This is a genomic window from Pseudomonas sp. LBUM1656 (genome assembly GCF_059716065.1).
Genome location: NZ_CP166800.1, coordinates 4517613 through 4632596, shown reverse-complemented (window position 1 = coordinate 4632596; position 114984 = coordinate 4517613). Strand labels below are relative to the sequence as shown.

The window sequence follows — 114984 nt, the reverse complement described above, 5'->3', positions numbered from 1 at the left end:
ACCACAGGCTGCTGCCGTTCTCCGGATCGTTGAACGCCTTGTGATGATTGAGGCCCATGACGCTGCCGATGATCGCGCCGCTGTCTTCATCTTCCGCCAGCCAATACACCGGGCCACCTTGATGTCTCGGGGTCAGCAGATTCGCATCGATCGGCAACATGCCGCGCGCCTGATACAGCTGATTGATCGCCTGCCAGTCGGTCTCGCTTTGGGCCCGGCGAATTCGAAAGCCGCGGAACACCCGGGTTGACTGACGGTAATCGCTGAACCACAGACGCAAAGTGTCGGAAGGGTCGAGAAACAGTTGCGCCGGTTCCAGCCCCAACACTTGCTGGGGCGCAGCAACGTACAAGGCAATGTCGCGCTCACCGGTCTGCTCGTTCAGCAACTCTTGGGCCAGGCTCGCTGCATCCGGAAAGGTATGACCGATCAGCAAACGGCCCCAACCGCAATGCACGGCAATCGGCGCCGCGCCCAGTTCGCTGCCGTCTTCGGCCAGGCGCGCCTGCAAGCGTTCATACGAGGGCGCCTGACCGCGCAACAAGCGTTGGCTATACGCCGTGGCGTGAGGTTTCATCGATCAGATTCCTTGTTCACTGAGCCACAGGTTCAGGGCCGCCAATTGCCACAGCTTGGAGCCGCGCAACGGGGTCAACTGGCCTTGCGGATCGGTCAGCAGGCGGTCGAGCATGGCCGGGCTGAACAGGCCGCGATCCTGGCTTGGATCGAGCAGCAGTTCGCGCACCCAGTTCAGCGTATCGCCTTGCAAATGCTTCAGGCCGGGGACCGGGAAGTAGCCTTTCTTGCGATCGATCACTTCGCTCGGAATGACCAGTCGCGCGGCTTCTTTCAACACTTGCTTGCCGCCATCCGGCAGTTTGAATTTGCCGGGTACCCGGGCTGACAATTCCACCAGGCGATAGTCAAGAAACGGCGTGCGCGCTTCCAGGCCCCAGGCCATGGTCATGTTGTCGACGCGTTTGACCGGGTCGTCCACCAGCATGATCGTGCTGTCCAGGCGCAGGGCTTTGTCCACCGCTGCATCGGCGCCGGGTTGTGCGAAATGTTCTTTCACGAAGTCACCGGCAGCGTCATTCGCCGTCAGCCATTTCGGTTGCACGGTGGCGGCGTAATCCTCGTAGCTGCGGTCGAAGAACGCGTCGCGATAGGCCGCGTACGGGTCGACGGCGCCATCGACTTGTGGATACCAGTGATAACCGGCGAACAATTCGTCCGCACCCTGGCCGCTCTGCACCACTTTGCAATGCTTGGCCACTTCCCGGGACAGCAGGTAGAAGGCGATGCAGTCATGGCTGACCATCGGCTCGCTCATGGCGCGGAACGCCGCGGGCAGTTGCTCGATGATCTCGCTCTCATTGATGCGCAGTTGATGATGCTGGGTGTTGTAGTGCTTGGCGATCAAGTCCGAATACTGGAACTCATCGCCACGTTCGCCGCCGGCATCCTGGAAACCGATGGAGAAGGTCGACAGGTTTTCCACGCCGACTTCACGTAACAGACCCACGAGCATGCTCGAATCGACACCGCCCGACAGCAATACGCCGACGTCCACGGCCGCACGTTGACGAATCGCCACCGCGTCGCGGGTGCTGTCGAGTACACGGTCACGCCAGTCTTCGAGTGTCAGATTCATCTCGTCGGCGTGTGGGCCGTAGGGCAGGGTCCACCAGGTTTTCTGCTCGGTGGTGCCATCCGCTTCAACGCGCATCCAGGTCGCGGGTGGCAGTTTTTCGATGCCGGCGAGCAGGGTGCGTGGAGCGGGAACCACCGCATGGAAATTCAGGTAGTGATTGAGCGCCACCGGGTCGAGGATCGGGTTGATATCACCGCCCTTGAGCAGTGCCGGCAACGCCGAGGCAAAGCGAAGGCGCTGCCCGGTGCGCGACAGGTACAGCGGCTTCACGCCGAGACGGTCACGGGCGATGAACAGACGCTTGGCGTCACGCTCCCAAATCGCAAAGGCAAACATGCCATTGAGTTTCGGCAGCAGCGCTTCACCCCAGGCGTGATAACCCTTGAGCAGCACTTCGGTGTCGCCACCGGAATAGAAGGCATAACCGAGGCTTTCAAGCTCGGTGCGCAGTTCCGGGAAGTTGTAGATCGCGCCGTTGAAAGCCAGGGACAAGCCCAACTGGTTGTCGACCATCGGCTGCGCCGAGCCGTCCGACAAGTCCATGATTTTCAGGCGACGATGGCCCAGGGCAATCGGCCCCTGGCTGTGAAAGCCCCACGCATCCGGACCGCGAGGGGCCAGGTGATGGGTGATTCGTTCAACGGCTGCAAGGTCCGCAGGTTGTTGATCAAAGCGTAACTCGCCAGCTAATCCGCACATAAAGTCCTTACCGGTTTTTCCGTTGGGGAGGGTTTATCGATACCCGGCCAAAACGGCGGGTACTCAGAAACTGACCCGCCTCGGTTGTGGGAGTTTTAGAACGATAAGTTATAAGCAGGAATTGCCGGACGAATGGCAGGCACGGCAGAAATGCCGTTGGCCGTGGCGGTAATTATTGCTGGGATGCATAGAAGTAGCTGCTTGGATGCGCTGCGGTTCGACCCGGTATTCGAATTATCAATTGCCTGCCGGGCTTCCTAAACTGAGCGTCTCTTAATGCAATAAGGATATTGCTCATGCCGGCTACAACTGCCAAAACCGCCCCGGTGGCGGTGCCAATGACAGCGGCACAACGTCTTGAGGCGTTGTTGGAACACACAGGCGATCTAGACAAGGCGCACGTGCTACAAGCCGCTACTCCGCAATGGTTGGTGACTGCAGATCTGAACACGGTGCAGGCGCTGAAGGCTGCGTTCGAACAGTCTTTTGTGGCCCAAGGCAAGGTCACGGAGGCGCTGAAAAAGCTCAAGCCGTTGGACGCGTTCTGCAAAGAGCAACTGACCGGGTTTCTAAAGGGTAAATGGACGATCGATTTCGATGTTGATCGCGACATGCTGGACATCACGAAAACACAGTACACGTCCACAGGCGCACTCCCGGCCTTCGGATACCCTGATCTAAAAACCACCACCTCACGCAGCCTGCTCCAGGCCGCCATGGAAAACTTCACCTCTGAGGAAGCGACGAGCGGCGGTATTCCAGCGGACTCGGTCATACGAATCAACGAACAGGCCCAATCAGGCGCTGAAATAACCCCTGTAAAACTCGCCGCACTGTGTCGTGAGCTCGACTTGGGAGCCCGCTACCAGCGCCATATCGATGAGGTCTTGGCATTGCCGGCCAAACCCGCCATTGATGCGCCTGTCGATGATCGGGCCTCCATCGCAGACATCCGGCGGTTGAAGGTGCTGGACCTGCGAGTCGCCCTCCACATGGCTACCCTGAAAAAGACCATCACTCCCGCTACTTACACGATGCTGCTGAGTGTGATCGATCAGGATCAACCGGCGGCTCAAACCAGGGGCGCACTGTTTGATGGCGGGCCGGTGCAGTGGCAGGGCTTGATGATTCATGACACCTGCATCTGTGGAGCACTGGTATTTACCAAAGCCTCCATCGATGACGAGCCGAACGCCCGCTGTGTGGTTTACATGCCGAACGAACCCCGGCGACCGCTGTATGAATACGCCTCGCTGGACGAATTCAAGGTCTACCTTGCCCTCCATTTGCAGAGCAAAAGCTACAGGAAAACGTTCGCCGAGCAGTATTTGAACGGCCACGATAAAACCGGGTTTTTCATCCTGTTTGACAAGGGCAAGACGTTGGGCACGCTCGCTGCCGCTCCCGTCGACACTTGCCTTGCCGATTTTTTATTCAGTACCTTTGTCAGCAAAACACAAGAAGACGCACGAATTCTTGCGGTGCCGACTGAAGATGTCGATGAGCAACAACGGGAAAAATCCCTTCAGACATTGCTGGATGGCGGTCTTGTTCTATTGAACGCAGCCGCTTTTTTCGTACCCGTGATCGGCCACTTGATGCTGGCTGCGGCGGTCGTCGACATCGTCAGTGAGGTATATGAAGGTGTGGTTGACTGGACGCACGGCGAGCGGACGCAGGCGTTGTCCCATTTGCTGAGTGTTGTGGAAAACGTCGCGCAGCTGGCAGCGTTTGCCGTCGGCGGAAAAATCATCGCGACAGCTTTCGGTAAAGGCGCGAAGGAGCAGGCGGCATTCTTCGACGGTTTCGAGGCCGTCACTCGCGCTGATGGCAAGGCAAGATTATGGAAACCCGACGTCAAACCCTATAAACAGACCACGGCTCTGCCACTCGACGTGCAACCTGATTCGCAAGGGCTTTACCGGCATGGCGGCCAGACGTCGATCGTCATGGAGGGAGCACCCTATCGAGCCACCCGCAACGCTGCGGGATCGGTATGGACCCTCAATCATCCTGTGCGCACTGACGCCTTTCAGCCCGCCGTGGAACGAAATGTGGAAGGAGGCTGGCGGCATGTTTATGAACACGCGCACGAGTGGCGCGACGGTGCTTATGCATTGGGACGGACAGACCCGCGTCTGAGCGATCTCGGCAGTGACCTGGAAGCGATTGCCGACATCACCGACATGACGCCTGACACGTTGCACCAGCTCCATGAAAGCCACCTCAAGTTACCGCAGCGGCTGAATGATTGTGTCGAGCGTTTCAAGATTGACCGGCGCATCACCGCGATGGTTGCGGCAATGGAACGCGGGGAGACCGTGAACAAGGACTTCATTCAGGAACAACTGCATACACTGCCGAGGCTGCCCGGCTGGCCGGCGGAGCGTTTCATTGAAGTTTGCGACGAGGAGGAGGTGGTCGTGTCGCGCTTCCCCGAGACAGCACCACACGATGATGACGTCAACAGCGTGCACATCCATCAGTCGGATCTGGATTCAGGGAAACTGCTCGACACCGTCATCAGTGGCCTTTACCCGACAGAAGTGGAGGGCATTATCGGTCGCACGACCACTGAATCGAAATCGCAGCTGTTGGCAAAAAAGATTGCGACAAGCCTCAAGCATGATCGCCAGCCACTGTTTCAGTGGCTCTATAAAACCTGGGACGGCACCGCCGCCGGTGACGTGGCAATTCTGCGCGAGCACGCCGCTGACCTCCCCACACAGGTGTGTCAGGAATTGCTGGATAACGCCTCTGGCAGGGATCGCAGCTTTCTGCGTGATCGCAAGATCCTCGGAATGGATCTCGCCCGGCAGGTCAGTGAGGCACAGGCGGTGATCAGGCTGGACCGTGCGCTCACCGGGTTGCAGCTCCCGCAACTGGCCAATGCCGACACCGACAAACTGACGATCGGGCTGATGGACAGGGTGCAAGGCTGGGATGACAGCGGTCGACTTGAAGTGCGACAGGGTTCAGCGACAGGGACTTTGCTGGACAGTGTGGGCGAAGCGGATGCGCTGTCGCGCGGGGTGATCGTCAAAACGTCCAGCGGCTATCAGGTCACTCAAACCCATGGCAATGTGTCTAGCACTGTAGTTAGCGAAACGCTGCTTGATTCGATAGTGGATGCATTGCCTGCCACCCAGCGCACCCGCATGGGATTCACTGGCACCGACAGGCTGGATGTCCTAACGCTAAGGTCACGCCTGTCGAGGGCCGCCACCGGCGATCCGGCACGTGCCGGCCGGGTGATACGGGGTGAGCGTAGTGATACACCCAAACACCTTACAGCCTGTGTCCAGGCGAGTCCTCCCGCTGCGGGCTCTTACGCAAGAGGCTTGATTCGTAAAGTCAAAAAGCTCTATCCACTGTTCACGGATGCCCAGGTTTCGACGTTTCTCGACAATGCCGGCACTACCCCGATGCAGCGAGTGAATCGAATCAAGGAGCTTGAGCAGCAACTGAAAAAACTGCTCGGCGTGCTGCACACCTGGCGTGACGATGAAGTGGAAATGAAGAAGCTCTCGGGGCAGCCCAACGATATCCGTGTCAGCCGTCGTCAGGTGGCGAATGTGATCGAAAAATGCTGGCGCCGGATAGCCTGGCAACATCAGCCTTCTACAATGCTCGCGCTGGAGCGTAACCCTGTAGGCCCGTTGCCAACGCTGACCGAACAGGATGTCGCCCATGTGCGCAGCCTTTCAATCAAGGACATGCAGGCGGGCGATGAACTGGCGTATTTCCTCACCCCGTTCAAAGGGCTGGTCACTCTGGAACTGGACCGAAATCAACTCACACGATTGCCTGAAGTGTTGTCGCACATGCCTGGCCTCCAACATTTGAGGCTGGAGGGTAACCAGATAGCGCTGACCGAACACACCTTGCGCAAACTGGCCGACATGCGCAATTTGCGCACGTTGGGGCTCAGCGGCAATCGCTTGGGGGCTACGGTTGATGTCAGCAAAATGCTGAATCTACAAGTACTGCTGCTACGCGATACTCACACGACGGAACTGCCTGTCGGTCTTTCCGCCTTGCCTTATCTGGACTTCGTGGACCTGCGAGGAAACGAGATTCGGGAGTTGCCGCAATGGCTGTTCCAACTCCCTCAGCGATTCGCTCAAGCGATCAACCTGCGCCATAACCCCATATCCGCGGCGAGCCGTACAAGGCTGGAGACCTACCGTAACCGTACGGGCATCGGGATGGGGCTGCTGCAAAATGAAACCGCGGTGCTCAACGATCATAGGGCTCGAGACCTGTGGATGCCCAAACCGGTTGAAGAGACCTATGCCAGTCGTAATCGTGCATGGCTGGCGCTGAAGAACGAACCGGGATCGAAAGAGTTCTTTGAATTGCTGGCAGAAGTCGGGAGTTCGGCGGATAGCCGCTTTGTGAACGAAGACATGACTCGACGCGTCTGGAGTGTCATTGAGGCGACCCGGACGGACTCGGCGTTGTGCACTCAATTGCTGTCGATGGCAGTGAAAGCCAATTGTGCTGATGCCGCGGCGACGATCTTCAGCAATCTTGAGGTCGCCGTCGAGATCGACAGGGTGGTCCGACAGTCCGCCAATACCCATGATCAGGCCGCTCGGCTATTGAGACTTGGGCGAAGCCTGTTCCGTCTGGATTATCTTGCAAGAATTGCTCGGGAGAAGGCCCAGGCCAACCCTGCACTCGATGCAGTGGAAGTCGAGCTGGCTTATCGCACCGGCCTGGCCGACAGGCTCGAACTGGTCGGTCAACCCAAGCATATGCGTTACGCATCGCTAAGTGGCGTAAAAGCCGATGATCTGGATGCTGCCTACATCAAGGTCCTTGCCGCAGAAATCTCACCTGAAGTGTCGACCTACATCCGTGGCCGCACATTCTGGAGCGACTTTTTGCGACAGCATCATGGCAAGCAATTCACCGACCTGACTGCGCCCTTTCACGTTCGGATGGAGACATCCTTTGAAAACCAGGCGACGCTTGGGGCGAATTATCGAGCGCAGGTCGACGGCATCGCCGATGAATTGAACAAAGCCGAAACTGCTCTGTTGAAGCGTCTGACCGAGGCGGCCATGAAGTCTGATGAGTCAAGGACTTGCTTTGCACTGGATTGAAAGCCTCAGGTCTTGCCTCGAATCAGACGCCGCAAGGCAAAGCGATTCGGATGACACGCCTCGGCTACGGCTCTGGGCAATGGTAGCGGTTCGTTGTCGAGCCACGCAGCGAGCAACTCGCCTGACAGCGGCGCGGTAATCAACCCTCGCGAACCGTGGCCGCTGTTGATGTACACGCCGTCGAGCCATGGGCAAGGGATGTCTGGTGTTTGCCGGGCATCCTTGCTCAGGGCGATGTAGGCGTCGGCGAAGGCCTGACTGTCAGCCAAAGGGCCGACAATCGGCAGGTAATCCGGGCTGGTGCAGCGAAACGCTGCGCGACCTTCAAGAGCCTCGGGTTGCAAGGCGTCTGCACCGAGTCGGGTAACCAGGTCCGGCGAGATTTCTTCGAGCATCTGCAGGTTGCCGGCATGTTCGGCAGTGGTGGGCGTCAGGTCGTCGTTGTTGAAATCGAAACTCGCGCCCAGGGTATGTTCACCCAGGCGGGCCGGCGCGACATAACCTTCGGCACACACCACGGTACCCAGGCTCTGACTTGCAGGTGTTTGCGGCAATCGAGTGATCTGCCCACGAATACGTTTGAGCGGCAGATCGCTGCTGAAGTCGAAACGCTTGATCTCGGCAGCACCGGCCAGCACCACCACCGGCGCGTCGGCCAGCAACCGGTCGCCATCCCACGCTTGCCATTTCCCGTCCTCACGACGCAGTTCCAGGACATCGTGATGGGTCAGGAGCTGGATATTCGGACGCGTTGCCTGCCATGCGCAAAGGGCTGGCGGATGCACCCAACCGCCTTCGGGGTAAAACAGGCCACCGGATTGCAGTGCGATACCCGCGCGAATCTCTGCGTGTTCTCGATCGAGTGTGTGCAGCAAATCTTCGGGAAACGCTTGCGCCAATTGCGCCTGACGTTCTGCTTCCTTGCCATTGAAGGCTAGTTGCAGCACGCCGCAATCGTCCCAGTCGACACCGCGCTGCAGATGCTCCAGCAGGCGCCGGGTGTGGCCGAAACCACTGACGATCAACTGTGACAATGCTGTGCCATGGGCCGAAAGCTTTAGGTACAGAACACCCTGTGGATTACCGGAGGCTTCCTGCGCCAACGCATCGTGACGCTCCAGCAAACTGACGTGCCAACCCCGCGCCGCCAGACTGGCAGCGGTGGCGCAACCCGCCAGGCCTGCGCCGATCACCAGTGCATGACGTTCCCCGGTCAAAGGAGCCAGGCGCGCAAACCAGGGTTTCGCCACGATGGGCGCTGGTGTTTCTTCAGGCCAGCCAAGAAACACGCCGCGCAGGATTTCCCATTTGTGGCCGATGCCGGGCGTGCGCTTCATCTTGAAGCCCGACGCGTTCAGCAGACGGCGTACCCAACCGGTGCTGGTGAAGGTGCTGATGGTCGAGCCGGGCGCGGCCAGACGCGCCAGTTCGGCAAACAGTTCGGCGGTCCACATGTCGGGGTTTTTTGCCGGGGCAAAGCCGTCGAGAAACCAGGCGTCGATCTGCGCGTCGAGTTGCGGCAATTGCTCCAGCGCATCGCCGATCAGCAGCGTCAGGGTGACGCGACCGTTGTCCAGAATCAGTCGCTGGAAGCCTTGATGGATGGCTACGTACTGCGCCAGCAGTTGATCGGCAAACGGCTTGAGCTCCGGCCACAACGCCAAGGCTCGCTGCAAATCTGGCTGGCTCAGCGGGTACTTTTCGACACTGACAAAATGCAGCCGCGCACCGGCCACCGCGTGCTGCTCGAACAACTGCCAGGCGCAGAGGAAGTTGAGTCCGGTGCCGAAACCGGTTTCGCCAATGACCAGCCGACCGCCGTCCGGCAGCGCGGCGAAGCGTTCGCGCAAACCGTTCTGTTCGAGGAATACATAGCGAGTTTCTTCGAGACCTGACTTGTCTGAAAAGTAGACGTCGTCGAACACTCGCGAATACGGGCGACCCTGGTCGTCCCAGTCGAGTTGGGCGTGAGGCAATACAGGTTTCATGGCAGGCTCGGCAACGGCAAGGCGGCCATTCTAGCTGATCGACGTGGCGGTGCCTGTACGACCGCCGACTCGCAGAAAATCCCGTAGCAGCTTGCCGAGGCACGAGGCTGCGTTGCGTGTCCGCAGAACCGCCCTGGAGGGCCGCTGCGCAGCCCAACGCAACCTCGTGCCTCGGCAGCTGCTACAGGGAACTGTGGTTGCTCTGAAGAAATGGATTTCTCCCACGCAAACAACTCAATCCGCTAGTCTTGCTCAATCCGGGAAGGGAGCCATCCATGTTCGAATCTGCTGAAATCGGTCACGCCATCGACAAAGAAACCTACGAAGCTGAAGAGCCGGCGCTGCGTGAAGCGTTGCTCGAAGCGCAGTTCGAACTGCAGCAGCAAAAGCGCTTTCCGGTGATCATCCTGATCAACGGCATCGAAGGTGCGGGCAAGGGCGAGACGGTCAAGTTGCTCAACGAGTGGATGGACCCGCGCCTGATCGAAGTCCGCACCTTCGATCAGCAGACCGATGAAGAATTGGCGCGCCCTCCGGCCTGGCGGTATTGGCGGATGCTCCCGGCCAAGGGGCGCATGGGGATCTTCTTCGGTAACTGGTACAGCCAGATGTTACAAGGGCGGGTCCATGGGTTGTTCAAGGACGCGGTGCTGGATCAGGCGATCAACCAGTCCGAGCGCTTTGAAAAAATGCTCTGCGACGAAGGCGCGCTGATTTTCAAATTCTGGTTTCACCTCTCCAAGAAACAAATGAAAGCGCGCCTCAAGGCACTCGCCGACGACCCCTTGCACAGCTGGAGGATCAGTCCGCTGGACTGGCAACAATCGCAGACCTACGACAAATTCGTGAAGTACGGCGAGCGCGTGTTGCGCCGCACCAGCCGCGACTACGCGCCCTGGCATGTGATTGAAGGGGTGGATGCGCATTACCGCAGCCTGGCGGTGGGCAAAATCCTGCTCGAAGGCCTGCAAAGTGCCTTGAAGCGATCCAGGATTCATCCCGCCAAAGTCAACGCTGCGCCGCTGCCGATCCATGTCGATCAGTTGAACCTGCTCGACAGCCTCGACTTGACCCAACACCTGGACAAGGACGATTACGAAGAACAGCTGATTACCGAGCAAGCGCGATTCTCGGGGCTGATGCGTGACAAGCGCATGCGTCAACACGCCTTGGTCGCGGTGTTCGAGGGCAATGATGCGGCCGGCAAGGGTGGGGCGATTCGGCGAGTTGCCGCGGCGCTCGATCCACGCCAATACAGCATCGTGCCGATTGCCGCGCCCACCGAGGAGGAGCGGGCGCAACCGTATTTGTGGCGCTTCTGGCGGCACCTCCCGGCCAAGGGCAAGTTCACGGTGTTCGATCGTTCCTGGTACGGGCGTGTGCTGGTGGAGCGCGTCGAAGGCTTCTGTCCGCCGGCGGACTGGCTGCGGGCCTACAGCGAGATCAATGATTTCGAAGAGCAGATTTACGAGTCGGGCGTCATCGTGGTCAAGTTCTGGCTGGCCATCGACAAGGAGACGCAACTGGAGCGTTTCGAGGCGCGGGAAGAAATCCCCTTCAAACGTTTCAAGATCACGGAAGACGACTGGCGCAACCGCGACAAATGGGACGATTACCGCGCAGCCGTCGGCGACATGGTTGACCGCACCAGCACTGAAATCTCGCCGTGGACCCTGGTCGAAGCCAATGACAAACGCTGGGCGCGCGTCAAGGTCCTGCGCACGATCAATCAGGCGCTGGAAGAAGCGTTTGCGAAGTCAGACAAGCACAGCAAGAAGGCCAAAAAACACAAGCCGTGAGCCGATGGCTGCGCATACGCGGGGTGAATGATTGTCGCGGTCGGTTATGGAGTGGACTTATGCTCGGTCCACTCTCAACCGACAACAGCAATGAGGTATGCCATGCGTGAAGTGGTGATCGTCGACAGCGTGCGGACCGGCCTGGCCAAATCCTTTCGCGGCAAGTTCAACCAGACCCGCCCGGATGACATGGCGGCGCATTGCGTCGATGCCTTGTTGGCGCGTACCGGGATCGACCCGGCCAGTGTTGAGGATTGCATCGTCGGTGCGGGCTCCAACGAAGGCGCCCAGGGTTACAACATCGGTCGCAATGTCGCGGTGTTGTCGCGTTTGGGCATCGGCACCGCCGGCATGACCCTCAACCGTTTCTGCTCGTCGGGCTTGCAGGCCATCGCCATCGCCGCCAATCAGATCGCGTCGGGCTGCAGCGACATCATCGTGGCCGGTGGTGTTGAGTCCATCAGCCTGACCATGAAAAGCGTCAACACCGACAACTTGATCAACCCCCTGTTGAAAGAGCAGATGCCAGGCATCTATTTCCCCATGGGCCAGACCGCCGAAATCGTCGCCCGTCGTTACAACGTCAGTCGCCAGGAGCAGGATCTGTACGCGCTGCAAAGTCAGCAACGCACGGCTCAGGCTCAGGCCGCAGGCTTGTTCGATGATGAAATCGTGCCGATGGCGGTCAAATACCGGGTTGAAGACAAGGCCACCGGTCAGATCCAGATCCTCGACGGGATCGTCGATCGCGACGACTGCAACCGCCCGGACACCACGCTGGAAAGCCTGGCCGGGTTGAAGCCGGTGTTTGCCGAGGACGGTTCGGTGACGGCGGGCAACTCCTCGCAACTGTCCGATGGCGCGTCGATGACGCTGGTGATGAGCCTGGAAAAAGCCCTGGCACTGGGTCTCAAGCCAAAGGCGTTCTTCCGTGGTTTCGCGGTGGCCGGTTGCGCGCCGGACGAAATGGGCATCGGTCCGGTGTTCTCGGTGCCGAAATTGCTCAAGGCCAAGGGTTTGCAGGTGGCCGACATTGATCTGTGGGAACTCAACGAAGCCTTTGCCTCGCAGTGCCTGTACAGCCGCAACCGCCTGGAAATCGATAACGACAAGTACAACGTCAATGGCGGCTCGATTTCCATCGGTCACCCGTTCGGCATGACGGGTTCGCGTCAGGTCGGGCACATCGTGCGTGAGTTGCAGCGGCGCAATGTGCGTTACGGCGTGGTCACCATGTGCGTGGGTGGCGGGATGGGGGCGACCGGGTTGTTTGAAGCGGTGCGTTAAGCCATTAAAGTTTGTGGTGATTGTGGGATCGCCTTCGCGAGCAAGCCCGCTCCCACACTTGACCGCATTCCTATGGGGGAACTCGGTTAAATGTGGGAGCGGGCTTGCTCGCGAAGGCAGCACCTCGGTCTAACGTCTGGTACCCACCATCTGCATCCGCGCAATGTAGGCCTGAATCTCCCGCTCCACCGCCTGCGGGTTTTCAAACGGCCCCTCCAGCGTGTTTTCCCGGGTGCTGAAATACAATTCCCCATTCACACGACTCACCCGGTCGCAGCGAAAGTGCGTGGCGGGGGCGTTGTCCTGGGCGCGCATGCCGTACATGGTGGTCTCCTGAAGGCAGTTCCTGTGGGTGGATCCAATGAGCTTATGCATGAACCACTTGCGGTGCCTGACCAACTGATCGACGGCATACCGCCAGATTAATGGTGCGACCTGCACAGTTTCATTCGCGGCCAGTCGCCAACTGTCCCTGTGTCGCGCCAGGGTCTGCGCCTAGAATGGTGTTTCTTGCCATCTGGCTTCGGGGTTCGCATGCATATTTCATCCGGTCGCTGGGTTTACGGTCTGTTCCTGGCCTTGCTGACTGCGGTTCTGTGGGGAATCCTGCCGATCAAACTCAAACAAGTCCTGCTGGTGATGGACCCGGTGACGGTGACCTGGTTTCGCCTGACGGTGTCCGGTGGCTGCCTGTTCATTTATCTGGCAGCAACCAGGCGCCTGCCGAGCCGCAAAGTCCTCGGCCCGCGCGGCGGCTGGCTGGTGTTGATGGCGGTGCTCGGCCTGGTTGGAAACTACGTGCTGTACCTGATGGGCTTGAACCTGCTGAGCCCCGGCACCGCGCAACTGGTGGTGCAGATGGGCCCGATCATGTTGCTGATCGCCAGTCTGTTTGTGTTCAAGGAGCGCTTCAGTGTGGGGCAGGGAATTGGCCTGCTGGTGCTGCTGATTGGTTTCGCACTCTTCTTTAATCAACGCCTGGCCGAGTTGTTGACCTCGTTGACCGATTACACCGCCGGCGTGTTGCTGGTGCTGTTGGCGTCGACGGTCTGGACGTTTTACGCGCTGGGGCAGAAACAACTGCTGACGGTGTGGAATTCGTTGCAGGTGATGATGGTGATCTACCTGTTCTGCGCGCTGTTGCTGACGCCGTGGGTGCATCCGCTGGAGGCGCTGCAATTGAGCCCGCTGCAAGGCTGGTTGCTGCTGGCGTGCTGCATGAACACCTTGATCGCCTACGGCGCCTTCGCCGAGGCGCTGGCCCATTGGGAGGCGTCGCGGGTCAGTGCGACGCTGGCGATTACGCCGCTGGTGACGTTTGGCGCGGTGGCCGTGGCGGCGTGGGCGTGGCCGGAGTTTGTGCATGCCGAGACGATCAATGGTCTGGGGTATGGCGGGGCGGTGTTGGTGGTGGTGGGGTCGGCGTTGGTGGCGTTGGGGCCGTCGTTGATTGCCGGGCTCAAGGCGCGCAAGGTGCGGATGGCGGCCAGTTAGACCGCGTTATCGTTCTTCGCGAGCAAGCCCGCTCCCACCAGGTTATGTGTCGATCACAATATTCAGGATCGACACACAACCTGTGGGAGCGGGCTTGCTCGCGAAGACTGACTCTCAGGCGCTACACATCTCAGCCCTTGGCGCCAGCTTCCAGCATATTCTCCGGCCTTACCCAGGCATCAAACTGTTCATCCGTCAGATACCCCAGCTGCAACGCCGCCTCACGCAAGGTCAGCCCCTCGCTGTAAGCCTTCTTGGCAATCTCCGCCGATTTGTCGTAGCCGATATGCGGGTTCAGCGCGGTCACCAGCATCAACCCACGCTCAAGGTGTTCAGCCATTTTTGCTGCATCCGGTTCAAGCCCGGCGATGCAATGCTGCTGGAAGTTGCTGCAGCCATCGCCCAGCAGGCGGATCGATTGCAGCAGGTTGTGGATGATTACCGGTTTGAACACGTTCAGCTGCAAATGACCCTGACTCGCCGCAAAACCAATGGCGACGTCGTTACCCAGCACCTGGCACGCCAACATCGACAGCGCTTCGCACTGGGTCGGATTGACCTTGCCCGGCATGATTGAGCTGCCCGGTTCGTTGGCCGGCAGTTTTACTTCGGCAAAACCTGCACGCGGCCCGGAACCCAGCAGACGCAGGTCGTTGGCGATTTTCATCAGGGTCACGGCGAGGGTTTTCAGCGCCCCCGACAGCGTGGTCAGCGGCTCATGGCCGGCCAGCGCGGCAAACTTGTTCGGCGCGGTGACGAACGGGAGGCCGGAGAGGGCGGCCAGCTCGGCGGCGATCGCTTCACCAAAACCGTGGGGCGAATTGAGCCCGGTGCCGACGGCAGTGCCACCTTGCGCCAGTTCACAGACCGCCGGCAGTGCGCTGCGGATCGCCCGTTCGGCGTAATCCAGTTGCGCGATGAACGCCGAGAGTTCCTGGCCAAAGGTGATCGGCGTGGCGTCCATCATGTGGGTACGACCAGTCTTGACCAGTTTCATGTGCCGCGCCGACAACTCGGCCAACCCGCCGGAGAGTTCACTGATCGCCGGCAGCAAATGCTGCTGCACCGCCTGAACGGTGGCAATGTGCATGGCGGTCGGGAAGCAGTCGTTGGAGCTTTGGGAGCGGTTGACGTGATCGTTGGGGTGAACCGGTGTCTTGCCGCCACGGGGGTTGCCGGCCAGTTCGTTGGCGCGACCGGCAATCACTTCGTTGACGTTCATGTTGCTCTGGGTGCCGCTCCCGGTCTGCCAGACCACCAGCGGGAACTGGTCGTCGTGGCTGCCGTCGAGGACTTCATCGGCGGCCTGTTCGATCAGGCGGGCGATGTCGGCGGGCAGGTCGCCGTTGCGGTCGTTGACTCGCGCCGCGGCTTTCTTGATCAGGGCCAGTGCGTGCAGCACGGCCAGCGGCATGCGTTCGTTGCCAATGGCGAAATTGATCAGCGAGCGTTGCGTCTGAGCGCCCCAGTAGGCCTCATCCGGGACTTCCACCTGGCCAAGGCTGTCGGTTTCGATTCGGCTCATGTTGCACACTCCTGTAGGTCGATAGCGCAGTTTAGGCCGTGATCGCCGGCCGTGGTTCCATCAGTCTGGTTTTTGACCGTTCAACCCCTCTAATTCAGGCCCGACAAGGCTTGGGGTTGAGTGACACACTTTTTTAGGCGCAGAATGGACGCCCTTGGGGTTTTACCTCGCCTGCTAGAAAAGGAAACTCGATGACTCGTCTTCGTGCCATCTGTACCGCGGTTGCACTGGTTTGCGCCAGCGGCCCTGTTTTTGCCGATACCGCCAGCCACAACGCCAGTGCCGAAGCTTTCCTGACCCTGGCGCACGCTGACAAATTGGGCACTCCGGTGTACATGCAAGTGCAGCAAATGTTCGCTCAGCGCTTTGAACAGACCAAAGCCCCTGAATCGAAAAAAGCCTTGCTGGAAACCTACCAGGCCAAAGCCAATGCCGCGCTGGACCAAGCCATTGGCTGGAACAAGCTGAAGCCGGACATGGTCAAGCTCTACACCACCAACTTCAGCGAATCCGAGCTCAAAGATCTGGTCGCGTTCTACAAGTCGCCACTGGGCAAGAAAGTCCTGGAAAAAATGCCGCAGCTGACTCAGCAATCGGCCCAGATGACTCAAGCCAAGCTGGAAAGCGCGGTGCCTGTGGTCAACAAACTGCTGGCTGACATGACTGCCGAGCTGGAGCCTAAAGGCGCCGCCGCTCCAGCCAAGAAAAAGCCTTAAGCGGAGTCGGGTATGACCATGCAACAACGCATCGAATCGACGCTGGGCCTGTTACAGCCCGAGCACCTGCAAGTGCTGGATGAAAGCCATATGCACAGTCGTGGGTTGCAAACCCATTACAAGGCCGTGGTGGTCAGCCAGCAGTTCGAAGGGCTCAACCGCGTCAAGCGTCACCAGAAAGTCTATGGCACGCTCGGCGAGCTGATGGGCGAGTTTCATGCGTTGGCGCTGCATACCTACACGCCGCAAGAATGGGCACAGATCGACGCGGCTCCGGCCTCGCCGACCTGTGCTGGCGGCAGCAAGCATTAACCCTCGGTTTTTTGCTAGAATCCGCAACGCGCCGCTCACCCGGCGCGTTTTTTTTCGCATCCGGTTCACCCCTTACGAGGGTAGCCACCTGGAGAATCACCCATGACACAACAGATTGTCGTGGCGGCACTGTATAAGTTCGTCACCCTGGAAGATTACGTCGCCCTGCGCGAGCCACTGCTGCAAGCGATGGTCGACAACGGCATCAAAGGCACGCTGCTGATCGCCGAAGAAGGCATCAACGGCACCGTGTCCGGCAGCCGCGAAGGCATTGACGGGCTGATGGCCTGGCTCAAGAACGACCCGCGCATGGACGACATCGACCACAAAGAGTCGTACTGCGACGATCAGCCGTTCTACCGCACCAAGGTCAAACTCAAGAAAGAAATCGTCACCCTCGGCGTCGAAGGCGTGGACCCGAACAAAAAGGTCGGCACCTATGTCGATCCGCAGAACTGGAATGCGCTGATCAGCGATCCTGAAGTGCTGCTGATCGACACCCGCAACGACTACGAGGTCTCGATCGGCACCTTCGAAGGCGCCATCGACCCGAAAACCACCAGTTTTCGCGAATTCCCCGACTACATCAAAGCCCACTTCGACCCGGCCGTGCACAAGAAAGTCGCAATGTTCTGCACCGGCGGCATTCGTTGTGAGAAGGCCTCGAGCTACATGCTCAGCCAGGGCTTCGACGAGGTCTATCACCTCAAGGGCGGCATTCTGAAGTACCTCGAAGAGGTGCCGCAGGAAGAAACCAAATGGCAGGGCGACTGCTTCGTGTTCGACAACCGCGTGACCGTGCGTCATGACCTCAGCGAAGGCGACTACGATCAATGTCATGCCTGTCGTACGCCTGTCAGCGTCGAAGACCGCGCGTCCGAGCATTACGTGGCCGGCATCAGTTGCCCGCATTGCTGGGATACGCTGAGCGAGAAAACCCGTCGCAGCGCCATCGATCGGCAAAAGCAGATCGAACTGGCCAAGGCGCGCAACCTGCCTCACCCAATCGGCTACAACTACAAGCAAACTCCTTCAGAGGCTTGAATCATGTCTGCCCAACGCCTGCTCTACGTGATGGACCCGATGTGTTCCTGGTGCTGGGGCTTTGCGCCCGTCGCCAACGCGCTGGTCGAGCAGGCACAGGCGGCAGGAGTGGACGTGCATCTGGTGGTGGGCGGCTTGCGCACCGGCAGCGGCTCCGCCTTGGAGCCAACCACCCGACGCTATATCCTTGAGCATTGGCAGGCCGTCACCCAGGCCACCGGCCAACCGTTCAAGACCGAAGGCGCGTTGCCTGACGGTTTTGTCTACGACACCGAGCCTGCCTGCCGGGCGCTGGTGACGGCGCGCAACCTGGCACCGGATTGCGCGTGGAAACTGCTCGGGCTGATTCAACACGCGTTCTACGCCGAAGGTCGAGACGTTACCCACGCCAGTGTCCTGGTCGAGTTGGCCGAGAAGGCGGGCCTGCCACGCATCGAATTTGCTGCCGCGTTCGACCGTGCCGATCAGCACGCTGCGACTGCTGCCGATTTTACCTGGGTGCAGGACCTCGGTATCGCCGGATTCCCTACGCTGCTGGCCGAGCGAAATGGGCAACTGGCGCTGTTGACCAATGGCTATCAACCCTTGAGCGAGTTGTCGCCATTGCTCGGGCGTTGGCTGGAGCGCGCTGCCTGTGCATGACCTGCCCGATGACACGCCCGCTCCCAAGCGTGTCGATCGGCTGAGTTGGGCTGAAATCCGGCGGCTGGCCCTTCACCATAAAAAACCCTTGTGGATCGCCAATGGCGTAGCGGTGTTGGCCACTCTGTGCAGCGTGCCGATTCCTCTGCTGTTGCCATTGCTGGTAGACGAAGTGTTGCTGGGTCACGGCGATTCCGCGCTGAAAATCATGAATCACGCGTTGCCCGAAAACTGGCAGAAAGCAGCAGGCTACATCGGCCTGATGCTGCTGGTGACCTTGTTGCTGCGCTGTGGCGCCTTGCTGTTCAACGTGGTGCAGGCGAAGTTGTTCGCGGCGCTGGCCAAAGACATCGTGTATCGCATCCGCATCCGGCTGATCGAACGGCTCAAGCGCATTTCCCTGGGTGAATACGAAAGCCTGGGCAGCGGCACGGTGACCACGCACCTGGTCACGGACCTGGACACGCTGGACAAGTTTGTCGGCGAGACCCTCAGTCGATTCCTGGTGGCGATGCTGACGCTGGTTGGCACCGCGAGCATTCTGATCTGGATGCACTGGAAACTGGCGCTGCTGATCATGCTGTTCAACCCGCTGGTGATCTACGCCACGGTGCAACTGGGCAAGCGGGTCAAGCACCTGAAGAAGCTCGAGAACGACAGCACCTCGCGGTTCACCCAGGCCCTGACCGAAACCCTCGACTCGATTCAGGAAGTGCGCGCCGGCAACCGTCAGGGGTTTTTCCTCGGGCGTCTGGGGCAGCGGGCTCGGGAAGTGCGCGATTATGCGGTGAACTCGCAGTGGAAAACCGATGCGTCGAACCGAGCCAGTGGCTTGCTGTTCCAGTTCGGCATCGATATTTTCCGCGCCGCGGCGATGCTCACCGTGTTGTTCTCCGACTTGTCCATCGGCCAGATGCTGGCGGTGTTCAGCTACCTGTGGTTCATGATCGGTCCGGTGGAGCAGCTGCTTAATTTGCAGTATGCCTATTACGCCGCCGGTGGTGCGCTGTCGCGGATCAACGAACTGCTGGCCCGCGCCGATGAGCCGCAATACCCCGGCGGTGTCGATCCGTTCCAGGGTCGGGACACCGTGGGCATCGAAGTCCAGGGCTTGAGTTTCGGATATGGCGACGAGCTGGTGTTGAACCAGATGGACTTGTCGATCGCACCTGGGGAGAAAGTGGCCATCGTCGGTGCCAGCGGTGGCGGCAAGAGCACCTTGGTGCAGTTGCTGCTGGGGTTGTACACACCCCTTGCCGGAACTATCCGCTTCGGTGGCTCGACCCAGCAAGAGATCGGCCTGGAGACGGTTCGCGAAAACGTCTCCGTGGTCCTGCAACATCCCGCGCTGTTCAACGACACCGTGCGCGCCAACCTGACGATGGGCCGTGTGCGCAGCGACGAAGCCTGCTGGCAGGCGCTGGAAATTGCCCAGCTGAACCAAACTGTTCGCGAGTTGCCAGATGGTCTGGACAGCATCGTCGGACGTTCAGGTGTGCGTTTGTCCGGTGGCCAGCGGCAACGGCTGGCGATCGCGCGGATGGTGCTGGCCGAACCCAAGGTGGTCATTCTCGATGAGGCCACCTCGGCGCTGGACGCGGCCACCGAATACAACCTGCACCAGGCGCTGGCGCGATTCCTGAGCAACCGCACCACGCTGATCATTGCGCATCGGTTGTCGGCGGTGAAACAGGCCGATCGGGTGCTGGTGTTCGACGGCGGGCAAATTGCCGAGGATGGCGACCATCAGCAGCTGATTGCCGAAGGCGGTTTATACGCCAAGCTTTATGGCCATTTGCAGCAGCATTAGTGACAGTTCGCGCCAGGTTGACGGCAAGAGCACGCAAAATATGGCCATTGGCTTGCCGGGATCGAATACGCACCCTAGTCTAGCTGTAGCGATCACTTTGGATGATGATCTGGCAGTGCTAATGCAAGGGACCTCATGAAGCAAAAGCGGACTCTCGGAACCCCCAGGTTGTTGGGCATCGTCTGGCCATTTATTGCCGTAGTGCTATTTCAAGCGCTGTTGGGCGGTGTCAGTCTCTATGTACTTTCGGCGGTCCGCGGCTATGTTGCCGGGGAAAGCCTGTGGTCGAAGGGCCAGAAAGACGCCATCTATTACCTCAATCTCTACGCGGACAGTCGCGATGGGGCCATTTTCCTCAAGTACCAGAACGCTATCGCCGTGCCGCAGGGCGGACACGAGTTGCGCGTGGCGCTGGATCACCAGCCACCGAATATCGAAGCCGCACGGGTGGCGATTCTCAAAGGTGGCAATCATCCCGATGACGTCTCCAGCCTGATCTGGCTGTACCTTAATTTTCGGCATTTCAGTTATCTGGAAAAAGCCATCGACCGCTGGACTGTGGGTGACGCGTACCTGGTGCAACTCGATAACGTCGCCCAGGAGATGCATCAGGGCATTACCGAAAATCAGGCTTCGGACGCCGACATCAAGCGCTGGAAGGAGCAGATTTTTGCAATCAACGATGGTGTGACGCCTGCCGCCAAAGCCTTCAGCGATGCCTTGGGCGAAGGCTCGCGCTTGATTCTGCGCCTGCTGCTGGTGACAAACCTGGCCACGGCCCTGGGCTTGATTGCATTGGCCTTGATGCGCACCCACAAACTGCTCAAGCAGCGCCATGCCTTTGCCGAGGCCCTGCAGTTGGAGAAAGACCGGGCGCAGATCACCCTGCAATCGATTGGCGACGGGGTGATCACCACGGATGTCGATGGTGCCATCGCCTACATGAACCCGGCGGCCGAGGCGTTGACTCACTGGAAAGGCGAGCAGGCCGTCGGCTTGCCGCTGGCGGCCTTGTTCAATCTGCTGGATGACAATGCTCAAGCCGATGGCTTTACCTTGATCGAGCACATTTTGAGCGGACAGCTCAGCGGCGGCAGCGAACATTCCAAACTGATCCAGCGCCTGGATGGCAGCACCGTTTCGGTCACCCTGGTGGGGGCGCCGATCCGCAATGCCGACAAGGTCAGTGGCGCCGTGCTGGTGTTGCATGACATGACTCAGGAGCGGCAGTACATCGCCAATCTGTCCTGGCAGGCGACCCATGACGCCTTGACCGGGCTGGCCAATCGTCGCGAGTTCGAGTATCGCCTGGAGCAGGCGCTGCACAACCTGACCCGGTACGCCGGGCGCCACGCCTTGATGTTCCTCGATCTGGACCAGTTCAAACTGGTCAACGATACCTGCGGCCATGCGGCGGGTGACGAGCTGCTGCGGCATATCTGCGCGCTGTTGCAATCTGGGCTGCGCGAAGGTGACACCCTGGCCCGGCTGGGCGGCGACGAGTTCGGCATTTTGCTGGAGAACTGTCCGCCGGAAGTCGCCGAGAAAATTGCCGAAAGCCTTCGCCATACCGTGCAGAATCTGCACTTTGTGTGGAAAGGCCGGCCATTCGTCACGACGGTCAGCATCGGGATGGTGCATATCGCGCAAACCCCGACCACCCTCGAAGCTTCGCTGCGTGCCGCTGATATGGCCTGTTACATGGCCAAGGAAAAGGGCCGTAACCGGGTTCAGGTGTATAACGCCGATGATTCGGAACTGTCCCTGCGTTTCGGTGAGATGGCGTGGGTACAGCGCCTCCATATGGCACTGGAGGAGGACCGTTTTTGCCTGTACTCCCAGGAAATAGCACCCCTTGGTCATACTGAACGCGGCGGCGGGCATATAGAAATCCTGTTGCGTCTACATGATGAAGCCGGGCGCATGATATTGCCGGACAGTTTTATTCCGGCTGCCGAACGTTATGGCCTGATGACCGCACTTGATCGTTGGGTAGTGCAGAACGTCTTCAAGATCATTGCCCAATGTATTGCCGAAGAGCGCAAAGGTCCTTTGGCCATGTGTGCGATTAATCTGTCAGGTACTACTATCGGAGATGACGCGTTTCTGGACTTCCTGAGGGAACAGTTTGTTACTTGGTCCATTCCACCTGAAATGATTTGTTTTGAAATTACAGAAACCAGTGCAATTTCCAATTTGGGAAGTGCAATTAGATTTATCAATGAACTCAAAGGTTTAGGTTGCCACTTTTCATTGGATGACTTCTGCGCCGGGATGTCCTCATTCGCCTACTTGAAACATTTACCTGTAGACTTCTTGAAGATCGATGGAAGTTTCGTAAAGGATATGCTGGACGACCCGATTAACCGCGCCATGGTAGAAGTGATCAACCACATCGGCCATGTCATGGGTAAGCGCACGATTGCCGAGTTTGTAGAAACACCCCAGATCGAGCAGGCATTGCTGGAGATCGGGGTCGATTTCGCTCAAGGGTATGTCATTGAACGCCCGCATCTGTTTACCTGCGATAGTTTGCAAAGTCGTCCTGCCAGGCCTCAACCTTTGTTATTCAAGGCGCCCGGCACGTTCCGTTGAAATCTCTTGCTGATCCTAACAATCACAATCAAAAGGAGCCCGACAGTGATCGACACATTCAACCGAACCGGACCACTCATGGAAGCTGCAAGTTACCCGGTATGGGCGCAACAGCTCATCAAGGATTGCAGCGAGAGTAAGCGCCGGGTTGTCGAACACGAACTGTATCAGCGCATGCGAGACAACAAGCTCAGCGCTAAAACCATGCGTCAGTACCTTATTGGTGGCTGGCCAGTCGTTGAACAGTTCGCGTTATACATGGCACAAAACCTGACCAAGACTCGTTTTGCCCGCCACCCAGGTGAAGACATGGCGCGTCGTTGGTTGATGCGTAACATTCGTGTCGAACTGAACCATGCCGATTACTGGGTAAACTGGAGTCGGGCCCATGGTGTCACCCTGGAAGATCTGCAAGCGCAACACGTTGCCCCTGAATTGCACGCCTTGAGCCACTGGTGCTGGCACACCAGTTCGGCGGATTCGTTGATCGTTGCCATCGCCGCGACCAACTACGCCATCGAAGGCGCGACCGGAGAGTGGTCGGCACTGGTCTGTTCCAGCGGTGTCTATGCGGCAGGGTTCCCGGAGGAAGACCGCAAGCGGGCCATGAAGTGGTTGAAGATGCACGCCCAGTACGACGATGCCCATCCTTGGGAAGCGCTGGAAATCATCTGCACGCTGGCGGGCATGAACCCGAGCAAATCCCTGCAAGTGGAATTGCGCGAGGCTGTGTGCAAGAGCTACGACTACATGTACCTGTTCCTGGAGCGATGCATGCAGCTGGAACACTCGGAAAAGGCTCCGGTCGCGCGTGAGCGCATGGCATTGGCCGAAAGCTGATCCATAGGCAACACGAAGCAAATGTGGGAGCGGCGGTGCGGCGATCCGACTTGCTCGCGAAGGCGGACTGACATTCAACGATGATGTTGACTGAAAGTCCGCATTCGCGAGCAAGTCGGATCGCCGCACCGCCGCTCCCACATGTCTTTTACTGTGTTGCTGAGGGTGTTAACCCGCCATGGCCAACCGGTTACGCCCTTCGCGCTTGGCGACATACAGCGCGCTGTCGGCCCGGCGCAACAAACTCTCGGCAGACTCGCCGGGCAGCAGGGTCGAGCAACCCAGGCTGACCGTCAACTCGACCATATTGCCATCGGCCTTGTAGTTCTGCGCCTGCGCCGCAAACCGCAGGCGTTCGCCGACCATGGCGGCGGCTTCACGGCTGGTGTTGGACAGCAGGATCAGGAACTCTTCGCCACCAAACCGGAACACCATGTCTACGTTGCGCAGCTGGTTCTTGATCGCGGCAGCGACTGCCTTGAGTACGTCATCGCCCGCACTGTGGCCGTAATTATCGTTAACGTTCTTGAAGTGATCGATGTCGAGCATCAGAAGTGACAACGGCATCAAGTGGCGTCGCGACATTTCGATTTCACGCTGCAACGTCTGATCCATGGCGATGCGATTGCCGGTATCGGTCAAGGGATCGCGCAACGCACTCTGCGTCGCGGCCCGGTAGAGCAGGGCGTTACGCATCGGGAACAGCAGAGTGGACAGCAACGATTCCAGGTTGCCCTGTTCGTACTCGCTGAATCGCTGATTGCGGCGGAACACCAGTTCACCCAGGTTTTCGCCTTCATGACTGAGGCTATAGCTGACGGAATGATGGCCGCGATGACCGAACTCCAGACGCAAGTCGCTGGCCGGGTGCTGATAAGTCAGCGCATCCAGCGGCACCAGGCGTTGAATCTCGCGGAAGAAGAGTCCGAGGATACGTTGTGGCTCAAGACTGGTTTGCAGCTGCTGGCCGAGTTGCTGGCGCAATTGTGCAAGGCTGAATGGCCGCTCCAGAATGGGAGGTTGCTGACCAAAGCCCAGGCGTTGCAATTTGGCGCTGTCGAAGTCAATTGCGTTGGTCTGGGATGGTGATTTCATATGGCGTGAGCCCCTAAGCAGTAAGGCTGTCTTACAGGCTGGGTGAGAGCGGCTTTGGGCTGCGCGTCATACTGGTCCATCAGTCCCGTAGGACATTTGGCGCAAGTTTAGTCCGCTTTGCCGAAGATTAGTAACCTATCGACTGAGGCGTCTGCCCGATTGCTTTCACACGGCGTGTCTGAGCAAATTTAGAGCGAAAGTCATGCCAATGAGTTCCTTCTAATAAAAAGCGTTCCGAATCAATATTTTAGGAGGTTTTTGGCGAATTTTTGGCTGAGAGGGCGACGGCGATTTGACTGAAACCGCTGCAGTTGCGAGGCACTTTAAGCGCCGCGCCAGGAATTCGGCGCGGCACAAAAAGCGACGTGCGGTCGTTACTGGGCGTTGAAGGCCTGACCGTTGATGCCCGTGCTGTCCGGGCCCATCAAATAAAGGTAGACCGGCATGATCTCCTCGGGTGTCGGGTTGTTCAGTGGATTTTCACCCGGGTAGGCCTGGGCGCGCATGCTGGTGCGGGTGGCGCCCGGGTTGATGCTGTTGGAGCGCACCGGTGCCACGGTGTCGACTTCGTCGGCCAGGGTTTGCATCAAGCCTTCGGTGGCGAACTTGGACACGCCATAAGCGCCCCAGTACGCACGACCCTTGCGACCGACGCTGCTGGAGGTGAACACCACCGAAGCGTCCTGGGACAGCTTGAGCAGGGGCAGCAGGGTGCTGGTGAGCATGAACATGGCGTTGACGTTGACGTGCATGACGCGCATGAAGTTCTCGCCGGACAGCTGCTCGATCGGTGTGCGCGGGCCAATGATCGACGCGTTGTGCAGCAAACCGTCGAGGTGGCCGAACTCGGTTTCGATCATCGCGGCCAGTTCGTCGTACTGATGAGGCAGCGCGGTTTCCAGGTTGAACGGGATCACGGCGGGTTGTGGGTGCCCGGCCGCTTCGATTTCGTCATAGACCTGGGTCAGGTTGGCTTCGGTCTTGCCCAGCAGCAGTACGGTTGCACCATGGGCGGCGTAGGTTTTCGCCGCCGCAGCGCCAATGCCGCGACCTGCGCCGGTGACCAGGATGACCCGGTCCTTGAGCAATTCAGGGTGGGCGGAATAATCAAACATAAAAAACCTCGACTAAAACACAGAGCAGATTGCGGCGCGGCCATTCGCGGGCAAGCCCGCTCCCACAAGGATCAAGGTGTTCACACATTTTGTATTCACCAACAGAACCCTGTGGGAGCGGCGGTGCGACGATTCGACTTGCCCGCGAAGGCGTCAGCTCCTGCAACCCAATTCCAGGATTTGAAAACCGGTGTTCAGCAACTACACAGCGCGCTATCAAGCACTTTGCGCAACTCCAGCGGATGATCCACCACCACATCCGCCCCCCAATGCCGCGGGTTGTCATCCGGGTGAATGTACCCATAGGTCACGGCAGCCGTTTTGGTGCCGGCATCGCGACCGGATTCGATATCGCGCAGGTCATCGCCCACAAACAGTACGCTGGCCGGGTCCAGGTTGAGCATCTTGCACGCCAGGATCAGCGGCTCGGGGTCCGGTTTGCTGTTCTTTACATGGTCCGGGCAGATCAGCAGTGCCGAACGTTCAGCCAGCCCCAGTCGTTGCATGATCGGCTCGGCGAAGCGCACAGGCTTGTTGGTCACCACGCCCCAGATCAGGTTGGCTTTCTCGATATCGGCCAGCAGTTCGCTCATGCCGTCGAACAGCTTGCTGTGGACTGCGCAATCCTTGAGATAACGCTCGAGAAATTCCAGGCGCAGTTCTTCAAAGCCTGGGGATTCCGGGTCCATGGAGAAAGTCACGGCGACCATCGCCTTGGCGCCCCCGGAAATCTCGTCGCGGATGTGCTTGTCGTTCACCGGCGGCAAGCCGCGGTCGGCGCGCATCGCCTGGCAGATGGCAATGAAGTCCGGCGCGGTGTCGAGCAGGGTGCCGTCCATGTCGAAAAGGACTGCTCTGATACGCATCGGCTTACTCCTCGCGCAGGGTCTGGATCATGTAGTTGACGTCCACATCGGCCGCCAGTTTGTAGTGCTTGGTCAGCGGGTTGTACGTCAGCCCGATGATGTCCTTGACGGTCAGGCCGGCCATGCGGCTCCAGGCACCCAGCTCGGAAGGACGGATGAATTTCTTGAAGTCGTGAGTGCCGCGTGGCAGCAACTTCATGATGTATTCGGCGCCGATGATCGCGAACAGGTACGCCTTCGGATTGCGGTTGATGGTGGAGAAGAATACCTGGCCGCCCGGTTTGACCATTTTGAAACAGGCGCGGATCACCGAGGACGGATCCGGCACGTGTTCCAGCATTTCCAGGCAGGTGACCACATCGAACTGCTCGGGCATTTCTTCGGCCAGTGCTTCGGCGGTGATCTGCCGGTATTCGACGCTCACACCGGATTCCAGTTGATGCAATTGCGCAACCGCCAGCGGCGCTTCGCCCATGTCGATACCCATGACGGTAGCACCGCGCTGGGCCATGGCTTCACTGAGGATGCCACCACCGCAGCCCACATCGAGGACTTTCTTGCCGGCCAGGTTGACCCGCTCGTCAATCCAGTTGACCCGCAGCGGGTTGATGTCATGCAGCGGTTTGAACTCGCTTTCGCGGTCCCACCAGCGGTGGGCCAGGGCTTCGAATTTGGCGATTTCGGCGTAGTCGACGTTGCTCATGGTTTAAGTCCTCTAAAACTTGAAAAATCCTGTTGCCCCGGTGTTCAGGCCGGGGGGCTTACAATTCGGAATGGCCACTGATGCGCTGGCCCCAGGCCTTGGCGCTGGCGCAGAGTTGTTCTTCGTCCATACGGGTCAGGCGACGGTCGTCCAGCAGTTGCTTGCCGGCGACCCACAGGTGTTTCACGCAGTCCCGGCCAGTGGCATATATAAGTTGCGAAACCGGATCGTAGACCGGTTGCTGCGCCAGTCCCGACAGGTCGAACGCGACGATGTCCGCGGCTTTGCCGACTTCCAGCGAACCGACTTCAGTCTCGATCCCCAGCGCACGGGCGCCGTTGAGCGTGGCCATGCGCAGTGCACGATGGGCGTCCAGCGCGGTGGCCGAGCCGGCGACAGCCTTGGCCAGCAACGCCGCAGTGCGGGTTTCGCCGAGTAAATCGAGGTCGTTGTTGCTGGCCGCGCCATCGGTACCGACCGCGACATTGACCCCGGCCTGCCACAGACGCTCGACCGGGCAGAAGCCGCTGGCCAGCTTGAGGTTGGATTCCGGGCAATGAATTACATGGGTGTTGCTTTCTACCAGCAGCACCAGGTCTTCGTCGCTGATCTGGGTCATGTGCACGGCCTGGAAGCGCGGCCCGAGCAAGCCCAGGCGCCCGAGTCGGGCCAATGGGCGTTCACCACGCTGCTCGACCGCTTGCTGCACTTCGAAGGCGGTTTCATGGACGTGCATGTGAATGGAGGCATCCAGTTCTTCGGCGATCACCCGGATTTTCTCGAGGTTTTCGTCGCCTACGGTGTAAGGCGCATGGGGGCCGAACGTGACTTTGATCCGCTCGTGGTGCTTGAGATCGCCGAATAACTCGACGCCCTGACGAATGGCTTCGTCCGCCGTGCTGGCGCCTGGTATCGGGAAGTCGAGGATCGGAATGGCGATCTGTGCGCGAATACCGCTGTTATGCACGCGCTCGCTGGCAACCTTCGGAAAGAAATACATGTCAGAGAAGCAGGTGATGCCACCTTTTATCTGCTCGGCGATGGCCAGGTCGGTGCCATCGCGCACGAAGGCTTCATCGATCCACTTGGCCTCGGCGGGCCAGATGTGGTTTTCCAGCCAGGTCATCAGCGGCAGATCGTCAGCCAGGCCCCGGAACAGTGTCATTGCCGCATGCCCGTGGGCATTGATCAGGCCGGGGCTGAGCAACATGTCCGGCAACTCGCGCACTTCGGTTGCGTTAAGCTTCAGCGCAGCCGACCTTGGGCCGATAAACACGATACGACCGTCGCGGATGCCCAGGCCGTGCTCTTTGAGGACAACGCCAGCGGGTTCGACGGGTACCAGCCAGGTCGGCAGCAACAGCAGGTCGAGCGCAGCGGCAGTGTTCGGCATCGAGGGTCGGTTCCAGTGCTTTTGTAAAGGATGGCGAAGTATACCCGAGCGTCTTCGCGGGGGGATCGCTATAATCGGCGGCTTTTGTTCATAAGTGCGGGGTGTGGGATGCGCGATCGACTGTTGGCTGCGGAGAAGGTGAAGGCCATCGATTGGCGTGATGGCGCCCTGTACCTGCTGGATCAGCGTATTTTGCCGTTCGAGGAAACGTGGATTGCCTACACCGGCGCCGCGGGCGTGGCCGAGGCCATTCGCTCGATGGTGGTGCGCGGCGCGCCCGCCATCGGCATCAGTGCCGCCTATGGCATCGTGCTGGCAGCCCGCGCCCGGTTTGCCGAGGGTGGCGACTGGCAGGCAGCGTTGGAAGAAGATTTCGCGCTGCTCGCCGATTCCCGTCCGACCGCGGTCAATCTGTTCTGGGCCTTGGGTCGCATGCGTGATCGGCTTGAACGCTTGAAGCACCACGCCGATCCGTTGTCGGTGCTTGAAGCGGAAGCCATCGCCATTCATGAAAGCGATCGCGAAGCCAACCTGACCATGGCGCAACTCGGTGTGGACCTGATCCGCAAACACCAGGGCAACGCCCAGGCAATCCTGACCCACTGCAACACCGGCGCGCTGGCCACCGGCGGCTTCGGCACGGCGTTGGGGGTGATTCGCGGGGCTTTCATCGAAGGCATGGTCGAACGTGTCTACGCCGATGAAACCCGGCCATGGCTGCAAGGTTCTCGATTGACTGCGTGGGAATTGGCCAATGAAGGCATTCCCGTGACCGTCAACGCCGACTCCGCCGCGGCGCACATCATGAAGACCAAAGGCGTGACCTGGGTGATCGTCGGCGCCGACCGGATCACCGCCAATGGCGACGTGGCCAACAAGATCGGCACTTATCAGCTGGCGGTCAACGCCATGCACCACGGCGTGCGCTTCATGGTGGTGGCGCCGAGTTCGACCATCGACATGAACCTGGCCAGCGGCGACGAAATTCCTATCGAAGAACGCGATGGTCGCGAGTTGCTGGAAGTCGGCGGAAAGCGGGTGGGGGCGGAGGTTGATGCGTTCAATCCAGTGTTCGACGTGACCCCGGCGGACCTGATCGATGCGATCGTTACCGAAAAAGGCATCGTCGAACGCCCGGACACCGCGAAAATGGCGCAGTTGATGTGCCGTAAGCGTCTGCATTGATTGGCCGTGGCGTTCGAAAGGACGCCATCGCCAGCAGGCTGGCTCCCACAGGGTTTGTGATCGACACAGATCAAATGTGGGAGCCAGCCTGCTGGCGATTAGGGTCTGAAAGTCAATAATCATCTGTAATTCAGCAGCCAATTCTGCATTCGCAGCGGCTCTAAGCCTCTCTCGTCCCCTTTAAGCCTGCCACCAGTCAACTAACTACACTCCATGCGCATCTGGGGGATAGGTGCGTGGCGGCTCTTGTGATAACATCCGGCGTTTTCCGAGGCAGTCCCACGGGGTTGTCTTTACTGCGCAAATCCATGGTTCAACTTGTTGATTTGTCGTAAGTCGGTGCATGGCACTCAGCCTGCAGCGGCGAGCTTCGTTCGTCCCATATGGATGTGACGAAGTTTCACCAGAAAAAGGAATCGAGCTTCTCATGGGCGAACTGGCCAAAGAAATCCTCCCGGTCAATATCGAAGACGAGCTGAAGCAGTCCTACCTCGACTACGCGATGAGCGTAATCGTCGGGCGGGCCCTGCCGGATGCGCGCGATGGCTTGAAGCCCGTGCACCGGCGTGTGCTGTTCGCGATGAGCGAGCTGGGCAACGACTTCAACAAGCCGTACAAGAAATCTGCCCGTGTTGTCGGTGACGTGATCGGTAAGTATCACCCGCACGGTGATACCGCGGTGTACGACACCATCGTTCGGATGGCGCAGCCATTCTCGTTGCGCTACCTGCTGGTAGACGGCCAGGGCAACTTCGGTTCCGTGGACGGCGACAACGCCGCCGCCATGCGATACACCGAAGTGCGCATGACCAAGCTGGCGCACGAGCTGCTGGCTGACCTGCACAAAGAAACCGTGGACTGGGTGCCGAACTACGACGGCACCGAAATGATCCCGGCGGTCATGCCGACCCGTATTCCCAACCTGTTGGTCAACGGCTCCAGCGGTATCGCCGTGGGCATGGCGACCAACATCCCGCCGCACAACCTCGGTGAAGTCATCGACGGTTGCCTGGCCCTCATCGACAACCCTGAGTTGACCATCGATGAGCTGATGCAATACATCCCGGGTCCGGACTTCCCGACCGCGGCGATCATCAACGGTCGCGCCGGCATCATCGAAGCCTACCGTACCGGTCGCGGCCGCATTTACATGCGCGCCCGCTCGATGATCGAAGACATCGACAAGGTCGGTGGCCGTCAGCAGATCGTCATCACCGAACTCCCTTACCAGCTGAACAAGGCCCGTCTGATCGAGAAGATCGCCGAGCTGGTAAAAGAGAAGAAGCTTGAAGGCATCACCGAACTGCGCGACGAGTCCGACAAGGACGGTATGCGCGTCGTGATCGAGCTGCGTCGCGGCGAAGTGCCTGAGGTGATCCTCAACAACCTCTACGCCCAGACCCAGCTGCAAGCCGTATTCGGTATCAACATCGTCGCGCTGATCGACGGCCGTCCGCGGATCCTGAACCTCAAGGACCTGCTGGAAGCCTTTGTTCGTCACCGTCGCGAAGTCGTGACCCGCCGTACCGTTTTCGAACTGCGCAAAGCCCGCGAACGTGGCCACATCCTGGAAGGTCAAGCGGTTGCCCTGTCGAACATCGACCCGGTCATCGCCCTGATCAAGGCTTCGCCGACGCCGTCGGAAGCCAAGGAAGCGCTGATCAAGACGGCGTGGGAATCTTCCGCGGTGGTCGCGATGGTTGAACGTGCCGGTGCCGATTCGTGCCGTCCAGAAACCCTGGACCCGCAATACGGTTTGCGCGAAGGCAAGTACTTCCTGTCGCCGGAACAGGCGCAAGCCATTCTGGAACTGCGTCTGCACCGCCTGACCGGTCTGGAACACGAAAAGCTGCTGGCCGAGTATCAAGAGATCCTCAACCAGATCGGCGAACTGATCCGCATCCTCAGCAGCGCCACGCGCCTGATGGAAGTGATCCGCGAAGAGCTGGAAGTGATCCGCGCCGAATACGGCGACGTGCGCCGCACCGAGATTCTCGATGCCCGTCTCGACCTGACCCTGGGTGACATGATCCCGGAAGAAGAGCGCGTCGTGACCATCTCCCACGGTGGCTACGCCAAGACCCAGCCGTTGGCTGCGTACCAGGCTCAGCGTCGTGGCGGTAAAGGCAAATCGGCTACCGGCGTGAAGGATGAGGACTACATTGCTCACCTGCTGGTCGCCAACAGCCACACCACGCTGCTGCTGTTCTCCAGCAAAGGCAAAGTGTACTGGCTGAAAACCTACGAAATTCCGGAAGCCTCCCGCGCGGCCCGTGGTCGTCCGCTGGTCAACCTGCTGCCGCTGGACAGTGATGAATACATCACCACCATGCTGCCGGTCGACGAGTACACCGAAGGCCACTTCATCTTCATGGCCACCGCCAAAGGCACCGTGAAGAAGACCCCGCTGGAATCCTTCAGCCGTCAACGCAGCGTCGGCCTGATCGCACTGGAACTGGATGAAGGCGACGTACTGATTTCAGCTTCCATTACAGATGGCAGCCGCGAGGTCATGCTGTTCTCCGACGGCGGCAAGGTCACCCGCTTCAAGGAAACCGACGTTCGCGCCATGGGCCGTACCGCTCGCGGTGTGCGCGGCATGCGTCTGCCGGAAGGCCAGAAGCTGATTTCCATGCTGATCCCGGAAGAAGGCAGCCAGATCCTCACTGCTTCGGCCCGTGGTTTCGGCAAGCGCACGGCGATCACCGAGTTCCCTGAGTACAAACGTGGCGGTCAGGGCGTTATCGCCATGGTCAGCAACGACCGTAACGGCCGTCTGGTCGGCGCGGTCCAGGTGCTCGACGGCGAGGAAATCATGCTGATTTCCGACCAGGGCACCTTGGTGCGTACCCGTGTCGACGAAGTCTCCAGTCTGGGCCGTAACACCCAGGGCGTAACCCTGATCAAACTGGCCAGTGATGAAACGCTGGTCGGTCTGGAGCGAGTTCAGGAGCCGTCGGAAGTCGAGGGCGAAGAGCTTGAGGGTGAAGAGGGTGAAGAGGGTGCGGTGTTCGACGGCGAAGTCGTGATTGACGACGTTGTTGAAGATCAGCAACTCGACGCCGCTGCTGACGAAGAGCCACAAGAGTAAGTGGACAAACAGGGGGCGGATGAAAATTCGCCCCCTTGTTGTTTGTCCGGACGAAAAATTCGAAATCGGTGGAGATCCCTTGTGGGAGCGAGCCTGCTCGCGATGCAGGCGCTGCGGTGCCTCTAAAACCCCGCGGTGATGCATTCGCGAGCAGGCTCGCTCCCACAGATGTTTTGCTTTAGCAGGGATCTGTGTCGATTGATGTTGTGATTTATTGCGTGATTACCACCAAATCAGAGCGAGATTGGATGTGAGCAAGAGAGCCTATAACTTCTGTGCCGGTCCTGCGGCACTTCCCGAAGCTGTCCTGCAGCGCGCCCAGGGTGAACTCCTTGACTGGCACGGCAAAGGCCTGTCGGTCATGGAAATGAGTCATCGCAGTGATGAGTTCGTGTCCATCGCCACCAAGGCCGAGCAGGATCTGCGTGATCTGCTGAATATCCCCTCGAACTATAAAGTGCTGTTTCTGCAAGGTGGCGCCAGCCAGCAATTTGCTCAGATCCCTCTGAACCTGTTGCCGGAAAGCGGCACCGCCGACTATATCGACACCGGTATCTGGTCGCAGAAAGCCATCGAAGAAGCGACGCGCTACGGTAACGTCAACGTTGCCGCCACCGCCAAGCCTTACGACTATTTCGCCATTCCCGGTCAGAACGAATGGAACCTGTCGAAAGACGCGGCCTACGTTCACTACGCACCGAACGAAACCATTGGCGGTCTGGAATTCAACTGGGTTCCGGAAACCGGTGACGTTCCGCTGGTCGCCGACATGTCCTCGGACATCCTCTCGCGTCCGATCGATGTTTCACGTTTCGGCATGATCTACGCCGGCGCCCAGAAAAACATCGGCCCGAGCGGCATCGTCGTGAACATCATTCGTGAAGACCTGCTGGGGCACGCCCGTTCCCTGTGCCCGACCATGCTCAACTACAAGGTCGCGGCCGACAACGGCTCGATGTACAACACCCCGCCAACCCTGGCCTGGTACTTGTCCGGCCTGGTATTCGAGTGGCTGAAAGAGCAGGGTGGTGTTGAAGCCATCGGCAAGCTCAACGAAGTGAAGCAGCGCACGCTGTATGACTTCATTGATGCCAGCGGCTTGTACAGCAACCCGATCAACAAGTCGGACCGCTCGTGGATGAACGTGCCGTTCCGCCTGGCTGACGACCGTCTCGACAAGCCATTCCTGGCCGGTGCCGAGGAGCGTGGCTTGCTGAACCTCAAGGGTCACCGTTCCGTGGGCGGCATGCGTGCCTCCATCTATAACGCCGTCGACATCGTTGCGGTCAACGCACTGGTTTCGTACATGGCAGAGTTCGAGAAGGAACACGGCTAATGTCTGAGCAAGAACTCAAGGCACTGCGCGTTCGCATTGATGCCCTGGACACCAAAGTCCTGGAGCTGATCAGCGAGCGCGCACGCTGCGCCCAGGAAGTTGCGCGAGTAAAGATGGCCTCGCTGGCCGAAGGCGAAGTGCCGGTGTTCTATCGTCCTGAGCGCGAAGCTCAGGTGCTCAAACGTGTGATGGAACGCAACCAGGGGCCGCTGGGCAACGAAGAGATGGCGCGTTTGTTCCGCGAAATCATGTCCTCGTGCCTGGCCCTCGAGCAGCCACTGAAAGTAGCGTACCTCGGCCCTGAAGGCACCTTCACCCAGGCCGCCGCCATGAAGCACTTCGGTCACGCCGTGATCAGCAAGCCGATGGCGGCGATCGACGAAGTGTTCCGCGAAGTGGCGGCCGGTGCGGTGAACTTTGGCGTGGTCCCGGTGGAAAACTCCACCGAAGGCGCGGTCAACCACACCCTCGACAGCTTCCTCGAACACGACATGGTCATCTGTGGCGAAGTCGAGTTGCGGATTCACCACCACTTGCTGGTCGGTGAAAACACCAAGACTGACAGCATCAGCCGCATCTACTCCCACGCCCAGTCCCTGGCCCAGTGCCGCAAGTGGCTGGACGCGCACTACCCGAATGTCGAGCGCGTGGCAGTTTCGAGCAACGCCGAAGCGGCCAAGCGGGTCAAGGGTGAGTGGAACTCGGCGGCGATTGCCGGCGACATGGCTGCAGGCTTGTACGGGCTGACCCGTCTGGCCGAGAAAATCGAGGATCGCCCGGACAACTCCACGCGCTTCCTGATGATCGGCAGCCAGGAAGTGCCGCCGACCGGCGACGACAAGACCTCGATCATCGTCTCCATGAGCAACAAGCCTGGTGCGCTCCACGAGTTGCTGGTGCCGTTCCACGACAACGGCATCGACCTGACGCGAATCGAGACGCGTCCTTCGCGCAGCGGTAAATGGACCTACGTGTTCTTCATCGACTTCGTCGGCCACCACCGCGATCCATTGATCAAGGGTGTGCTGGAAAAGATCAGTCAGGAAGCAGTGGCACTCAAAGTGCTGGGTTCCTACCCGAAAGCAGTTCTTTAAGGGGTAGCAAATGAGTGGTGACTTCCTCGCTTTGGCACAGCCGGGCGTGCAACAACTTTCGCCTTACGTTCCGGGCAAACCCGTGGACGAACTGGCGCGCGAGCTGAACATCGATCCGGCCAAAATCATCAAGCTGGCCAGCAATGAAAACCCGTTGGGCGCCAGTCCAAAGGCGCTGGCGGCCATTCGTGACGAACTGGCCGAGCTGACCCGCTATCCGGACGGCAACGGTTTTGCGCTCAAGACCCTGCTGGCTGAGCAGTGCCGCGTCGAGCTGAATCAGGTGACGCTGGGCAACGGTTCCAACGACATTCTGGAGCTGGTAGCGCGCGCTTATCTGGCGCCAGGCCTGAACGCAGTGTTCAGCGAGCATGCGTTTGCCGTCTACCCGATCGTCACGCAAGCCGTTGGCGCGACGGCCAAAGTGATCCCGGCCAAAGACTGGGGCCATGATCTGCCCGCCATGCTGGCTGCGATCGATGCCGACACCCGCGTGGTGTTCATCGCCAACCCGAACAACCCGACCGGGACCTGGTTCGGTGCCGAGGCGCTGGATGAATTCCTGCAGGACGTGCCGGAGCATGTTCTGGTAGTGCTGGATGAGGCTTACATCGAATACGCCGAAGGCAGCGACTTGCCGGATGGCCTGGATTTCCTGGCGGCGTACCCGAACCTGCTGGTCTCGCGCACGTTTTCCAAGGCTTATGGCCTGGCGGCGTTGCGGGTCGGTTACGGCTTGTCGACCGCGGTGGTCGCTGATGTGCTGAACCGCGTGCGTCAGCCGTTCAACGTCAACAGCCTGGCCTTGGCCGCTGCGTGCGCTGCGCTGCAAGATGCCGATTACCTGGCTGAAAGCCGTCGCCTCAACGAATCCGGCATGCAGCAACTGGAAGCGGGTTTCCGTGAGCTGGGGCTGAGCTGGATTCCGTCGAAGGGCAACTTCATCTGCGTCGATCTGGGGCAGGTGGCTGCGCCGATCTTCCAGGGGTTGTTGCGCGAAGGCGTGATCGTGCGTCCGGTGGCCAATTACGGCATGCCGAACCATCTGCGCATCACCATCGGTTTGCCGGCTGAAAACAGCCGCTTCCTTGAGGCGCTGACCAAGGTTCTGGCTCGTGGTTGATGTCACTGCACTGCAATCTGCTGAACCTATGATCGGTCGCCTGGTGGTGGTCGGTCTGGGGTTGATCGGCGGTTCGTTTGCCAAGGGTTTGCGCGAAAGTGGCCTGTGCCACGAAGTGGTCGGGGTCGATCTCGACCCGCAGTCGCGCAAACTGGCGGTTGAGTTGGGTGTGGTGGATCGCTGCGAAGAAGACCTGGCCGCTGCTTGTCAGGGCGCGGACGTGATTCAGCTCGCCGTGCCGATCCTCGCCATGGAAAAAATGCTTGGCCGACTGGCCGGCATGGACCTGGGGCAAGCGATTCTGACCGACGTCGGCAGTGCCAAAGGCAATGTCGTGCGCGCCGCGACCGAAGCGTTTGGCGGCATGCCGTCGCGTTTCGTGCCGGGCCATCCGATTGCCGGTTCCGAGCAGAGCGGGGTGGAAGCCTCCAATGCCGAGCTGTTCCGTCGCCATAAAGTGATTCTGACGCCGCTGGATCAAACCGATCCGGCCGCGCTGGCAGTGGTTGACCGTTTGTGGCGCGAATTGGGCGCCGATGTCGAGCATATGCAGGTCGAACGTCATGACGAAGTGTTGGCGGCAACCAGCCATTTACCGCACTTGCTGGCGTTCGGTTTGGTCGATTCGTTGGCCAAACGCAATGAAAACCTTGAGATCTTCCGTTACGCTGCCGGCGGTTTCCGCGATTTCACAAGAATCGCTGGAAGCGACCCGGTCATGTGGCACGACATCTTCCTCGCCAACCGCGAAGCTGTCCTGCGCACACTCGATACATTTCGCAGCGACCTCGACGCCTTGCGCGACGCGGTCGATGCAGGGGATGGGCACCAATTGTTGGGCGTGTTCACGCGCGCCCGGGTTGCCCGCGAACATTTCAGTAAAATCCTGGCACGCCGGGCTTATGTGGACGCTATGAACTCCAACGACCTGATTTTCCTGGCACAACCTGGTGGCCGCCTGACTGGGCGGATTCGTGTACCGGGCGATAAATCGATTTCCCACCGTTCGATCATGCTCGGCTCCCTGGCCGAAGGCGTCACCGAAGTCGAAGGCTTCCTCGAGGGCGAAGACGCCTTGGCGACCTTGCAAGCCTTCCGCGACATGGGCGTGGTGATCGAAGGTCCGCACCACGGCCGCGTGACCATTCACGGCGTCGGCCTGCATGGCTTGAAGCCTGCGCCGGGCCCGATCTATCTGGGCAACTCCGGCACCTCGATGCGTCTGCTGTCGGGCCTGCTGGCTGCGCAGGACTTCGATAGCACGCTGACGGGTGATGCTTCGCTGTCCAAGCGCCCGATGAATCGCGTGGCCAATCCGCTGCGTGAAATGGGCGCCGTGATCGAGACCGCCGCCGAAGGTCGTCCGCCGATGACCATCCGTGGCGGCAACAAGCTCAAAAGCTTGACGTACACCATGCCAATGGCCAGTGCCCAGGTTAAATCCTGCCTGCTGTTGGCCGGCCTGTACGCCGAAGGCAAGACCACGGTCACTGAGCCGGCTCCGACCCGCGATCACACCGAGCGCATGCTGCGTGGCTTCGGCTACCCGGTCAGTGTCAACGGTGCGACCGCTTCGGTCGAATCCGGCCACAAGCTGACGGCGACCCACATTGAAGTACCGGGCGATATTTCTTCTTCCGCATTCTTCCTGGTCGCCGCGTCGATCGCCGAAGGTTCGGAGCTGGTGCTTGAGCACGTGGGTATCAATCCGACCCGTACCGGCGTGATCGACATCCTGCGTCTGATGGGCGCTGACATCACCCTGGAAAACCAGCGTGAAGTTGGCGGCGAGCCTGTGGCTGACCTGCGCGTACGTGCGGCTAAACTCAAAGGTATCGAGATTCCCGAGGCGCTGGTACCGCTGGCCATCGACGAATTCCCGGTGCTGTTCGTGGCGGCGGCCTGTGCCGAAGGGCGCACTGTCCTGCGTGGCGCCGAAGAGCTGCGGGTTAAAGAGTCGGACCGGATCCAGGTCATGGCCGATGGCTTGCTGGCGCTTGGCGTCAAATGCGAACCGACCCCGGACGGTATCATCATCGACGGCGGCCAGATTGGCGGCGGCGAAGTGCACGGTCACGGCGATCACCGTATTGCCATGGCCTTCAGCGTTGCTTCGCTGCGCGCCACTGCGCCGATTCGCATCCATGATTGTGCCAACGTCGCGACGTCCTTCCCGAACTTCCTCGCGCTGTGCGCTCAGGTCGGCATCCGCGTTGCCCAAGAGGCTCAGTCGTGAAAAACATTGCACCAGTCATCACCATTGATGGGCCAAGCGGCTCCGGAAAAGGCACCGTCGCCGGGATACTGGCCAAGCGCCTGGGCTGGAATTTGCTGGACTCCGGTGCGCTCTACCGTCTGTTGGCGTTTGCTGCGCATAATCACGGCGTTGACCTGACCAATGAAGAATTGCTGAAAAAACTAGCCGCTCATCTGGATGTGCAATTCATTGCGGCGACCGAAGGTCAACTGCAGCGCATCATCCTGGAAGGTGACGAAGTCAGCGATGTCATCCGAACGGAGAGCGTCGGATCGGGTGCGTCTCAAGTGGCTGCATTGCCCGCCGTACGCGAGGCGCTGCTGCAGCGCCAGCGAGCGTTCCAGGAAGCGCCGGGGCTGGTGGCCGATGGCCGCGATATGGGCACGGTGGTTTTTCCGGATGCGCCGCTGAAGATTTTCCTCACTGCCAGTGCCGAGGAGCGTGCGCGCCGTCGATACTTGCAGTTGAAGGGCAAAGTCGATGGTGTTAGTCTGTCGAGTCTGCTAGATGAGATCCGTGCACGCGATGAGCGTGACACCCAGCGAGCGGTAGCCCCGCTCAAGCCGGCGGCTGACGCCATACAGCTGGATTCCACGGAATTATCCATCGAACAGGTGCTGGAACGCATCATGAGCGAGATCGCCATTCGCGATATCGCCGGGTGACCAAGAAGCTCTGCAGGGGACCAGTCATAGTCTTGCAGTGCTTCTTTAAATGAACATAACCCACGTCGTCTGGGACGTGGAGATGGGCGTATCCTTCGCCCTTATTCAACAGGAATTAAAATGAGCGAAAGCTTTGCGGAACTCTTTGAAGAAAGCCTAAAAACCCTGAACCTTCAGGCAGGCTCCATCATCACCGGTGTTATCGTTGATATCGATTACCAAGCTCGCTGGGTAACCGTTCACGCTGGCCTGAAGTCTGAAGCACTCATCCCGCTTGAGCAGTTCTACAACGATGCTGGCGAACTGACTATCAACGTCGGTGACGAAGTTCACGTTGCTCTGGACTCGGTTGAAGACGGCTTTGGTGAAACCAAGCTGTCCCGTGAAAAAGCCAAGCGCGCTGAATGCTGGATTGTTCTGGAAGCAGCCTTCGCAGCCGAAGAAGTTGTCAAGGGCGTTATCAACGGTAAGGTTAAAGGCGGCTTCACTGTCGACGTTAACGGCATCCGTGCGTTCCTGCCAGGTTCTCTGGTTGACGTCCGTCCTGTGCGTGACACCACGCACCTGGAAGGCAAAGAGCTGGAATTCAAGGTCATCAAGCTTGACCAGAAACGCAACAACGTTGTCGTTTCCCGTCGTAGCGTCCTCGAAGCCGAGAACTCCGCCGAGCGTGAAGCTCTGCTGGAATCCCTGCAGGAAGGCCAGCAAGTCAAAGGTATCGTCAAGAACCTCACCGATTACGGCGCATTCGTCGATCTGGGTGGCGTCGATGGCCTGCTGCACATTACCGACATGGCTTGGAAGCGTATCAAGCATCCTTCCGAAATCGTCAACGTTGGCGACGAGATCGATGTCAAGGTTCTGAAGTACGATCGCGAGCGCAATCGTGTTTCCCTGGGCCTCAAGCAACTGGGCGAAGATCCATGGGTTGCTATCAAAGCCCGTTACCCAGAAAGCACTCGCGTTACCGCTCGTGTAACCAACCTGACCGACTACGGCTGCTTCGCTGAGCTGGAAGAAGGCGTTGAAGGCCTGGTACACGTTTCCGAAATGGACTGGACCAACAAGAACATCCACCCTTCGAAAGTCGTACAAGTCGGCGACGAAGTGGAAGTCATGGTTCTGGACATCGACGAAGAGCGTCGTCGTATCTCCCTCGGCATCAAGCAGTGCAAATCTAACCCATGGGAAGATTTCTCTGGCCAGTTCAACAAGGGCGATAAAATCTCCGGCACCATCAAGTCGATCACCGATTTCGGTATCTTCATTGGTCTGGACGGCGGCATCGACGGTCTGGTTCACCTGTCCGACATCTCCTGGAACGAAGTGGGCGAAGAAGCCGTTCGCCGCTTCAAGAAGGGCGACGAGCTGGACACCGTTATCCTGTCGGTTGACCCAGAGCGCGAGCGCATCTCCCTGGGTATCAAGCAGCTGGAAAGCGATCCGTTCTCCGAGTACGTTCAAGAGAACGACAAAGGCGCAATCGTTAAAGGCATCGTGAAAGAAGTTGACGCTAAAGGCGCCATCATCACTCTGGCCGACGATATCGAAGCGACTCTGAAAGCCTCCGAAATCAGCCGTGACCGCGTTGAAGACGCGCGCAACGTTCTGAAAGAAGGCCAGGAAGTAGAAGCCAAGATCATCAGCGTTGACCGCAAGAGCCGTGTAATCCAGCTCTCCATCAAGTCGAAAGACGATGCTGAAGAGAAAGAAGCAATCCAAAGCCTGCGCGACAAGCCAGCTTCGGATACCGCTGCTCCTGGTCCTACCACTCTGGGCGACCTGTTGCGTGCACAAATGGAAAAACAGAACTAAGTTCTGTCAGACCATAGAAAAAGGGCGACTTCGGTCGCCCTTTTTTGTGCCTGGGATTTGGTCGGCCCGATGATGGCGCGGCCATTGAAACCAATGGTCGTTCTGCGGTGTCTCTTTCTTTAATCGGATCAATCGCTTATTTGCAGCTAGTCTTTAGCTCAAGCGAACGAACGCCGGGCAGGGCACCTGCCATAAGGAAGTGAATGAACAAGCTCATTGTCGCAATGGCAATATTGACATTGGCAGGTTGTGGCACGAACGCCAAGACCCATGCGGTGCGTGGAGTCAGTGGCGTAGAGATAGATTGTTCGGGGTTGGGTTCTGGATGGGAGAAGTGTCGTAAGCGCGCGGACAAAGAGTGTAAGGCTGCGGGATATAAGGTTGTAGCAAGGTCTGATAATGCCAAGGATGAGGATGAATTCCCTTTCGGCTTCAATCCTGCGGGTTATCTGACGCGCACCATGCTGGTGATTTGTCGCTGAAGCAGGTGGGGTCGTTGTTCGGGGAAATTGGTTGGCCATTGCCGGCAGAAATATGTGAAAACTCGGGCTGTTCAAATTCCTCCGGGCATGCTAAAACCTTTGAAGCGATTTTCCTAGCTGCTTGAAAAAGAAGGGAAAAATATGACGAAGTCGGAGTTGATCGAACGAATTGTCACCCATCAAGGGCTGCTCTCATCCAAGGATGTGGAGCTGGCCATCAAGACCATGCTTGAGCAAATGTCCCAATGTCTGGCCACTGGTGATCGTATCGAAATCCGTGGTTTTGGCAGCTTTTCACTGCACTATCGTGCGCCGCGCGTTGGCCGCAACCCGAAGACGGGGCAGTCGGTTAGTCTTGATGGCAAGTTTGTGCCACATTTCAAGCCGGGCAAGGAATTGCGTGATCGGGTCAATGAAGAAGAGGAGGAAGGCTTTGACCTTCATAATTAAAGGAGCGACGCATGCGTAACCTCAAGCGTGTACTCCTCGGCATGGTTGTCCTGTTGTTGATTATGGCAGTATTGGCTTTTGTGCTGGAAAATCAACAATCGGTTTCACTGCTGTTCCTTGGCTGGTCAGGTCCACAATTACCCGTGTCGCTGGTCATGGTTCTTGCTCTGCTATTCGGCATGTTGATTGGGCCGATTCTAGGTTGGTTTCTCCGACGGGCGTCCAGATCCTCTCGCAAGCATCTTGTTTGATCGCGAAAAGAATAAGATGTATCTCGAATTGCTTCACAGCTTGTCTATATCCATTAGTAAAAGCGTCATTAAGCTGTAAAATGCTGCGCTTATCCGATAGTGGCACTTTCCTGCATCGGATCAGACTGGTTCTGTCAGAAGCCTCAGCTTAGATGATGGCTTTTGCATTCATGGATTAGACAGCGCTCGGTTTGGTGGCCCTGTCAGCAACTCAAAGGGTGTAGTTTCGCGTGAAAATTCTAGTAACCGGCGGCGCCGGGTTCATCGGCTCGGCAGTCATCCGTCATATCATCTCCAACACTGCCGACTCCGTCGTTAACGTCGATAAGCTGACGTACGCCGGTAACCTTGAGTCATTGGCCGAAGTTAGCCAGAGCTCACGCTACGTGTTCGAGCGCGTTGATATCTGCGACCGTGATGAAATCGACCGTGTTTTGCGTGAACACCAACCAGATGCCATCATGCACTTGGCCGCAGAGTCCCACGTTGACCGCTCGATTTCCGGCCCATCCGAATTTATCCAGACGAACATCATAGGCACTTACACCCTGTTGGAAGCAGCACGTCACTACTGGGCTGCACTGGAAGCTGGGCGCAAAGCCAACTTCCGCTTCCACCATATTTCGACTGATGAAGTCTATGGGGATCTTGAAGGCCCGGAAGACCTCTTCACCGAAACCACCCCCTATCAGCCAAGCTCACCGTACTCGGCGAGCAAGGCCAGCTCCGATCACCTCGTTCGCTCCTGGAGCCGTACCTACGGCTTGCCAACCTTGGTGACCAACTGCTCAAACAACTACGGCCCGTGCCATTTCCCTGAGAAGCTGATCCCGCTGATCATCCTCAATGCGCTGGAAGGCAAGCCGCTGCCGGTTTACGGTAAAGGCAACCAGGTTCGCGACTGGCTCTATGTTGAAGACCACGCCCGTGCTTTGTACAAAGTTGTGACCGAGGGTGTTATCGGCGAGACGTACAACATCGGTGGCCATAACGAAAAGCAAAACATCGAAGTCGTGCACACACTCTGCGCACTGCTCGACGAGTTGCGCCCGGACTCTGCTCATCGTCCGCACGCCGGCCTGATCACCTATGTCCAGGATCGCCCTGGTCACGACCAGCGTTACGCAATCGATGCCAGCAAAATTCAACGCGAGCTGGGCTGGACGCCGGAAGAAACATTTGAAACCGGTATTCGCAAGACTGTCGAGTGGTATCTCCACAACACCGAATGGGTAGCTCATGTGAAAAGCGGCAGCTACCAGCAGTGGATCGATCAGAATTACGCGGATCGTTCTTCGAGCAAGGCATGAAGATCCTACTGCTGGGAAAAAATGGCCAGATAGGCTGGGAGTTACAACGCTCCTTGGCAACGCTTGGCGATTTGATTGCGCTGGATCGTCATAGTGTTGATGGTTTGTGCGGCGATTTATCTGACCCCGATGCTCTGCGCGCAACGATTCGCCAAGTCAAACCTGAAGTGATCGTCAACGCTGCGGCTTACACGGCCGTCGATAAAGCAGAGTCCGAAACCGAGCTGGCGGACCGTGTGAACAGTCTGGCCAGTCAAGTTTTGGCCGAGGAAGCCGCTAACCTGAACGCGTGGTTGATCCATTATTCGACCGACTACGTTTTCAACGGTCAGGGTTCACTGCCTTGGCAAGAGTCGGACCCGGTCGCGCCAGTGAATCACTACGGTGCCAGCAAGCTCTCGGGTGAGCAGGCGATCACTGCGTCTGGATGCAAGCACCTGATTTTTCGCACGAGTTGGGTGTACGGCAGTCGTGGTAACAATTTTGCCAAGACCATGCTGCGTCTGGCCAAGGATCGTGAAACCCTGAGCATCATCTCCGACCAGGTTGGAGCGCCGACTGGGGCAGACCTGATTGCCGACGTGACGGCGTTGGCCATTCGGCAAGTAATGAAGAATCCGGAACTGGCAGGGGTGTATCACTTGGCCGCCGGAGGCGAAGTATCATGGTATGACTATGCCCGCCATGTGATCGAATTTGCGCAGGCCAGTGGCGAACAACTTGCTGTGAACGTAATCAATCCGATTGAAACAGCCGCTTATCCAACACCTGCTCGCCGACCTCTGAATTCGCGTTTGAATACTCAGAAGCTGCGCAACAATTTTTCTCTACACTTACCGGATTGGCGAAGTGGTGTAACCCGAATGCTTAGGGAAGTTCTGAATAAATGACCAAGACAAATCGTAAAGGCATCATCCTCGCTGGTGGCTCGGGCACGCGGTTGCATCCATTGACCCTTGGTGTCTCCAAACAGATGCTACCGATCTACGACAAGCCGATGATCTTTTATCCGCTATCAGTGCTGATGCTCGCAGGTATGCGAGAAATTTTGATCATTTCCACGCCCGAAGACTTGCCTTGTTTTCGTAAATTGCTGGGTGACGGCAGCCTGTACGGCATTAAGTTGACCTATGCGGAACAGCCGAGCCCGGATGGCTTGGCGCAGGCGTTCATCATTGGTGAAGAGTTCATCGGCAAAGACCCTTGCTGTCTGATCCTGGGCGACAACATTTTCTACGGTCAGCACTTCTCAGACAACTTGCGTTCCGCGACGACCCAAAAGGAAGGCGCAACGGTATTTGGTTACCACGTTTCTGATCCTGAGCGATTCGGTGTCGTTGAATTCGATGCCTCGGGACGTGCTCTGAGTATTGAAGAAAAGCCGGTAAAGCCTAAATCCAATTACGCGGTTACCGGACTGTATTTCTACGATAACGATGTGGTTGAAATCGCCAAGAGCATTAAGCCTTCGGATCGCGGCGAGCTGGAAATTACCGATGTCAATCGGGCCTATCTGGAACGCAAGACACTTAGCGTGGAGATGCTGGGGCGCGGTTTTGCCTGGCTCGACACAGGCACGCATAATTCCCTCTTGGAAGCGAGCCACTTCGTTCACACTATCGAGCAGCGCCAAGGCTTGAAAGTGGCTTGCCTGGAAGAAATTGCTTTCAATAATGGTTGGATAGACTCAGCCCAACTGAAGATTCAAGCTGATAAATTAGCAAAAACAGGATATGGGCAGTATTTGCAAAAAATGCTGGATGAGGGGCGTCACTCGTGAGGCTCCTCCAAACTTCTTTGCCTGACATAGCTATTCTAGAGCCTGCGATTTTTGGAGATTCGCAGGGGGGGACTATGCAGAGCTTTGATGAATCTGCATTCCACAAGGCCCTTAAAGAGGCCGGTTTTCCGGTACCGCGGCCTCTAATCCAGGATAACCATTTTTGTTCAAGGAAGGGTGTGCTTCGAGGCCTGCGTTATCAGCTTCCTCCCCGTGCTCAAGGCAATTTGATCAGAGTAGTCAATGGTTCAGCTTATGTAGTGGCCGTTGATGTGCGTCGCGACTCACTGACATTCGGAAAATGGGTTGGCATTGAGCTGGACGCTGTTAGTCAGCGCATGTTGTGGATTCCCGAGGGCTTCGCACACGGCTTTGTTGCATTAGAGGATAATACTCATTTTTTCTGTAAGACAACTAATGGTCACCATAAGGAGTCTGAGAGAAACGTCAGGTGGAATGACCCTGATATAGGCATAGACTGGCCTGGGTTTACAGAAAAAACCATTAGTACTGAAGATGCAGTTGCGCCTCTCTTGAAAAACAGTGAGTCACACTCTGAGTTTCTTCAGGGCACTACCGAATTAAAGGACTTGAAAGTAATCGGTGATAATCGCGGAAGTTTGATCGCGCTCGAACAAGGCTTGAACATTCCTTTTGCGATAAAACGTGTTTATTACATATACGATACTCTCTCTGATGTCGGTCGTGGTTTTCACGCACACCGACGTCTAGAACAAATGGCAATTTGTGTGGCCGGAAGTTGTAATATAGTCATTGATGATGGCGCCACCAGGCAGCAAGTAAGACTGGATTCAGCGAGTAAGGCCTTGATCATCCGTAATATGATATGGCGTGAAATGCATGAGTTTAGTGATGACTGCGTTCTTCTTGTTTTGGCCAGTGAATACTATGATGAGTCCGACTATATTCGGGATTATGACCAATTCATTAAGGAGGTGAGTTGTGGAAAAAAATAAAAAATTGGTAATCGCCGGCGCAGGCGAGTTGGCAATGATTGCCTATGAATATTTCACATATGATTCCGCTTACGAAGTTTGCGGGTTCGCCGTCGAGCGAGAGTATATCGAAAGCGCTTCGCTCTATGACTTGCCTATCGTTCCCTTGGAAGACGTGGAGCAGCAATTTCCTCCTTCCGAGTTTGAAGTGTTTGTGGCGATTCCCGCGTCACAACTCAATCGCTTGAGAACGCGTTTGTATCATTGCGTTAAAGAGAAAGGCTATACCTGTGCCACCTATATCAGTTCTCGTGCATTTGTATGGCGGAACGCGGAAATCGGGGATAATTGTTTCATATTTGAAAATAATACTGTGCAACCTTTCGTTAAGATTGGGAATAACGTCATTCTCTGGAGTGGTAATCACATCGGTCATCGCTCGGTGATTGAGGATAACTGCTTTATTTCCTCGCATGTGGTTGTTTCGGGCTACTGTACCATCGGGGAATCTTGCTTTTTAGGGGTGAACTCTACGCTTAATGATCATGTGACGGTTGCACGGGACTGTATTGTGGCTTCCGGTTCATTGGTATCGAAAGACCTGAAAGAACCTGAGCGTATTTATTATGGTTCTCCAGCAAAAGAACTACCAAAGAAAAGTTCACTCAGCGTTAAATTGTAGAGGAAGGCGTCATGAAGTGGAACAAGCTAGGTCATGTCTTTTCTCCAGTCGGAACTAACGACTGGAAGAAAAATTCTGCGCTGACGCCTACACCGATTCTACTGAACGATAATGTAATCCGTGTGTATGCAGGGTTCAGGGATGAAGAGGGTATTAGCAGGATTGGTTACGTAGATGTCGATGCGCAAGATCCTACCAAAGTCCTCAAGGTTTCGGAGGCTCCAGTTTTGGACAGGGGACGAGACGGGTGCTTTGATGACAATGGCGTTATTCTAGGTGACATTGTTAGATGTGGTAACGTCCTGCGGATGTACTATGTTGGTTTTCAAATAGTTAAGCGTGCAAAATTTTTAGCATTCACCGGTTTGGCAGAAAGCACTGATGGCGGAGAGACATTTTCGCGTGTTTCTGAAGTGCCTGTCATGGACAGGGCTGAAGCCGGAACAACAATTCGTGCAATCCATTCTGTTCTGTTCGAGGACGGTGTCTGGAAAGTATGGTTTGCGGTGGGTGACTCTTGGACATTAATTAATGGCAATCACTATCCTGACTATAATATTTGGTACACAGAGTCTGTCGACGGCCGAGTATTTAATCAGCAAGAGTTGTTATGTATAGATGTAGAGGGAGATGAGTATCGGATCGGGCGGCCCTCGGTATACAAAGTAAAAGATAAGTATTATATGTTTTATACTAAGGGCGGCACTTCAGGCAGCGACTATTTTCCAGGTGTGGCCGTGTCCAGCGATGGAAAGCATTGGGAGCGTCGCGATTCAAGTTTTGGTTTGACACTCTCTGAAAATGGCTTCGACTCTGTACATCTTTGTTATCCAAGATTAGTCACTGCAGGCGAAAAGACGTTCTGTTTTTATAACGGAAATAATATGGGAGCAGAGGGGTTTGGTGTGGCGGAGTTGTTGGAATGGTAGTTTGTGAGTTTTATTCATCCGCCAAAAAAAATGAGTGGGATAGTTTTGTTGTAGACTCCAAGACTCCAATGTTTCTATTTAAAAGAGACTTTATGGAGTACCACTCGGATCGATTTATCGATGCCTCATTGATGATTTATGAGGAAGAAGTACTGGTCGCTGTGTTACCTGCATCTCGAAACGAGAATGTATTGGTCAGTCACGGTGGTTTGACATACGGCGGCTTGATTCTGTCTCAAAAGGTCAAGGCTGAAACTGTTCTAGAAAGCGTTGAAGCCATAATGCTTTTTGCTAGAACTCAAGGGTTTAAGAAGATTTTATACAAGGCTACTCCTTACATATTTTCAATTCATGGCGCACAAGAAGACCTGTATTCTTTATTCAGGGTCGGAGCTGAAGTTGTCCGTAGGGATTTGTCGAGCATTATTTTCCTGGATCGGCGATTGAAGCTTTCAAAAGGTAGAAAGTGGCTTATTGCTCGAGCAAAGAAGAATAATTTAGTGGTGACTGACTCCAATGACTGGGGCGAATTTATTGGTTTGCTCAATGGTGTATTGGAGAAGCATGGGGCTGTAGCAGTTCATACGCCACAGGAACTTGAGTTATTGTCTTCTCATTTTCCTGAAAACATCTCTCTCAGAATCGTCAAGTCTGAAGGAAAGTTGCTGGCTGCGACCTTGCTTTTTAAATTTGGTACTGTCGTCCATACTCAGTATTTAGCGACAAGCTCCGAAGGCAAAGAGGTGGGGGCGTTAGATTATCTTATTGAGAGCTGTATTCAAGAGAGTCAAGACGGCGGGTTTAAGTACTTTAGTTTCGGGGTGTCTACTGAGGATGGTGGAAAATACATCAACTCCGGTCTGCTTGCTCAAAAAGAAAGTTTTGGTGCCCGTGGTATGGCAATTGATTTTTACGAGATTAAACTAAATGATTAATTTTCTTGACTTGAAAAAAGTAAATCAGGCCTACGCTGTTGAATTGAAAGAAGCCTGCGCAAGAGTTATTGACTCTGGTTGGTATATTGGTGGTCAAGAGCTCTCGAAGTTTGAGCAGGAGTTTGCAGCCTATTGTGGTTCGCAGCATTGTGTTGGTGTTGCCAACGGTCTGGATGCCTTGAGTCTGACCCTCAGGGCCTGGAAGGAAATGGGTAAGCTGGCAGACGGCGACGAGGTTATTGTCCCCGCCAATACTTACATTGCCAGTGTTCTGGCGATCACAGAAAATGGCTTGGTGCCAGTTCTCGTTGAGCCCGATGAGCATAGCTTCAATTTGTCACCTCAACTGGCAGAGCGCGCGATAACCAACCGGACTAAAGTCATACTGGCGGTGCACTTGTATGGCCAACTGGCGGAGATGCCGTCCCTGTGCGCGCTGGCAAAGAAATACAATCTATTGGTGCTTGAAGATTCCGCTCAGGCGCACGGTGCGAGCATTGACGGCCGCAAGGCAGGTACTTGGGGAGATGCATCAGGGTTCAGCTTTTATCCAGGTAAAAACCTGGGGGCTCTCGGTGACGCAGGGGCTGTCACAACCGACGACGATGAACTGGCGTCTGTCGTCCGTGCACTAGGCAACTACGGTAGCTATAAAAAGTACGAAAACCAATACAGGGGCGTTAATAGTCGTTTGGACGAAATTCAAGCGGCGATGTTGAGAGTTAAATTGCGTCATCTGGATCGTGAAATTAGCGTGAGGAAAGCATTGGCTAATCAATATATAGCCAACATTGATAACGCGCTGATTCAGGCTCCGTCATTGACTCTCCAAGAACAACATGTGTGGCATTTGTTTGTTGTGCGTAGCGAAAGGCGTGATGAGTTGAAAAGCTATCTGCACGAGCATGGTATCGAAACGTTGATTCACTACCCTATTCCGCCACACAAGCAAAACGCATATAAAACATTGGCTTCGGAGCATCATCCTGTAACGGAAGCTATACATCGGACAGTATTAAGCTTGCCGTTAAGTCCAGTCACTTCTGCTGCTGAAGTCAGTAGGGTAATCGAACGTTTGAACGCTTTTTCTTAAAATCGCTATGTTTTAGCTTGGCCAGGAATAATTTAGCTTTAGAAGGGGCTAAAGCTAATATTTTTACAATGCAGCGTTAAATGGTTTTGATTTTGAATATACTAAGAACTGGTTTGCTAACCTCTATCGCTACAGTTGCTCGATTATTGTCGGGTTTTCTGGTGATGAAATTTGTAGCGATTTTAGCTGGGCCTGAAGGGGTTGCACAACTTGGCCAGTTTATGAGCCTTACGGCGTTACTGGTTGTATTTTCGGGAGGGGGAGTGGGTGCAGGTGTCGTCAAGTATTTGGCGGAATACCGTGAGCAAAATATCTCTTTGCAAATATTGCTAAACTCAGCATTTTGTTTTTCCCTCGCGTCGTCGTTTGTGATGTGTGTAATGGTGCTCGCTTTTAGCGAACATTTATCGGTTTGGTTGCTTGGGGATCTGCGGTATCAAAGTCTGATTATAGTACTGGCGTTCGCACAGATTTTTGTGGCGCTGCATAATTTAATCATCGCGATCGTCAATGGCATGATGGATGTTAAACGCCTTGCTGCGATACACGTGGGAGGGGCCGCCATTGGGGTACTCGCCCCATTGGTATTGGGTTATTATTTCCAGTTGTACGGTGTGCTTCTGGCTTTTTTGCTGGCTCAGGCGAGTCTGTTGTTTGTCAGTTTTATTTTTTATAGGAAAAGTGACTATTTCAACTGGAGTTATTTTTCTCTGGTCTGGAATGCCGAGATGATCAAAAAGTTGTCACATTTTTCGGTGATGACATTAACTTCAGCCCTTCTCGCTCCAGCAGTCCAAATTGCGACCCGAAATATTTTAGCTGACAAGTTTTCCTGGGAGCAAGTCGGGTATTGGCAGGCGGTGAGCAAAGTCTCGGAAGCCTACTTGCTATTCATAACTATGGCGATCAGTGTTTACTATCTTCCTAAGTTGTCTGCAATTATGGATAAAAAGTTATTCGTTGCCGAGATTCGAACGGCTTACCAATATTTGGTGCCGGCGGTTGTTGTCTCTGCATTGGGTATATATATATTCCGTGATCTTATTACCCAGTTGCTATTTTCTGACGAGTTTTCGGATGCGCTTTATCTTTACGCTCCGCAACTGCTCGGCGATGTTATTAAGGTGATGTCCTTCATACTGTCTTTTATAATGCTCGCTAAAGCCATGACGAAATTATTCATTTTTTCAGAGGTTTTTTTCAGCTTGACCTATGTGGCCTGGGTGTATTTTTTGACGGAGCACTTCGGGCTGGTTGGGGCCATGTACGCATTTGTTGTAAATTATGCAATATATTTTGTTTTCAGTTTCGTAGTCGCTCGTCGCTTCATTGTGAGTATGAGATGAAGACAGGCATCTTTATGCTGAAGTTATATTTCTAAGCGTGGCGTATCAAGTTATTCTAAAGTCACTGCTGACGAGATTAAAATGTCTTAACCGCTTGAGTAGCTGTTGGCAAGGGATGTTAGTGAGCAATCAGCGATCGAGAAGGAGGTTTTGGTGGATAGGGTTAAAATCGCTGTACTGTTAGCTGCCTATAATGGCGTTAAGTGGTTACCTGCGCAGATTGAATCAATTCTTCAGCAAAAAAATGTTGATGTGACTATTTTTATTAGCGTTGATTCTTCTAGCGATGCAACAGAGTCATGGGCGAGCGAGCTGGCGTTAACTAATCCACGAGTCAAAGTTCTTCCTCATGGCGAACGCTTTGGTGGGGCGGGTAGAAATTTCTATCGGCTGATCCGTGACGTGGATTTTTCCAAGTTTGATTATATAGCTTTAGCTGATCAGGATGATATTTGGTTAGACGATAAGCTGATCGCCGCTCACGAAAAGATTTCGGAAACGTGCGCTTCCGCTTATTCGAGCAATGTCACGGCGTTTTGGCCTGATGGGCGGAAAGTCATACTTGATAAAGCGCAACCGCAACGTAAGTATGACTTTTTTTTCGAGGCGGCAGGGCCCGGTTGCAGCTATGTTCTCAAAGTGTCTGACGCGCTTGAGTTCAAACAATTTTTAATAGCAAATTGGTCGCTTGTATGCGAAGTGTCTTTGCACGACTGGATGATGTATGCCTGGTTTAGGTCTAGCGGTCTGAGTTGGTACATAGACCCGGTCTCTCATATGCTCTATCGTCAGCATTCAAACAATCAATTCGGCGCGAATACCGGCATTAAGGCTCTCATCGCTCGTTTGTCTTTATTGAGAAGCGGATGGTATCGAGGAGAAGTAAGTAAAATTTCAGGTTTGTTGGCGGGCAAGGCTCAAGGATTACCGGCGTCATTGGTCAGGCAAGGCAAGATTCCTTCCTCTTTTTTGATTCGTAACTGGGCCGGCTTGCGCCGTCGATTTCGCGATCGAGTTTTTTTATTGGTGTTGGTTGTTCTGGGGATTTATTAAGCATGTGGTTGTGAAGTGACCTGGTTTTTTTTGTAACTTTCATCTCCTGTTTAAGGGTGACAAAAAAGCTGGTGCAGGCAGGTCATTTTGAGTGTTCAGCCGGGTGAAACCTTGAGTGGAATTTTTAGGAATGTATAATCCGATCGGAATCTGTGCGATTCAAAGAGATTTCGCATGTTATTAAATTACGCTCTTATGCAATCGACTACACATGTGACAGCTGAGGAAGCGCTGAAAGCTGCTGAGGAGCAATATATGGAGCATAAAAAATAATGATTCAGTGGTTGTTCTTTCCTGTCGTTATTCTCCTGTCTTTGGCGCTGACTGAGGTGCTGCGACGTTATGCCCTTGCGCGCAGTATTATCGATGTTCCAAACGCTCGAAGTTCTCACTCGGTCCCGACGCCTCGTGGTGGGGGGGTGGCGATTGTTTTGGTATTTCTCTTGAGCCTGCCGTTTTTGGGGTGGATGCAGTTAGTGCCTGTCACTACGCTGGTCGCGGTAGGCGGAGCTGGAGCGTTGATCGCAGTGATCGGATTTGTTGACGATCATGGCCATGTTGCCGCTAGATGGCGCTTATTAGGACATTTCGCTGCCGCCGTCTGGGCATTGCTCTGGCTGGGTGGTTTGCCTGCGGTAGTCATCTTCGGCGTGAGTATCGACCTGGGATGGTTTGGGTACGTTCTGTCCGCGCTTTACTTGGTGTGGATGCTGAATTTGTATAATTTTATGGATGGAATCGATGGCATCGCCAGTATCGAGGCTATCTGCGTATGTATGGGGGCCTGTCTGCTTTATTGGGTAAGTGGGTTTGAGAACATGGTTTGGCTTCCACTCTCACTCGCTAGCGCTACTGCAGGTTTTTTGTTTTGGAATTTCCCACCCGCGCGAATTTTTATGGGCGATGCCGGAAGCGGTTTTTTAGGGGTTGTACTGGGCGTAATTTCCATCAATTCTGCTTGGGCTTCTTCGCAATTGTTTTGGGCGGTGTTGATTTTGCTTGGCGTGTTCGTTGTAGATGCAACGTTTACTTTAATGCGTCGTTGCTTGCGCGGTGACAAGGTATATGAAGCGCATCGCAGCCATGCCTATCAATTCGCTTCGCGTCGCTTTGGTAAGCATTTACCGGTAGTACTGACGGTTGCAGCTATCAACACGTTATGGTTGCTTCCAATAGCCCTGAGTGTAGTGTTACTAGGGGTGGACGGTGTGCTCGGTCTGATTTTGGCCTACGCCCCTTTAACTATTCTAGCGGTGAAGTTTCACGCTGGAGAATTGGAAAAAGACGACGACCTCGGTGGTGGTCGGATCTAACGATTTGATTAGATAAGTTGTGCTCGGTGCCTGTAAGTTTAACTTTGGCTGTCCCGCCGCGAAAGACGATAGCTTCAAGTTGTCTGGAGCCCGTCGCGGTTTCCATCCGGTTGGAGGCTGGAGATCTGAAGCTTGGCACCTTTACGAGCATCACTGAGCTTGGCATGATCGAAATTATCCGTAGTCGAAATCATGTCGGATGCTCAGCAGAGGAGGTCAGCGCGCCTGGCTGCCTGGCAAGGAAGTCGCGCAAGGCGTTGCGGAACGACTAAAAGATCAGCTTTTCGCAGGCCTCGTGGCGGCAAAAAAGCGCAGGCATAAGAAGCCCGGATGGACTGAACCTGGGGCAAGCAATTGTTTCGCAGGGAGGACCCTTCGGTTGACTCTATGCATGCCATAGTATATAAAATGCGATTATTCAATTAGGCCCTATTTCGGTCGCAACAATGTCCGGAGGACGTATTGGTACCTTTAGTATCCTACATCGTACCTGCTTACAATCATGACCAATACGTTCAATGTTGCCTTGATAGTATTTTAGCCGATGTTTATGGCAATAAAGAAATTGTAATCATTGATGACGGTTCTACCGACAATACCGCGAAGGTGATCGAGCAATGGTTGTCACGTCATGCAGAAAGCATAAACGTTATCTATAAAAGTCGCCCAAATAAAGGTGTGACGGCGACTATAAATGAGCTTACAAGCTTGGCAAACGGCGAGTTTCTCAGGTTGGGCGCCAGTGATGATTATTTCTTGTCGGGAGGCAGTCAAAAGTTAGTCGACTATTTATTACGCTTTCCGGATAAGTTGGCTGTTATTGGTGACTCCATTGTTGTCGACGAGCACGGCAAAGTGATTCACGACAGTGGCATGACCGGCTTGCACCGAGCGAATAAGCAAAAATACCTTTCGGAGACAGGCATTATAGAGTCGGTTATTACCGACTGGGCCGTTGCGGGCCCTGTCCCAATGGTGCGTAAAGCATTCGTTACTGGCGGTGAAGGCTGGGACGAGAGCCTACGAATTGACGATTGGGACTTTTTTCTCCGGATTGCAGCGCAAGGTGGACTTGGCTTCATCGATGAGCGCGTATGTGCATACCGGGTACACAGCACCAATACCTGCCGAACTCCCGACGTTGCGTCCAGAATCAGGAATCTTCAAGAGTCCGGAGAAGTGGCTAAACGGCACATAGCAAAATTCCAGGGTCCTTATAAAAAAATGCTTCAAGCACAGTGCCACTTGGTCGATGCAAAGGTCGCATTTTTAAACCGCCAGTGGCTAAAGACTGCATTGTATATGGCGCGATATTTTGTACTTAAAATTGCGGGGGAGTTGGAAAGCATGAGCAACTCTAAAAAGGGCGGCGCGTGAAAAACTTCCAAAGGTCTCCCTCGATATTTTTCTCACTGCCCTTGCTGGGCAGTTGCTTTATTGCGCTACTTACATTTGAACTGCCTAGGGGTTACGGCGTCGGTATTTCGATATTGATGGTGGTCGCCGCATTGGCCATAGTATTCGATGCGTTGCTAGGTGTTCGTTTGCCCTCGCGCCGCGCACTACAACTCGTGGCCTTTGACCGTTCGCCCGAATGCTATTGGGTGAAAGTGTTGGCCTGGTTGGTGCTGCTGGCCTGCGTTCTCGACTTGACGTTATTTCCACTGCCATTACTGCATCCGGAGATCTACGCCAACTTCGACGGCGGTCGATCGCATGTTCGACATATCTCGAATATGTGCTGGGTGCTCCCCATTGTGGGATGGCTCTGCTATACAGATAAACGCATCAGAATTTTTTTCATCGCTGTAGGGCTGGCATTTCCAGTGCTAGTGCTGGACCGGAACCGGCTTTTTACTTCGGTGTATGGATTGGCCATAACCATGGTCTTTTTCTCCAAGCGGCAAATTCCCTGGAAAACCCTAATTGTCAGCTTGCTAGGAGCCCTGCTTCTTTTTGCTAAATTGGGGCAATTTCGTTCGGGGCGCCTTGATTGGGTGGCGATGCCTTTTAGCGAGTTCTACGCCGCGGCATCTCCTGGATTTAAGTGGATTTTGCTCTACATTGGCGCAGGGATTTATAACTTTAGTTCAATTATGGCTAAAGGCTACATCGATTCGGATTTCTTGATTAATCAGTTGGTCCCCGGTGCGGGTGGGGTAGAAACATTGGGTTCTACTATTCCATTTGATGAGCCTGTTATTAACGTTGGAACTGAATACTTCCCCTTTTTGATGGCGTGGGGATCGGTGGGTGCAGTAGGGGCGGCATTGTTCTTGTACTTGTCACTCGTCGCCTCGGCTCATTTCTTCAGAGTGCGCCCGAATATAATCTCATTCTTGATATTTTTGCGTATCAGTTACTCTTGTGTGATGGCGGGCTTCGCCCCCCAAGCCTACACTTGGACCAATCTGGGCTTCATTGCCTTGTGTCTACTGATGCAGATATTTACATACCGGGTACCTTTAATAGCAATGTCAAAATATGACAGAAAAAGCTGAAAACTCAGTTTGCTTGGTGGCTGCAAGTCATGCGGGGAACTGTTGTGCAAATCGCCAGTGTTATTAAGGCGGCATGCATTCCCAGGCAGGCGTTGCCGGCGAGTGCAGACAAATTTCTCATGGGCGGTTTTAGATGACGTTCCTGGTCGTCCGACAGCTAGGCCAGTTTGCTCCTGCAGATGTGCAAATCATCCGCGAGCTTATGCTGGTTTAGCAATTTTCCTGTATCTTCTCAACGGCCTTGAGAAGGGGGCGGATGATCGAGTTCGGACCAGATAGCCTAACTTCAATTTACGCGAGTGATGTTTTATGTACGACCCTGAAGTGAAAAATGATGTGGAAGCTTTTACAATTGTGTCATTGCTGAAATTTGTGACACAAGGCTGGAAATTTATCACTGCCGGCGCTGTATTGGGCTTGCTGGGGGCTTTCGCCTATCTATCGTTTACCCCATCAGAGTACGAAGCCTCTGCGATAATAAAAATGGGTGAAAACCGTGGGCTGGATGATGACGGCCTGCCGAGACCTAATCAGATTGAGTCTGCAGTTTTGGTCATCGCGCGGCTGAATAACCCTGCCGCTTATTCGGACGAAGTCCTGCGTGGGTGTGGCTTCGATGATGTGCCGGAGGCTAAACAGCAGATGACCAAGCTGGCTCGGTATACCGCCGAAGGTCAGCCAGCTTTTCTTACGGTCAGCGTCCGAGGTAAAGGCGCGGAGCTTGCTTCAACATGCGCCAAAAGTATCTTCGAGATGGTTCGTCAGCAGCAGGATGACCTAAGTCAGCCCGGCCGGGATCGTCTTTCGCAGATGGTTGCCGATCTTCGCAAATCGCGACAGTCTCATTTAGACGCATTAGGGGGCGGGAGTGGCTTGGCAGAGGGAATGGCCAATTACATCGCGCACCGAGATGCGCTCAACAAAATCGAAGCTGATTTGCGCAAATACGAATACGCACTGGGTTACGTGCCCACGCAGCTGGTTTCTCTTTATCCTTCTCCTGAAGCCGTATTCCCGCGGCAGACACCTGTGATTCTTTTGGGGCTTATTGCCGGGTTGCTGGTGGGACTTTTGGCGGCTTGCCTGAGGCGGATTGGCAAAAACTGAAAGCATGCTCCAGTCGCAGAGCTGGCGCATGACAGTTTAGCTAAGGAGGGTGTATGAAGATATTTGTGACGGGAGCGTCCGGGTTTATCGGTCGTAACTTATGCGAGCAACTGTTGGCCGAGAGGCATGAAGTTGTGGCGCTGCATCGCAGGCCTCCGGAAGTCGCTTGCGGGGAAATAGTGCTTGGTGAACTCGACGACATTGGAGCTTGGTCAGACCGCCTGAAAACAGTCGACTGTGTCATTCATCTGGCGGGACGGGCGCATGTGAAAACGGCCCATGAGCAAAACCCGCTGGAGGCGTTTCGCAAAGTCAATCGTGATGCATGCATTCGACTAGCCGAAGCCTGCTTGCAGAGTGGTGTGCAACGGTTTGTTTTCATTAGCTCCATCGGTGTGAACGGAAATGAAACACACGGGGAGGCGTTCACTGAGCTGTCACCCGTTGCCCCTCACGCTCCTTATGCGATTGCCAAGCACGAAGCTGAGGTGGGTCTGGCTGCTCTTTTTAAAGACACGCCTACCGAGTTGGTGATTATTCGCCCACCACTGGTGTACGGGGCTCACGCACCGGGGAATTTTCGGCGTCTGTTGAAACTGGTCGCCAGCGGCACGCCGATGCCGTTCGCTGGAGTCACGAACAGTCGCAGTGTTATCGGCGTTGAGAGCCTTTGCAATTTCATCTCGCTCGCGGCACAACATCCGAAAGCGGCGGGGGAATTATTCCTGGTCGCTGATGAGCCAGCAATATCGACTGCTGCCATGGTCCGAGCACTGGCGCGGGGGATGGGCAAGCGGAGTATACAGCTGCCTGTTCCGCCCGTATTGATGAAGACATTGTTATCACTGGCAGGCAAGCAAGCACTCTATCAGCAGCTTTTCTGTTCGCTGGAAGTGGACAGCTCCAATGCCCAGCAGACGCTGGGCTGGATTCCCAAACGTAACGTTGAGGCCGGCCTTCAGAAGGCGAGCGCCGGTTACCGAGGTTTGTAGTACAGATGCTCGGCCGCTGGTGGAACAGGACAGACACGGCGAATTACTACGTGCTGCTTGAGCTCAGAAAGAGCATCCGCTTTGGGAGCTTGCTGATGGGTTTCGGTCACAGCGATTCAGTGATCACATCTGACATTCTTGTCGGTGATGGCCCTGTGCCCCTTGCCCGCTAGATAACCCACGCTGGTCTGGGGGCGCATAAACCTGTCAGTAGATCCACATACGTCGTTTTTTTCTGTTACGACGATGCCTACCTACGTACAATGGACCTCAACGAGTTCAAACGATGGAGTAGGGCACTTTGGGGCAAGGCTATATGGATAGGCTGAGGATGTTTCTGCTGGGACTTCCGCGTCGGCAGAAGCGGTTAATCCAAGTGTTCACGGACGTGATTCTCGTTTGGGTGGCACTGTGGATGGCGTTCATCGTGCGTTTGGGGATTGATGAGATGATCAATCCTTTCAAAATTCATATATGGCTATTCGCCTGTGCGCCAATTATCGCGATTCCCTTGTTCATACGGTTCGGCATGTACCGAGCCGTGATGCGGTATTTCGGCAACGATGCACTTGTTGCCATCATCAAAGCGGTCAGCCTTTCCTCGCTGATCCTGGCTTTGATAGTCTACTGGTACAGCAATCATGAGGCCGTTGTTCCCCGGTCCGTCATTTTCAACTACTGGTGGTTGAGCCTCGTCATCATCGGTGGACTGCGTCTATGCATGCGCCAGTATTTCATGGGCGACTGGTTTACTGCCGCACAGCACGTTCCTTTCACAAGCCGTGATGACGGTTTGACCAAGGTCGCTATTTACGGCGCGGGCGTAGCGGGTAACCAACTGGTAGCAGCATTACGTATGGGTCGTGTCATGCGACCGGTTGCATTCATCGATGACGACTCCAGCATTGCCGATCGCTCCATTTCCGGCTTGCATGTCTATAAACCCAAACACATCCAGCAGATGATCGATGTCACCGGTGCGCAAGAGATCCTTCTTGCGCTGCCGTCTTCGACACGCGCTCGGCGCCGTGAAATTCTCAATGTGCTGGAAGGTTTTCCGCTACACGTGCGCAGCGTCCCCAACTTTACTGATTTGGCCAGCGGCCGCGTGAAGGTTGAGGATATTCGGGAAGTCGATATCGCCGACTTACTAGGTCGCGACTCGGTGCCTGCCCAGCCTGAGTTGCTGGAACGCTGTATCCGCGGCAAAACGGTAATGGTTACGGGGGCTGGCGGCTCGATCGGGTCCGAACTGTGCCGACAGATTTTCGCCCTGGGGCCTACTACGCTGCTGTTGTTCGAACACAGTGAGTTTAATCTCTACAGCATCCTGTCCGAACTTGAGCAGCGCAGTTGCCGAGAGTCGTCTGCGGTTCAACTATTACCGATTCTTGGGTCCATCCGTCATAAAGACAAGCTTCTGGATGTGATGAAAACCTGGCGTGTCGACACGGTCTACCACGCTGCCGCCTACAAGCATGTGCCAATGGTCGAGCACAATATTGCTGAGGGCGTGCTGAATAACGTAATTGGAACGCTCAACACGGCTCAAGCAGCGCTACAGACGGGTGTGTCGAATTTCGTGCTGATATCGACAGATAAAGCGGTCCGTCCAACAAACGTAATGGGCAGCACCAAGCGTCTCGCCGAGTTGACATTGCAAGCGCTCAGCCGCGAGATCGCGCCCGTGTTGTTCGGCGATAAGGTGAACGTTTCGCGCGTCAACAAGACACGTTTCACGATGGTTCGTTTCGGTAACGTCCTCGGATCGTCGGGTTCCGTCATCCCGCTTTTCCACAGCCAGATTAAATCCGGCGGACCGCTGACGGTCACCCATCCGAAGATCACGCGCTATTTCATGACCATTCCTGAAGCAGCGCAACTGGTAATCCAAGCGGGCTCCATGGGGCAGGGCGGCGATGTGTTCGTGCTGGACATGGGCGAGCCGGTGAGGATCGTTGAACTTGCGGAGAAAATGATCCATTTGTCGGGGTTGAGCATTCGTTCGGATAAGAACCCGCACGGCGACATTTCCATCGAATTCACTGGGTTGCGTCCAGGCGAAAAGTTGTTTGAAGAGCTGCTGATTGGCGAGAACGTTTCGGCTACCCAGCACCCGATGATCATGAGCGCGAATGAAGATCACCTCGCCTGGGACGTCCTGAAAGGTCGCTTGACTGAGTTGCTGGCGGCGGTGGAGAAAGACGATTACTCACGCGTTCGCCAACTTCTACGCGAAACCGTCAGCGGCTACACCCCCGACGGTGAGATCGTTGACTGGATCTACCAACAACGTCGCCTCGAACCCTGATTGTTTGACATCTCGGTGGAGGAGTTTGGGACTTGAGGGGGTGGATCCGGAAAAGCATCGCGAAAAAAATCGTGGTGAACCGAGCTTGTTGCTCAATACAAAGGGCCGGTCATTGACCGGCCTTTTTGCATTCTGGCAGCGGTGACGCTACAACCCGGGCAGCGGCGGATTTAAAGTTGCTACGATGATGGATTGAATAGGTTATTGACCATTAGCACTTGGGTTCGGCACATCGAGCTCGTTCAGTCTGAAGCCCGATATGCCGACCCTGTCACTGGTGTTTTCCCCTCGTCGCGTTATTTCACGATAAACCGAGCAAGCAGGAAGGTGATCGGCAGGGTGATAACTACCACTAGAAGCGGCGCCAGGATGACGGGTATAGAAAGCTGTTCAACAGCGATGTATATCAGGCATAAACCGCTTAGGTATTGAACGATGTAAACAAGCGGGAACGAGAGAAGCTTTTTCAGGGAGAGGGGCTCGTTGAAGACGTAACGCGCATTGAGAACGTACGAAATTACGATACTTAAGGCATACGACAGAGAGTATGCATAGGTGTATACCATCACTTGAATAAACGCTAGATAGAAAATATATCCAGCGCCTGTATTGATGCAGCCAACGATAAGAAATTTGATGAATTCCAGATTAAAGAATTTCTTCTTCAATAACTGCATGAGGGTGTCTGTTGACCTCATCAAATATCCTCCAGATATATTCGCTCATCACACCAAGCATTACTATGATCAGGCCCAGCAGGAAAGACACGAGGGTGGCCAGCGTCGCAAACCCGGGCACTTCAACCTTGCCGAACAATGCACTCAGCACCACAACGGTGCCATAAGCGAAGCTTCCCAGCGACACTATCAGGCCTATTGCCGAAATCAGTCTGACCGGAGCGAAGGAAAACGAAAAAATGGAGTCGATAAGCAGTTTCCATTTTTTTCCGAACGTCCATCTGGATTTTCCATGCTCACGAGCCACGCGGACGTAAGGTATTTTTTCGGGGGTGAACCCTAGCCAATACGGAAATAGTGGGAAATTGATGTGTTTGCCACTGTCTTTAAGATAGGGCAGAAGCTGCCCGTCCATGAGGGCGAGGTCAAAACCATTTTTCGGATAGCTCGCCATGACAAACTTGCGCAGTAGCCTGTAATACACTGCTGAGAATATTTTAGACCCCAATGGATCTTGTCTGTCTGTGCGCTCACAGATGATGTACTTGGTACCGTTCTTCCAGCGGCTAACCATTTCCGGGATGAGTTCTGGCGGATCCTGAAGGTCGGCGGCCAAGAATAGAAAGCAATCCCCGGTGATGTAATTCAGTCCGGTCTTTACCGCACTGATGGCGCCGAAATTACGACTCAGCTTGATCACTTTGGTGCCCGGGCGCGTAATCACGAACTGTCTGAGCAAATTCAGTGAGTTGTCCTGGGAGCCATCGTCGACGAAAATCAGTTCCAGCAGCATGTCTTGTTGTTGGAGTAACTGCTCTATGTATAGAAGCTTGCTGAATAGATCCGGCAAGGAGCCTTCGTTAAAATAGACAGGTACCACAATGGATAGCGTTTTCATCGGATCATACTTCCTGTGTCGATGCGCGCGCGGTTGAACTGGACGTCTGACGCAGCAATGTAAGCAGGCTAATGAAGCAGAGCAGCGTCACAGCGAGAAAAACACCATACATCTGGTGAGAGATCCACGGGCCGGAATACATGTAGAGCATCTGGTCCGGAAACGCCTGGAAGTTACCCGTCCAGGGGCCGACATTTATACTCAGCCAGAACCTGGACAGGATCAGTGCCATGCCCGCAACGGCATAGGTGAACCACCAGTCGATCTTGCGCTCATCGCCCAACTGGTTCAGTGCCTGGCACGTCAGCATTGCAAGAGCCGGCCAGGCATTGAGGAACTGACGTGACTCGGAGCCGATCGACAAAAAGGCAAACAAGGCAATGTAGACGCTGAGACCCAGGCCTTCGGCTTTTGCCAGCGCAGCGATACGCGGCCAGAGCAAGATGGCGATCATGTAAAACGGACCGTAGTGCATAGCGTGCGCAACGACGTTGATCAACGGGTTCGACAGGGATGCCTGCGTAAACAGGCCCAGATAGCTGGTGATAGTGAGTGGGCCAGGCGTCCGATCGGAAAATTGAAAGACGATTGCTTTGACCGATATATACAGGAGGATACCCACTACCACTGGAACCACCTTGATGTACCTGGATGCCCGCAGGTAGGCAGGCACGTCGATCATCGGCTTGAGAGCCAGGTAAATATAGGTAATGAACAGAATTATGCTGAGTGGAAGAATCTCGCTCTTGAAAACGGTTGTACCTTGGGATTGCCGTAGGCCATTGGCGTATAGGTAGGCGGCAAGTGCAATCAGGGAGAGGGCAACCAGCAAGGCTAACAGGTGGCTATGCAGTGAGGGCGGACGGTTGGCGACGCTGGCCCGGCCTAGCATGATCATTGGTAGCGCGCCGTAAAGCATCGTGGGCCATACAAAGCAGCAGAGGAAGCTGAGCACTACCAATAGGACGAAGCGGTTTTTGATGTAGGCGTAGAAAATGCCGAGGCCTAAGACGTAGCCAGAAATATCCGTAAGAGTTGGGTTGTATGATAGGTTTGTGAGCACAGGATAATTAAAGAACAGTGCACTGAACCCCAGGAAGTAAATAGGCGTTCGCCATTTATAATGTCGGCCGATGAGGATAAGTAATCCGGCTGCAATAACAAGTAGGCCGACATTGAATAAGTAGAAGGCGTGTATTACTCGAGGTGTTGAAGTTATATCATAGCCGAGTAACTTGCTGACGTTATGAATGACGATGGAGGGAAGCATGCGTCCAATATAATACTCGGACACTGTATGACTGGTAAGTATCTCTATCGAGTCACGTTGCGCCCAGTCAGCGTAGGCGGCGCCGTCCCAGCCGAGGCCATCGTTGTGCTGAATTCTTTCGCCGTGATTGAAATTAAAAGAGAGCCAGAACACCATGAACAGGACCCCTGCACAACCCATTAATGCATGGCGGTCAATCCCAGATAGCTTATTCATTTCGATGTGTTTTTCTTGTGGTGCACAGCCTGTAGGCCGCGATACGAAGTTTACCCACCAATAGAGGAGGCGTGTATTGTACTCATTGGGTGTTTTGTGCTGTTTTGGACATCATGAGATATTGCCCCAAAACACTGCCTGCTTTTGACGGCTCAATGCATTTTTCAAGAACTGATAACGTTATCAGATAGGGTATAGTCTAATCAAGTGAGGCAGTCGCCATCACTGTATCTAAAATGAATCTTCGAGAAATCGGCCATGCTATTTCGGTCATGCCATTTTAGGCCGCAATCGGATGAGCTCACAAAAGTTAGCCCGTGTTCCGCCTTTCTGCCGATCCAACACCATCCCGTCCGCGCGAGCTATCCACAGCTACGCGTCTCTCACGCGTCAATTCCCGCCGAATTCAGCTCTCGTCTCCTTCCTCATTAAAAAAACAACGAAAACGAAGCATTGCCTCGGGTCAGTCTGCCACGCGTCCGCCAACGCTTGCACGATTGCGTCAGCGGTTGCAGCCGGGTGACGAGACCGTCGACTGGATCTACCAGCAACATCGCCTCGAGCCTTGATTGTTTCACATCCTGCAACAGACACACTTTTGACAGCTCCACTACATCGCCTAAGTTTGGAGAGCAGCTTCGGAAAAGCTGCTTTCTCAATCGATGTCATGGAGCTTCATTTATGCGTACTGGCTATTTCTACTCTCTGGTTTTCGCCCTGCTCACCAGCGCTTCTATTGCTGCCATCGCTGCACCTGCGGCAAAAACTGAGGCTGGCAATGCACCTCTGGTGCTGGAAGTTGCGCCCAAGGCGCAGTCAGGCAAAGTCGATCTCAATGGAGCGGATGCACCCACGCTGCAGCGTGAGCTATCCGGTATCGGGGAAGCCAAGGCCAAGGCGATTGTTGCGTATCGTGACACTAATGGGCCGTTTTCGTCCGTGGACGAGTTGCTGGAAGTAAAGGGGATAGGCAAGGCAATCCTGGATAAGAACCGCGAGAAGCTGGAAGTGAACTAAGCTTTTAGATCAACGCCCAAGAGGCCGGTCATTGACCGGCCTTTTTTCATTTTGGCGTAAAGGATGGGTGTCGTACCTTCCATCGGCCTATAAAAAATTACGGTTATCATATTGCTTTAAAATTATGCCTATAATAATTCCTCAATCCGCCGTAGCGCTCAGGTATTTACCGTCCAGGCGCATTCTCACAGGAGCACGCTCATGAATTCTGTCCAGACCCAAGGAACCGCCCTCGTCACCGGAGCCTCCTCCGGAATCGGCGCCATCTACGCTGAGCGGTTGGCGGCCCGAGGTTTTGATCTGTTACTGGTCGCTCGCGACGAGGAACGCTTGCGGGCGGCGGCGAGCAAGCTGAGTGCCGAACATGGCGTCCAGGTCGAAGTACTCAAGGCAGACCTGACACTAAAAGACGATGTCTTGAAGATTGAACAGCGTTTGCGCAGCGATTCAAGTATCAGCCTGTTGCTAAACAACGCCGGTGTCGCCGCGGATGGTCTGTTGGCCAATTCCGACATGGACCAGATGGAAAAACTGATTCAGCTCAATGTCACCACCGTCACACGCCTGGCATCGGCAGCCGCCGCCAGCTTCGCAAAGGCAGGCCGTGGTTCGATCATCAATATCGCCTCGGTTGTGGCCTTGTTTCCTGAGCAATTCAACGCGACTTACAGCGCAAGCAAGGCTTATGTGTTAAGTCTGACCCAGTCGATGAACGCGGAACTGGACGGTACCGGGGTCAAGGTCCAGGCCGTGTTGCCAGGCGTAACACGCACTGAAATCTGGGAGCGCTCGGGAATCGATGCGACCCGGATTCCCGCCGATATGGTCATGGAAGCCGGGGAGATGGTGGACGCTGCATTGTCCGGTCTGGACCAGGGTGAGCTGATCACCATTCCTTCGTTGCCGAACGCCTCCGAGTGGGACGACTTTGTAAAAGCCCGCCTGGTCATGGCCCCGAATCTTTCGAAAAGTACGGCCGCCGCGCGCTACAAGTGAGGCGCCTTCAATCGGCTTGAGGTAATTGCGGTATGAATGATCGTCGAGTAGTTGTAACGGGCATGGGCCTGGTATCTCCGCTGGGTAGCGGTATTGAAGCGGTCTGGGAGCGTCTGTTGGCCGGGCGTTCCGGGTTGCGTAATTTGCCTGACGAAGTGGTCGCCGATCTGCCGGCCAAGGTCGGTGGCGCAGTGCAGAGCGTGGCGGAAGATCTCGAGGCGGGTTTTGACCCTGATCGGGCGACGCCGCCCAAAGAGCAGAAAAAAATGGACCGCTTCATTATGTTTGCCATGGAGGCCGCGCGTCAGGCGCTGGAGCAGGCCGGTTGGCAAGCACTGGACGCCAAGACCCAGGAGCGCACCGCGACGATTATCGGCTCGGGCGTGGGTGGTTTCGGCGCGATTGCCGATGCGGTCCGCACCACCGACAGCCGCGGCCCACGACGTTTGTCGCCGTTCACCATTCCTTCGTTCCTGGTCAACCTCGCGGCCGGGCATGTGTCGATCCAGCATGGTTTCAAAGGTCCGCTGGGTGCTCCGGTAACGGCGTGCGCGGCCGGGGTCCAGGCGATTGGCGATGCCGCGCGGCTGATTCGTTGTGGCGAGGCGGATATCGCCGTGTGTGGTGGCGCGGAGGCGGCAATCGATCGGGTCAGTCTGGCCGGGTTCGCAGCAGCGCGAGCCTTGTCCAGCGGATACAACGACACCCCGGAGCGCGCCTCACGGCCGTTCGACAGTGGCCGTGATGGTTTCGTGATGGGCGAGGGCGCTGGTCTTCTGGTGATCGAATCACTGGAACATGCCCTGGCCCGTGGCGCTCAACCCTTGGCCGAACTGGTCGGATATGGCACCAGCGCCGATGCCTATCACCTGACTGCCGGTCCCGAAGATGGAAGCGGTGCGCGCCGGGCGATGTCGCTGGCCTTGGCCCAGGCAGGCATTTCTGCCTCGCAGGTGCAGCATCTCAACGCTCACGCCACCTCGACACCGGTCGGAGACCTTGGAGAGTTGGCCGCCATCAAGTCATTGTTCGGTTCAGACAACAAGATTGCGGTGACGTCGACCAAGTCTGCGACCGGGCATTTGTTGGGTGCGGCCGGCGGGATCGAGGCGATCTTCACGCTGTTGGCGATCCGTGATCAGGTCGTGCCGCCCACCCTTAATTTCGAAAACCCTGATCCGGCGGCGCAAGGTGTGGACATCGTCCACGGTCAGGCGCGCCCGATGGCCATCGAGTACGCACTGTCCAATGGCTTCGGGTTCGGCGGGGTCAATGCCAGCGTGCTGTTCAAGCGCTGGCAGGATTAGCGCCGGGCTGTTTGAGAAACTCGCGGGTCACGTCGAGAATCCGCTGGGCCAGCTCAGGGTTCTCGACACTGCGTGACAACAGCAATGCCCCGACCAGGGCGGACATTATGAAGATGCTGCGGTCGGTGGGATCGTCGCCTTCAAGCGTGCCTTGTATTTGTTCAAGCCTTGAATTGAGCACCACGTCAGAGGTCGGGCTGGGCTGTCCGCGCAAGCCCAACTCCGATGACATGGTCGGCAGCGGGCAACCCTCATCGGGCGAAGTCTGGTGCCATTGCGACAGATAGGTATCGATGAACGTTTCCAGCGGGCGATCCTGGGCGAACAGCTCGGCACAGGTGGCATCGCATTGTTCTGCGGCGGCCTGCAGGGCCTTTTCCACCAGTTCGTCCTTGGACTTGAAATGCGAGTAGAAGCCGCCGTGGGTCAAACCCAGCGCTTTCATCAGGGGTTGCAGGCCGGTCGCGCCAATACCGTCACGGCGAAATCGCGCTGATGCTTCCTTGATGATGCGTTGATGGGTCTGGGCTTTATGGTCCTGCGAGTAACGCATCTGGAATCTCCGCAACAATGCGCCATCTTAACCAATGAAAATGGGATGGTGACTGTACTTCTACTTCTAAAAAGCATGCAGATGCGTCCAACTTCGTCCTGCCGCATCGAATCAACTGGCACGAATAGTGATTACTTGTCAGCTGACGATTGTTGAACAATCACGAGGCGATGAGCATGCACAGTGGACTGTCCCTGGCCGACCACATCACATTGGAGTTACGCGCCGACATCATTGGCGGTCGCCTGCTGCCTGGCATGGCGTTGGTGGAAAACGACCTGGTGTCTGCCTACAACGCTTCACGCAACACCATTCGTGAAGCGTTGCACCGCCTGGGGCAGGATGGTCTGACCCGTTATGTGCGCAACAAGGGCGTGATGGTGCGCAGGCTGGGCGTTGATGATGTGCGGGATCTGTTCAAGGTTCGGCGCACCCTGGAGCTGCAAGCCATCAGCGTGAGCCAATCATTGCGCGATGACCAATCCGCCCGGATGCTCGAGGCGCTGGAGGCCACCGAGCTGGCACGCGAACGCGAGGACTGGCGCGCCGTCGGCACCCACAGCCTGGCGTTTCACCAACACATCGTCGGGTTACTGCGCAGCCCCTTGTTCGATGAGTTCTTCACCAACGTTGCCGCGCAACTGCGCCTCGCTTTTTGCACCGCTCCCGATGAATCACGTTTCCAGGCGCCCTGGCTGGCTCGCGATCGGCAGATCCATGACTTCCTCGTCGAGGGCGACAAGCACGCCGCCGCGGACGCCATGAGCGTTTATCTCGATGACTCGGAACACCTTCTGTTGCAAATGCTTGCCCCAACCCCCCATCACTGATCGAGGATTTGTGCCATGTACAAAGACTATCCGGCGGCCTATCAAGTCAGCAAAGGCTCGGCCTTGCAGGTGGACACAGCCTTCTACGAACGGATCCGCGACACGAAGGAGGGGCGTACGCTGATCGAGCAGTTCGAAGTGCCGATCCGTACCGGACGCGCCTGGAACGTACCGGCCGGGCATGTGTTTCGCGTGACCACGCCGGTCGGCCCGCAAGTGGGCGACTTCAATGTCTGGAATGCCAACGACCCGCGCGAGCGTCTTTGGGCGGCGCGCACCCGGCAGTTGCAGGGCGCCCATGTCAGCACCCATGACCGGCTCTGGTCGAACCTGCCTTTCTTGCGGCCGCTGGTGACCATCACCGACGACAGCCTGGCCGGCTACGGTATCGACGAACATGGCGGTCGCTTGCACGATTTGCTCGGCACGCGCTGCGACCCCTATGTGAACAAAATGCTCACCGGTGAGGATTTCCACCATCACTGCCACTCCAACCTGACGCGCGCGGTGTTGCCTCATGGCCTGACCGAGTTCGACGTGCATGACGTGCTGAACATTTTCCAGTGCACCGGCCTGAACCACGACGACATGTACTTCATGAAGGCCTGTCCGGCGCAGAAGGGCGACTACCTGGAATTCTTTGCCGAGATCGATCTGCTGTGTGCGCTGTCGACCTGTCCGGGCGGTGATCTGTCGCTGGCCATGTGGGGGCCGCAGGCGCAGGATCCGCTGAGCGTCTGTCGCCCGCTGGGTGTAGAGATTTATCGGTTGGAGGATGCGTTGCTTGAGGGCTGGAGCCAGCCGGAACGTGCCGCGTACAAAGGGCTGCATGGCCTGCACATTGCCAAGGCAGACTGGGAAAAGTAGAAACGCAAAACCCTGTCATTCGACCAGAATGACAGGGTTTTTGGTTTAGCGGTCCTGCACATCCTTGGCGTCCGCTTCCGCGTTGCGTTCCGCGACGCGTTTACGTTGCTCTTCGGTCAGCTCGACCTTGTTGGCGGTGTCACGCAGCATCATCAATCCACCAACGATCGAGCCGATTGCAACGACCAGAATCAACCAGGCATACCAGGGCATAGGACTCTCCTTGAGGGCAGGCCGATTGACGGGTTTCGCCAATCGATCGTGCATACCACTTTGAGCGATTTCATTTCGCAGTGGTTCAATTCTATGCCTGATAGGACGGCCGCACTCGGCTGATTACAGGCCGGTCAACATTGCATCCGCCGGTGCATCCGCGCGCAACTGTGCGGTGAGCATGAAATACACGAAACCCACCGCCATGAAGCCGACGAATATCAGCCCGATCAAGGTGTTGAACCAGGCCATCGCTACCAGGCACACCACCGCCAGCACCAACGCAATCATCGGCACTAACGGATAACACGGCGCGCGGAAGGTGCGCTCCAGATTCGGTTCGGTCTTACGCAACTTGAACAGGCTGAGCATGCTCATGATGTACATCACGATCGCGCCGAACACCGCCATGGTGATCATTGCTGCAGTCAGCGTCATGCCACCGAGGTTGATCAGGCCGTCGCTGTAGATCGCTGCGATACCGATGACACCGCCGGCAATGATTGCCCGGTGCGGCGTCTGGAAGCGCGACAGTTTGGCCAGCGACGCTGGCAGGTAACCGGCGCGGGCGAGGGCGAAAAACTGCCGCGAGTAGCCGAGGATGATCCCGTGGAAACTGGCCACCAGGCCGAACAGGCCGATCCACACCAGCATGTGCAACCAGCCCGAGCTTTCGCCGACCACGGTTTTCATGGCCTGTGGCAGCGGGTCGTTGATGTTCGACAGGGTGCGCCAGTCGCCGACGCCACCAGCAAAGAACATCACGCCCATGGCCAGCAATACCAGGGTCAGGATGCCGCTGATGTAGGCCTTGGGAATCGTGCGTTTCGGGTCTTTGGCCTCTTCAGCGGCCATGGCGGCGCCTTCGATGGCAAGAAAGAACCAGATGGCAAACGGGATCGCCGCGAACATCCCTGCAATCGCCGGCGCCCCAAAGACATCGGAACCGGCCCAACCATTCAGGGCAAAGTTGCTGAAGCTGAATGCCGGGGCGACCACGCCCATGAACACCAGCAGTTCCGCTACGGCCAATACGCAGACTATCAATTCGAAGGTCGCAGCCAGTTTCACGCCGAGAATGTTCAGCCCCATGAACACGACGTAGGCGCCGACCGCTGCATGTTTCGGGTCGAGGGCCGGGAATTGCACATTCAGGTAAGCACCGATTGCCAAGGCGATCGCTGGCGGTGCGAAGACGAATTCGATCAGCGTCGCCAGCCCTGCGATCAATCCGCCTTTCTCGCCAAAGGCGCGACGGCTGTAGGCAAAGGGGCCGCCGGCATGGGGAATCGCCGTCGTCAGCTCGGTGAAGCTGAAGATAAAGCAGGTGTACATCGTGGCGACCATGAACGAGGTCACCAGGAATCCGAGTGTGCCCGCGACACCCCAGCCGTAACTCCAGCCGAAGTATTCACCGGAGATCACCAGCCCGACCGCAATGCCCCACAGGTGCAACGTGCCCAGCGTGGGTTTGAGTTGTGTGTTCATGCGTTTGCTCCCTGAACGGTTTGGACAGCTTCGGGGAGGGCGTTTGCAGTGGGCGTGCCAGCGTTACGACGGCAGTCGTTATGGATGCAAAGCCGTCGCATTGGGGATGGTTGTTGCTGGATGTGTCTTTGTTGTGCGCCAGTTAGGGGCGTTATTGCCTGTCTTGCCGCCTTCGCGAGCAGGCTCGCTCACACAGGGGAATGGTGTCATCCGGGCTGGCGCATTCCAACTGTGGGAGCCAGGCTGCTCGTCAAGACGAAGGCAAATCTGAAATCAAAGCGCCTGACAAACACAGGTACCGAGATTCAGGAAAAAACCTCGGCATCCTTGAAGAATTGTGCAGCCTGATCTTTCCCGGATAGCAGCGGGGCTTCGTCCAGTTGCCAATCGATGGCCAGATCCGGGTCATCCCAGCGGATGCTGCGTTCGGCAGAAGGGGCGTAGTAGTCAGTGGTTTTGTAGAGAAACTCGGCGAATTCGCTCAACACCACAAAACCATGCGCGAAACCTTCAGGCACCCAGAGCTGGCGATGATTTTCGGCGGACAAGCGCACCGCGACCCATTTGCCGAAGTGCTGCGAGCTGCGACGGATGTCTACGGCGACGTCAAGAACTTCGCCAGCAGTCACGCGAACCAGTTTGCCTTGTGTGTTTTCCAACTGGTAATGCAGCCCGCGCAATACGCCTTTCAGAGAGCGCGAATGATTGTCCTGAACGAATCGGGTATCCAGACCAGTCGCCAGTTGAAAGGCCTTGGCATTGAAGCTTTCGTAAAAAAAGCCTCGATCGTCACCAAAAACCTTCGGTTCGATGATCAGAACACCGGGTAAATCGGTGGTGACAATATTCATGGTTTCTCCTGCAAAGGATTTCGGGGGCCGACATTCTTGCTCAAACTGCAACCGGATGCGAGCGGCAGAGGTGGTTAGTTGGTCGGGCAGTTGATGCCGCCAGTCGGTGGTCCCCATCGTGGGCCAGCCATGCTCCTCTAGTCAGTCCGGGCGCCCAGGAAGCCCTCAAATCCGTTAGAGGAAAGTCTTGTTCAAGAAGCAGCTCGTGTAAACACCGCTGTAACAAAGCCATAAACCCACTCTTTACGCTTTCTTTATGCCCCGCCACACCCCTCGATCTCGCTCCTTTACAGCCGCCCTCCCGACAATGACTCCACACGCGGCAATACGCCGTAACACGGAGAACTTCCATGAGCGTTCTGGACGGGGTGTCACTGCTACTGGCAGTGGGGCTGTTCATTTATCTGTTGGTTGCGCTGTTGCGCGCGGACCGGAACTAGGAGCGGCTATGCACAGTTATGACTATTGGCTGATCCTCGCCTTCTTCGCCCTGGTGCTGATTCCGGCACCGTTTCTGGGGCGTTTCTACTACAAGGTGATGGAAGGTCAGCGCACCTGGCTTTCGCCGATTCTCGGACCGGTGGAGCGCGGGTGCTATCGGGTGGCCGGCGTCGATCCGCAGGCCGAACAGAGCTGGCAGAAATACACCCTGGCGTTGCTCGCCTTTAACCTCGCAGGCTTTTTGCTGTTGTTCGCGATCCTGTTGTTTCAGGATTACTTGCCGCTGAACCCGCAAAACCTGCCGGGTCAGGAGTGGACGCAAGCGTTCAACACCGCCGTCAGCTTCATGACCAATACCAACTGGCAGTCCTACAGCGGCGAAGCAACCCTGAGCTATCTGAGTCAGATGGTCGGCCTCACCGTGCAGAACTTCGTCAGCGCTGCCACCGGCCTCGCCGTATTGGTAGCCCTGTGTCGCGGTATCGGTCGCAAGTCGAGTAAAACCCTCGGCAACTTCTGGGTCGACATGACCCGCGCCACCCTCTACGGCTTGCTGCCACTGTGCCTGCTGCTGGCGCTGTACCTGGTCTGGCAGGGCGTGCCGCAAACCTTCGCGCAATACGTGAATGCGGTGACGATGCAAGGCGTCGATCAGGTGATTCCGCTGGGCCCGGCCGCCAGCCAGATTGCGATCAAGCAATTGGGCACCAACGGCGGTGGCTTCTTCGGCGTCAACTCGGCGCACCCGTTCGAGAACCCGACGGCGTGGAGCAACCTGTTCGAGATGGCCTCGATCATCCTGATCCCGGTCGCCCTGGTGTTCACCTTCGGCCACTACGTCAAAGACCTGCGTCAGAGCCGCGCGATCATCGCCTGCATGTTGGCGCTGTTCCTGATCGGCGGCGCGACTTCGCTGTGGGCTGAATACCAACCGAACCCGACCCTGAACAATGTCGCCGTCGAACAGACCGCGCCGCTGGAAGGCAAGGAGGCGCGCTTCGGTACGACCGCCACGGTGCTGTGGTCGGTGACCACCACGGCGGCGTCCAATGGCTCGGTCAACGGCATGCACGATAGCCTCAACCCACTGACCGGCATGGTCGCGATGGTCAACATGATGGTCGGCGAAGTGATCTTCGGCGGCGTCGGCGCGGGCCTCTACGGCATGTTGCTCAACGTGTTGATCGCGGTGTTCCTCGCCGGCCTGATGATCGGCCGCACACCGGAATACCTCGGCAAGAAACTGCAAGCCAAGGAAGTGCAACTGCTGGTGGTGACCTTGCTGGTGATGCCAGTCGGTGTGCTGGTGCTCGGCGCGATTGCCGCAAGCCTGCCGGGCCCTGTTGCGGCGGTGAGCAACCCCGGCGCCCACGGTTTCAGCCAATTGCTGTACGCCTACACCTCCGCCAGTGCCAACAACGGTTCGGCGTTCGGCGGCTTCGGTGCCAACACGGCGTTCCACAACCTGATGCTCGGTCTTGGCATGTTGATCGGTCGCTTCGGTTACATCCTCCCGGTACTGGCGTTGGCCGGCAGCCTGGCGATGAAGAAAACCGCACCGATCGGTCAGAACAGCTTCCCGACTCACGGCCCGCTGTTCGTGACCTTGCTGACCGTGACCATTTTGCTGGTGGGTGGTTTGACCTTCTTGCCGACGCTGGCGTTGGGTCCTATCGCTGAACATCTGAGTATGGGCTTCTAAGGAATCCATCATGAATATGCCTGTAAGCAAACCCGTCGTCGCCAAGGCGCCGGAACAACCGAAAACCGCGATCTCGGCTCTCTGGCGCCCGGCGCTGGTACAAGCCTTCGTCAAGCTCGACCCACGGCAATTGCAGCGTGCGCCGGTGATGCTGGTGGTCGAACTGACCGCCATCCTGACCACCGTGCTGTGCTTCATTCCCGACAGCGCCGTGCCGACCTTTGTCGCTGCGCAAATCGCGTTGTGGCTGTGGTTCACCGTGCTCTTCGCCAACTTCGCCGAGGCCCTGGCTGAAGGTCGCGGCAAGGCCCGCGCCGACAGCCTCAAGGCCGGCAGCGAAGGCTTGAGCGCCCGCCGCAAAACCAGCAACGGCACCTTTCAAGTGGTGCCGGCCACCAGCCTGCGCAAAGGCGATGTAGTGCGCGTTGAAGCCGGGGAAATGATCCCCGGCGATGGCGAGGTCATCGAAGGTATCGCCGCCGTCAACGAAGCAGCGATTACCGGTGAATCCGCGCCGGTGATTCGTGAGTCCGGAGGCGACCGTTCGGCCGTCACCGGCAACACCCGCCTGGTCTCCGACTGGTTGCTGGTGCGCATCACCGCTAACCCGGGCGAGTCGACTCTCGATCGCATGATCGCCCTGGTCGAAGGCGCCAAACGGCAGAAAACGCCTAATGAAGTCGCGCTCGACATCCTGCTGATCGGCCTGACCCTGATCTTCCTGCTGGTGGTCGTCACCCTGCAACCGTTCGCCCACTTCGCCAACGGCAGCCTGCCGCTGGTGTTCCTGGTGGCGTTATTGGTCACGCTGATCCCGACCACCATTGGCGGTTTGCTGTCCGCTATTGGTATCGCCGGGATGGACCGTCTGGTGCGCCTGAACGTCATCGCCAAATCCGGTCGCGCCGTGGAAGCGGCGGGGGACGTCCACGTCCTGTTGCTGGACAAGACCGGCACCATCACCTTCGGTAACCGTCGCTGCACCGCTGTTTATGCAGCACCCGGTGTGACCGCGAAGGAACTGGCCGAAGGTGCGTTGTTCGCGTCGCTGGCCGACGACACCGCTGAAGGTAAATCGATCGTCGAATACTTGCGTGGGATTCACCCACAACCTGAGCCTTCCGCTGAGGTGTTGACCGCTGTGCCGTTCAGCGCCGAAACCCGTTTGTCCGGTGTCGACTATCAAGGCCGCGTGTACCGCAAGGGCGCGGTGGATTCGCTGCTGGCTTTCGTCGGTCTGAAACGCGCCGATCTGGCCCCGGCCCTGTCCCGGGAAATCGACAAGATTGCGCAGAGCGGCGGCACACCGTTGCTGGTCTGCGCCGAGGGTAAATTGCTCGGCGCGATCCACCTCAAGGACGTGGTCAAGCCCGGCATCCGCGAGCGTTTCGCCGAGCTGCGCAAACTGGGGATCCGCACGGTCATGGTGACCGGCGACAACCCGCTGACCGCCGCAGCGATTGCCGCCGAAGCGGGCGTCGACGACGTACTGGCCGAGGCCACACCGGAGAAAAAACTGGCGCGCATTCGTCACGAGCAGAACGACGGTCGCCTGGTCGCCATGTGCGGCGACGGCGCCAACGACGCCCCGGCGCTGGCCCAGGCTGACGTGGGCATGGCGATGAACGACGGCACGCAAGCGGCACGCGAGGCGGCGAACATGGTCGACCTCGACAGCGACCCGACCAAGCTGCTGGACGTGGTGCAAATCGGCAAGGAGTTGCTGGTAACCCGCGGCGCGCTGACGACGTTTTCCATCGCCAACGATGTGGCCAAATACTTCGCGATTTTGCCGGCGCTGTTCGCCTCAATTTATCCGCAACTGGGCGTGCTGAACGTCATGCAACTGACGAGTCCGCAGAGTGCGATTCTCTCGGCGATCGTGTTCAACGCCTTGATCATTGTGGTGCTGATTCCGCTGGCATTGCGTGGCGTGCGAGTGCAGGCGGCCAGTGCGGCGGCGTTGTTGCGACGTAATCTGCTGATCTATGGGTTAGGCGGGATTCTGGTGCCGTTTGTGGGGATCAAGGCGATCGACATGCTGTTGACCGCGCTGCATCTGGTTTGACTCTGAATGGCGGTGTGCCAGGCACACCGCTATCGCGGGCTTGCCCGCGATGAAAACAACTCGGTGCCCCTGACTGAAGACTTTACGAATTCGAGGATTTTGAAATGTCCACAATGATACGTCCGGCCCTGAGCCTGCTCGTGCTGATGACCCTGATCACCGGTGTCGCTTACCCTCTGGTTGTCACCGGCGTTGCCCAGGTCGCGTTCCCGGATCAAGCCAATGGCAGTCTGGTGCGCGACGCCGCCGGCAAGGTTCGCGGCTCGTCGCTGATAGCCCAGGATTTCGTCGGTGACGCCTGGTTCCACCCTCGGCCATCCGCCGGTGCGTTTGCCACCGTGTCGAGCAGCGCCAGCAACCTTTCTCCAAGCAACCCGGCGCTCGCAACTCGCGTGATTGACGATGCCAACAAACTGCTGGTGCCGGGGCAAGGACCGGTGCCCTTGGCCATGGTGACCACCTCTGGCAGCGGGCTTGATCCGCACTTGCCACCGGCGGCGATTGCCTATCAACTGGCGCGTGTTGCGGCGGCGCGGAATTTGCCGGTGGCGACCCTCCAGCAATTGCTGGATGCGCATATCGAGCAGCCATTGGTGGGCCCGCCGGTGGTTAATGTATTGGCGCTGAATGCGGCGTTGGAAAACCTGTAGATCGGTGGTGGCGCCTTCGCGAGCAAGCCCGCTCCCACATTGGAATGCGATCCCATGTGGGAGCGGGCTTGCTCGCGAAAGCGGCCTCACAGACACCACATCAACATCTGAATAAAGTGAGCTTCAAGCATGAGCAATTCCGGCCGCGCCGACGCGCTGTTAGCAGACCTGCCCCGCGATGGCCGTGGCCGGCTCAAGGTTTTCCTTGGCGCCGCGCCCGGTGTCGGCAAGACCTACGCCATGCTGCAAGCGGCCCACACCCAATTGCGCCAGGGCGTGAAAGTCATCGCCGGCGTGGTTGAAACCCACGGCCGCGCCGAGACCGAAGCGCTGCTCGGCGGCTTGCCGCAACAGCCGTTGGTGCGCTCGGAATACCGTGGCGTGATGCTCGAAGAAATGGACCTCGACGGTCTGCTCGCGGCCAAGCCGAAACTGGTGCTGGTGGACGAACTGGCCCACAGCAACGCCCCCGGGAGCCGTCACGCCAAACGCTGGCAAGACATCCAGGAACTGCTTGCCGCCGGCATCGACGTGTTCACCACGGTCAACGTCCAGCACCTCGAAAGCCTCAACGATCAAGTGCGCGGGATCACCGGCGTACAGGTTCGCGAAACCCTGCCGGACTGGGTGCTGCAAGAGGCCTACGAGTTGCTGTTGATCGACCTGCCGCCGCGCGAACTGCTTGAGCGTCTGCGCGACGGCAAAGTCTACGTGCCGGAGCAGGCGCGGGCGGCCATCGATGCCTTCTTCACCCAGACCAACCTCACGGCCCTGCGCGAACTGGCGATGCAAACCGCCGCCGCTCAAGTCGACAATGACCTGGCCCAGGGTTATCGCCAGCTCGGTCAAGCCGCGCCAGCGGTACGCGGTCGTTTGTTGGTGGGCGTCGATGGCGATGCTCAGGCTGAACGCCTGGTGCGTCACGCCAGCCGCGTTGCCCAGCGTCGGCATCTGCCCTGGAGTTTGGTGCATGTGGACAACGGCAGCGTGCGTGACGAGCAATCGCGCCTGCGCCTGCAAAGCGCCCAGCAACTGGCCGAACGTCTTGGCGGTGAAGTGGTTTTACTGCGAGCTGGCGAAGTCGCCAAGACGCTGATTCAACACGCCGCCGAACGCCGTGCCAGTCTGGTGTTGGTCGGTCAGTCCCGCCAGCGATTGCGTCGTCGACTGTTCGGCGGTGGTCTGGCGTCTCGCCTGCTGCGCAATGCACGCGGGCTGGAAATCAACGTCCTCGACAGCGATCACGAACAGCACCAGCCACATCTGCGATCAACGCAGTCGCTGGTGTGGTTCGACTACGCATTAGCCTTGGTGGCTACGGTTTTGGCCAGTGCCTTGGCCTGGGCCGTGGCGAGCGTTCTGCCGTTGCCAAATATCTCGCTGGTGTTCCTCGCCGCCGTGTTGCTGGTGGCGGTGCGCAGCAGTCTCGGCCCGGCGCTGGCCTGTGCGGCGCTGTCGTTTCTGACCTACGACTTTCTGTTCATCCCGCCGAATTTCTCGTTCAGCATCCAGCGCGAAGAAGACGTGTTGACCTTGCTGTTCTTCCTGCTGATGGCCGCCCTTACCGGTAACCTCGCGGCGCGGCAACGGCGACAATTGCAGGCCCTGCGCGACACCCAGGAAGAGACCACTGAACTGCTCGACCTGTCGCGCAAACTCACCGCCGCCACTGACCGCCAGGCCGTGGTCAGCGCCGCGGCCCAGCACCTCAACGGCTGGACCGATCTGCAATTGTGCCTGCTCAACCACGACGGCCAGGGCGGCTGGAAAGTCGAAACCGGTGGCCCGCTGGAGTTTTCCGAAGCCGAGCGCGCCGCCGCCGATTGGGCCTGGCAACACGACCAGCCGGCGGGCGCGGGCACTGGCACGCTGCCGTTCGGGCGCTGGTGGTGGTGGCCGTTGTCGGTGGAAGACGGCCCGTTGGCGCTGCTCGGTGTGTGCGCCAAGGAAGGCCAGACCTTGAGCGGTCAGCGTCGGCGTTTGTTGACGGCGTTGAGTCAGCCGCTGGCTCAGGCACTGGCTCGCGCGCAACTGGCCGAGGATCTGGAAGCGGCGCGCCTGCACGGTGAAACCGAGCAGTTGCGCAGTGCCTTGCTGGCGTCGGTGTCCCATGATTTGCGCACGCCGCTGACGTCCATGCGCGGCAGCATCGACAGCCTGCTGGCCCTCGGCGAAGCGATCCCGTTGGAGGATCGGCGCGAATTGCTCGAAGGCACCCGCGATGAAGCCGAGCGTCTCGACCGTTACATCCAAAACCTGCTGGACATGACCCGCCTCGGTCACGGCGCGTTGAAGCTGGCGCGGGACTGGGTCTCACCAGCGGACATCGTCGGCAGTTCACTCAATCGCCTGCGCGCGGTGCTGGCGCCGTTGCAGGTCACGACCGAAGTGCCTGCTGAATTGCCGCTGTTGTACGTGCACGCCGCGCTGATCGAACAGGCGCTGGTCAACGTGCTGGAGAACGCCGCGCGTTTCTCACCGGTTCACGGTCGATTGCAATTGCGCGCCGGAGCCGACGACAGCGAACTGTTTTTCTCGGTCAGCGACGAGGGACCGGGGATTCCGGAGGAGGAGCGGGCGAAGATTTTCGACATGTTCTACACCGCTGCGCGCGGTGATCGGGGCGGGCAGGGCACGGGGTTGGGACTGGCGATTTGTCAGGGAATGGTCGGCGCCCATGGCGGGCGGATCAGCGTCGCCGACGGCATCGAGGGGCGCGGCACTTGCATCACACTGCACTTGCCCTTGCAGGAACAGCCGGGTTTTGAAAGTGAAGCCTGATACCCTTTGGACATCTCCATGCCGCGACCGGAAACCATGAGCCAGACCGCGACCATTTTGGTCATCGACGACGAACCGCAGATCCGCAAATTCCTGCGCATCAGCCTCGCTTCCCAAGGCTACAAAGTGCTGGAGGCCGGCACTGGCAATGAAGGCCTGGCCCAGGCCGCGTTGAACAAGCCCGACTTGCTGGTGCTCGACCTCGGCCTGCCGGACATGGACGGCCAGCAAGTGCTGCGCGAGTTTCGCGAATGGTCGACGGTGCCGGTGCTGGTGCTCTCGGTACGCGCCAGCGAAGGGCAGAAGGTCGAAGCGCTCGATGGCGGCGCCAACGACTACGTGACCAAGCCGTTCGGCATTCAGGAGTTCCTCGCCCGGGTGCGCGCCTTGCTGCGTCAGGCGCCCGTTGGCGAGGCTCAACAAGCGGCGTTGACCTTCGGCCCGCTGACTGTGGACCTGGCCTATCGCCGGGTGCTGCTCGATGGCACCGAAGTCGCGCTGACCCGCAAGGAGTACGCGGTGCTGGCGCAACTGGCGCGGCATCCCGGGCGGGTGATCACGCAGCAACAACTGCTCAAAGATATCTGGGGGCCGACGCATACCGAGGACAGTCATTATTTGCGGATTGTGGTGGGGCATTTGCGGCAGAAATTGGCGGATGATCCGACACAACCCAGATTCATCGTCACCGAAGCGGGGGTTGGGTATCGGTTGTTGAGTGAGGGCAGCCTTTAGTTTTTGTGGTGAGGGTGCCGGCCTATTCGCGAGCAAGCCCGCTCCCACAGGAGAATGCATTCCAATGTGGGAGCGGGCTTGCTCGCGAAGGGGCCTTCACATCCCCTCGAGAACTTCAAGCATCCCGATTCTGCTCATCCTCATACCGATCCAGCGTATCCCGCGCAATCTCCCGCCCCAGCGCGATCAACTCCGGCGCCTTGTAAAACTCGAAAAACCGGCACACCCGTTTCGGCACGTTGATCAGGATGTCCGGCGGATACCCCGCAATCTTGTACTGCGCCAACGACGTCTGCATCACCTCGAAACTCTGGTTGATCAGGTCCAGCAAGGACGCCGGGCCCACGTTGTCGATGATGAACGAACCGGTGGCGGATTTCGGTGCGCCTTCGCGTTCACGTTCCGGGGCGGCCGCCGGTTGCTGGGCTTCGGGTTCGGCGGACTCGATCCAGGGGTTGATGTCGGCGGCTTCGGCCATCAACGCTTCTTTTTCCAGCAGCAGCAATTGTTCCGCCTGTTTGCGCCGGAACGGCAATTTTGAACCCAGGGAATTGATCAGGCTGTCGAACCGGGTCTTGAACGCAGGCGGCCGCTGAATCACCGGCAGTTGATAGTGGCGCTGGTTGGTGGAGTTGAGGTTGACCGCGATGATCAGGTCGCAATGGCTCGACACCACGGGCACGATCGGTAAAGGGTTGAGGATGCCGCCATCCACCAGCATGCGATTGCCCTGCATCACCGGGGTGAACAGGCTGGGAATCGCCGCCGAGGCGCGCATGGCCTGGTGCAGGCAACCTTCCTGGAACCAGATTTCCTGCTGGTTGGTCAGGTCCGTAGCCACCGCCGTGTAAGGGATGCGCAAGTCTTCGATGTTGATCTCGCCGACGATCTTGCGGATCTGCCCGAACACTTTCTCCCCGCGAATCGCGCCCAGACGAAAACTGACGTCCACCAGACGCAAGACGTCGAGGTAGTCCAGGCTTTCGATCCAGTCGCGATAATCGTCAAGTTTGCCGGCGGCGTAGATCCCGCCGACCACGGCGCCCATCGAGCATCCCGCGATGCAGGCAATGTCGTAGCCGCGCCGTTCGATTTCTTCAATGACACCGATATGGGCATAGCCCCGGGCCCCGCCTGAGCCCAGCACCAGTGCGACACGCTTTTTCATGAATCGCCCTCGTCTGACAAGGTTCAACAATGCACCCATCAAGGGGCGTGCTTCAATCGCTAAGGTCGCTCGGTGGGGCGAACACGTCGTTTTTTCGACACTCCATGGCGGCACATGGGTATTCTCGCGAGCGCTAAAGTTTGCGCGGCGGGCCAAGGCACTTTTCACGTGCCGGACCGTCTTACCTGCACGACTGTTTACCTATTCTTGAGGTGTGAGTGATGAAAGCCTGGATCTGTGTGCCTTTGATTGCCCTGGCACTCGCCGGATGTGCCGGCAAAACCGCTTATCGTGACAGCTGCGGTAGCGGGCTCGATGCTGCGTGGCATGAACTGGACCTGGCCAAGGCCGAGGGTTTCGCCGGCACCGTCAGCTACTCCAAGGCCCTGTCGCTGTTGACGGCGGCCAAGACCCAGCAGCAATTCGAAGGCTTTGAAGGCTGCACCAAGAAGGCCGAGAAGGCGCGCTTCTATATTCGTGAGTCACGTGCCGGCCGTTGAGGCATGATGTAGGGAACAAGGGTAACGCGATTCAGGGAGCAAGCGATGTCTGCTTTGGTTGATCGGTTGGTGGCTCATGTTCTGGGTCTGGAAGTTCGTCTGCTGGCGTGCCAGGCGCGTCTGACTGCGCGCACCGACCCGGAAGCGCTGCACGACCTGCGCACCACGGTTCGCCGTTTGCGCAGTCTGTTGCGACCTTTGCGTGGACTACCGGGTGTTGAGCAGCTGGAAGCTGCGGCGTCCCGGGTGGGCGAGCTGACCACGCCGATGCGTGATCGCGAGGTGCTGGCGGCTTACTTGCTCAAGCACGGTCAACCCGAGGCGGCGCAACGGCGCATGGCGCAGATGGCGGCGGCGTACCCGGCGGTGGCGGCCAGCCTCGAGGTGACGCAGTTGTTGATGATCCTCGATGCCTTTCCGCGTTTTCTGCGCGCCTCCCAGCGTCAGGGGTTGCTCAAGGACTTGCGCAAGCGCGTTGAAAAACGCCTGGCCAAACAATGGAAAAAACTCGATCAGGCCCTGCACGATCCTGCCCACGACCGCCATCGCTTGCGCTTGCTGATCAAGCGTGTGCGCTACGGCATCGAAGCCTATCCTGAACTGGATCGCTTGCCCGAAGCGGCGCTGCCACGTTTGAAGTCTGCGCAAGGTGCTCTGGGCGACTGGCACGACTGCTGGCAATGGCTGGCCCGCGCCGAGCAGGAAGCCGATTTGCAACCTTGCGTCGAGGTCTGGAAAACCACCATGGCCAAGGCCGAAGGCTGCGCCGATCGCGTTCTCGACAAACTCAGCGCCGCCTGCTTCAAATCCTGAAAACACCACATATTGGAAGTGCCTGACCACAATAGGTGTGGCAGCACTGAACCAATGTGGGAGCGGGCTTGCTCGCGAAGGCGGTCTGACAGTCAACATTTGCGTTGATTGTCAGGCCCCTTTCGCGAGCAAGCCCGCTCCCACATTTGATCGCTGTTGAATTTGGAATCGATGTAAGGCAGACGGCCTATCTGTCAGTCTCTTTGGCTGGAATAAGCGCTGTGCCATCCTCGCCGGCTGGTTAACATCCCTCCATCCTTTTTCCGCACCGAGGTTCTCATGCGCTTTTCCGATCTGCTCGACGCCGTCCGCAGCCAGCCGCTGGAGCTGTCTATTCCGGCCGAATGGGCGCAGGGGCGTGCCAGTTTCGGTGGCCTGGTGGCCGCGTTGCAATACGAAGCCATGCGCGCAAAAGTCCCGGCGGACCGGCCAGTGCGTTCGCTGGCGATCACCTTTGTCGGTCCGGTCGAACCCGAAGTGCCGGTCAGTTTTGAGGTCGATGTGCTGCGCGAAGGCAAAGCCGTCAGCCAGGTGCTGGGTCGGGCGATGCAGAAGGGGCAAGTGGTGACGTTGATCCAGGGCAGCTTCGGTGCCTCGCGACCTTCCGAAGTCGCGGTCGCGGCCGAGCCGGCACCGGAAATGAAACACTGGGACGAGTGCCAGGAACTGCCGTACATCAAAGGCGTGCTCCCGGAATTCATGCAGCATCTGGCGATGCGCTGGAGTGTTGGCGGTCTGCCCTTCACTGGCAATAAATCCCGCGAGATGGGCGGCTGGGTGCGTTTGCGTGGGGATGTGAAGGAAGAGGCGGTCAGCGAATCACATATTCTGGCGCTGGTAGATGCGTGGCCGCCGGCCCTGTTGCCGCATCTGAGCAAACCCGCGATGGGCAGCACACTGACCTGGACCATCGAATTCGTCCAGCCGTTGCTTGAGTTGAGCACGCTGGACTGGTGCAAATACCTGGTTGAAATCGAGCATGGTGCCGACGGCTACGGTCACGCAGCGGCGAAACTGTGGCGCGCGGACGGTCAGTTAATCGCCATGAGCCGGCAGACGGTGACAATTTTCGCCTGAATCAGTGACGACGGTGGCGCTGCAAGCCCAGCGCGGCGATCACGCCAATGACACCGATGGCGAAGTTCGCGAAGTTCGGGCCGAACACCCCGGAAACAATCAGCAAAAACGCCACGATGAACAGCGGCACGGCAATCAGGTGCAACACCAGATTGGTCGGGTGCTGGTGATTGCCGGGGTAGGCGCGCCATTGCCAGGCGGGTAGGTTGGGGTGACGTTTGCCCATGATGCTGATCCTCGATCCATGTTGAACACATGATTGAAGAATAGGCTTGGCTTAGGCGGGCGGCGAATCAAGGTTGGCTATCGAAGTGATAGCGGTCATGGTCAGGATTGATGTTGACCGGACTGGCGCTTTCGCGGGCAAGCCCGCTCCTACAGGAGACCTTGCGCACAACACACCTCGACCGTGGGAGCGGGCTTGCCCGCGAAGGGGCCCTCACAGCTTGAGCTGCCCGATAGCCTTGTTCAATTCCCCAGCCAACGCCGCCAGCTCATTACTGGTAGTCGCCGAATCCACCGTCTGCTGCACCGTGTTCTCGGTCACATCCCGAATACTCACCACCGCCCGGTTCATCTCTTCCGCGACCTGACTCTGCTGCTCGGCCGCCACCGCAATCTGCGTATTGCTTTCGCGCATCTGCGCCACTGCGCTGGTGATATGCGCCAAGGCTGCACCTGCCTCCTGGGCCTGTTGCACACAGTCGTCGGCCTTGAACGAGCTTTCCTGCATGAAATCCACCGCGTCACGGGTCCCTGCCTGCAACGCCGAGACCATGATGGTGATCTCATCGGTCGAGGTTTGTACGCGCTTGGCCAGGTTGCGCACTTCATCGGCGACTACTGCAAAGCCGCGACCCATTTCACCGGCCCGGGCCGCTTCAATCGCGGCATTCAGGGCCAGCAGATTGGTCTGCTCGGCAATGCTGTGAATCACGCCGACCACGCCGTTGATTTTCTGACTGTCCTCGGCCAGACGCTGGATCATCTCGGCCGTTTGCTGCACGCCGCTGGACAACCCGGCGATGGACTTCTGCACCCGACTGACCACTTCCTGCCCGCTGCCGGCCAAGGTGTCGGCGGTTTGCGAGAGGTCGCGGGTGGCGCCGGCATGTTGGGCGATGTGATAGACCGTGGCGGTCATTTCGTTGATTGCCGTGGCGGCCTGATCGGTTTCGCTTTGCTGGCCGAGCATGCCGTGACGCACCTCGTTCATGCTTGAGGCCAGCCGCGCCGCGCCGATATCCAGTTGCCGGGCAGTGCTGGCGACGGTGTTGACCACCCGCTGGTAACCGGCCTGCATTGCGTTGAAGGCATTGGCCATCTGTCCGACCTCGTCCTTGCAGGCCAACGGGACGCGAGCTGACAGGTCGCCGGTTTTCTCGACATGGAGCATCACGTCTTTCAAAGTGTTCAGTTGACTCAGCAGGAAGCGGATCAACAGCTGCGAAGCGCCCAGCATCGCCAGCATCAGTATGAACACCGCCACCGCATAGTTGGCGAAACGTTCGCTGAATACCTGGCTCAGGCTCGGGCCATAAGCGATCACCGCGACCTGCTGACCGTCGGGACGAGAGAACACCTCGGCGCCCATTAACGGGTTATTGCCGAACAGCGGCATGACGTTGATCTCGACCCAGCCATGGGCATCGGCCAGTTCCAGCACCGGCTGCTCGTTCAATAACGGCGCCTGGCCGCGACTGAAGGTCAGCAGGTTTTCGGCCTTGGGCAGCGGTTGCCCGGCAGGCCAGGCATTGAGCAAGCGGGCCTGCGCCTGAGCCGACGCTTGGGCAGCGTGGCTGCGGGCCTGTTGTTCGAGCTGTACGGCGTACAGCACCAGCAGGAGGGTGGTGAAAAAGGCGACCGCATTGACCGCCCAGAATTTGTATTTCAGCGAGATATTGCTAAGCCAGGCACCCATGGAGGTCTTCTCTGATAGCGGAAACAGCATTGGCAAGGTGCCAGCATTGTGCCGCTATGCAGGGATTCCGGACTTGATGTGGATCAAGGATCATTACAAATCCCCTGTGGGAGCGAGCCTGCTCGCGATAGCGTCGGCACATCCAACAGTGATGTGACTGACAGGGCGCTATCGCGAGCAGGCTCGCTCCTACAGGGGGATTTGTGATTATTGGGGGATTGATGGCAGGCCGTAGAACGCCCGTGCGCAGGCAGTGGTGTGGGCGGCCAGATCCTCTTCGGTTTCACCCCGATGCAACGCCACTTCGCGCAGCACTTCCGTCAAATACGCCGGTTCATTGCGACCGTTTTTCGGCTTGGGTCGCAAGCTGCGCGGCAGCAGGTATGGCGCATCGCTCTCCAGCATCAAGCGCCCGCGCTTGATCTCCTTCACCAGCGGATGCAGGTGCGTGCCCCGGCGCTCGTCGCAGATCCAGCCGGTGATGCCGATGTGCAAATCCAGATCGAGGTAACTGAACAGCGCCTTCTTTTCCCCGGTGAAGCAATGCACCACCGCGGCCGGCAGCTGATCACGGTAGTCACGGAGGATTTCCAGCAGTCGCTGACTGGCATCGCGCTCGTGGAGGAACACCGGCAATTGCAGATCGACCGCCATCGCCAGGTGTTCTTCGAGAACTTTTTCCTGCTGGGGGCGCGGCGAGAAATCGCGGTTGAAGTCCAGCCCGCATTCACCCACGGCCACCACATTGGGTTCCTTGAGCAAACTGCGCAGTTGCCGGGCGCTGTCGGCGTTCCAGTCGCTGGCCGAATGAGGGTGAATGCCTGCGGTGGCGAACAGTCGCTGAGCTGTTTCGTCCAGCTGCCGGCACAGTTCCAGCGCCTGCTCACTGCCTTCGACGCTGGTGCCGGTCAGAACCAATTGGCAGACCCCCGCGGCATACGCGCGATCGAGCACGGCCTGGTGTTTATCACCAAAACTGGGGTTGGTCAGGTTGACGCCGATATCGATGAGTTGCATGGTGCTACCTCGGACCAAAGGCCGGAAAGCATATCAGAGCTGTAGATTTATAAGAAAAGCCAAGAACTACAACGAGTTAAAGCTGTCTCTTGATGCCGCAAGACACGCCGGGGTGGTCAAGGTGCCATCACTGTGCCAGTCTTTCGCACTTTGTCAGCGCTCATAGGCGCTCTGTTTCTGTCGTTCGATGTCATGAGTTTCGTGAGGTCGGCCCAGTATTCTTTCCGGAGAGTGGATGACACGTCCCTCGATGTTGCTACTGCTGTGCTGTTCGTTGCTGCTGCCGATGCCGGCGGTTGCGCGTCTGGCCGGCCCGCTGCAAGCGGTTCCGGCAGCCAAGGTCCGTGACCTGGCGGAGATTCGCAGCAGTCGTGTGTTGCGGGTGCTGGTCAACCAGAGCCGCAACAGCTCCGGTGAAGTCCAGGGCCAGGCCATCGGCGTCGAATACCACCGCCTGCGCGCCTTCGAGCAATACCTCAACGGTCACGCCCGTGACGGTCAGGAAATCACCCTCAAGATCATTCCCAAAGCCAAGGATCAACTGCTCGGTGCCTTGCAGCGCGGGGAGGGTGACCTGGTTGCGCCGGGGGAACTGCTCGACTTGCAGCCGGGCCATGCGGTCAGCAGCAGCGAACCGATTGCCAGCAACATCCCCTTGGTACTGGTAGGAATCAAGGGAGAACGCCGCTACACCCGCGTCGAACAACTCTCGGGTAAGACCCTGGCGCTGCCCACCGGCAGTGCGGCCGGGGACGCGGTCAGTCAGATCAATTCAAAGCTCGCCCTGCACAAACTGGCACCGGTGAAAATCGAATGGGTCGACCCCAGTCTGGCGGTCGAAGACGTTCTTGAAATGGTCCAGGGCGGGATCTTTCACCTGACCATCGTCGAGCAGCCGATTGCCGAGCGCTGGGGCAAGATCCTGCCCAAGTTGCGCTTCGATAAGCAGGTGCCGATCAGCGACCCAGGTGAAGAGTTCTGGTTCGTGCGCCGCGATGCCTCGATGCTGCGCGCGAGCATCGATCGTTTCCTGACCACCTACAAGAAACCGTCGGACCAGGACGCAGCGTTCCTGCGCATCTATCGACGTCTGTATCAGGTGCATTATCCCTTGGCCAAGGCTGACCGGCAGCGTCTGGAAAAACTTCGCCCGGTGCTGCAAAAGCACGCGGATGCCCAAGGCATGGACTGGCTGAACCTGGCGGCACTGGCCTTCAAAGAGTCGGCCCTGCAACCCAACGCCCGCAGCGGCAGCGGCCCCACCGGACTGATGCAGATCACCCCGTCTGCCGCCCAGCGCGTCGGGGTCAACAACATTCAGAACCTTGACGCCAATGTGCAGGCCGGTGCCAAGTACCTGGCGATGATCCGTCGCAAGTTCTTTGCAAGCCCCAAACTCAACGAGCGTGAGCGCATGGCGTTCGTGCTGGCGGCCTACAACATGGGGCCGGAACGAGTCCAGGGCATGCGCGCCGAAGCCCGGCGCCGTGGCTTGAATCCCAATCAGTGGTTCTTCCAGGTCGAACGCATTGCCATGGAGCAGGTGGGAATGGGCGCCGTCAGCTATGTTAATAGCGTGAACAAGTATTACCTGGCGTTCGATCGTGAGAGGGAGTCGTTGGAGCCCCAGGGGCAGAAAGTGGTCTCACGCAAATGATCGACTAAACTGGTTGTTATGTCGCAAAAATTGCGCTTTTAACATTAAATTTATCGATTAATATAGCGGCCAACCAACACACAATCACAATGGATGACACAGCATGAGCTCACTGATCAACAAGGTACTGTTTACCCGCGCTGGCTACGGCTTGACCGTTCTGCGGATCTTCGTCGGCATCATCTTCGCTGCTCACGGCGCACAGAAACTTTTCGGCATGTTCGGTGGTTACGGTATTGCCGGCACCGCGCAGTACATGGAAAGCCTGGGTCTGGCACCGGGTCACCTGATGGCGATTCTGTCCGGTGGTACCGAGTTCTTCGGTGGTTTGGCCCTGATTATCGGTCTGCTGGCACGCCCGGCAGCACTGGGGCTGGTCTTCCTTTCGCTGGTCGCCATTTTCACCGTGCACATCAGCCATGGCCTGTTCATGTCCAACAACGGTTATGAATTCGCTCTGGCCTTGCTCGGCGGCAGCTTCGCGGTACTGATCGAGGGTGCCGGCAAACTGTCGGTAGACCGCGCGATCGCTGACTGACCGCTCTGGCTCAACGAAAAGGCTCGCATTGCGCGGGCCTTTTTTGTTGCGCGTCATTCTTGACACTGTCCGGTCAGCTTCTCTAGGATGCTGCTCATGCGCCGATTTAAACAGCTACTTGCGGGGCGCCAGGTGACTCATCGAGTTGCCGATAGAAGCTTGAAACAGGCTTCGAAATACCGCTAAAGCGCTGGTTCGGTGTTGCCTCTCACCTGCCATGCAGACTTTTGAGGCAGAGACACGACCCAATGAATGCACTAAGCCCCGTTGTACGCCCCGCGCCGATCACGGCACACCTCACCCAGCGCAATCCAAAAGTCCTGCTTGGCGGAAAACATCAGCCGACGCTCCTGCGTTATCTCGATGGATGGCCACGTCGTACCGGCGGCCCCGCAGCGTTCCTGATCCAGTTTGTCGAAGACGGGGAATCACTGGCGCGATTTGCCAGCGACAGTTTCGATCTGGCGGTGATTCAATCGCCCAGCGTTGAAGACGCGCCGGAAGTGATCAAACAACTGACCCGGGTTGCCCGGCAAGGTTTGATTACCCGTCGCTGAGGCTTCAGAGATACTCGATTGCCACGATGTACACGCACTGCTCACCAGTGGGCGTCTGGACCCGAACTTCGGCGTCCAGCGCCTTCCCGATCAAGGCGCGGGCGAGCGGCGAGTCGATGCTGATCAGGCCCAGTTTCAAGTCCAGCTCATCCGGGCCGACGATGCGGTAGCGTGACTCTTTGCCGTCCTCATCTTCGATGGTGACCCAGGCGCCGAAGTAGACCTTGTTCGGGTCGCTGGGCTTTTCGCTGACAACCTTCAGCGCTTCGAGCCGCTTGGTGAGAAAGCGCACGCGGCTGTCGATTTCGCGCAGCATTTTTTTGCCGTAGGTGTACTCGGCGTTTTCCGAGCGATCACCCTGTGCCGCCGCCTCGCTGACCGATTGTGTCACCTGAGGCCGACGGACATGCCAGAGCTCATGGAACTCGGCCCGCATCCGCGCTTCACCTTCGGGGGTGATCAGCGCGGTGCCAGCGGTGCGGGGAGGGCGATAACGGCTCATGGCAACTTCTTGTGAGGGGAAGGCCTTGAGTCTATCAACCCTCGCGCAACACTGTCAGGGGGCTGGCGTTCAACGCGCGGCGGGTACCGAACACGCCGGCGCCGCCGATCAGCACCGCGCCAATCAACGGCAACACCAACAGCCACGGATGCGGATGCCACGGCAGGTCGAAGGCGTAGCGGTAAAGCACCAGGCTCACCAGCTCCGAACCCAGTGCTGCCAACAACCCGCTGACCGCACCGAGCAAACCGAACTCGATCCGCCGTGCCTTGACCAGCAACTGCCGTTCCGCCCCCAGCGCTCGCAGCAGCGCACCTTGGCGAATGCGTTCATCCAGGGTCGCCTGCAAGCCCGAGAACAACACCGCCATCCCCGCCGCCAATACAAACAACAGCACATACTCCACCGCCAGGGTGACCTGGGCGAGGATGCTGCGCAGCTGTTCCAGCAAGGCTTCGACTTGCAGAATGGTCACCGCCGGGAACGACCGGGACAGGTCGACAATCTGCTGATCGTGACCCGCCGCCAGATAGAAACTGGTCAGGTAGGTCGCCGGCAGATCCTTCAAGGTGCCGGGCTGGAAAATCATGAAGAAGTTCGGCTGGAAGTTGTCCCAGTTGATCTCCCGAAGGCTGGTGACTTTCGCTTCGCGATTGGCCCCGCCGACGGTAAAGACCATGTGATCGCCGAGCTTGAGCTTCAGGCTTTCGGCAACCTTGCCTTCCACCGACACGCCAGGAATTTCATCGGCTGGCTGTTCGCTCCACCAGTTGCCCGCCGTGAGTTTGTTGCCCGCCGGCAGGTCTGCCGCCCAGGTCAGGCTCAGGTCGCGCTGGATCGCACGGTCACCCGCCGAATCCTTGCTGACGATCTCCTGAACCGGCTCACCGTTGATGCTGATCAGTCGTCCCGGCACTACCGGATACAGCGGCGCCGATTGGGCGGACAGCTCAATCAGGCGATCGGTGAAGGCCTGTTTGTCGGCGGGCAGGATGTTCAGCGCGAAATAATTTGGCGCGTTTTTCGGCAACTGGTTTTGCCAGGTGTCCAGCAACTCGCCGCGCAGCAAGGCGATCAGCGCCATGGACAACAGGATCAGACCGAAGGCCAGGGCTTGCCCCGCTGCCGCCAGAGGGTGACGCAGCAATTGGCCCAGCCCGAGGCGCCAGGGCAACGAGGCGCGCGCCAGCATCCGACGCAGGCTTTTGAGCAGCAGCAACAGCAGGCCGCCGAGTATGACCGCTGCGATCACGCCGCCGCCGAGCAGGGCGAAGGTCAGCACCAGGTCAAGACTCAGGCGCCACATGATCAGGCCGAGGGCGCCCAGGGCGGCGCCGTAGACCATCCAGGTGCTGGAAGGAATCGGCAGCATGTCCCGGCGCAGAACCCGCAGCGGTGGCACTCGACCGAGAGCAGCCAGTGGCGGCAGGGCAAAACCGGCCAAGGCCACCAGCCCGGTGCCGATCCCGGCGATGGCGGGAAACAGGCCGCCCGGTGGCACATCGGTCGGCAACAAATCATGCAGCAAAGCGAACAATCCAAGCTGTGCGAGCCAGCCGAGGAGGGCGCCGCCGAGGCTGGCGAGCAGGCCGAGTACCGTCAGCTGCAAACTGAACAGCACCATGGTTTCCCGGCGCGACAGGCCCAGGCACCGCAGCAGGGCACTGGCATCGAAGCGGCGAGTGGCGAAGCGTGTCGCCGACAGCGCCACGGCCACGCCGGACAGCAGAACCGCCACCAGACTGGCCATGTTCAAGTAACGCTCGGCCTTGCCCAGGGCACCGCCGATCTGCCGGTTGCCGTCGCGTGCATCCTGTATGCGCTGGTTGGCGGCCAGGCCGGGTTTGATCAGTTGACGATAGGTTTCCAGCGCCTCGGCTTTGCCGCGCCAGAGTTCGCGGTAACTGACCCGGCTGCCAGGTTGCACCACGCCGGTCGCGGCGAGGTCGCTGAGGTTGATCAGCACCCGCGGCGTCAGGCTGTAGAAATTGCCGGCACGGTCCGGTTCGTAAGTCAGGACCCGCGCCAGTTTAAGGGGGCGCAGGCCGACATCGATGCTGTCGCCGATCTTCAGATCGAGCGCAGTCAGCAGTCGCGCTTCAACCCAGGCTTCACCGGGTTTCGGTCCGCCACCGGCTTCTTCCGGGGCGAAGGGCGCCGGGGCGCTTTTCAGTTCGCCACGCAGCGGATAAACGTCGTCGGCCGCCTTGATGCTGGACAGCTGAATGCCGTTGTCGGTGGCGATGACGCTGGAGAACTCCACCACTTGAGCGTGTTCGAGTCCCAGCTCCGTACCACTTCTGATCTGTTCGGGGCGCGCCGGTGAGCTGCCTTCGAGCAACAGGTCAGCACCGAGAAACTCGGTGGCGCGCAGCATCATGGCCCCATTCAGACGGGCACCGAAGTAGCCGATGGCGGTACTCGCCGCCACGGCGACCACCAGGGCGAAGAACAAGACGCGCAACTCACCGGCACGGGCGTCGCGCAGGAGTTGGCGGATGGCAAGGCTGAACAGGCGCAGCAGCGGCAGGCGTGCCATCAAGGCTCCAGAGGGGCGACCAGCAGGCCGGCTTCAAGGCGGATCAGGCGCCGGCAGCGATGTGCCAGGCGTTCGTCGTGGGTCACCAGCACCAGGGTCGTGCCGCGTTCCTGGTTGAGTTCGAACAGCAGGTCACTGATACGCTCGCCGGTGTGGCTGTCGAGGTTGCCGGTGGGTTCGTCGGCGAACAGCACGTCGGGTTCAGCGGCAAACGCACGGGCAATCGCCACGCGCTGCTGTTCGCCACCGGAGAGCTGGCGCGGTGAGTGGGTCAGGCGCTGACCCAGGCCAACCCGCTGGAGCAATTGAGTGGCCCGCTCACGGGCGTCTTTGCGGCCATCGAGCTCCAGCGGCAGCATGACGTTTTCCAGCGCGTTGAGACTGTCCAGCAATTGAAAGGACTGAAACACAAACCCGACATGCTCCGCCCGAATGCGTGCGCGCTGGTCTTCATCGAGATTGCTCAACCCCTGGCCGGCCAGGGTGACTTCACCGCTGCTGGGCAGGTCGAGGCCGGCGAGCAGGCCGAGGAGGGTGGATTTGCCGGAACCGGAGGCGCCGACGATGGCCAGGCTGTCGCCCTTGTTCAGTTCCAGGCTGAGTTCGTGCAGGATAGTCAGTTCACCTTCCGCGCTGGGGACCACTTTGCTGAGGTTCTTCGCGGTGAGAATGCTTGCGCCCATGGAGAATCCGATGCGAGTGTGGTTTTTGAGTGCTGGCCTGGCCTTGATGTGCATGGCCCAGAACGCAGCGGCGGGTACAGTCCTGATCGTTGGCGATAGTATCAGCGCCGGTTTCGGCCTGGATACCCGCTTGGGGTGGGTGTCGTTGCTTGAACAACGGCTCAAGCGCGAAGGTTTCGACGATAAAGTGGTCAACGCCTCCATCAGCGGCGACACCAGTGCCGGAGGCCAGGCGCGCCTGCCCGCGCTGCTTGCAGAGCATAAACCGGAGTTGGTAATCCTCGAGTTGGGCGGCAATGACGGGCTGCGCGGAATGCCCCCAGCTAATTTGCAACAAAACCTTGCGTCGATGATCGACAGCTCCAGGAACAGTGGCGCCAAGGTGCTGCTGCTCGGCATGCAATTGCCCCCCAACTACGGCGTTCGTTATACCGAAGCCTTTGCGAAGGTCTACAGCACGCTCGCCAACGAGAAAAACATCCCGCTGGTGCCGTTTTTTCTCGACGGCGTGGGTGGTCATCCAGACTTGATGCAAGCCGACGGCTTGCACCCGGCTGCCGGGGCTCAGGACAAGTTGCTGGAAAATGTCTGGCCGACACTGAAACCGCTGCTTTGACGCTTTTCTAGCGGCGGTGTTTCGGCTAAGGTGGCGCCCCGATTTGGAGCCCCCGATGCCGCGTCCTGCCTGGTCCCTTTTTGCCTACCAACTGATCGAGCCTGACGAACAGCTGGATCTGTTCGCCTGCCAGGAAGTGCGGGTGCATCTGGTGACCCGTCAGCTGGAGCTGGGCGGCTCGGCCGACCGAACGCTGTGCGGCAGCCTGCTGCCCGCGCAACCGCGCTGGTCGAGTGTCGACCGCCGGGTATTCCAGGACCAGCGCCTGTGTTCGCTGTGCCGGGCCATCCTCGAATCGCAGAAACGCGGCACCTCGCCGATCTGGCCAGAGTTGCGGTTCGAGCTGTAAAGCGCCAAAGATAGCTTGCTATCGGCCAACTCCCCGAAATTCCGGAGGCCGGTGTACAATCGCGTTTTTATACCCTTGTCGATCATGCGAAGGATTTTCCGGATGTTGCCGCGTTTTCCTGCCGTTACCCGCTGCCTGTCTCTTGCCGCCCTCTGTATGGCGGGCCCCGTAGCCGCATTGGAGCTGCCCCTGCCACCACCCGGTGAAGACATCATCGGTCAGGTGCAAGTAATCAAGGCCAAGTACGAAGACACCTTCGCCGACCTCGGCACCACCTACGATCTGGGCTATACGGAAATGGTCGCGGCCAACCCTGGCGTCGATCCATGGTTGCCGGGTGCTGGCACCGAGATTGTCCTGCCGACGCGCTTCATCCTGCCGCCGGGCCCGCGTGAAGGCATCGTCATCAACCTGGCCGAGTACCGCCTCTACTACTTCCCGAAAGGCCGGAACGTGGTCTACACCTTCCCGCTGGGGATCGGTCGTGAAGGCTGGGGCTCGCCGATTGCCCACACCAGCATCATTGCCAAGACGCCGAACCCGACCTGGACCCCTCCCGCGTCGATCAAGGCCGAGCACGCTGCTGATGGTGATCCGCTGCCGAACGTCGTGCCGGCTGGCCCGGATAACCCGCTGGGGCCGTTCAAGTTCACCCTGGGCACACCGGGCTACCTGATCCACGGTTCGAACAAGAAGTTCGGCATCGGCATGCGCACCAGCCACGGCTGCTTCCGCATGTTCAACAACAACGTGCTGGAAATGGCGGGCATGGTGCCGGTCGGTACGTCGGTACGCATTCTCAGCGATCCGTACAAGTTCGGTGTCAGTGGTGGCAAGGTGTACCTGGAAGCGCACACGCCGCTGGACGACAAGGGCAACCCGTCGGTGGTCGACAAGCACACCGCGGTGATCAACGCGATGCTCAAGCGTGAGGACATCACCAATAACCTGCGCATGAACTGGGATGTGGTCCGTGACGTGGTTGCCGCTGAAGATGGCCTGCCGGTGGAAATTGGCGTGCCGAACACTTCCGCGCCGATGGTGACGAGTGCACCGATCGACCCGCTGCAGTAATGCCTGAAAAGAACCCGCCGACGCAGGCCGCGTCGGCGGGTTTTTTATTGCCGGCAGGAAACATCAGGCAATAAAAAAGCCGACCCATAAATGGGTCGGCTTGATAACAATCCCGAAGGATTATTACTTGCGGCTAGCTTTGTCCAGCATGCGCAGAGCACGCTCGTTAGCTTCGTCAGCAGTCTGTTGTGCTTTTTGAGCAGCAGCCAGAGCTTCATCAGCTTTACGGTAAGCTTCGTCTGCACGAGCCTGGGAGCGAGCTGCTGCGTCTTCAGTAGCAGTCAGACGTGCTTCGGTTTCTTTCGATACGCTGCTGCAACCGGTAGCCAGAACTGCGGCCAGAGCCAGAGCAGAGAATTTCAGAACGTTGTTCATCGTGTTCCCCTTCAAGGACTTTCTATTAAGTAGCTGTCTCCTCAGAGTGAGGAAATAGCCGGCGTACATACTACCCATTACTTCTAGTAAGTAAACTGACGTGTAGCAAGAAGCAAAAAAAATTGTAGGCGTTGATTCTTTTTCGAGCAACTTTTAACTGCATTGTTTAAAAAATATCCAGCTGGGAGGCCCGAGCTGAGCGAGCCGCCGAAAAAAAGTTCCGTGCACTCAGCGCTGTTTTTCTCGATCTTGGCTAAAGTCTGTCTATATGGATTCGTCCATACTTTTGTTCGGATTTTGCGCAGCGGCTCTCATAATCTTTATCCATCTTGATGGTGACTTTAAGAGCGCGCGTTCGTCTTAAGTCTCAACATCCGGCAATGTTCAGGCTATCGACCCGCGGATATCTCCGGTCGAGCGGTCCCTGCGTCACCCGGAGCAGCACCCGCCACCCGAGCCCGATGACGAGCGTACCTTGAGCATTTCTGCCAATGGTGCCTACTATTTGATAGTGCCCGGTTGCACGAGATCGGTGCGGTTCTTCTCGGTGTCCATTCAGGCACGGGGTGGCGTAGATGTTCCTTCGCCGGAAAAACATCGGTAAGGTAGGGGTCAGAATTCAAGACCCGCGAGGAGTAGTGATGAGCGAGGCGTTGTCCATCCACCATGACCAGGCTGGTCATCAGTTCGAGACCAGTGTGGACGGTCATCGTGCCTACCTGACCTATATGGATCTGGGAAAACAGACCCTGGATATCTATCGCACCTTCGTGCCCAACGCGTTGCGTGGTCGCGGCATCGCGGCAGCCTTGACCGAAAAGGCGCTGGAGTACGCCGAAGAAATGGGCTACACCGTCATTCCTTCGTGTTCCTACGTGGAACGCTACATGGAGCGTCACCAGCGGCATGCCGCCAAGCTGAGCCAGTAACGGCCGAAGAAACGAACGCATAAAAAAAACGCCGGGTTTAAGCCCGGCGTTTTTGTGTGCGGCGAAACGTGATCAGGTGCGAGCGCGTTTCGGCAGCACATCCTTGAGCTTGGCGTGCATGCTGCGCAAGGTGTTTTCAGTGGCGGACCAGTCGATGCAGGCATCAGTGATCGACACGCCGTATTGCAGGTCGGCGAGGTCTTTCGGAATCGACTGGCAACCCCAGTTCAGATGACTTTCGACCATCAGGCCGATGATCGACTGGTTGCCTTCGAGGATCTGGTTGGCGACGTTCTCCATCACCAACGGTTGCAGGGCCGGGTCCTTGTTGGAGTTGGCGTGGCTGCAATCGACCATGATGTTCGGCTTGATCTTCGCCTTGTTCAACGCTTGCTCGCAGAGCGCGACGCTGACCGAATCATAGTTTGGCTTGCCGTTGCCGCCGCGCAGTACCACGTGACCGTAGGCATTGCCCTTGGTGGTAACGATCGACACGCCACCTTCCTGGTTGATGCCCAGGAAACGGTGCGGGCTGGAAACCGACTGCAGGGCGTTGATCGCCACCGTCAGGCCGCCATCGGTGCCGTTCTTGAAGCCGACGGCAGAAGACAGGCCGGACGCCATTTCACGGTGAGTCTGGGATTCGGTGGTGCGCGCGCCGATGGCCGACCAGCTGATCAAATCCTGCAAGTATTGCGGGGAGATCGGGTCAAGAGCTTCGGTGGCAGTCGGCAGGCCCATCTCGGCCAGGTCCAGCAGCAACTGACGACCGATGTGCAGACCGTCCTGAATCTTGAAGGAGTCATCCAGGTACGGGTCGTTGATCAAGCCTTTCCAGCCGACGGTGGTACGTGGCTTCTCGAAATACACGCGCATGACCAGATACAGGGTATCGGACACCTCTGCGGCGAGCACTTTCAGGCGCTCGGCGTATTCGTGGGCAGCCTTGATGTCGTGGATCGAGCAAGGCCCGATCACGACGAACAGGCGGTGGTCGGTGCCATCCAGAATGTTGCGAATGACTTCGCGGCCCTTGGTGACGGTGCGCAGTGCAGCGTCGCTCAGGGGGATATCACGCTTGAGCTGATCGGGAGTGATCAGGGTCTCGTTGGAGGCGACGTTTAGGTCGTTGATCGGTAAATCAGCCATCGTTTACTCGTCAGGTCACGGGTGCCGGCCGCCAGCGAACCCGCGCGGCGGAGCACAGCAAATTAAGCGCGTCGGGGAGCCGAACCTTAGCGCGTTAAGCGCCTGCTCGACAATGGGCAGACACCGGTTTCAGGGGCTTTCTCACTAATTGAGAGCCCGCCTAACCCAATGCTGGCTGTGCAAATGCCTTGCGAACCGTGTCGTGGGAGAACTCGTCGGCATGCTGCTGGACCCAGTCGAGGGCCAGGGCTTGGGTTTCCTGCAAGTCATTGTGTGAGTTATGCAGGCGGCAGTAATGTTCGATCTGGCACACCTGCTCGCCCATCCGGGCACTGAACAGCATCTGCTCGTCAACGAAGGCAATGCCCACCAGATAGCCGCGCTTGCGTCGCAGGCACCAGGCCACATAGCCCAGGTAGCGCAAATCGGGATTCAAGGTTGGCATGCGCACTTCCAGCGCCGTACCGTGGCGCCAGGCGCGGTGGTAATTGCAAGCCATGCCGCCGAGGCTGATAGTGTGCAGCCGTTGCCGCGAAATGCACTCATGCTTGAGCAACGTTAATTCGACGGGCACATCGTCAGGGTGAGGTAGAAAACGTCCCATGAACACGGACTCCATGTGTCGGCCATTTGACATTGTTTCCCCCAGTATAGTGGTCGAATTGGAACTGACCGATTTCGACGCCGACCAACGGCTGCTGGCGATGAGCGGTGTGTCGCTGGTGATTTTTACCAGTGTCGGTTGCGCCAGTTGCCGGTTTGCCCGGGAGCAATTGCCACAGCTCGAACTGGCGATCGACCGCCTGTGCTGGATCGATGCCGGGGACAATGGCGGGTTGGTCGAGCGCTATCAGGTTTTTCATTTGCCGGCGCTGTTTGTGGTGCGCGACGGCGAGTTTTTCGGGCCAGTACAGTCGCGCCTGACCAGCACCGTGCTCAATGAAGCCGTGCGCCAGGCACTCAGTCGAGATGCAGAGGAGTTGCCATGATGGGGGCAGTTGCCAAACCGACAATCGGTATTATCGGAACCGGCGCGATCGGCGGGTTCTACGGGGTGATGCTGGCGCGTGCCGGTTTTGATGTGCACTTTCTGTTGCGCAGTGAATTTACAGCGGTCGCCGAACGTGGATTGCAAGTCGACAGTGCGGTGCACGGTGCGCTGACATTGAATCCGGCCCAGGCCTATTCGTCGGCCGAAGACATGCCGCCTTGCGACTGGTTGCTGGTCGGTGCGAAAACCACCAGCAACGCAGACCTGGCGCCCGCCATCCTTCAAGCCGCCGCGCCGAATGCCAAAGTCTTGCTGCTGCAAAATGGCCTGGATGTCGAAGACAGTCTTCGAGCCTTGCTCCCGGATACTTTGCACCTGCTCGGCGGGCTCTGCCTGATTTGCGTCCATCGCACCGGTCCGGGGGCGATCACTCATCAGGCCCTTGGCGCGGTAAATGTCGGCTACCACAGTGGCCCTGCCACCGATGAACAGGCGCGCATGGCGATTGTCGAGGAGGGCGCCGGGTTGTTCCGCAGCGCCGGCATCGACTCCCAGGCCATGGCGAACCTGCATCAGGCGCGCTGGCAGAAACTGGTCTGGAATATTCCATACAACGGCCTGTCGGTACTGCTTGGCGCGGGCACCACACCGTTGATGGCCGATGCCGACAGCCGGGAATTGATCAAGGCTTTGATGGCCGAAGTGGTTCAGGGCGCCAAGGCCTGCGGTCATGACATGCCGACCGGTTACGCGGACTATCTGTTCATGATGACCGAGAAAATGCCCGACTATTGGCCGAGCATGTACCACGATTTCCTGCACAAACGACCGCTGGAACTGGCGGCGATTTACGCCCGGCCATTGGCGGCGGCCAAAGCGGCGGGGTGCGAATTGCCGCGAATCGAAGCCTTGTATCGCAGCTTGAGTTTTATCGATCGACGCAACACGTAAGTCGATCAACCTGAGGGGGAAGGGCATGGCAAAGACGATTGACGACAAGCTGGTGCTGGCGATTTCGTCGCGAGCGCTGTTCGACCTGAGCGAAAGTCACAAGGTCTATCTGTCGAGCGGCGTCGAGGCCTACCGGCAATATCAGATCGAACACGAAGACGAAATCCTCGAGCCCGGGGATGCGTTTCCGTTGGTGCAAAAACTGCTGAACCTGAACGCCAGCCTCGGTCGCGCCCGGGTCGAGGTGATCCTGGTGTCGCGCAACAGCGCCGACACCGGCCTGCGGGTATTCAATTCGATTGATCACTATGGCCTGGCGATTTCCCGCGCGGCGTTTGTCGGCGGGCGCAGTCCGTATCCGTACCTCAAGGCCTTTGGCTGCGACCTGTTTCTCTCTACCCACGCCGAAGATGTGCGCAGCGCGCTGGATGCCGGATTCGCGGCGGCGACCATTCTGTCGGGCGGTGCCAGCCGCGCGGCCAGCGATGAATTGCGCATTGCGTTCGACGGTGACGCGGTGCTGTTTTCCGACGAGTCCGAGCGGATTTATCAGTCCGGTGGACTGGAAGCGTTTCAGGCCAGCGAGCGTGAATCTGCTCGCGAGCCTTTGCGCGGTGGGCCATTCAAAGGCTTCCTCGCCGCCCTCAATTTGTTGCAGCGCGAGTTTCCCGATGACGCCTGTCCGATCCGCACCGCCCTGGTGACGGCACGCTCGGCGCCTGCCCATGAACGGGTGATCCGCACGTTGCGCGAGTGGGACATTCGTCTGGACGAGTCGTTGTTTCTGGGTGGCCTGACCAAGTCGGCGTTTCTCGAAGCGTTTGCCGCCGACGTGTTTTTCGACGATCAGGCCGGCCATTGCGAGCTGGCCCGCGAAGTGGTCGCCACTGGCCACGTGCCCCACGGCATAAGCAACGAGCAAAAGGTTTAAGCCCACGGTTCAACGCGTTACGCGGGCCGTCGTACTCGCCAAGGCACTGCTAAGCTGAATCAAATCTCCGCCATGTTGGCACGCGAGGAGGTCATATGATTCGTTCGATGCTGTATGCCACTGACCTCGGTCTGTATGCACCGTTGGTGATGCAGCATGCCCTGGCGCTGGCGCGGACATTCAATGCCGACTTGTATGTGGTGCATGCGGTCGAGCCCATGGGATTGTTTGCCGAATCAGTGCTGCAGAGTTACCTCGATGAACAGGCCTTGAACGAGTTTCACAGCCAGGGCCTGAACACGGTGATCGCCAATATCGAGCAGCGGGTGCTCGACAGTTTTCGTGAAGAGCTGGGGGAGGAAGGGGAGCAAGACCTGGAGCGGATTCAAGCGGTACGGGTGCTGCAGGGCGACCCGTCGCAGGTGATTCTCGACCAGGCGCAGAAACTCTCCGTGGATTTGTTGATCGTAGGTAGTCATAGCCATGGTGCTGGCGCGGAAACGCCATTGGGCCGGACCGCTGCGCGGGTGTTGCAACTGTCTCGGGTGCCGGTTTACCTGGTGCCGCTGGTGGAACGTCGTCGCCAAGGGGATCGCTAGAAAGCGAATAGTGGCAATTTGACAAAAAAGTTCTAGATTTATTCTTCAAACCATTAATATAGTTATATACCGTCGCTGATGCCCGTGGCGTCTACCTTGCTTTGAGGGATTCATATGAAGCTTCAACAACTGCGCTACATCTGGGAAGTGGCGCACCACGACCTCAACGTTTCCGCTACAGCCCAAAGCCTCTACACCTCGCAACCGGGCATCAGCAAGCAGATCCGACTGCTGGAAGACGAATTGGGCGTCGAGGTTTTTGCCCGCAGCGGCAAGCACCTGACCCGCGTCACCCCGGCCGGCGAGCGCATCATCACCACCGCCGGCGAGATCCTGCGCAAGGTTGAAAGCATCAAGCAGATCGCCCAGGAGTTCTCCAACGAGAAGAAAGGCACCCTGTCGATCGCCACTACGCACACCCAGGCACGTTATGCCTTGCCTCCGGTGATCAGCAATTTCATCAAGCAATACCCGGACGTTGCCCTGCACATGCACCAGGGTTCGCCGATGCAAATTGCCGAAATGGCCGCTGATGGCACCGTGGATTTCGCCATCGCCACCGAAGCGCTGGAACTGTTCGGTGACCTGGTGATGATGCCGTGCTACCGCTGGAACCGCTGCGTGGTCGTGCCTCAGGGCCACCCGCTGACCAAGTTGTCGAAGCTGACCCTCGAAGCACTGGCCGAATACCCGATCGTGACGTACGTGTTCGGTTTCACTGGCCGGTCGAAACTCGACGAAGCCTTCAGCCATCGCGGCCTGACGCCAAAAGTGGTGTTCACCGCGGCCGACGCCGACGTGATCAAGACTTACGTTCGCCTGGGTCTGGGCGTGGGCATCGTGGCGAAAATGGCCGTCGACGCCAAACTCGACAGCGACCTGGTCATGCTCGATGCCAGCGACCTGTTCGAATCCAGCATCACCAAAATCGGTTTCCGTCGCGGCACCTTCCTGCGTGGTTTCATGTGCGATTTCATCGAGAAGTTTGCGCCGCACCTGACCCGCGAAGTCATGGCCAAGGCCATTCAGTGCCACAACAAGCAGGAACTGGAAGAGCTGTTCGACGGTGTCGAACTGCCGGTCCATTAAGCCGCTTAAATCACCTCGGTAACAACAAACTGTTGCCGAGCGCCCGCTACCAGAATCTCCACTTCGTCCCCTTCGAACTTGCCCAGCAGGCTTTTGCCCAGCGGTGAGCGAGGGGTGATGACGGTGATCATTTGCCCCACCATGTCGACTTTCAGACCCGCCGCGTCAGGGGCCAGGAACAGCCATTGCTCACGACCCTTTTCGTCTTCCAGGCCGAGCAGGGCGCCGACTTCGATCCCGCGTTGTACGTCATAAGGACGCAAGGTCAGGTTCTGGCAGAGCGTGAGTGACTGCCTGATTTCTTCCACTCGTCTGGCCTGTCCGGCCGCCAGATAAGACGCCTCCAGGCCCAGAGTGTCGTACTTGTTTTCGGCGATGTTTTCTTCGTGGGTCGCGGTTTCGTAAGCGGTTTGCGCGGCACGCTCGGCGATGTCGAGATCGATCCGAAGCTTGTCGATAATCAACTGGTGGACGGCTGGCTTATTCATGGTCAGTCGCAGAATTGCAGGACGTTGGCGCGGCTTTTTTCGCTCGGCGCGGTCTTGTCCTGTTGCAGCCAGAACTGGCATTTCGGATTGGACAGATTGCGGCCGCTGCTGCGGGCCTGATCCATGCGTTGTTGCTGCTCGTTCTTGCGCAGGTTCTCTTCGTACTGTTCGAACAGCGGGCTCTGCGGCGGGATGTCCGGCACCGGTTGCACCACCACCGGCGGCTTGGCCAGTTGCTCTACCGCGGCTGCGACCGGCGCGAGTTGCTCGCTGAACAGCAGGCGCGAGGCGAGCCAGCAAGTCAGCGCGATTGCGAGGAATCCCAGCCACAGACCGAGGGCAATGCTGCCGGTCAATTGCAGCGCATTGAGCTGAATCGGCAGCGGGCGGCGCGGGTTGGGACGGTAGGGCATGGCTGCCTCCTGGCGGGTGGTCGCGGGCGAATGGCGATTGTCGCACGAAGATTAATCGCCGTCGGCTCTTCTGCGCGAGGTAATTTATGCGGACAATCGGCGCCTTTGCCAACGGGAGCCTGGAATGCCTGAAATGAACACCCGCTGGGATATTTTTTGCACCGTGGTCGATAACTTTGGCGACATCGGTGTGACCTGGCGCCTGGCCCGACAGCTGGTGGCCGAACATGCCGTGGCGGTGCGCTTGTGGGTCGATGACCTGCGGGCTTTCGAACGCATCTGTCCTGAAATCGACATCAGCGCCGCGCAGCAATGGCAGCAGGGTGTCGAGGTGCGTCAGTGGCCGACCGAATGGCAACCCACTGAAGCCGCCGATGTAGTGATTGCCGCATTCGCCTGCCAGTTGCCAAGCGCCTACATGGACGCCATGGCCTCGCGGGAAAAGCCGCCGCTGTGGATGAACCTCGACTACCTGAGCGCCGAAGACTGGGTGATCGGCTGTCACGGTTTGCCGTCGGTGAAGTACAAGAGCGTGCAGAAGTACTTCTTCTTTCCAGGGTTCCAGAAAGGTACCGGTGGTTTGTTGCGTGAAAGCGGATTGCTTGAGCGTCGCCGGCAGTTTCAGCAAAACCCCGAGGCGCAGCGAGAATTCCTGCAAGGCCTGGGGATTGATCGCGCACCCGACGCCCAACTGATCTCATTATTTGCCTACGAAAACAGCGGATTGGCCAGTTGGCTGGAGGTGATGGCCGCCGATTCGAGTCCCATGCTTCTACTGGTGCCCGAAAGCCGGATTCTCGGGGATGTCGAACGTTGGCTCGGTGTCGATCAACTGGCGGCCGGCGCGTTGCACGTGCGCGGTGAGTTGACCGTGCAAGTACTGCCGTTCGTCCGGCAGGATCAATACGACCACCTGCTCTGGTGCTGCGATTTCAACGCCGTGCGCGGCGAAGATTCCTTCGTTCGCGCGCAATGGGCAGGGCGGCCGCTGCTCTGGCACATCTATCAGCAAGACGAAGATATCCACCTGGACAAGCTCGATGCCTTCCTGGCTCTGTACGTCCGAGGCCTGTCCGAGCCTGCCAGCGAGGCGATCAGTGGTCTTTGGCGAGCGTGGAATGCTGGTCAGGATATGTCCGACAACTGGCGCACGGCCCGTAAACACTGGCCGGAGCTGCAAAAACACGCCGAGACGTGGTGTCTGGAACAGGCCTTGCAGGCTGATCTTGCCGCAGCGCTGGTACAGTTTTATGTAAATTGGATATGATACGCGGCCTAGATTTTTGTAAATCCCATCCAAATTCGGATATTCGTAATGAAAACTGGTAAAGAACTGAAACCCGGTACCGTGATCCGTCTCGAAAACGATCCATGGTTGGTTCAGAAAGCTGAATTCACCAAATCCGGTCGTAACAGCGCGATCATGAAGACCAAGCTGAAAAACCTGCTGACCGGTTACAAGACCGAGATCGTTTACAGCGCTGACGACAAACTGGACGACGTAATCCTCGACCGCAAAGAAGCGACCCTGTCCTTCATCAGCGGCGACACCTACACGTTCATGGACACCACCGACTACACCATGTACGAGCTGAACGCTGAAGACATCGAAGCCGTTCTGCCTTTCGTTGAAGAAGGCATGACCGATGTTTGCGAAGCGATCTTCTTCGAAGAGCGTCTGGTTTCGGTAGAGCTGCCGACCACCATCGTGCGTCAGGTTGACTACACCGAAGGTTCCGCTCGCGGTGACACTTCCGGCAAGGTGATGAAGCCTGCCAAACTGAAGAACGGTACCGAGCTGTCGGTTGCTGACTTCATCGAAATCGGCGACATGATCGAGATCGATACCCGCGAAGGCGGTTCCTACAAAGGCCGTGCTAAATAAGCACAGCTTCAGGAATGAAAAAGCCCGACCATTGAGTCGGGCTTTTTTGTGGGTGCAGTTTCACGCTCAACCATGAACTCTGTGGGAGCGGGCTTGCTCGCGAAGGCGGTGTGTCAGTCGACCAAAATGCTGACTGATGTACCGCCTTCGCGAGCAAGCCCGCTCCCACATTTTGACCTGCGTTATTTCTTCAGGTGTTGTTTCAATTCTTCGGAGGCTTGCAGCATCGCGGAGCGCACCGCCGGCACCTGGCTCACCACATTCAGCAAACCATAATCGTGAATCAGGCCGTTGTAGCGAACCGCCGTGACCGGCACACCCGCCTCGTCGAGTTTACGGGCATAGGCTTCACCTTCATCGCGCAACACGTCGGCACCGGCCGTCTGCACCAGCGCAGGAGGCAAGCCCTTCAGTTGCGCAGTGGTTGCCCGCAGCGGTGAGGCGTAGATCTCGTTACGTTGCTTGGCGTCGGTGGTGTAGTTGTCCCAGAACCACTTCATCATGTTTTTGGTGAGGAAGTGTCCCTCGGCAAACTGGTTGTAGGACGCGGTTTCGAAGCTGGCATCCGTCACCGGCCACAGCAGCACCTGGAACTTGATCGCCGGGGTGCCCTTGTCTTTGGCCATCAGCGCAACCACGGCCGCCATGTTGCCACCGACACTGTTGCCGGCCACGGCCAGACGTTTGCCGTCGACGTTGATCTCTTTACCGTGCTCGGCTACCCATTTGGTAGCAGCGTAAGCCTGGTTGATCGCCACCGGGTAATGCGCTTCCGGCGACGGGGTGTAATTGACGAACACCGCCGCCGCACCCGAACCCGTCACCAGGTCACGAACCAGACGTTCGTGGGTCGGGAAATCCCCCAGCACCCAGCCACCGCCGTGGAAGAACATGAACACCGGCAGCTCGCCTTTGACCCCGGCCGGCCGGACGATGGTCAGGCTGAGCGGTTGGCCATCGACTTGAATGGTCTTCTCGCTGACATCGGCTTTTGGCAGGGTCAGTTTCACCGAGGATTGCGCACCCACCAGCACCGCGCGGGCTTCTTTGGGGGTGAGTTGTTCCATCGGTTTGCCGGTGCCGGCATTCAGCACATCGAGGAACGCCTGGGTGTTGTGTTCAACCCCATCGCCTGCAAACGCGTTGCTGATGGACAAAGCGAGAAGGGTACCGGTCAAGACTTTGCTGAAAGTGTTCATGTTCATTTCCTGTTCGGCCTGGTAGTCAGCGGTTAGACGGTCACGTGCAGGCGCACATCGACGTTGCCACGGGTAGCGTTCGAGTACGGGCAGACCTGGTGGGCAGCATCGACCAGGCTTTGCGCGTCGGCTTGTTCAAGGCCCGGCAGGCTGATGTGCAGGTCGATATCCAGACCGAAGCCCCCAGGGATCTGGCCGATGCCGACATGGGCGGTGATCGAAGCGTCGTTCGGGATGCTGCGTTTGGTCTGGCTGGCGACGAACTTCAGCGCGCCGATGAAGCAGGCGGAGTAGCCGGCTGCGAACAGTTGCTCAGGGTTGGTCGCTGCACCGCCAGCACCACCAAGCTCTTTCGGGGTAGCGAGTTTGACGTCGAGGATGTTGTCACTGGAAACCGCACGACCGTCACGGCCGCCAGTGGAGGTTGCGATTGCGGTGTAGAGAGTTTGCATGGTGTGAGCCTCGTTCGGATTTGATTGTTTTGCGCTAAATGTTTGCGCGCTAAGTAAGTGCGAAGTGAATGTATCGCGCTAATATTTAGCGCGCAAGATAAATTTTAGAAAAAGTTTTGGTTTAAGCATGGGAGTTGATTGGATGTGTTGAGTTAGAGCGGTCGCGGCAGGATTTTCAGCGGAAAAACTTTTTGAAGGTGGCCAGGTCGGCAGGGACACTGCAAAGCAAATGAGGGAGCGGGCTTGCTCGCGAAAGCAGTGTGTCAGTCAACACTAATGTCGAATGAAGCACCGCTTTCGCGAGCAAGCCCGCTCCCACAGGGGGTTTAGTGGTTTGAGAGTTAGAGGCTGTCTTGCAGGTTGCTGCGCAGCACTTGCAGCTCCGCTTGCAGTTTCTGCAATCGTTCAAGCGTCATGCCGCTGGCGCCGAGGATGCATTGGGGCACGCTGCGCGCCTTGTCCCGCAAGGCTCGACCCTGTTCAGTCAGCTCGACAATCACCACCCGTTCATCCTCTCGGCTGCGGGTGCGGCTGAGCAATCCCTCGACCTCCAGGCGTTTGAGCAAAGGTGTCAGTGAGCCGGGGTCTGTCAGCAGTCGCGTGCTGATTTCGCCTACGGTCAAACCATCCCGCTCCCACAGCACCATCATCGCCAGGTACTGCGGATAGGTCAGGCCCAGCGCTTGCAGCAGTGGCTTGTACACCTTGGTCATCAACAGAGATGTGGAATGCAGGGCGAAACACGCTTGATTGTCCAGCAGCAGGTCTTCGCAAATATCCGGGGTGTTGCGGTCGGTGTTCATTTCAGAGCCTTGATCAGTGATCTTCATGAATCTAGCGGGCGAATCTTTAATGCGCCAGATAATTCTCGACTAGTGATGGACCAGCGTGTTTTGCAGGGCCAGATCCCACGGCGGAATGGGGCTGAAGCGGGTTTTCAGATATTCCAGCAACAAACGACTGCGGGAGTTCGGTTGTTGCGACAGGCGCAGCGCATAGATACCGGTGGTTTCGGCTGGTGGCAGGCCGCTCTCACAAAAAAGGGGCAGCAGCTCGCCACGCAACAAGTACTCGCTGGCAAGCCAGGTCGGCAAATGCGCGATGCCCAATCCTGCCAGTGCACCGCAGACCAGCGCCTCGGCATTGTTGGCGCTCATGCGGATTCGCGCGGGGCGATGCAGGTGCATATGGCCATCGCGTTCAAAACGCCAGGCGAAGGGTGGAGCGAGGCCGTCCCAGTCCAGGCCGTCATGTTCGATCAACTGCGCTGGCTCGGTCGGGACGCCGCGACGTTTCAGGTACGCGGGGCTGGCGCAGGCAATGCGCACCATACTCGCCAGCGGCGTGGCCACCAGCCGGGTATCGGCCATTTGCCCGGCGCGCAGCACCAGATCCACCTTGCCCAGGTTCAGTCCCTGCATGTCGACAAAACTGTCGATCAAGTGCAATTGCACGTCGAGGCCGGGGTAAAGCATCAGGAAGTCGGCAATCACCGGCGCCAGATGCCGTCGGCCGAACGCTGCAGGCGCATCGATGCGGATCAAGCCTTCCGGCGCACTGCTAAGGGATACCGCTTCAGCACGGGCCAGACGCAATTCCGCCACGATTCGCCGCGCACGTTCGGCGAATGCCAGGCCTGCCGGAGTCGCGCGCACGGCGTGGGTGCTGCGAATGAACAGCTGGCTGCCGACCGCATTTTCCAGGCTGTCGATGCGCCGCGCAACGGCCGAAGGCGTCAACGGATGGCGGCGGGACGCGGCCGAAAAGCTCCCGGTTTCCAGCACATCGAGGAACAGGCCGAGCTGATCAGTCAATTGATTGGGGTTCATGATTTGGCGGCGCTTATGCGAAGTTGGCACAGCCATTGTGCGTTGCTATGCGTTTCCCCGCCAGCCTTGACTGCGTAGGATGAATCTCCTGACAAAAGGGAAATCGCCTGTGATTGAGTTCGTGATGTATCTGGCCTTTGGCGCAGCCTTGGGAACACTTGGCGGGCTATTCGGCATCGGCGGTGGCTTGATCGCGATTCCGTTGCTGGGCGTGCTGTTCGGTCTCGATCAGCAAATTGCCCAAGGCACGGCGTTGGTCATGGTGGTACCCAATGTGATGCTGGCGCTGTGGCGTTATCACCAGCGCAACCGCATTGAAATGCGCCACGCGTTGCCATTGGCGGCGATGGGGTTTTGCTTCGCCTGGATCGGGTCGATCTGGGCGGTGGGCATCGACGCACAAACCATGCGCGTGGGCTTTGTCGTATTCCTGGTTGCCCTGTCGGCTTATAACCTTGTGCGCATGTTCACCGCCAACGCACCGGCCTCTGCCCAGATGCGTTATTCCTGGCCATGGTTGGGTGTGCTCGGTGCAGCATCCGGCACCATGGGCGGGCTGTTCGGAGTCGGCGGGGCAGTGGTGGCGACGCCGGTATTGACCAGTCTGTTCGGAACCACCCAGGTGGTGGCTCAGGGCTTGTCGCTGGCTCTGGCACTGCCCAGCACCGGCGTCACACTGGTGACGTACGCAGTGCATCATCAAGTGGACTGGATGATCGGGTTGCCGTTGGCCGTCGGCGGATTGATGAGCATCAGTTGGGGCGTGAAGATTGCCCACGCCATGCCAGAGCGGCTATTGCGCGGGCTGTTCTGCGGTTTCCTGGTGCTGTGCGCGGTGATGCTCGCGTTTAAAGTTTGAAGCCTTCGACGATGTGCTCGGCCAGGCACTCGGTGATCGGTGAAGGGTTGTGCAGGTTGCGCACCAGCATGATGCTGGCTTCCGGTAACAGCGGCAGGTCTTCCGCGGCGCCGAGAATGCGCATGTCCGGTGTGATCAGGCTTTCCAGTTGCGCGGTCACCGCGAGGCCGGCACTGACCACGGCCATCAACGCCGACAGACTCGAACTGTTGTAGGCAATGCGGTAATCGCGGCCCATCGCGTCCAGCGCATTGCACGCCCACAGCCGGCAGAAACAATCACTGTTGAACATCGCCAGAGGCAGCGGCGTCTGCTCATGGGCGCTGAAGCATTGTGCTTCGGCCCAGACGAAACGTTCCTTGCGCAGCAACTGGCCGATCTCGCTGCCCGGCTCACGGGTGACGATGGACAAGTCCAGGTCCTGACGTTGCAGCAATTGTTTTGATGATTCGCAATGAACCTCGATCTGAATCAGCGGGTAGAACTTGGCGAAGCGCGACAGGATACCCGGCAGAAAACGCATCACGTAGTCATCGGGCGTGCCGATGCGCACGGTACCGATCATGTGCGGCTCGCGCAGGGTATTGAAGACTTCGCTGTGCAGTTTGAGAATGCGCCGCGCGTAACCCAGCAATACCTGGCCTTCGGCGGTCAACTTGACCTGGCGTCCATCACGCTCGAACAGCTGGCGCTGCAACACGTCTTCTTCCAGACGCTTCATCTGCATGCTCACCGCGGACTGCGTGCGGTTGACCATTTCACCGGCACGGGTAAACCCGCCTTGGTCGGCGATGGCGACAAAGGTGCGTAGCACATCAGTATCGATACTTGGGTACGCCGACATCCATCAATCTCCGAGATGGTTACCATCAGAAACATTCGTTGGATTGATCTTAGCGCTGAGGCGAGACTTGAGCCATCCCTAAAGGAGGGCAACAAGATGAAAGGTCAACACGAGCATGTAACGGCAGAAAAATTTTCAATCCACGCGGTATCCGATCTGCTGCACAAGTTTAGTCGCTGGTACGAACTTCACCGTGAACGTGAGCTACTGGCAAGCTTGAGCGACGAAGCACTGAAGGACATCGGCGTGAGTCGTGCAGATGTGGAACATGAGTCGGTCAGGCCGTTCTGGGATGATCCGATGCATAAATGATGAGGCCAACGCTACACAACTCCCTTCCCGGTGAGGTAGGTTGCGAGCAGACAAGGAGATGCTCATGCCCGCAACAGTGTCCTTTACCCTCAAACAGGCTCGACGTCTGGCGCTGGCCGCCCAAGGGTTCAACGGGCGGCAACCGCCAGCGACGATCAAACCGGTTCAGCTCAACCGGCTGATCGAACGCCTGGGCATTCTGCAGATCGATTCGGTCAATGCGTTGGTGCGTTCGCACTATCTTCCTTTGTTTTCCCGCCTTGGTAACTACTCATCCGATTTGCTCGATCAGGCTGCCTGGAGTCAGGGCCGTCGGCGCACGCTATTCGAATATTGGGGTCATGAAGCCTCTTTGCTGCCCTTGTCGATGTATCCCCTGATGCGTTGGCGCATGCAGCGTGCGACGCGCGGCGAAGACATCTATCAGCAACTGGCGCGTTTCGGTCGCGAGCGGCAGGACACCATTCGCCGGGTGCTGGCCTCGGTGCAGGAACTCGGCGCACTGGGGGCCGGAAGCCTGTCGACCCGTCAGGAGCGGGCCGGGCCATGGTGGGACTGGAGCGCTGAAAAACATGCGCTGGAATGGTTGTTCGCCGCCGGTGAAGTGACGGTTGCCGGCCGCCGTGGATTCGAGCGCCTTTACGATCTGCCGGAGCGGGTGATTCCGTCGGCCATCCTGCAACAGCCTGTGCTCAGTGAGGCCGAGGCCCAGCGCGGGCTGTTGCTGCATGCGGCGACGGCGTTGGGTGTCGGCACAGAAAAGGACCTGCGCGATTATTTCCGCTTGAGCCCGACAGACAGTCGGCCGCGTCTGGCGGAACTGGTCGAGGCGGGTGAACTGCTCACCTGCGAGGTTCAGGGCTGGCGGCAACCGGCGTATTGCTTGCCCGAGCCGAAAGTGCCGCGCAAGGTCGAATCCAGTGCCTTGCTATCACCGTTTGATTCGTTGATCTGGGAGCGCAGTCGTACCGAGCGGTTGTTCGATTTCCGTTATCGACTGGAGATCTACACGCCGCAGGACAAGCGGGTGTACGGCTATTACGTGCTGCCGTTTTTGCACAATGAACGGATCGCCGCGCGGGTGGATTTGCGCGCCGAGCGGGCGTTGGGCCGGCTGGCCGTGCATGCCGTGCATGAAGAGGAACCGGGGCTGGACGAGGCGGGGATGCTGGCGTTGGCGGTCAATCTGCGGCAGATGGCGGATTGGCTGGGGCTTGCGCAGGTTCAGCTGAATTGCCCGCGGGCGAGTGCGGCGCGGTTGCGGGTGGCATTGGCACAAATTGGCGCTGACTGACCTGGCCCCTTCGCGAGCAAGCCCGCTCCCACAGGGCTCGCGCCGTTCACAAAATTTGTGATCAGCGCGGTTCTTGTGGGAGCGGCGGTGCGGCGGTCCGACTTGCTCGCGAAGGCGGCTTGTCAGAAGACTAAAATACTTACTGATTCAACGTCGAACCTGCTTCAAGGTCTCGGCAATCAAGAACGCCAACTCCAGCGACTGATCCGCATTCATCCGCGGGTCGCAATGGGTGTGATACCGATCCGACAACCCGTCTTCCGTAATTGGCCGCGCGCCACCAATGCACTCGGTCACGTTCTGCCCGGTCATCTCGATGTGGATGCCGCCGGCGTAACTGCCTTCCGCTTCGTGAACCTGGAAGAACTGCTTCACCTCACCGAGGATCTGCGCGAAGTCGCGGGTCTTGTAGCCGCTGCTGGCCTTGATGGTGTTGCCGTGCATCGGGTCCGAACTCCAGAGCACCTGCTTGCCTTCACGCTGCACCGCGCGGATCAACGCCGGCAAGTGATCGCCGACCTTGTTCGCGCCCATTCGCGCAATCAGGTTCAAGCGGCCCGGATCGTTGTCCGGGTTGAGCACGTCGATCAGGCGAATCAGGTCTTCGGGGTTCATGCTCGGGCCGACTTTGACCCCGATCGGGTTGTTAACGCCACGCAGGAATTCTACGTGAGCGCCGTCGAGCTGACGGGTGCGGTCGCCGATCCAGAGCATGTGCGCCGAGCAATCGTAGTAATCGTTGGTCAGGCTGTCGCGGCGCACGAAAGCTTCTTCGTAGTTGAGCAGCAGCGCTTCGTGGGCGGTGAAGAAACTGGTTTCGCGCAATTGCGGCGAGGTGTCCATGCCGCAGGCGCGCATGAAAGCCAGGGTTTCATCGATGCGATCGGCCAGGTGGCTGTATTTTTCCGCCAGCGCGGAGTTGGCGATGAAATCCAGGTTCCACTTGTGTACCTGATGCAGGTCGGCGAAACCGCCCTGGGCGAAAGCGCGCAACAGGTTCAGGGTGGCGGTGGACTGGTGATAGGACTGCAGCAGGCGTTCCGGGTCCGGCACGCGGCTCTTTTCGTCAAAACCGATGCCGTTAACGATGTCGCCACGGTAGGCGGGAAGGGTCACGCCGTCGATGGTTTCGTCGTTGGCCGAGCGGGGTTTGGCGAACTGACCAGCCATACGCCCGACCTTGACCACCGGGCAACCGGCGGCGAAGGTCATGACGATCGCCATTTGCAGCAGGACTTTAAAGGTGTCGCGAATTTTTGCGGCGGAGAACTCGGCAAAGCTTTCGGCGCAGTCGCCGCCTTGCAACAGAAACGCACGGCCCTGGGTGACCTGGGCAAACTGACGACGCAACTCCCGGGCCTCACCGGCAAACACCAGGGGCGGATAGCTCGCCAGGGTTTGCTCGACCTGCAGCAAATGCGCCGCGTCGGGATAAACAGGTTGTTGCTGGATCGGCAGGGCGCGCCAGCTGTCAGGGCTCCAGGGTTGGCTCATCACGGTCTCGGTTGTTTTACGCTCGGGTGTTCATGTTATCAGCAAATTAGTGCGTGACCTGTTCCGGTTGCTTCGCGGACAATCGCGCCTTTGCCGCTTTATGTTGCGGTTTGTCGCGTTGCCGGGCCCGGCGACGATCAGGAGACGAAATGACTGAGGAGCGCGTCGAGCATCTGCTCGCCGAGGTACAGGATGAGTTCGGCGTGATCCGCGTGCTGGAAGTGGCCGATTACCGTTTTCTCGAGTTCGGTGATGCCATCGAGCAGAGCTGCGTGTTCACGGCTGACCCGAGCTGGCTCGAGTACGATTACACCCGCGCGATGCTGATTGGCGCGCTGTGCCACGAGCAGCCGGAAAGCGCGCTGTTTCTCGGCCTCGGCGCCGGCACGCTGACCCAGGCGTGCCTCAAGTTTTTGCCACTCGAAGATGTCGAAGCCATTGAACTGCGCCCCGACGTACCGCGCCTGGCCATTGAATACCTGGGGCTGGATGACGATCCGCGGCTGTATATCCGCGTCGGTGATGCACTGGAGTTGCTCGATACCGCTGAACCGGCGGACCTGATTTTCGTCGACCTCTATACCGATGTCGGTCCGGGTGTCGGGCATCTGGCCTGGAATTTTCTGGAAAACTGTCAGAAACGCTTGAATCCGGGCGGCTGGCTGGTGATCAATCAATGGGCTACCGACGATGGCAAACCCTTGGGAGCAGCGTTGTTGCGCGGGCTCTATCACCGGCATTACTGGGAGTTGCCGGTGAAAGAGGGCAACGTGATTTTGCTCGTGCCTTCGGAGCTGGATCAGGAACTGGACATGGACGGGTTGATCGCCCGGGCCGAAGGGCTGGCGCCGCAGTTGGGGTATTCGTTGCAGTCGTTGATCAAGGCGATCCGCCCGGCGACATAAGTCGGTGACTATGAGGGCCTCATCGCGGGCAAGCCCGCTCCCACAGGGATTGTGGTGTTCACAGAACGTGTGGGAGCGGGCTTGCCCGCGATGGCTTTCTAACAGCCAAAGCGTCCCTCAGAGTCCTTTGAAAACGCCCGGCCGCTTCTCGATCATCGACCGCACGCCTTCTTTGGCATCCTCACTCGCCAGCAACTTCTTCACCAGCGGCGGCAACCCCCGCGCCGCTGCCGTTTCTCCTTCGTAACGCGCCTGCCGGGCCGACATCAACGTCGCCTGAACCCCCAGCGGCGCCTGTCGGGCAATCCGTTCAGCCAATTCAATCGCCCGCGGCAGCAGATCCTCACTGGCCATGACTTCCTGCACCAACCCCAGATGCAGCGCGTCATGCGCATCGAATTCATCTCCGGTCAACAGCCAGCGCATGGCATTGCCCCAGCCGGCGACTTGATGCAGGCGCAACGTGGCGCCACCGAAAGGGAAGATTCCGCGCTGCACTTCCTTCTGGGCAAATCGGGTATTGCTGGCGCAGAGGTTGATGTCGGCGGCGAGCATCAGCTCGATGCCGATGGTCAGGCAGTAGCCTTGCGCGGCGACAATCACCGGTTTGCTGACCCGGGGGCCGGCAAACACGCCCCACGGATCGCAACCGCCGGGCGGTGCCTGCCAGCCTTCGGCCA

105 protein-coding genes and 1 pseudogene (2 of these 106 running past the window's edge) are annotated in these 114984 nt (G+C 57.8%); 70 read left to right on the top strand and 36 right to left on the bottom strand.

What is annotated here, in order from left to right; all coding sequences use genetic code 11:
• On the bottom strand, nt 1–577 hold the beginning of the coding sequence (gene ngg, locus ACA072_RS20795) for an N-acetylglutaminylglutamine synthetase (protein WP_497620272.1). 1169 nt of this gene lie to the left of the window's left edge; 577 of the gene's 1746 nt are visible here — the first part of the coding sequence; its start codon is at nt 575–577; the stop codon falls past the left edge of the window.
• 3 nt (nt 578–580) lie between these two features.
• Nucleotides 581–2353, bottom strand: coding sequence for an N-acetylglutaminylglutamine amidotransferase (locus ACA072_RS20790; RefSeq protein ID WP_497620270.1), 1773 nt, complete (start codon nt 2351–2353; stop codon nt 581–583).
• A 296-nt stretch (nt 2354–2649) separates the two neighbouring features.
• Between ACA072_RS20790 and ACA072_RS20785 the strand changes: the two genes are divergently transcribed.
• Nucleotides 2650–7464 (top strand): NEL-type E3 ubiquitin ligase domain-containing protein, encoded by a 4815-nt coding sequence (locus ACA072_RS20785; protein WP_497620269.1) that lies wholly within the window; start codon nt 2650–2652, stop codon nt 7462–7464.
• Between the two features lie 5 nt (nt 7465–7469).
• Here the strand turns inward: ACA072_RS20785 and mnmC are convergent, their stop codons facing one another.
• Complete coding sequence (gene mnmC / locus ACA072_RS20780) at nt 7470–9452, bottom strand: bifunctional tRNA (5-methylaminomethyl-2-thiouridine)(34)-methyltransferase MnmC2/FAD-dependent 5-carboxymethylaminomethyl-2-thiouridine(34) oxidoreductase MnmC1 (RefSeq protein WP_497620267.1); 1983 nt, start codon at nt 9450–9452, stop codon at nt 7470–7472.
• A gap of 275 nt (nt 9453–9727) precedes the next feature.
• On the opposite strand from mnmC, the gene pap reads away from it, so the two are divergent.
• Together pap and ACA072_RS20770 are read left to right on the top strand one after the other, a co-directional pair.
• Entirely contained in the window at nt 9728–11251 is a 1524-nt protein-coding gene (gene pap / locus ACA072_RS20775; protein WP_497620266.1) for a polyphosphate:AMP phosphotransferase, read from the top strand.
• Nucleotides 11252–11353: 102 nt separating this feature from the next.
• Nucleotides 11354–12538, top strand: a complete 1185-nt coding sequence (locus ACA072_RS20770) for a thiolase family protein (protein ID WP_497620265.1) — start codon at nt 11354–11356, stop codon at nt 12536–12538.
• A 129-nt stretch (nt 12539–12667) separates the two neighbouring features.
• Here the strand turns inward: ACA072_RS20770 and ACA072_RS20765 are convergent, their stop codons facing one another.
• A complete protein-coding gene (locus ACA072_RS20765; protein WP_497620263.1) occupies nt 12668–12862 on the bottom strand; it encodes a DUF6316 family protein in 195 nt (64 codons plus the stop codon).
• 210 nt (nt 12863–13072) lie between these two features.
• Between ACA072_RS20765 and ACA072_RS20760 the strand changes: the two genes are divergently transcribed.
• A complete protein-coding gene (locus ACA072_RS20760; RefSeq protein WP_497620261.1) occupies nt 13073–14032 on the top strand; it encodes a DMT family transporter in 960 nt (319 codons plus the stop codon).
• Nucleotides 14033–14162: 130 nt separating this feature from the next.
• Here ACA072_RS20760 and ACA072_RS20755 read toward each other — a convergent pair whose 3' ends face one another.
• Entirely contained in the window at nt 14163–15557 is a 1395-nt protein-coding gene (locus ACA072_RS20755; RefSeq protein WP_462028158.1) for a class II fumarate hydratase, read from the bottom strand.
• 191 nt (nt 15558–15748) lie between these two features.
• Between ACA072_RS20755 and ACA072_RS20750 the strand changes: the two genes are divergently transcribed.
• From ACA072_RS20750 to ACA072_RS20720, 7 genes are all read left to right on the top strand, one after another.
• Entirely contained in the window at nt 15749–16273 is a 525-nt protein-coding gene (locus ACA072_RS20750) for a DUF2059 domain-containing protein (RefSeq protein ID WP_109633752.1), read from the top strand.
• A gap of 12 nt (nt 16274–16285) precedes the next feature.
• Nucleotides 16286–16585 carry a BolA family protein gene (locus ACA072_RS20745; RefSeq protein ID WP_497398487.1) on the top strand — a complete coding sequence of 100 codons (300 nt, stop codon included), beginning with the start codon at nt 16286–16288 and terminating at the stop codon, nt 16583–16585.
• A gap of 102 nt (nt 16586–16687) precedes the next feature.
• Nucleotides 16688–17629 (top strand): oxygen-dependent tRNA uridine(34) hydroxylase TrhO, encoded by a 942-nt coding sequence (trhO, locus tag ACA072_RS20740; RefSeq protein ID WP_109633750.1) that lies wholly within the window; start codon nt 16688–16690, stop codon nt 17627–17629.
• Nucleotides 17630–17668: 39 nt separating this feature from the next.
• Nucleotides 17669–18271 carry a DsbA family protein gene (locus tag ACA072_RS20735; RefSeq protein ID WP_497625024.1) on the top strand — a complete coding sequence of 201 codons (603 nt, stop codon included), beginning with the start codon at nt 17669–17671 and terminating at the stop codon, nt 18269–18271.
• Nucleotides 18264–20081 carry an ABC transporter ATP-binding protein gene (locus ACA072_RS20730; RefSeq protein ID WP_497620257.1) on the top strand — a complete coding sequence of 606 codons (1818 nt, stop codon included), beginning with the start codon at nt 18264–18266 and terminating at the stop codon, nt 20079–20081. The genes ACA072_RS20735 and ACA072_RS20730 overlap by 8 nt, the downstream gene beginning before the upstream one ends.
• A 135-nt stretch (nt 20082–20216) precedes the next feature.
• Complete coding sequence (locus ACA072_RS20725) at nt 20217–22676, top strand: EAL domain-containing protein (protein ID WP_497620255.1); 2460 nt, start codon at nt 20217–20219, stop codon at nt 22674–22676.
• 78 nt (nt 22677–22754) lie between these two features.
• Nucleotides 22755–23516: an iron-containing redox enzyme family protein gene (locus tag ACA072_RS20720; RefSeq protein WP_497620254.1), complete on the top strand. Its 762-nt coding sequence runs from the start codon at nt 22755–22757 to the stop codon at nt 23514–23516.
• A gap of 168 nt (nt 23517–23684) precedes the next feature.
• On the opposite strand, the gene ACA072_RS20715 is transcribed toward ACA072_RS20720, so the two are convergent.
• From ACA072_RS20715 to ACA072_RS20695, 5 genes are all read right to left on the bottom strand, one after another.
• Entirely contained in the window at nt 23685–24611 is a 927-nt protein-coding gene (locus ACA072_RS20715) for a GGDEF domain-containing protein (protein ID WP_497620252.1), read from the bottom strand.
• Nucleotides 24612–24985: 374 nt separating this feature from the next.
• Entirely contained in the window at nt 24986–25726 is a 741-nt protein-coding gene (locus ACA072_RS20710; protein ID WP_497620250.1) for a YciK family oxidoreductase, read from the bottom strand.
• 194 nt (nt 25727–25920) lie between these two features.
• Complete coding sequence (gene mupP / locus ACA072_RS20705; protein ID WP_497620248.1) at nt 25921–26592, bottom strand: N-acetylmuramic acid 6-phosphate phosphatase MupP; 672 nt, start codon at nt 26590–26592, stop codon at nt 25921–25923.
• A 4-nt stretch (nt 26593–26596) separates the two neighbouring features.
• Entirely contained in the window at nt 26597–27295 is a 699-nt protein-coding gene (ubiG, locus tag ACA072_RS20700) for a bifunctional 2-polyprenyl-6-hydroxyphenol methylase/3-demethylubiquinol 3-O-methyltransferase UbiG (RefSeq protein ID WP_010461694.1), read from the bottom strand.
• Nucleotides 27296–27353: 58 nt separating this feature from the next.
• Nucleotides 27354–28688, bottom strand: coding sequence for a TRZ/ATZ family hydrolase (locus tag ACA072_RS20695; RefSeq protein WP_497620246.1), 1335 nt, complete (start codon nt 28686–28688; stop codon nt 27354–27356).
• Nucleotides 28689–28796: 108 nt separating this feature from the next.
• Between ACA072_RS20695 and mtnA the strand changes: the two genes are divergently transcribed.
• From mtnA to ACA072_RS20560, 27 genes are all read left to right on the top strand, one after another.
• Entirely contained in the window at nt 28797–29873 is a 1077-nt protein-coding gene (gene mtnA / locus ACA072_RS20690; protein ID WP_497620244.1) for an S-methyl-5-thioribose-1-phosphate isomerase, read from the top strand.
• 427 nt (nt 29874–30300) lie between these two features.
• A complete protein-coding gene (gyrA, locus tag ACA072_RS20685; RefSeq protein ID WP_076030247.1) occupies nt 30301–32964 on the top strand; it encodes a DNA gyrase subunit A in 2664 nt (887 codons plus the stop codon).
• A 250-nt stretch (nt 32965–33214) separates the two neighbouring features.
• Nucleotides 33215–34300 (top strand): 3-phosphoserine/phosphohydroxythreonine transaminase, encoded by a 1086-nt coding sequence (serC, locus tag ACA072_RS20680; protein WP_497620242.1) that lies wholly within the window; start codon nt 33215–33217, stop codon nt 34298–34300.
• Nucleotides 34300–35394, top strand: coding sequence for a prephenate dehydratase (gene pheA, locus ACA072_RS20675; RefSeq protein ID WP_028620536.1), 1095 nt, complete (start codon nt 34300–34302; stop codon nt 35392–35394). Before serC ends, pheA begins: the two co-directional genes overlap by 1 nt.
• A gap of 10 nt (nt 35395–35404) precedes the next feature.
• On the top strand, nt 35405–36517 hold the full coding sequence (gene hisC / locus ACA072_RS20670; RefSeq protein WP_497620241.1) for a histidinol-phosphate transaminase: 1113 nt from the start codon (nt 35405–35407) through the stop codon (nt 36515–36517).
• Between the two features lie 28 nt (nt 36518–36545).
• Nucleotides 36546–38753, top strand: a complete 2208-nt coding sequence (locus tag ACA072_RS20665; protein WP_497625023.1) for a bifunctional prephenate dehydrogenase/3-phosphoshikimate 1-carboxyvinyltransferase — start codon at nt 36546–36548, stop codon at nt 38751–38753.
• A complete protein-coding gene (gene cmk, locus ACA072_RS20660) occupies nt 38750–39439 on the top strand; it encodes a (d)CMP kinase (RefSeq protein ID WP_497620240.1) in 690 nt (229 codons plus the stop codon). The genes ACA072_RS20665 and cmk overlap by 4 nt, the downstream gene beginning before the upstream one ends.
• Before the next feature lie 120 nt (nt 39440–39559).
• Nucleotides 39560–41254, top strand: a complete 1695-nt coding sequence (gene rpsA, locus ACA072_RS20655; protein ID WP_074874771.1) for a 30S ribosomal protein S1 — start codon at nt 39560–39562, stop codon at nt 41252–41254.
• Nucleotides 41255–41457: 203 nt separating this feature from the next.
• Nucleotides 41458–41736, top strand: a complete 279-nt coding sequence (locus ACA072_RS20650; protein ID WP_497620239.1) for a hypothetical protein — start codon at nt 41458–41460, stop codon at nt 41734–41736.
• Nucleotides 41737–41877: 141 nt separating this feature from the next.
• Nucleotides 41878–42186 carry an integration host factor subunit beta gene (gene ihfB, locus ACA072_RS20645; RefSeq protein ID WP_054051920.1) on the top strand — a complete coding sequence of 103 codons (309 nt, stop codon included), beginning with the start codon at nt 41878–41880 and terminating at the stop codon, nt 42184–42186.
• A gap of 11 nt (nt 42187–42197) precedes the next feature.
• A complete protein-coding gene (locus tag ACA072_RS20640; protein WP_497620238.1) occupies nt 42198–42437 on the top strand; it encodes a lipopolysaccharide assembly protein LapA domain-containing protein in 240 nt (79 codons plus the stop codon).
• 230 nt (nt 42438–42667) lie between these two features.
• Nucleotides 42668–43747, top strand: a complete 1080-nt coding sequence (rfbB, locus tag ACA072_RS20635; protein ID WP_497620236.1) for a dTDP-glucose 4,6-dehydratase — start codon at nt 42668–42670, stop codon at nt 43745–43747.
• The gene (rfbD, locus tag ACA072_RS20630) at nt 43744–44637 is read left to right on the top strand and encodes a dTDP-4-dehydrorhamnose reductase (RefSeq protein ID WP_497620234.1); all 894 of its coding nucleotides are present in this window, start codon (nt 43744–43746) and stop codon (nt 44635–44637) included. Before rfbB ends, rfbD begins: the two co-directional genes overlap by 4 nt.
• Nucleotides 44634–45527, top strand: coding sequence for a glucose-1-phosphate thymidylyltransferase RfbA (gene rfbA, locus ACA072_RS20625; RefSeq protein WP_497620233.1), 894 nt, complete (start codon nt 44634–44636; stop codon nt 45525–45527). Before rfbD ends, rfbA begins: the two co-directional genes overlap by 4 nt.
• A complete protein-coding gene (gene rfbC / locus ACA072_RS20620) occupies nt 45524–46504 on the top strand; it encodes a dTDP-4-dehydrorhamnose 3,5-epimerase (RefSeq protein WP_497620231.1) in 981 nt (326 codons plus the stop codon). The genes rfbA and rfbC (ACA072_RS20620) overlap by 4 nt, the downstream gene beginning before the upstream one ends.
• A complete protein-coding gene (locus tag ACA072_RS20615; RefSeq protein ID WP_497620229.1) occupies nt 46491–47165 on the top strand; it encodes an acetyltransferase in 675 nt (224 codons plus the stop codon). The genes rfbC (ACA072_RS20620) and ACA072_RS20615 overlap by 14 nt, the downstream gene beginning before the upstream one ends.
• 11 nt (nt 47166–47176) lie before the next feature.
• On the top strand, nt 47177–48094 hold the full coding sequence (locus ACA072_RS20610; RefSeq protein ID WP_497620227.1) for a hypothetical protein: 918 nt from the start codon (nt 47177–47179) through the stop codon (nt 48092–48094).
• A gap of 92 nt (nt 48095–48186) precedes the next feature.
• On the top strand, nt 48187–49029 hold the full coding sequence (locus ACA072_RS20605) for a GNAT family N-acetyltransferase (RefSeq protein WP_497620225.1): 843 nt from the start codon (nt 48187–48189) through the stop codon (nt 49027–49029).
• The gene (locus ACA072_RS20600; protein ID WP_497620224.1) at nt 49022–50122 is read left to right on the top strand and encodes a DegT/DnrJ/EryC1/StrS family aminotransferase; all 1101 of its coding nucleotides are present in this window, start codon (nt 49022–49024) and stop codon (nt 50120–50122) included. The genes ACA072_RS20605 and ACA072_RS20600 overlap by 8 nt, the downstream gene beginning before the upstream one ends.
• Nucleotides 50123–50202: 80 nt before the next feature.
• Entirely contained in the window at nt 50203–51468 is a 1266-nt protein-coding gene (locus tag ACA072_RS20595) for an O-antigen translocase (protein WP_497620222.1), read from the top strand.
• Nucleotides 51469–51621: 153 nt separating this feature from the next.
• Nucleotides 51622–52521: a glycosyltransferase gene (locus ACA072_RS20590; RefSeq protein WP_497620221.1), complete on the top strand. Its 900-nt coding sequence runs from the start codon at nt 51622–51624 to the stop codon at nt 52519–52521.
• A 272-nt stretch (nt 52522–52793) separates the two neighbouring features.
• Complete coding sequence (locus tag ACA072_RS20585; protein ID WP_497620220.1) at nt 52794–53834, top strand: MraY family glycosyltransferase; 1041 nt, start codon at nt 52794–52796, stop codon at nt 53832–53834.
• A 462-nt stretch (nt 53835–54296) separates the two neighbouring features.
• Nucleotides 54297–55211, top strand: coding sequence for a glycosyltransferase (locus ACA072_RS20580; protein WP_497620219.1), 915 nt, complete (start codon nt 54297–54299; stop codon nt 55209–55211).
• Nucleotides 55208–56335, top strand: a complete 1128-nt coding sequence (locus ACA072_RS20575; protein ID WP_497620218.1) for a hypothetical protein — start codon at nt 55208–55210, stop codon at nt 56333–56335. Before ACA072_RS20580 ends, ACA072_RS20575 begins: the two co-directional genes overlap by 4 nt.
• A 309-nt stretch (nt 56336–56644) precedes the next feature.
• Complete coding sequence (locus ACA072_RS20570) at nt 56645–57442, top strand: Wzz/FepE/Etk N-terminal domain-containing protein (protein ID WP_497620217.1); 798 nt, start codon at nt 56645–56647, stop codon at nt 57440–57442.
• A gap of 53 nt (nt 57443–57495) precedes the next feature.
• Nucleotides 57496–58434: an NAD-dependent epimerase/dehydratase family protein gene (locus tag ACA072_RS20565; RefSeq protein ID WP_497620215.1), complete on the top strand. Its 939-nt coding sequence runs from the start codon at nt 57496–57498 to the stop codon at nt 58432–58434.
• 316 nt (nt 58435–58750) lie between these two features.
• Nucleotides 58751–60745, top strand: coding sequence for a polysaccharide biosynthesis protein (locus tag ACA072_RS20560; RefSeq protein WP_497625022.1), 1995 nt, complete (start codon nt 58751–58753; stop codon nt 60743–60745).
• A 296-nt stretch (nt 60746–61041) separates the two neighbouring features.
• Here the strand turns inward: ACA072_RS20560 and ACA072_RS20555 are convergent, their stop codons facing one another.
• Genes ACA072_RS20555 through ACA072_RS20545 form a run of 3 tightly spaced genes read right to left on the bottom strand, consistent with a single transcriptional unit; the run spans nt 61042 to nt 63806 of the window.
• Nucleotides 61042–61422, bottom strand: coding sequence for a GtrA family protein (locus ACA072_RS20555; protein WP_403103744.1), 381 nt, complete (start codon nt 61420–61422; stop codon nt 61042–61044).
• A complete protein-coding gene (locus tag ACA072_RS20550) occupies nt 61394–62320 on the bottom strand; it encodes a glycosyltransferase family 2 protein (protein WP_497620213.1) in 927 nt (308 codons plus the stop codon). The genes ACA072_RS20555 and ACA072_RS20550 overlap by 29 nt, the downstream gene beginning before the upstream one ends.
• Before the next feature lie 4 nt (nt 62321–62324).
• A complete protein-coding gene (locus ACA072_RS20545) occupies nt 62325–63806 on the bottom strand; it encodes a hypothetical protein (protein WP_497620211.1) in 1482 nt (493 codons plus the stop codon).
• A gap of 681 nt (nt 63807–64487) precedes the next feature.
• Here ACA072_RS20545 and ACA072_RS20540 point away from each other — a divergent pair.
• From ACA072_RS20540 to fabF, 3 genes are all read left to right on the top strand, one after another.
• Nucleotides 64488–64823 carry a ComEA family DNA-binding protein gene (locus tag ACA072_RS20540; protein ID WP_497620209.1) on the top strand — a complete coding sequence of 112 codons (336 nt, stop codon included), beginning with the start codon at nt 64488–64490 and terminating at the stop codon, nt 64821–64823.
• Between the two features lie 201 nt (nt 64824–65024).
• The gene (locus ACA072_RS20535; protein ID WP_497620207.1) at nt 65025–65819 is read left to right on the top strand and encodes an SDR family NAD(P)-dependent oxidoreductase; all 795 of its coding nucleotides are present in this window, start codon (nt 65025–65027) and stop codon (nt 65817–65819) included.
• A 32-nt stretch (nt 65820–65851) separates the two neighbouring features.
• Complete coding sequence (gene fabF, locus ACA072_RS20530) at nt 65852–67126, top strand: beta-ketoacyl-ACP synthase II (RefSeq protein ID WP_497620205.1); 1275 nt, start codon at nt 65852–65854, stop codon at nt 67124–67126.
• Here the strand turns inward: fabF and ACA072_RS20525 are convergent.
• The gene (locus tag ACA072_RS20525; protein WP_497620203.1) at nt 67107–67679 is read right to left on the bottom strand and encodes a TetR/AcrR family transcriptional regulator; all 573 of its coding nucleotides are present in this window, start codon (nt 67677–67679) and stop codon (nt 67107–67109) included. The two genes, fabF and ACA072_RS20525, sit on opposite strands and share 20 nt — an antisense overlap.
• Nucleotides 67680–67855: 176 nt before the next feature.
• Between ACA072_RS20525 and ACA072_RS20520 the strand changes: the two genes are divergently transcribed.
• A complete protein-coding gene (locus tag ACA072_RS20520) occupies nt 67856–68509 on the top strand; it encodes a GntR family transcriptional regulator (protein WP_497620202.1) in 654 nt (217 codons plus the stop codon).
• 15 nt (nt 68510–68524) lie between these two features.
• Complete coding sequence (locus ACA072_RS20515; RefSeq protein WP_497620200.1) at nt 68525–69376, top strand: urea carboxylase-associated family protein; 852 nt, start codon at nt 68525–68527, stop codon at nt 69374–69376.
• 45 nt (nt 69377–69421) lie between these two features.
• Here ACA072_RS20515 and ACA072_RS20510 read toward each other — a convergent pair whose 3' ends face one another.
• The 3 genes from ACA072_RS20510 to rfbC (ACA072_RS20500) all read right to left on the bottom strand — a co-directional run bounded on the left by ACA072_RS20510 (nt 69422) and on the right by rfbC (ACA072_RS20500) (nt 71928).
• The gene (locus ACA072_RS20510) at nt 69422–69589 is read right to left on the bottom strand and encodes a DUF2897 family protein (RefSeq protein WP_497620199.1); all 168 of its coding nucleotides are present in this window, start codon (nt 69587–69589) and stop codon (nt 69422–69424) included.
• Nucleotides 69590–69712: 123 nt separating this feature from the next.
• Complete coding sequence (eat, locus tag ACA072_RS20505) at nt 69713–71077, bottom strand: ethanolamine permease (protein WP_497620197.1); 1365 nt, start codon at nt 71075–71077, stop codon at nt 69713–69715.
• Nucleotides 71078–71382: 305 nt separating this feature from the next.
• Nucleotides 71383–71928, bottom strand: a complete 546-nt coding sequence (rfbC, locus tag ACA072_RS20500; RefSeq protein ID WP_497620195.1) for a dTDP-4-dehydrorhamnose 3,5-epimerase — start codon at nt 71926–71928, stop codon at nt 71383–71385.
• 350 nt (nt 71929–72278) lie between these two features.
• Here rfbC (ACA072_RS20500) and kdpF point away from each other — a divergent pair, with 350 nt between their 5' ends.
• The 6 genes from kdpF (at nt 72279) to ACA072_RS20470 (ending at nt 80305) form a co-directional block, all read left to right on the top strand.
• The gene (gene kdpF / locus ACA072_RS20495) at nt 72279–72368 is read left to right on the top strand and encodes a K(+)-transporting ATPase subunit F (protein WP_007899818.1); all 90 of its coding nucleotides are present in this window, start codon (nt 72279–72281) and stop codon (nt 72366–72368) included.
• Between the two features lie 8 nt (nt 72369–72376).
• Complete coding sequence (gene kdpA, locus ACA072_RS20490; protein WP_497620194.1) at nt 72377–74071, top strand: potassium-transporting ATPase subunit KdpA; 1695 nt, start codon at nt 72377–72379, stop codon at nt 74069–74071.
• 10 nt (nt 74072–74081) lie between these two features.
• On the top strand, nt 74082–76139 hold the full coding sequence (gene kdpB, locus ACA072_RS20485) for a potassium-transporting ATPase subunit KdpB (RefSeq protein ID WP_497620193.1): 2058 nt from the start codon (nt 74082–74084) through the stop codon (nt 76137–76139).
• A gap of 104 nt (nt 76140–76243) precedes the next feature.
• Nucleotides 76244–76789 carry a potassium-transporting ATPase subunit KdpC gene (gene kdpC, locus ACA072_RS20480; protein ID WP_497620192.1) on the top strand — a complete coding sequence of 182 codons (546 nt, stop codon included), beginning with the start codon at nt 76244–76246 and terminating at the stop codon, nt 76787–76789.
• 129 nt (nt 76790–76918) lie between these two features.
• The gene (locus ACA072_RS20475; RefSeq protein WP_497620191.1) at nt 76919–79570 is read left to right on the top strand and encodes a DUF4118 domain-containing protein; all 2652 of its coding nucleotides are present in this window, start codon (nt 76919–76921) and stop codon (nt 79568–79570) included.
• Nucleotides 79571–79606: 36 nt separating this feature from the next.
• Nucleotides 79607–80305, top strand: a complete 699-nt coding sequence (locus ACA072_RS20470) for a response regulator (protein WP_403103996.1) — start codon at nt 79607–79609, stop codon at nt 80303–80305.
• 115 nt (nt 80306–80420) lie between these two features.
• Here ACA072_RS20470 and ACA072_RS20465 read toward each other — a convergent pair whose 3' ends face one another.
• Nucleotides 80421–81473: a patatin-like phospholipase family protein gene (locus tag ACA072_RS20465; RefSeq protein ID WP_497620190.1), complete on the bottom strand. Its 1053-nt coding sequence runs from the start codon at nt 81471–81473 to the stop codon at nt 80421–80423.
• Nucleotides 81474–81694: 221 nt separating this feature from the next.
• Here ACA072_RS20465 and ACA072_RS20460 point away from each other — a divergent pair, with 221 nt between their 5' ends.
• The 3 genes from ACA072_RS20460 to ACA072_RS20450 all read left to right on the top strand — a co-directional run bounded on the left by ACA072_RS20460 (nt 81695) and on the right by ACA072_RS20450 (nt 83863).
• Nucleotides 81695–81973, top strand: a complete 279-nt coding sequence (locus tag ACA072_RS20460; RefSeq protein ID WP_010461623.1) for a hypothetical protein — start codon at nt 81695–81697, stop codon at nt 81971–81973.
• Between the two features lie 45 nt (nt 81974–82018).
• Nucleotides 82019–82786 (top strand): CHAD domain-containing protein, encoded by a 768-nt coding sequence (locus tag ACA072_RS20455; RefSeq protein WP_497620188.1) that lies wholly within the window; start codon nt 82019–82021, stop codon nt 82784–82786.
• A 279-nt stretch (nt 82787–83065) separates the two neighbouring features.
• Nucleotides 83066–83863 (top strand): acyl-CoA thioesterase, encoded by a 798-nt coding sequence (locus ACA072_RS20450; protein ID WP_497620186.1) that lies wholly within the window; start codon nt 83066–83068, stop codon nt 83861–83863.
• A gap of 13 nt (nt 83864–83876) precedes the next feature.
• On the opposite strand, the pseudogene ACA072_RS20445 reads toward ACA072_RS20450, so the two are convergent.
• The 3 genes and pseudogenes from ACA072_RS20445 to ACA072_RS20435 all read right to left on the bottom strand — a co-directional run.
• Nucleotides 83877–84089 (bottom strand): annotated as a pseudogene (locus tag ACA072_RS20445) (terminase); the annotation flags it as partial.
• A 213-nt stretch (nt 84090–84302) separates the two neighbouring features.
• The gene (locus ACA072_RS20440) at nt 84303–85784 is read right to left on the bottom strand and encodes a methyl-accepting chemotaxis protein (protein ID WP_497620184.1); all 1482 of its coding nucleotides are present in this window, start codon (nt 85782–85784) and stop codon (nt 84303–84305) included.
• Between the two features lie 207 nt (nt 85785–85991).
• On the bottom strand, nt 85992–86801 hold the full coding sequence (locus tag ACA072_RS20435) for a TatD family hydrolase (protein ID WP_497393521.1): 810 nt from the start codon (nt 86799–86801) through the stop codon (nt 85992–85994).
• A 235-nt stretch (nt 86802–87036) separates the two neighbouring features.
• On the opposite strand from ACA072_RS20435, the gene ACA072_RS20430 reads away from it, so the two are divergent.
• The 3 genes from ACA072_RS20430 to ACA072_RS20420 all read left to right on the top strand — a co-directional run bounded on the left by ACA072_RS20430 (nt 87037) and on the right by ACA072_RS20420 (nt 89553).
• Entirely contained in the window at nt 87037–88458 is a 1422-nt protein-coding gene (locus ACA072_RS20430; protein WP_497620182.1) for an MltF family protein, read from the top strand.
• A 103-nt stretch (nt 88459–88561) separates the two neighbouring features.
• Nucleotides 88562–88996, top strand: a complete 435-nt coding sequence (locus ACA072_RS20425) for a DoxX family protein (protein ID WP_497620180.1) — start codon at nt 88562–88564, stop codon at nt 88994–88996.
• A 248-nt stretch (nt 88997–89244) separates the two neighbouring features.
• A complete protein-coding gene (locus tag ACA072_RS20420) occupies nt 89245–89553 on the top strand; it encodes a class I SAM-dependent methyltransferase (protein WP_497620179.1) in 309 nt (102 codons plus the stop codon).
• A gap of 4 nt (nt 89554–89557) precedes the next feature.
• On the opposite strand, the gene greB is transcribed toward ACA072_RS20420, so the two are convergent.
• The 3 genes from greB to ACA072_RS20405 are packed head-to-tail and all read right to left on the bottom strand — an operon-like array spanning nt 89558 to nt 93277.
• On the bottom strand, nt 89558–90055 hold the full coding sequence (gene greB, locus ACA072_RS20415) for a transcription elongation factor GreB (RefSeq protein ID WP_033057207.1): 498 nt from the start codon (nt 90053–90055) through the stop codon (nt 89558–89560).
• Nucleotides 90056–90089: 34 nt separating this feature from the next.
• Nucleotides 90090–92594: an ABC transporter permease gene (locus tag ACA072_RS20410; RefSeq protein ID WP_497620177.1), complete on the bottom strand. Its 2505-nt coding sequence runs from the start codon at nt 92592–92594 to the stop codon at nt 90090–90092.
• Nucleotides 92594–93277 (bottom strand): ABC transporter ATP-binding protein, encoded by a 684-nt coding sequence (locus tag ACA072_RS20405; RefSeq protein WP_109633656.1) that lies wholly within the window; start codon nt 93275–93277, stop codon nt 92594–92596. Before ACA072_RS20405 ends, ACA072_RS20410 begins: the two co-directional genes overlap by 1 nt.
• A 10-nt stretch (nt 93278–93287) precedes the next feature.
• Between ACA072_RS20405 and ACA072_RS20400 the strand changes: the two genes are divergently transcribed.
• The 3 genes from ACA072_RS20400 (at nt 93288) to ACA072_RS20390 (ending at nt 95316) form a co-directional block, all read left to right on the top strand.
• A complete protein-coding gene (locus ACA072_RS20400) occupies nt 93288–93893 on the top strand; it encodes an arylesterase (RefSeq protein WP_497312798.1) in 606 nt (201 codons plus the stop codon).
• Between the two features lie 55 nt (nt 93894–93948).
• Complete coding sequence (locus ACA072_RS20395) at nt 93949–94242, top strand: hypothetical protein (protein ID WP_003226812.1); 294 nt, start codon at nt 93949–93951, stop codon at nt 94240–94242.
• A 102-nt stretch (nt 94243–94344) separates the two neighbouring features.
• Nucleotides 94345–95316, top strand: coding sequence for a L,D-transpeptidase family protein (locus ACA072_RS20390; protein WP_497620176.1), 972 nt, complete (start codon nt 94345–94347; stop codon nt 95314–95316).
• A 123-nt stretch (nt 95317–95439) separates the two neighbouring features.
• Here ACA072_RS20390 and oprI read toward each other — a convergent pair whose 3' ends face one another.
• Nucleotides 95440–95691 carry an outer membrane lipoprotei OprI gene (oprI, locus tag ACA072_RS20385; protein ID WP_002553018.1) on the bottom strand — a complete coding sequence of 84 codons (252 nt, stop codon included), beginning with the start codon at nt 95689–95691 and terminating at the stop codon, nt 95440–95442.
• A gap of 641 nt (nt 95692–96332) precedes the next feature.
• Here oprI and ACA072_RS20380 point away from each other — a divergent pair.
• Nucleotides 96333–96620, top strand: a complete 288-nt coding sequence (locus tag ACA072_RS20380; protein WP_010461341.1) for a GNAT family N-acetyltransferase — start codon at nt 96333–96335, stop codon at nt 96618–96620.
• A gap of 72 nt (nt 96621–96692) precedes the next feature.
• On the opposite strand, the gene ACA072_RS20375 is transcribed toward ACA072_RS20380, so the two are convergent.
• Both ACA072_RS20375 and ACA072_RS20370 read right to left on the bottom strand, forming a co-directional pair.
• Nucleotides 96693–97769, bottom strand: coding sequence for a 3-deoxy-7-phosphoheptulonate synthase (locus ACA072_RS20375; RefSeq protein ID WP_497620174.1), 1077 nt, complete (start codon nt 97767–97769; stop codon nt 96693–96695).
• Between the two features lie 160 nt (nt 97770–97929).
• Entirely contained in the window at nt 97930–98373 is a 444-nt protein-coding gene (locus tag ACA072_RS20370) for a PilZ domain-containing protein (RefSeq protein ID WP_497620173.1), read from the bottom strand.
• On the opposite strand from ACA072_RS20370, the gene ACA072_RS20365 reads away from it, so the two are divergent.
• The 5 genes from ACA072_RS20365 (at nt 98372) to cysB (ending at nt 102330) form a co-directional block, all read left to right on the top strand.
• Nucleotides 98372–98758 (top strand): thioredoxin family protein, encoded by a 387-nt coding sequence (locus tag ACA072_RS20365; RefSeq protein ID WP_497620172.1) that lies wholly within the window; start codon nt 98372–98374, stop codon nt 98756–98758. The two genes, ACA072_RS20370 and ACA072_RS20365, sit on opposite strands and share 2 nt — an antisense overlap.
• The gene (locus tag ACA072_RS20360) at nt 98755–99711 is read left to right on the top strand and encodes a putative 2-dehydropantoate 2-reductase (protein WP_497620171.1); all 957 of its coding nucleotides are present in this window, start codon (nt 98755–98757) and stop codon (nt 99709–99711) included. Before ACA072_RS20365 ends, ACA072_RS20360 begins: the two co-directional genes overlap by 4 nt.
• Before the next feature lie 25 nt (nt 99712–99736).
• The gene (locus ACA072_RS20355; RefSeq protein ID WP_109633637.1) at nt 99737–100642 is read left to right on the top strand and encodes a 5'-nucleotidase; all 906 of its coding nucleotides are present in this window, start codon (nt 99737–99739) and stop codon (nt 100640–100642) included.
• 95 nt (nt 100643–100737) lie between these two features.
• Nucleotides 100738–101241: a universal stress protein gene (locus ACA072_RS20350; protein ID WP_218440103.1), complete on the top strand. Its 504-nt coding sequence runs from the start codon at nt 100738–100740 to the stop codon at nt 101239–101241.
• 114 nt (nt 101242–101355) lie between these two features.
• Complete coding sequence (gene cysB, locus ACA072_RS20345; protein WP_008148549.1) at nt 101356–102330, top strand: HTH-type transcriptional regulator CysB; 975 nt, start codon at nt 101356–101358, stop codon at nt 102328–102330.
• A gap of 5 nt (nt 102331–102335) precedes the next feature.
• Here cysB and ACA072_RS20340 read toward each other — a convergent pair whose 3' ends face one another.
• Together ACA072_RS20340 and ACA072_RS20335 are read right to left on the bottom strand one after the other, a co-directional pair.
• Nucleotides 102336–102818, bottom strand: coding sequence for a GreA/GreB family elongation factor (locus tag ACA072_RS20340; RefSeq protein ID WP_497620170.1), 483 nt, complete (start codon nt 102816–102818; stop codon nt 102336–102338).
• Nucleotides 102819–102820: 2 nt separating this feature from the next.
• Entirely contained in the window at nt 102821–103231 is a 411-nt protein-coding gene (locus ACA072_RS20335; RefSeq protein WP_497312791.1) for a hypothetical protein, read from the bottom strand.
• 124 nt (nt 103232–103355) lie between these two features.
• On the opposite strand from ACA072_RS20335, the gene earP reads away from it, so the two are divergent.
• Nucleotides 103356–104498, top strand: coding sequence for an elongation factor P maturation arginine rhamnosyltransferase EarP (gene earP, locus ACA072_RS20330; RefSeq protein WP_497620168.1), 1143 nt, complete (start codon nt 103356–103358; stop codon nt 104496–104498).
• Nucleotides 104499–104546: 48 nt separating this feature from the next.
• Entirely contained in the window at nt 104547–105116 is a 570-nt protein-coding gene (locus tag ACA072_RS20325; protein WP_007943632.1) for an elongation factor P, read from the top strand.
• A 182-nt stretch (nt 105117–105298) separates the two neighbouring features.
• Here ACA072_RS20325 and ACA072_RS20320 read toward each other — a convergent pair whose 3' ends face one another.
• From ACA072_RS20320 to ACA072_RS20305, 4 genes are all read right to left on the bottom strand, one after another.
• Complete coding sequence (locus tag ACA072_RS20320) at nt 105299–106315, bottom strand: alpha/beta hydrolase (RefSeq protein WP_497620167.1); 1017 nt, start codon at nt 106313–106315, stop codon at nt 105299–105301.
• Between the two features lie 32 nt (nt 106316–106347).
• Nucleotides 106348–106767 (bottom strand): organic hydroperoxide resistance protein, encoded by a 420-nt coding sequence (locus ACA072_RS20315; RefSeq protein WP_047527178.1) that lies wholly within the window; start codon nt 106765–106767, stop codon nt 106348–106350.
• A 341-nt stretch (nt 106768–107108) separates the two neighbouring features.
• A complete protein-coding gene (locus ACA072_RS20310) occupies nt 107109–107570 on the bottom strand; it encodes a MarR family winged helix-turn-helix transcriptional regulator (RefSeq protein WP_497625021.1) in 462 nt (153 codons plus the stop codon).
• 69 nt (nt 107571–107639) lie between these two features.
• Nucleotides 107640–108596 (bottom strand): LysR family transcriptional regulator, encoded by a 957-nt coding sequence (locus ACA072_RS20305; protein ID WP_497620164.1) that lies wholly within the window; start codon nt 108594–108596, stop codon nt 107640–107642.
• Between the two features lie 124 nt (nt 108597–108720).
• Between ACA072_RS20305 and ACA072_RS20300 the strand changes: the two genes are divergently transcribed.
• Nucleotides 108721–109455 carry a sulfite exporter TauE/SafE family protein gene (locus ACA072_RS20300; protein WP_497625020.1) on the top strand — a complete coding sequence of 245 codons (735 nt, stop codon included), beginning with the start codon at nt 108721–108723 and terminating at the stop codon, nt 109453–109455.
• Here ACA072_RS20300 and ACA072_RS20295 read toward each other — a convergent pair.
• Nucleotides 109445–110299 (bottom strand): LysR family transcriptional regulator, encoded by an 855-nt coding sequence (locus ACA072_RS20295; protein WP_497620162.1) that lies wholly within the window; start codon nt 110297–110299, stop codon nt 109445–109447. The genes ACA072_RS20300 and ACA072_RS20295 overlap by 11 nt on opposite strands.
• A 96-nt stretch (nt 110300–110395) precedes the next feature.
• On the opposite strand from ACA072_RS20295, the gene ACA072_RS20290 reads away from it, so the two are divergent.
• Both ACA072_RS20290 and ACA072_RS20285 read left to right on the top strand, forming a co-directional pair.
• Entirely contained in the window at nt 110396–110611 is a 216-nt protein-coding gene (locus tag ACA072_RS20290; protein WP_133838411.1) for a DUF1127 domain-containing protein, read from the top strand.
• Between the two features lie 64 nt (nt 110612–110675).
• Entirely contained in the window at nt 110676–111905 is a 1230-nt protein-coding gene (locus ACA072_RS20285) for a winged helix-turn-helix domain-containing protein (RefSeq protein ID WP_497620160.1), read from the top strand.
• A gap of 147 nt (nt 111906–112052) precedes the next feature.
• Here the strand turns inward: ACA072_RS20285 and ACA072_RS20280 are convergent, their stop codons facing one another.
• Nucleotides 112053–113399, bottom strand: coding sequence for a class II 3-deoxy-7-phosphoheptulonate synthase (locus tag ACA072_RS20280; protein WP_497620158.1), 1347 nt, complete (start codon nt 113397–113399; stop codon nt 112053–112055).
• 149 nt (nt 113400–113548) lie between these two features.
• Here ACA072_RS20280 and ACA072_RS20275 point away from each other — a divergent pair, with 149 nt between their 5' ends.
• Nucleotides 113549–114304 (top strand): spermidine synthase, encoded by a 756-nt coding sequence (locus ACA072_RS20275; protein ID WP_497620156.1) that lies wholly within the window; start codon nt 113549–113551, stop codon nt 114302–114304.
• A 117-nt stretch (nt 114305–114421) separates the two neighbouring features.
• On the opposite strand, the gene ACA072_RS20270 is transcribed toward ACA072_RS20275, so the two are convergent.
• Nucleotides 114422–114984, bottom strand: the 3' portion of a protein-coding gene (locus ACA072_RS20270) for a crotonase/enoyl-CoA hydratase family protein (protein WP_497620154.1). 229 nt of this gene lie beyond the right edge of the window; 563 of the gene's 792 nt are visible here — the last part of the coding sequence; its start codon lies beyond the right edge, outside the window; its stop codon occupies nt 114422–114424.

Coding starts and splice junctions, on each gene's coding strand:
- pheA (WP_028620536.1), top strand. CDS start 34,300: ATGTCTGAGCAAGAACTCAAGGCACTGCGCGTTCGCATTGATGCCCTG.
- ACA072_RS20420 (WP_497620179.1), top strand. CDS start 89,245: ATGAATGCACTAAGCCCCGTTGTACGCCCCGCGCCGATCACGGCACAC.
- ACA072_RS20560 (WP_497625022.1), top strand. CDS start 58,751: ATGGATAGGCTGAGGATGTTTCTGCTGGGACTTCCGCGTCGGCAGAAG.
- rfbA (WP_497620233.1), top strand. CDS start 44,634: ATGACCAAGACAAATCGTAAAGGCATCATCCTCGCTGGTGGCTCGGGC.
- ubiG (WP_010461694.1), bottom strand. CDS start 27,295: ATGAGCAACGTCGACTACGCCGAAATCGCCAAATTCGAAGCCCTGGCC.
- ACA072_RS20290 (WP_133838411.1), top strand. CDS start 110,396: ATGAAAGGTCAACACGAGCATGTAACGGCAGAAAAATTTTCAATCCAC.
- ACA072_RS20300 (WP_497625020.1), top strand. CDS start 108,721: ATGTATCTGGCCTTTGGCGCAGCCTTGGGAACACTTGGCGGGCTATTC.
- mnmC (WP_497620267.1), bottom strand. CDS start 9,452: ATGAAACCTGTATTGCCTCACGCCCAACTCGACTGGGACGACCAGGGT.
- ACA072_RS20735 (WP_497625024.1), top strand. CDS start 17,669: ATGTGTTCCTGGTGCTGGGGCTTTGCGCCCGTCGCCAACGCGCTGGTC.
- ACA072_RS20760 (WP_497620261.1), top strand. CDS start 13,073: ATGCATATTTCATCCGGTCGCTGGGTTTACGGTCTGTTCCTGGCCTTG.
- ACA072_RS20540 (WP_497620209.1), top strand. CDS start 64,488: ATGCGTACTGGCTATTTCTACTCTCTGGTTTTCGCCCTGCTCACCAGC.
- ACA072_RS20380 (WP_010461341.1), top strand. CDS start 96,333: ATGAGCGAGGCGTTGTCCATCCACCATGACCAGGCTGGTCATCAGTTC.
- gyrA (WP_076030247.1), top strand. CDS start 30,301: ATGGGCGAACTGGCCAAAGAAATCCTCCCGGTCAATATCGAAGACGAG.
- ACA072_RS20535 (WP_497620207.1), top strand. CDS start 65,025: ATGAATTCTGTCCAGACCCAAGGAACCGCCCTCGTCACCGGAGCCTCC.
- kdpB (WP_497620193.1), top strand. CDS start 74,082: ATGAATATGCCTGTAAGCAAACCCGTCGTCGCCAAGGCGCCGGAACAA.
- ACA072_RS20650 (WP_497620239.1), top strand. CDS start 41,458: ATGAACAAGCTCATTGTCGCAATGGCAATATTGACATTGGCAGGTTGT.
- ACA072_RS20460 (WP_010461623.1), top strand. CDS start 81,695: ATGAAAGCCTGGATCTGTGTGCCTTTGATTGCCCTGGCACTCGCCGGA.
- ACA072_RS20550 (WP_497620213.1), bottom strand. CDS start 62,320: ATGAAAACGCTATCCATTGTGGTACCTGTCTATTTTAACGAAGGCTCC.
- ACA072_RS20390 (WP_497620176.1), top strand. CDS start 94,345: ATGTTGCCGCGTTTTCCTGCCGTTACCCGCTGCCTGTCTCTTGCCGCC.
- ACA072_RS20395 (WP_003226812.1), top strand. CDS start 93,949: ATGCCGCGTCCTGCCTGGTCCCTTTTTGCCTACCAACTGATCGAGCCT.
- ACA072_RS20305 (WP_497620164.1), bottom strand. CDS start 108,596: ATGAACCCCAATCAATTGACTGATCAGCTCGGCCTGTTCCTCGATGTG.
- ACA072_RS20545 (WP_497620211.1), bottom strand. CDS start 63,806: ATGAATAAGCTATCTGGGATTGACCGCCATGCATTAATGGGTTGTGCA.
- ACA072_RS20375 (WP_497620174.1), bottom strand. CDS start 97,769: ATGGCTGATTTACCGATCAACGACCTAAACGTCGCCTCCAACGAGACC.
- ACA072_RS20790 (WP_497620270.1), bottom strand. CDS start 2,353: ATGTGCGGATTAGCTGGCGAGTTACGCTTTGATCAACAACCTGCGGAC.
- ACA072_RS20755 (WP_462028158.1), bottom strand. CDS start 15,557: ATGAGCCGAATCGAAACCGACAGCCTTGGCCAGGTGGAAGTCCCGGAT.
- trhO (WP_109633750.1), top strand. CDS start 16,688: ATGACACAACAGATTGTCGTGGCGGCACTGTATAAGTTCGTCACCCTG.
- ACA072_RS20515 (WP_497620200.1), top strand. CDS start 68,525: ATGTACAAAGACTATCCGGCGGCCTATCAAGTCAGCAAAGGCTCGGCC.
- ACA072_RS20440 (WP_497620184.1), bottom strand. CDS start 85,784: ATGGGTGCCTGGCTTAGCAATATCTCGCTGAAATACAAATTCTGGGCG.
- ACA072_RS20310 (WP_497625021.1), bottom strand. CDS start 107,570: ATGAACACCGACCGCAACACCCCGGATATTTGCGAAGACCTGCTGCTG.
- ihfB (WP_054051920.1), top strand. CDS start 41,878: ATGACGAAGTCGGAGTTGATCGAACGAATTGTCACCCATCAAGGGCTG.
- ACA072_RS20355 (WP_109633637.1), top strand. CDS start 99,737: ATGGCAAAGACGATTGACGACAAGCTGGTGCTGGCGATTTCGTCGCGA.
- ACA072_RS20320 (WP_497620167.1), bottom strand. CDS start 106,315: ATGAACACTTTCAGCAAAGTCTTGACCGGTACCCTTCTCGCTTTGTCC.
- ACA072_RS20605 (WP_497620225.1), top strand. CDS start 48,187: ATGGAGTACCACTCGGATCGATTTATCGATGCCTCATTGATGATTTAT.
- earP (WP_497620168.1), top strand. CDS start 103,356: ATGCCTGAAATGAACACCCGCTGGGATATTTTTTGCACCGTGGTCGAT.
- ACA072_RS20710 (WP_497620250.1), bottom strand. CDS start 25,726: ATGTTTGATTATTCCGCCCACCCTGAATTGCTCAAGGACCGGGTCATC.
- ACA072_RS20510 (WP_497620199.1), bottom strand. CDS start 69,589: ATGCCCTGGTATGCCTGGTTGATTCTGGTCGTTGCAATCGGCTCGATC.
- ACA072_RS20750 (WP_109633752.1), top strand. CDS start 15,749: ATGACTCGTCTTCGTGCCATCTGTACCGCGGTTGCACTGGTTTGCGCC.
- ACA072_RS20450 (WP_497620186.1), top strand. CDS start 83,066: ATGCGCTTTTCCGATCTGCTCGACGCCGTCCGCAGCCAGCCGCTGGAG.
- ACA072_RS20285 (WP_497620160.1), top strand. CDS start 110,676: ATGCCCGCAACAGTGTCCTTTACCCTCAAACAGGCTCGACGTCTGGCG.
- ACA072_RS20640 (WP_497620238.1), top strand. CDS start 42,198: ATGCGTAACCTCAAGCGTGTACTCCTCGGCATGGTTGTCCTGTTGTTG.
- ACA072_RS20350 (WP_218440103.1), top strand. CDS start 100,738: ATGATTCGTTCGATGCTGTATGCCACTGACCTCGGTCTGTATGCACCG.
- ACA072_RS20555 (WP_403103744.1), bottom strand. CDS start 61,422: ATGCAGTTATTGAAGAAGAAATTCTTTAATCTGGAATTCATCAAATTT.
- rfbC (WP_497620195.1), bottom strand. CDS start 71,928: ATGAATATTGTCACCACCGATTTACCCGGTGTTCTGATCATCGAACCG.
- ACA072_RS20280 (WP_497620158.1), bottom strand. CDS start 113,399: ATGAGCCAACCCTGGAGCCCTGACAGCTGGCGCGCCCTGCCGATCCAG.
- ACA072_RS20570 (WP_497620217.1), top strand. CDS start 56,645: ATGTACGACCCTGAAGTGAAAAATGATGTGGAAGCTTTTACAATTGTG.
- ACA072_RS20315 (WP_047527178.1), bottom strand. CDS start 106,767: ATGCAAACTCTCTACACCGCAATCGCAACCTCCACTGGCGGCCGTGAC.
- ACA072_RS20695 (WP_497620246.1), bottom strand. CDS start 28,688: ATGCCGAACACTGCCGCTGCGCTCGACCTGCTGTTGCTGCCGACCTGG.
- ACA072_RS20770 (WP_497620265.1), top strand. CDS start 11,354: ATGCGTGAAGTGGTGATCGTCGACAGCGTGCGGACCGGCCTGGCCAAA.
- ACA072_RS20565 (WP_497620215.1), top strand. CDS start 57,496: ATGAAGATATTTGTGACGGGAGCGTCCGGGTTTATCGGTCGTAACTTA.
- ACA072_RS20410 (WP_497620177.1), bottom strand. CDS start 92,594: ATGGCACGCCTGCCGCTGCTGCGCCTGTTCAGCCTTGCCATCCGCCAA.
- cysB (WP_008148549.1), top strand. CDS start 101,356: ATGAAGCTTCAACAACTGCGCTACATCTGGGAAGTGGCGCACCACGAC.
- ACA072_RS20665 (WP_497625023.1), top strand. CDS start 36,546: ATGATCGGTCGCCTGGTGGTGGTCGGTCTGGGGTTGATCGGCGGTTCG.
- ACA072_RS20370 (WP_497620173.1), bottom strand. CDS start 98,373: ATGGGACGTTTTCTACCTCACCCTGACGATGTGCCCGTCGAATTAACG.
- ACA072_RS20435 (WP_497393521.1), bottom strand. CDS start 86,801: ATGCAACTCATCGATATCGGCGTCAACCTGACCAACCCCAGTTTTGGT.
- ACA072_RS20470 (WP_403103996.1), top strand. CDS start 79,607: ATGAGCCAGACCGCGACCATTTTGGTCATCGACGACGAACCGCAGATC.
- ACA072_RS20475 (WP_497620191.1), top strand. CDS start 76,919: ATGAGCAATTCCGGCCGCGCCGACGCGCTGTTAGCAGACCTGCCCCGC.
- mupP (WP_497620248.1), bottom strand. CDS start 26,592: ATGCGTATCAGAGCAGTCCTTTTCGACATGGACGGCACCCTGCTCGAC.
- ACA072_RS20525 (WP_497620203.1), bottom strand. CDS start 67,679: ATGCGTTACTCGCAGGACCATAAAGCCCAGACCCATCAACGCATCATC.
- rpsA (WP_074874771.1), top strand. CDS start 39,560: ATGAGCGAAAGCTTTGCGGAACTCTTTGAAGAAAGCCTAAAAACCCTG.
- ACA072_RS20785 (WP_497620269.1), top strand. CDS start 2,650: ATGCCGGCTACAACTGCCAAAACCGCCCCGGTGGCGGTGCCAATGACA.
- kdpA (WP_497620194.1), top strand. CDS start 72,377: ATGCACAGTTATGACTATTGGCTGATCCTCGCCTTCTTCGCCCTGGTG.
- ACA072_RS20725 (WP_497620255.1), top strand. CDS start 20,217: ATGAAGCAAAAGCGGACTCTCGGAACCCCCAGGTTGTTGGGCATCGTC.
- ACA072_RS20405 (WP_109633656.1), bottom strand. CDS start 93,277: ATGGGCGCAAGCATTCTCACCGCGAAGAACCTCAGCAAAGTGGTCCCC.
- ACA072_RS20720 (WP_497620254.1), top strand. CDS start 22,755: ATGGAAGCTGCAAGTTACCCGGTATGGGCGCAACAGCTCATCAAGGAT.
- ACA072_RS20520 (WP_497620202.1), top strand. CDS start 67,856: ATGCACAGTGGACTGTCCCTGGCCGACCACATCACATTGGAGTTACGC.
- ACA072_RS20365 (WP_497620172.1), top strand. CDS start 98,372: ATGAACACGGACTCCATGTGTCGGCCATTTGACATTGTTTCCCCCAGT.
- ACA072_RS20425 (WP_497620180.1), top strand. CDS start 88,562: ATGAGCTCACTGATCAACAAGGTACTGTTTACCCGCGCTGGCTACGGC.
- ACA072_RS20360 (WP_497620171.1), top strand. CDS start 98,755: ATGATGGGGGCAGTTGCCAAACCGACAATCGGTATTATCGGAACCGGC.
- ACA072_RS20610 (WP_497620227.1), top strand. CDS start 47,177: ATGAAGTGGAACAAGCTAGGTCATGTCTTTTCTCCAGTCGGAACTAAC.
- ACA072_RS20455 (WP_497620188.1), top strand. CDS start 82,019: ATGTCTGCTTTGGTTGATCGGTTGGTGGCTCATGTTCTGGGTCTGGAA.
- ACA072_RS20715 (WP_497620252.1), bottom strand. CDS start 24,611: ATGAAATCACCATCCCAGACCAACGCAATTGACTTCGACAGCGCCAAA.
- fabF (WP_497620205.1), top strand. CDS start 65,852: ATGAATGATCGTCGAGTAGTTGTAACGGGCATGGGCCTGGTATCTCCG.
- oprI (WP_002553018.1), bottom strand. CDS start 95,691: ATGAACAACGTTCTGAAATTCTCTGCTCTGGCTCTGGCCGCAGTTCTG.
- ACA072_RS20275 (WP_497620156.1), top strand. CDS start 113,549: ATGACTGAGGAGCGCGTCGAGCATCTGCTCGCCGAGGTACAGGATGAG.
- ACA072_RS20340 (WP_497620170.1), bottom strand. CDS start 102,818: ATGAATAAGCCAGCCGTCCACCAGTTGATTATCGACAAGCTTCGGATC.
- hisC (WP_497620241.1), top strand. CDS start 35,405: ATGAGTGGTGACTTCCTCGCTTTGGCACAGCCGGGCGTGCAACAACTT.
- ACA072_RS20600 (WP_497620224.1), top strand. CDS start 49,022: ATGATTAATTTTCTTGACTTGAAAAAAGTAAATCAGGCCTACGCTGTT.
- ACA072_RS20765 (WP_497620263.1), bottom strand. CDS start 12,862: ATGTACGGCATGCGCGCCCAGGACAACGCCCCCGCCACGCACTTTCGC.
- ACA072_RS20585 (WP_497620220.1), top strand. CDS start 52,794: ATGATTCAGTGGTTGTTCTTTCCTGTCGTTATTCTCCTGTCTTTGGCG.
- ACA072_RS20335 (WP_497312791.1), bottom strand. CDS start 103,231: ATGCCCTACCGTCCCAACCCGCGCCGCCCGCTGCCGATTCAGCTCAAT.
- ACA072_RS20295 (WP_497620162.1), bottom strand. CDS start 110,299: ATGTCGGCGTACCCAAGTATCGATACTGATGTGCTACGCACCTTTGTC.
- ACA072_RS20745 (WP_497398487.1), top strand. CDS start 16,286: ATGACCATGCAACAACGCATCGAATCGACGCTGGGCCTGTTACAGCCC.
- kdpC (WP_497620192.1), top strand. CDS start 76,244: ATGTCCACAATGATACGTCCGGCCCTGAGCCTGCTCGTGCTGATGACC.
- mtnA (WP_497620244.1), top strand. CDS start 28,797: ATGCGCGATCGACTGTTGGCTGCGGAGAAGGTGAAGGCCATCGATTGG.
- eat (WP_497620197.1), bottom strand. CDS start 71,077: ATGAACACACAACTCAAACCCACGCTGGGCACGTTGCACCTGTGGGGC.
- ACA072_RS20430 (WP_497620182.1), top strand. CDS start 87,037: ATGACACGTCCCTCGATGTTGCTACTGCTGTGCTGTTCGTTGCTGCTG.
- rfbD (WP_497620234.1), top strand. CDS start 43,744: ATGAAGATCCTACTGCTGGGAAAAAATGGCCAGATAGGCTGGGAGTTA.
- kdpF (WP_007899818.1), top strand. CDS start 72,279: ATGAGCGTTCTGGACGGGGTGTCACTGCTACTGGCAGTGGGGCTGTTC.
- ACA072_RS20595 (WP_497620222.1), top strand. CDS start 50,203: ATGGTTTTGATTTTGAATATACTAAGAACTGGTTTGCTAACCTCTATC.
- pap (WP_497620266.1), top strand. CDS start 9,728: ATGTTCGAATCTGCTGAAATCGGTCACGCCATCGACAAAGAAACCTAC.
- ACA072_RS20325 (WP_007943632.1), top strand. CDS start 104,547: ATGAAAACTGGTAAAGAACTGAAACCCGGTACCGTGATCCGTCTCGAA.
- ACA072_RS20465 (WP_497620190.1), bottom strand. CDS start 81,473: ATGAAAAAGCGTGTCGCACTGGTGCTGGGCTCAGGCGGGGCCCGGGGC.
- ACA072_RS20400 (WP_497312798.1), top strand. CDS start 93,288: ATGCGAGTGTGGTTTTTGAGTGCTGGCCTGGCCTTGATGTGCATGGCC.
- greB (WP_033057207.1), bottom strand. CDS start 90,055: ATGAGCCGTTATCGCCCTCCCCGCACCGCTGGCACCGCGCTGATCACC.